The sequence below is a fragment of the Pseudomonas muyukensis genome (genome assembly GCF_019139535.1).
GTDB lineage: Bacteria > Pseudomonadota > Gammaproteobacteria > Pseudomonadales > Pseudomonadaceae > Aquipseudomonas > Aquipseudomonas muyukensis.
Map to the genome: position 1 here is coordinate 2239342 of NZ_CP077073.1, position 111234 is coordinate 2350575.

The following is a 111234-nucleotide window of genomic DNA, read 5'->3' on the forward strand; positions in this document are numbered from 1 at the left end:
ACGAACGACGCGAGCCGTGCTTCAGGCCGCGACAGGCCGTTGGTGGCGGCGCCAGCTGTCGTCGATCTTCGACCAGGTCTTGCCGTCGGTGATGGCCAGCAGCTTGCGGCCATCCTTGAAGGTGGCGAGGAAGGTCACCTCGTCCTCCTTGCCGCCGAGCAGCAGGCCGGCGAGCAGGCCGACCGGCCCGGCCACCAGCGCGCCGGCCACCCCCCAACCCAAGGCGCTGCCCAGGCTGCGGGTGGTTTCAAGGTTGGCCAGCTTCAGGTCCTGGATCCGCGTCAGCGAGATGCGCTCGCCAGGCGAGGGGCTGCGTGGGGTCTTGAGAGTGAGCGCTCCATTGCGATACTCGCCTTCACCTTGCAAGAAATCGCCGGATTGCACCGTGAGTCTTGTCATTGTGTCGTCCTGTCAGGAAGGGGCTTTTGACCAACGCCTACTGAGCGCCCGGCACGCCGGCAAGTCAACGGCCAGGCGACGGAGGGTCGTGTGACCCGTGGTCGCATGCGTTGGGCCAAGACGAAGGGGCGCGAATGAACACCAGGTGCAAGTCGCGTTTTCATAACTAAACTTCGATTGGTTATATAAATAAGTCACCGTCCATGACTGGAACTAATGCTTTCAGGTGTTGCGGCTGATCCATCGCAGTTTGTGCAAATTAGTGCGGCGCAGATTAATTTTCGAAAACGAAAAAATGACGTCAAAAAAGGCTGGACATCAAGTTTCATTTTGTGTCAGTTTTTTTGCGCCTCATAAGGGCGAGTGACAGGACGTTCTCGCCAGGTGCAAGAACGCCTGTCTGACATCAATGGCTTTTTTGTTAAACAAGGAAGTAACCTGCATGTCGAAAGTCAAAGAAAACGCTATTGCATCGGCCGTCTCCGCACTGCAGCCGAAAGGCCCGAGTGCGTCCTATGGCCTGATCGATAGTTTTGCCCACCAGTACGATCGTGGTGGCGCGAACATCAACGGCAAGAAGTCCTTCACGGCCGACCAGGCTGCCAATCACCTCCTGCGTGACGGCGCTGCCTGGAAAGACCTGAACAAGGACGGCACCATCAGCCTCAGCTACACCTTCCTGACCAAGGCGCCTGGCGATTTCACCGCGCGCAAGCTCGGTACTTTCAGCCAGTTCAGCGACCTGCAGAAAGAGCAGGCCAAGCTGTCCATGCAGTCCTGGGCGGACGTGGCCAAGGTCACCTTCACCGAGGCGGCCTCGGGTGGCGACGGTCACATGACCTTCGGCAACTTCAGCGCCAGTAACGGCGGCGCGGCGTTCGCCTACCTGCCGTTCGACATGCCCGGTTCGCACAAGGGTGAGTCCTGGTACCTGATCAACAGCGGCTACCAGGTCAACATCACCCCAGGCACCGGCAACTACGGCCGCCAGACCCTGACCCACGAAATCGGCCACGTGCTCGGCCTGTCCCACCCCGGCGACTACAACGCCGGCCAGGGCAACCCGACCTACCGTGACGCCGACTACGCCCAGGACACCCGCGGCTACAGCGTCATGAGCTACTGGAGCGAAAGCAACAACGGCCAGAACTTCGTCAAGGGCGGCGGGCAGTACTACGCCTCGGCCCCGCTGATGGATGACATCCTGGCGATCCAGAAGCTCTACGGCGCCAACTACGCCACCCGTGCCAGCGACACCACCTACGGCTTCAACTCCACCGCTGACCGCGACTTCTACTCGGCCACTTCGGCCTCGTCGAAGCTGGTGTTCTCGGTGTGGGACGGTGGCGGCAACGACACCTTCGACTTCTCCGGCTTCACCCAGAACCAGAAGATCAACCTCAACGAAGCGTCGTTCTCCGACGTGGGCGGCATGGTCGGCAACGTGTCCATCGCCAAGGGCGTGACCATCGAGAACGCCATCGGCGGCTCGGGCAACGACCTGCTGATCGGCAACGCGCTGGCCAACGTGCTCAAAGGTGGTGCCGGCAACGACATCATCTACGGCGGTGGCGGTGCCGACCAGCTGTGGGGCGGCACTGGCGCGGACACCTTCGTCTACGCGGCCATCAGCGACTCGAGCAAGGCGGCGCCGGACCGGATCATGGACTTCACCTCGGGTGTGGACAAGATCGACCTGTCGGCCATCTCGGCCTTTGCCGTGAACAAGCTGCCGCTGCAGTTCGTCAACGCCTTCACCGGCCATGCCGGCGAAGCGCTGCTGACCTACGACCAGGCCACCAACCTGGGCAGCCTGTCCATCGACTTCACCGGAAACAGCTCGGCTGACTTCCTGGTGACCACCGTTGGCCAGGCCGCTGTCACCGACATCGTGGTCTGATGCAACAGGGGGCGGCGCTTGCGCTGCCCCTTTTGCCGACGAGGCCGGTGAATGAACATGACTGTGCGAACGATCGCGCTGGGCGCGATGACCCTGATGGCAATGACCGAGGTAGCTATGGCGAGCAGCCTGTTACTCCCCAACCCCGCGCAACTGGCCGGTGATTGGACGCTTTATCCCGATGCGCAACAGGCGCAGGCGTGCAACCTGCACCTGGGCGCCAGCGAAGGCGAGATAGAAGGCGACCTGGATTGCGCCAGGGACTTGCTCGGCCTGCGCCCCGGCAGCTGGTTGGTAACGCCCGACACCCTGGCCCTGGTGGGCGGGGACGGCAGCAGCGTGGTGCACTTCAGCCGTGACGGCGGGCACTATGCCTGGACCCGTCCGGACGGTACCCAACTGGTGCTCCAGCGCCAGGCCAAATAACCCCGCCCTGAAACTTGAAAAGTTTCAGGTAAACAAGGGCGAAACATGAAACTACCGAGCAAAAAGCCCGGGGCGCCTTTGTGGGCGGCACTCGGCGAATATAAATCGACCTTGATCAGCGTGGGCTGTTTCACGGCCTTGATCAACTTGCTCATGCTGGTGCCGTCGATTTATATGCTTCAAGTGTACGACCGTGTACTGAGTTCGCAGAACACCACAACTTTGTGGATGCTGACCCTGATGGTGGTCGGCTTCTTCGTGTATATAGGCGCGCTGGAAGCGGTGCGCAGTTTCATTGTCATCCGGGTGGGCAACCAACTGGAAAAAAGTTTTAACCTCAAGGTCTATCGCGCGGCCTTCGAGCGCAACTTGCGCCAGCGTGATGGTGCCGCCGGACAGGCCCTGGGCGACCTGACCCAACTGCGCCAGTTCATCACCGGCCCGGCGTTGTTCGCCTTCTTCGACGCGCCCTGGTTTCCCCTGTACCTGGCGGTGATCTTCGTCTTCAACGTCTGGCTCGGGGTGATGGCCACGGTCGGCGCATTGCTGCTGATCGCCCTGGCCGTGCTCAACGAGCGCATGACCCACGCCACCCTGGCCGCGGCCAGTGGCTTCCAGCAGCAGTCGACGCAGCTTGCCGGCAGCCAGTTGCAGAGCGCCGAGAGCATCCAGGCCATGGGCATGCTCGGCGCGCTGCGCCAGCGCTGGTTCAGCCTGCACGGGCGATTCCTCGACCTGCAGAACCAGGCCAGTGACACCTCGGCGGTGATCACCGCCACCAGCAAGGGCCTGCGCCTGTGCCTGCAATCGCTGGTGCTGGGGCTGGGTGCGCTGCTGGTGATCGAGGGGCAGATGACCCCGGGCATGATGATCGCCGGGTCCATCCTCATGGGCCGGGTGCTGGCGCCGATCGACCAGCTGATCGCGGTGTGGAAGCAATGGAGCGGCGCCCAGCTGGCCTACCAGCGTCTGGACAGCCTGCTGCGCGAGCACCCGGAGCCACCGGCGCCGATGCCGTTGCCAGCGCCGACCGGGCAACTGAGCGTGGAGCAGATCAGCGCCGGCCCGCCCGGGCGTAACCAGGCCACCTTGCAGCAGGTGCACTTCGCCCTGGCGGCGGGGGAGTTGCTGGGGGTGCTGGGGGCCTCGGGTTCGGGCAAGTCGACCCTGGCCAAGGTCCTGGTTGGCGTGTGGCCGACCCTTGGCGGCCATGTCCGCCTGGATGGCGCCGAGCTCAGCCAGTGGGACCGCGAGGCCCTCGGCCCGCACATCGGCTACCTGCCACAGACTATCGAGCTGCTGCGCGGCAGCATCGCCGAGAACATCGCCCGCTTCGGCGAGCTGGACAGCCACAAGGTGGTCGAGGCCGCGCGCCTGGCCGGGGTCCACGAGCTGATCCTGCGCCTGCCCCAGGGCTACGACACGCGCCTGGGCGAGGAGGGCGTCGACCTGTCCGGTGGGCAGAAGCAGCGCATCGCCCTGGCCCGCGCCTTGTACGGCAACCCCAGCCTGGTGGTGCTCGACGAGCCCAACTCCAACCTCGACAGCCACGGCGAATCGGCCCTGGCCAGTGCGCTGGTGCAGCTCAAGGCGCAGGGCCGTACCGTGGTGCTGGTGACCCATCGCAGCGCGGCGCTGGCCCAGGCCGACAAGTTGCTGGTGATGAACGAAGGCCGCATGCAGGGCTTCGGGCCTGCCCGCGACATTCTCCACGCCATGGGCCAGGCCCAGGCGCAACGACCGCTGCAGGCCGGAGGTGGCGCATGAGCCGACACGAACGCGATGCCCGTTTCCATGTGCGCCTGGGCTGGGCGCTGACGCTGCTCGGCTTTGGCGGCTTCATGGCCTGGGCCAGCCTGGCGCCGCTCGACCAGGGGGTGCCGGTGCAAGGCACCGTAGTGGTTTCGGGCAAGCGCAAGGCGGTGCAGTCGATGGCGGCGGGCGTGGTCAGCCGGATCCTGGTCAGCGAGGGCCAGACGGTGCATCAGGGCGAGCCGCTGTTCCGCCTTGACGGCACCCAGGCGCAGGCCGATGTCGATGCCTTGCAGGCCCAGTACCGCATGACCCGCGCCAGCCTGGCACGCTGGCAGAGCGAGCGCGACAACCTGGCCCAGGTGCAGTTTCCCGCCGAACTGCTGGAAGATACCGACGCCCGCCTGGCGTTGATCCTCGAAGGCCAGCGGCAACTGTTCGACAGCCGTCGCCAGGCCCAGGCCCGCGAGCAGGGCGCGCTGGCGGCGAGCATCGATGGCTCCCAGGCCCAGTTGGGCGGCATGCGCCGTGCCCGTGGCGACCTGCAGGCCCAGGCCGACTCGCTGCGCGAGCAGCTCGACAGCCTGCGCCCGTTGGCCGGCGATGGCTACATCCCGCGTAACCGCGTGCTCGAGTACCAGCGCCAGTTGTCGCAGGTGCAGCGCGACCTGGCGCAGAACGCCGGCGAAAGCGCGCGCCTGGAGCAGGTGATCGTCGAGGCGCGGCTCAACCTGCAACAGCGCCGCGAGGAGTACCAGAAGGAGGTGCGCAGCCAACTGGCCGAGGCCCAGGTCAAGGCCGCGACCCTGGAGCAGCAGCTCAACTCCGCGCACTTCGAACTGCAGCACAGCGAGATCCTGGCGCCGGCCGATGGCATCGCGGTCAACCTTGGCGTGCACACCGAAGGTGCGGTGGTGCGCGCCGGCGATACCTTGCTGGAGATCGTGCCCCAGGGCACCGCGCTGGAAGTGGAAGGGCGCCTGCCGGTGAACCTGGTGGACAAGGTCGCCCTGCAGCTGCCGGTGGACATCCTGTTCACCGCCTTCAACCAGAACCGCACGCCGCGGGTCAGCGGGGAGGTGGCGCTGGTTTCCGCCGACCAGTTGATCGACGAACGCAGCGGCCAGCCGTACTACGTGCTGCGCAGCACCGTCAGCGAAGAGGCACTGGCGCGCCTGCAGGGCCTGGCGATCCGCCCGGGCATGCCGGCCGAGCTGTTCGTGCGTACCGGTGAGCGCTCGCTGCTCAACTACCTGTTCAAACCCCTGCTCGATCGCGCAGGTACCGCCTTGACCGAACAATAAGGACGCCCAGTGAAGAAGTACCCACTGATCGGGCTGCTGGTCGCCTGTGCCTGGCTGCCGGCAGCCACCCAGGCGGCCATGGGGCCGTTCCAGGTCTACGAGCAGGCCCTGCGCCGCGACCCGACCTACCTCGCCGCCTTCAAGGCCCGCGAGGCGGGCCAGGAATACCGCGCCATCGGCCGCGCCGGCCTGCTGCCGAACATCTCGTACAACTACAACAAGGGGCGCAACGACTCCGAGGTGCGCTACCTGGGGGATTCGCGGCGGCAAAAGGAAGACCGCAACTACAACAGCATGGGCTCGACCTTCATCCTCCAGCAGCCGCTGTTCGACTACGAGGCCTATTCCAGCTACCGCAAGGGCGTGGCCCAGGCGCTGTACGCCGACGAGAGTTTCCGCGACCAGAGCCAGCAACTGCTGGTGCGGGTGATGACCAGCTACACCCAGGCGCTGTTCGCCCAGGACCAGATCGCCATCAGTGTTGCCAGCAAGCAGGCCTACCGCCAGCAGTTCCAGCAGAACCAGCGGCTGTTCGACGCCGGCGAAGGCACGCGCACCGACATTCTCGAAGCCCAGGCCCGCTATGAACTGGCCGATGCCGAAGAGATCCAGGCGCGCAACGACCAGGACGCCGCCCTGCGCGAGCTGGGCGCGTTGATCGGCGAGCCGGCGGTGCGGGTCGAGGACCTGGCGCCGCTGCGCGTCGACTTCGCCTTGCCGGTGGTCGACCCGAGCGGCTACGAGGCCTGGCAGGAGCGCGCGCTGGCCAACAACCCGCAGCTGGCCTCATCGCGCCAGGCGCTGGATGTGGCGCGTTACGAAGTGGAGCGCAACCGCGCCGGGCACCTGCCCAAGGTCACCGCCTTCGCCACCTCGCGGCGCCAGGAGTCGGACAGCGGCAACACCTACAACCAGCGCTACGACACCAATACCGTGGGCATCGAGGTCAGCGTGCCGATCTTCGCCGGCGGCGGGGTGATGGCCTCGACCCGCCAGGCCAGCCGGCACCTGGAGCAGGCCGAGTACGAGCTGGACGGCAACACCCGCAGCGCGCTGATCGAACTGCGCAAGCAGTACAACGCCTGCCAGTCCGGCGCCAGCCGCCTGCGTGCCTATGAGCGGGCGCTGGTGGCGGCCGAGGCGCTGGTGGTGTCCACGCGCAAGAGCGTGCAAGGGGGCGAGCGGGTCAACCTCGACGTGCTCAACGCCGAGCAGCAGTTGGCCACCACTCGCCGCGACCTGGCCCAGGCGCGCTACGACTACCTGCTGGCGTGGATCAAGCTGCACTACCAGGCGGGGATGCTCAGCGAAACGCAACTGGCACGGGTGGATGAAGCGTTCATCGAGGGCAAGTCAGGCTGACCAGGCATGCACAAATCTCTGTAGGAGCGGCCTTGTGTCGCGAAAGGGCCGCGTAGCGGCCCCGGCGATATCAGCTTGATGCACGAATCCTGGGGCGCTACGCGGCCCTTTCGCGACACAAGGCCGCTCCTACAGGGGGGATATCCCGACGCTCAGGCGTTTCCCCCGCTTGCGCTCAGCCAGCCCCCACACCACCAGCGCCAGCGCACCGATCACCAGTCCGGCCACCACGATCCCATCCCAGCCATGCACCTCGAACAGCTGTGTCCCCAGCAACGACCCCAGCGCCCCGCCAATGAAGTAACAGGTGATATACCCGGCATTGAGCCGTGTGCGCGCCTCGGGGCGCAGCACGATCACCGCGTTCTGGTTGCTCACATGCACCAGCTGCACCGCCAGGTCGAGCAGCAGCACCCCCACCAGCAACGCCGCCAGCGAACTTTGCGCGAAGCCCAGCGGCAGCCACGCCAGCAACAACGCCACCAGGCCAACGGTGGTGCCCAGCGGGCCCTTGCCGCGGTCGGCCAGGCGCCCGGCCCAGTTGGCCGCCAGCGCGCCCACCGCCCCGGCCAGGCCGAACAGGCCGATCACCGCGTCCGAGTAGTGGTAGGGCGCATCGCTCAGCAGGAATGCCAGCGGCGTCCAGAACAAGGCGAACAGGCTGAACGCCAGCAGCCCGAGCAGCGAACGCAGGCGCAGCACCGGCTCCTCGAGGAACAGGCGAAACACCGAGCCGATCAGCGCCGGGTACTTCAACCCGGCGTGGCTGTGGTGCTGCGGCAGGCTGCGGTACAGGGCCAGGGCGCTGAGCGCCATCAGCAGCGCCGCCAGCACATAGATGCTGCGCCAGCCGCCCAGCTCGGCCATGAAGCCTGCGGCGGTGCGCGCCAGCAAGATGCCCAGCAGCAGGCCGCTCATCAGCGTGCCCACGGCGCGACCGCGTTGCTCCGGGGCACTGAGGGCGGCGGCCATGGGCACCAGCACTTGCGCCACCACCGAGAACAACCCGGTCAGCGCGGTGCCGAACAGCAGCCACGGCAGGTTCGGCGCGCAAGCGCTGATCACCAGGCCGGCGGTGGCGATCAGTACCATGGTCACGATCAGCCGGCGCTGTTCGAACAGGTCGCCCAGCGGCGCCAGCAGCAACAGCCCGGCGCCGTAGCTGAGCTGGGCGGCGATGACGATGGTGCCGGCGCTGGCGGTGCTCAGGCCGAACTGCTGGGCGATGCTGTGCAGCAGCGGCTGGGCGTAGTAGTTGCTGGCCACGGCCAGGCCGGTGGCGGTGGCCATCAGCAGGATCAGGGCGCGACCGAGAGTCGGGGAGTTCATGGGCAGTCTCGTTGCAGGCAAGGTTGTGTGGTGGCAAGTATCAGGAAGTGTCTTGCATGACACCAATGTATAGTTTTCAACTTATCCATCTTGAAAGCAGATAGATCGATGAACCTCAAGCAGCTCGAATATGCCCTGGCCGTGGCCGACAGTGGCAGCTTCACCCGCGCCGCCGAGCGTTGCCATGTGGTGCAGTCGGCCCTCAGCCACCAGGTGGCGCGCCTGGAGGCGCAGTTGGGGGTGAGCCTGTTCGAGCGCAGCTCGCGGCGCGTGCGCCTGACCCCGGCCGGCGAGGCCTTCGTGCTCAGCGCCCGGCCGGCGGTGGCGGCGGCCAGGCGGGTGGCCGAGGATGTCGCGGCCGCCTGCGGACAGGTGCGTGGGCGCCTGTCGATCGGCGAAATCAGCTCGCTCACGGCGCTGGATTTGGTCGATCTGCTGGCGGTGTTCCACCAGCGTTATCCGGATGTCGACGTGCGCTGGTTGAACGCCAAGAGCGAGCTGCTGTTGGCCGATGTGTGCGAGCGGCGCCTGGACGTCGGCTTCATCGGGTTGTGGCCGGGCGAAGTGCTGCACGGTGTGCAGCACCGGTTGTTGGCGCGGGAGGAACTGGTGGCGGTGTTGCCGCCTGCCCATGCGCTGGCGGGCAAGGCGCAGCTGGCCCTGGCCGAGCTGGCCGACGAGGTGCTGGTGGACTTTCCCGAGGGCACCGGGGCGCGTCGGCAGACCGACGAGGCGTTCCAGGCGGCAGGGTTGCGGCATCGGGTGCAATTCGAAATCGGCCATATTCGCCTGGTGGAAAAGTTCGTCCAGCGGAGCATGGCCGTTGGCCTGGTCCCCGAGCGTATCGCTCGGGGCTTCAAGGATGTTGTCATGGTGCCGCTGGTGGATGCGCCGGTGCGGCATCTGTATGCAGTCTGGTCGGCGAGCCCCACGCCGGCGGCGCGGGCGTTTCTCGACGTAATGGAACAGAGCCTCCCATCGACCTGATGTTCCCCTGTAGGAGCGGCCTTGTGTCGCGAAAGGGCTGCATAGCAGCCCCAGGATTTCAGCATTGGCGCTTGGATTGCCGAGGCCGCTGCGCAGCCCTTTCCGACCGGTCCGACGCCTCGGCGAGGCCGCTCCTACAAGGGATGTGGTGAGTCAGGCCGCGAACCCACCATCGGCCAGCAGGCTTGCCCCGGTGATGTAGCCGGCCTCAGGCCCAGCCAGGTAGGCGACGAAACTGGCGATCTCGTCCACCTGCCCATAGCGCCCGATCGCCATCAACGGGATCAGGCTGTCGGCGAACGCGCCGCTGGCCGGGTTCATGTCGGTGTCCACCGGCCCCGGTTGCACGTTGTTGACGGTGATCCCCTGCGGCCCCAGATCGCGCGCCAGGCCCTTGGTCAGGCCGACCAGCGCCGACTTGCTCATGGCGTAGGGGGCGCCGCCGGCGAAGGGCATGCGCTCGGCGTTGGTGCTGCCGATATTGATGATGCGCCCGCCCTGGCCCATGTGCTGCACCGCGGCCTGGGTGGCGACGAACACGCTGCGCACGTTGACCGCCAGCAGGCGATCGAACTCGCCAAGGTCGAACTCGGCCACCGGCGCCACCGCCAGCACACCGGCGTTGTTGACCAGGATATCCAGGCCACCGAAGGCCTGGGCGGTGTCGGCCACGGCTTGTTGCACGGCGCTGGCATCGGCGCTGTCGGCGCGCAGGGCCAAGGCCTGGCCGCCGTTGTCGTTGATCTGCGTGACCAGGGCCTGGGCCACCGTAGCGGAGCTGACATAGGTGAAGGCGACCTTGGCGCCGTCGCGGGCCAGACGGCGGACGATGGCCGCGCCGATACCACGGGAGCCGCCCTGGACCAGGGCCACCTTGCCGGTGAGGGGAAGTTGCTGGGACATGCTGATCTCCTGCGTTCAAGCCAGGCCGGATGCCTTGGATGGACGCAGTATCGACCTTGGATTACCTGCTGATAAGATGGCAATCACGATATGCAGAGTAAACCTTTGGTTGGTAATAGCCCTATGGAATCGTTCAGCAGCCTCGAGTGTTTCGTCCGTAGCGCCGAGGTCGGCAGCTTTGCCGAAGCGGCCCGGCGCCTGTCCCTGACCCCGGCGGCAGTGGGCAAGAACGTCGCTCAGTTGGAGGCCCGCCTGGGGGTACGGCTGTTCCAGCGCAGCACGCGCAAGCTGACCCTGACCGAGGCCGGGCAGCGATTTTTGGGTGAGGTCAGCGACAGCTTGCGCACCATCCAGTACGCCATGGCCAACCTGGCCAGTGCCGAAGGCCAGCCGGCCGGTTTGCTGCGGGTGAGCATGGGTACGGTGTTCGGGCGCCTCTACGTGCTGCCGCTGTTGGCCGAGTTCCTGCGCCGTTACCCGGCGATCACCCCCGACTGGCACTTCGACAATCGCCAGGTGGACCTGATCGGCCAGGGCTTCGATGCCGCCATCGGCGGCGGTTTCGAGCTGCCGCCGGGGGTGGTGGCGCGCAAGCTGACCCCGGCGCACCGGGTGCTGGTGGCCGCCCCAGCCTACCTGCAGCGCTGCCCGCCGATCGAACATCCGCAGGGGCTGCAGCGTCATGCCGGTATCCTGATCCGTTCGCCGCAGACCGGACGGGTACGGGCCTGGCCGTTGACCAGTCGCTGGCAGGAGCAGTGCCCGTTGCAACTGCCGCAGAGCATGACCATGAGCGATTCCGACGCCGCCTGCGCAGTGGCCGAGCAGGGGCTGGGCATCGCCCTGGTGAGCCTGCCGTTCGCGCTGGCGTATTTGAACACGGGGCGTTTGGTCCGGGTGTTGCCGGACTGGTATGTGGATGATGGGCACATCAGCCTGTACTACGCCGAGCACAAGTTGCTGCCGGGCAAGACTCGGGCGTTCATCGACTATGTCGTGGAGCGTTTCGCCGAGCAGGGGTTGGCCAGGCAGTTCAATGCCCTGTAGGGCCAGCCTTGCTGGCGCCTACAGGGTGCGGCGTCAGCTGACGTCGATGATGAATTGAACCTGCGCCAGCCCATTGACCACCAGGCTGATCTCGTCATCCACCCGCTTGCCGAGCAGTTGCTGGCCCAGCGGCGCACGCGGGGTGATCACCGTCACCTGCTCGGCGCCTTCGCCAATCTTCAACCCGGCGCCCTCGGGCCCGAGGAACAGCTGGCGTTGCTGGCCCGCCTCATCTTCGAGGGTCACCCGGCAACCGATCTGGATTCCCCGTGCCGGGTCGTAATCGCGCAGCAGCAATTGCTGATAGGTGACCAGCGCCTGGCGGATCTCGGCGGTGCGCCGCGCCTGCCCGGTGGCCAGGTACGACGCCTCCAGCCCCAGGGTGTCGTACTTGTTCTCGGCGATGTTTTCTTCGGCGGTGGCGGCCTCGTAGGCGGTCTGGGCGGCGCGGCGCAGCACCTGCATGTCCTGTTCGAGGGTGGCGACGATGCGTTGCAGCAGGGCGGGTTTGTCCATGGTCAGTAGCAGAACTCCAGGACGTTGGCCTGGCTCTTGTCGGTCGGCGCGGTACGGTTCTGTTGCAGCCAGAACTGGCACTTGGGGCTGTTCAGGTTGCGCGGGTTGCCCTGGGCGGCCTCGGCGGCCTGTTGCAGCTCTTGCTGGTGGAGGATCTGCTGGTAACGTTCGAACATCTGCGCCTGGGCGTCTTCGCTCGGTGCTGGCGCGTGGACCGGCGCAGGTTGCAGCAAGGCAGGGGCTGCGGCCTCGAGCAGCGGTTGTGCCTGTTCGGGCCACAGGCGCTGGGCCAGCCACAGGCTCAGGGCGATGGCCACGGCGCCGAGCCACAGGCCGAAGGCCACGCACAGGATCAACTGCACGGGCTTCAAGGTAATCCTAAGTTCGCGGGGGCGGGGCATGGCGGCCTCCTGGCAGGCGGGTCGAGGGTGCCATTGTCGCATGGCCCGGCAGTTATTTTCAGTGCCATGCTTTTGTCTGCGGGCATTTGCCCGCACAATCCGCGGTCTTTTTTTCGCAGGCATCGGAACCTGGCCATGAAACCCACCTGGGACATCTTCTGCACGGTCGTCGACAACTATGGCGATATCGGCGTGACCTGGCGCCTGGCCCGGCAGTTGGTGGCCGAGCACGGCATGGCCGTGCGCCTGTGGGTCGATGACCTGCAAGCTTTCCTGCGGCTGTGCCCGCAGCTTGACCCCGGCGCGGCGCAGCAATGGCAGCAAGGGGTGGAGATTCGCCACTGGCCTGCTACCTGGCCAGGCGCGGAGCCGGCCCAGGTGGTGATCGGCGCCTTCGCCTGCCAACTGCCGGACGGCTACGTCCAGGCCATGGCCCAGCAGCCCACGCCCCCCTTGTGGTTGAACCTGGACTACCTGAGCGCCGAAGACTGGGTGCAGGGCTGTCATGGTTTGCCATCGCCCCAGGCCAACGGGCTGCGCAAGTACTTCTTCTTCCCAGGCTTCACCGAGCAGACCGGCGGCCTGCTGCGTGAAGCCAGCCTGCTGCCGCGTTGCCAGGCCTTGCGCCAGACGCCCGGTGAGCGGGAGAGGTTCCTTGGCGGGCTGGGCGTGCAGCCTCAGCAGGGCGCGCGGCTGATCTCGCTGTTCGCCTATGAGAACCCGCAGTTGGGCAACTGGCTCGATGTGCTGGCCGCTGATGCCCAGCCCACCCACCTGCTGGTGCCGCAGGGGCGCATCCTTGGGGACCTGGGCGCATGGTTGGGCACGGCGCAGCTGCCCGTGGGCGCGCTGCATCGGCGTGGCGGGCTGACGGTGCAGGTGCTGCCTTTCGTCAGCCAGGACGACTACGACCGGCTGCTGTGGAGCTGCGACTTCAACGCCGTGCGCGGCGAGGATTCCTTCGTCCGCGCGCAATGGGCCGGCGTGCCGATGCTGTGGCACATCTACATCCAGCAAGAGAACGCCCACTGGGACAAGCTCGAGGCGTTCCTCGTCCTCTACCGTGAAGGGCTGTCGCCAGCTGCCGGGCAGGCGCTGGTCGAACTGTGGCGGGCCTGGAACATGGATCGGCCGATGGGGCAGGCCTGGGCGGCGCTGCAGCCGCACTGGGACGAAGTGCGCGAACATGCCCGGCAATGGCAGGCCGCGCAGGCCGCTCGGCCGGACCTTGCCACGAGGCTGGTACAGTTTTACCGAAATTCGCTATGATACGCGGCCTCGATTTTTATAAATCCATCCAGATTCGGATACTTCGTAATGAAAACTGGTAAAGAACTGAAACCCGGTACCGTACTGCGGATCGACAACGACCCGTGGCTGGTTCAGAAAGCTGAGTTCACCAAGTCGGGCCGTAACAGCGCGATCATGAAGACCAAGCTGAAGAACCTGCTGACCGGCTACAAGACCGAAACCGTATACGGTGCGGACGACAAGCTGGACGACGTGATCCTGGATCGCAAAGAAGCGACCCTGTCGTTCATCAGCGGTGACTCGTACACCTTCATGGACACCACCGACTACACCATGTACGAACTGAACGCCGAAGACATCGACGCCGTTCTGCCGTACATCGAAGAAGGCATGGAAGACATCTGCGAAGCGGTGTTCTTCGAAGGCCGCCTGGTATCGGTAGAACTGCCGACCACCATCAGCCGTCAGGTCGTCTACACCGAGAACGCTGCGCGTGGCGACACCTCGGGCAAGGTCATGAAGCCTGCCAAGCTGAAGAACGGTACCGAGATTTCGGTCGCCGACTTCATCCAGATCGACGAGTGGATCGACATCGACACCCGCGACAACAGCTTCAAGGGCCGTTCGAAGAAGTAATCTTCTTGCGACGAGCACAAGAAACCCGGCCTTGGCCGGGTTTTTTTGTGCCTGTCTCTGGCGGCTTGCCTCACCCCTGTAGGCGCGGCCTTGTGTCGCGAAAGGGGCGCAAAGCGCCCCCGACAGTGGAACAGGCGAACAGCAGATTCGGCCTTGCGAATTCTGGGGCCGCTATGCGGTCCTTTCGTGACACAAGGCCGCTCTGACAGGAATAGCCACCGCTGCGGTCAGACAGTTACATGCAAGCGCACATCCACATTGCCACGGGTCGCGTTGGAATAAGGGCAGACCTTATGCGCCTTCTCCACCAGCCCTTCGGCGTCGGCCTGGGCCAGGCCCGGCAGGTTGATGTGCAGGTCGATGTCCAGGCCGAAACCACCCGGGATCTGGCCAATACCGACCTTGGCGGTGATCGAGGCATCGGCCGGCAGGGCTTTTTTCTCCTGCCCGGCAACGAACTTCAGCGCGCCGATGAAGCAGGCCGAGTAACCGGCGGCGAACATCTGCTCGGGGTTGGTGCCTTCGCCACCGGCGCCACCCAGTTCCTTGGGGGTGCTCAGCTTGACGTCCAGCTTGCCGTCGCTGGAGCGGGATTTGCCGTCGCGACCGCCGGTGGAGGTGGCTTCTGCGATGTACAGTGGAGTGACCTTTTGCATCTTGATGCCTCGCTTGTGTGCTGCGCGCCGTCGGCGCTGAGTGGGTATGGATTTAAATTAGCGCGCAATTATTTAGTGCGCAAGTTAAATATTCGACCATTCATCGAACCGCTCGCCCACAGCATAGCCGTCAGAGGTGATCTTGCAGTTGCGCGCGCAGTGCCAGCAGGTCGGCTTGCAGTTTTTGCAGCTGTTCGGCGCTGTGGCCACTGGCCTGGAGGATGCATTGAGGCACGCGGCGGGCTTCGCCTTGCAAGGCGCGGCCCTTGTCGGTCAGTTGCACCAGTACCACGCGCTCGTCCTCGCGGCTGCGGCTGCGCTTGAGCAGGCCTTCGCTTTCCAGGCGCTTGAGCAAGGGGGTCAGGGAGCCGGGGTCGGTGAGCAGGCGCTGGCTGATTTCGCCCACGGTCATGCCGTCCCGTTCCCACAGCACGAGCATGGCCAGGTATTGCGGGTAGGTCAGGCCCAGGGCCTGCAGCAGCGGTTTGTAGACCTTGGTCATCAGCAACGAGGTGGAGTGCAGGGCGAAGCACACCTGGTTATCCAGCAATAGCTCGTTGCAGGGAGCTTGGGTGTCGGCGTTCATGCAGGTCCTTGGTATCGATGAGGATGGAAATCTAGCACGCCAAAGCTTGGTGCGCTTACTACCAGCGCAGCTCGCTTCTCAGGGCCAGGTCCCACGGTGGTAGCGGACTGAATCGGCTCTTGAGGAATTCGAGCAGCAAACGGCTGCGAGAGTTCGTTTCGTGTTCCAGGCGCAGGGCATAAATGCCGCTGGTTTCGGGTTCGGGCAGACCGTTTTGGCAAAACAGCGGGAGCAATTCGCCACGCAGCAGGTAGTCGCTGATCAACCAGGTGGGCAGGTGGGCCACGCCCAATCCTGCGAGGGCACCGAACAGCAGGGTCTCGGCGTTGTTGGCGGCCATGCGCATGCGGGCGGGGCGGTACAGCCGGGTCTGGCCGTCGACGTTGAAGCGCCAGGCGAACGGCGGTGCCAGGCCATCCCAGTCCAGGCCATCGTGGCCGGGCAGCTCGCTGGGGCAGGCCGGCACCCCGCGGCTGGCCAGGTAGGCAGGGCTGGCGCAGGCAATGCGCACCATGTAGGCCAGGGGCGTGGCCACCAGGCGGGTATCGGCCAGGGGGCCGGCGCGCAGCACCAGGTCGACTTCGCCCAGGTGGCTGCCGTGCAGGTCGACGAAGCTGTCGATCAGGCGCAGTTGCACGTCGAGCCCGGGGTAGGCCACCAGGAAGTCGGCAATGGCCGGGGCCAGGTGGCGTCGGCCAAAGGCGGCGGGGGCGTCGATGCGGATCAACCCTTCGGGGGCGTTGCTCAGCGACACCGCCTCGGCCCGCGCCAGGCGCAGTTCTTCGATGATACGCCGGGCCCGCTCGGCGAACGCGTTGCCCGCTGGAGTTGGCCGCACGGCATGGGTGCTGCGCGAGAACAGGCGGCTGCCCACGGCGCTTTCCAGGTTGTCGATGCGCCGGGCCACGGCAGACGGGGTCAGGGGGTGGCGACGGGCAGCGGCGGAGAAACTGCCGGTTTCCAACACGTCGAGAAACAGGCTCAGTTGTTCAGTGAGGATATCGGGGCTCATAGAGGTGTGCTTATGCAAGATACGCACAGCCATTGTGCGCTGCTGTGCGTTTCCCCGCTAGCCGCGACTGGGTAGCATGCTGCTCATTCTCTGAAAACAGGCGGATGAGGCCCGGATGATCGAGTGGTTGATGTATATCGTGTTGGGGGCGGCGCTGGGTACCTTGGGCGGCTTGTTTGGCATTGGTGGTGGGTTGATCGCGATTCCGGCGCTGGGGGTGTTGTTCGGCCTCGACCAGCAGCTGGCCCAGGGCACGGCACTGGTGATGGTGGTGCCCAACGTGCTGTTGGCGTTGTGGCGCTATCACCAGCGCAACCGCATCGAGCTGCGCCATGCCGTGCCGTTGTCGTTGTGCAGTTTCGTGTTTGCCTGGCTGGGGGCGATCTGGGCCGTCGGGATCGATGCCCAGTCAATGCGCCTGTACTTCGTCGGTTTTCTGGTGGTCCTGGCGGTGTGGAACGTGGCGCGGATGTTCCTGCCGGTGCGCCCGCCGAGCAACCAGCTGCGCTATCCATGGCCGTGGTTGGGCGTGTTGGGCAGCTTTGCCGGGACCATGGGCGGGCTGTTCGGCGTGGGTGGGGCGGTGGTGGCCACGCCGATATTGACCTCGGTGTTCGGCACGACCCAGGTCGTGGCCCAGGGCCTGTCGCTGGCGCTGGCGGCGCCGAGCACCCTGGTGACGCTGTTGACCTATGGGCTGCACCAGAGTGTCGTCTGGAGCGTCGGTATCCCCCTGGCGATCGGTGGTTTGCTCAGCATCAGCTGGGGCGTGAAGCTGGCCCATGCGTTGCCGGAGAAGGTGCTGCGGGCAATGTTCTGCGGGTTCCTGGTGGTGTGCGCGCTGATGCTCGGGTTCGAGCTGTAGTATGTGGGGCTGCTGCGCAGCCCTTTCGCGACACAAGGCCGCTCCCACAGAGGTCACGCGATCCCCTGTGGGAGCGGCCTTGTGTCGCGAAAGGGCCGCAAGGCGGCCCCTGGATCCCACCTGTCATTTGAAGCCTTCGACGATGTATTCGGCCATGCAGTCGGTGATGGGCGAATGCTGCTGGTCGTTGCGCAGCAGCATCACATTGGCCATGTGCAACTGCGGCAAGCCGTCTTCTTCGCCGAGGATGCGCAGTTGCCCGCCGACCAGGCTCTGCAATTGCGCGGTCACCGCCAGCCCCGCGGTGACGATGGCGAAGATCGCCGCCAGGCTGGGGCTGGTGTAGGCGATGCGGTACTCGATGCCCTGGCGCTCCAGGGCGTTGCAGGTCCAGGCCCGGCAGAAGCAGTCGGTGTTGAACAGCGCCAACGGCATCGGCCGCTGCTCCTGGGGGCAGAAACCCTCGGCGGCGGCCCATACCAGGCGCTCCTGGCGCAGCAGCTGGCCGACCTCGTTGCCCGGTTCGCGGGTGACGATGGTCAGGTCCAGGTCCTGGCGCAGCATCAATTGCTTGGACGAGTCGCAGTGCACCTCGACATGGATCAACGGGTAGGCCTGGGCGAAGCGGGTGAGGATGCTGGGCAGGTAGCGCATGGCATAGTCGTCCGGCGTGCCGATGCGTACCACCCCGACCATGTGCGGCATGCGCAGGGTGTTGAACACCTCGCCATGCAGCTTGAGGATGCGCCGGGCATAACCCAGCAGCACCTGGCCCTCGGCGGTCAGGCGTACCTGGCGGCCGTCGCGCTCGAACAGCTGGCGTTGGAGGATGTCTTCCTCCAGGCGTTTCATCTGCATGCTGACCGCCGACTGGGTACGGTTGACCACCTCGCCGGCGCGGGTGAAGCCGCCTTGCTCGGCGATGGCGACGAAGGTGCGCAGCACGTCGGCATCGAGACTCTGATACTGGGACATGGCATCAATCTCCTAGATGCACGGCATCAGAAACATTCGTTGGATTGATCTTAGGCCTGGGCAGAGACTGGAGCCATCCACAAGGAGGGCGTCATGATGAAAGGTCATTTCAACGTAGCTCACCACACGGCATCACCCCTGGGCCACCTGTTGCGCTGGTACGAGCTGCACCGCCAGCGCGAGGAGCTGGCGCGCCTGAGCGATGCCACGCTGCATGACCTGGGCTTGTCCCGGGCCGATATCCAGCAGGAGGCCGAGCGGCATTTCTGGGACGATCCGCTGCGCAAGTAGGCGCCTGGTTTACAGGCCAGGCCGATCGCAAACCCCGTAGAAGCCGGCTTGCCGGCGAACACCGGCGCAGCCGGTGCCAGGTAGCCCGGCGTCTGGTTCGCCGGCAAGCTGGCTCCTGCGCTCGCCAAGGCGCAGACTCTGCGGTATCCACAGGGAGGTCATGCAGTGTCTTCGAGCTTGTCCATCCACCAGGCCCGGCGCCTGGCCCTGAGCGCCCAGGGCTTCGCCAAGCCTGCCGCTGCCGAGCCCAGCCTTGCCAGCCTGCGCCGCACGCTCAACCAGTTGGGCGTGGTGCAGATCGATTCGGTCAACGCGCTGGTCCGCTCCCATTACCTGCCGCTGTTCTCGCGCCTGGGGGATTATCCACAGGCCCTGCTCGATCAGCTCGCCTGGGGCACGCGCCGCCAACGCCGGCTATTCGAGTATTGGGGCCATGAGGCCTCGCTACTGCCACTGGCGCTCTACCCATTGATGCGCTGGCGCATGGCCCAGGCGGCCGACGGCAAAGGCATCTACCGGCAGTTGGCAACCTTTGGTCGCGAGCGCCGCGCGGTCATCGAGCGGGTCCTGGCCGCCGTGCGCGAGCGTGGCGCGTTGGCTGCCGGCAGCCTGTCGACCCGCGCAGAGCGCGCCGGCCCCTGGTGGGACTGGAGCGAAGAAAAACACGCGCTGGAATGGTTGTTTGCCGCAGGCCAGGTCACGGTGGCCGGGCGTCGCGGCTTCGAACGCCTCTACGACCTGCCCGAGCGGGTGTTGCCCGCCGAACTGCTCGGGCAACCAGTGCCGGGCGCGGCCGAGGCGCAGCAGGGGCTGCTGTTGCATGCCGCCCAGGCGCTGGGGGTGGCTACCGAATCGGACCTGCGCGACTATTTCCGCCTGACGCCGCCACAGAGCAAGGCCGCCCTGGCCGCGCTGCTCGCCGATGGGCGCCTGCAGCCCTGCACGGTACAGGGCTGGAAACAGCCGGCGTACCTGCCAGGCACGCCGCGCATCCCCCGGCGCATCGAGGCCAGCGCCTTGCTTTCGCCGTTCGATTCGCTGGTCTGGGAGCGCAGCCGCACTGAGCGTTTGTTCGACTTTCGCTACCGCCTGGAGATCTATACCCCGGCCCACAAGCGGGTGTACGGCTACTACGTGCTGCCTTTCCTGTACCAGGAGCGCATTGCCGCGCGCCTGGACCTGCGCGCCGAACGCGCCCAGGGGCGGCTGGCGGTGCATGCGGTCCATGCTCAGCCCCCAGGATTGGACGAGGCCGGTTATCAGGCGCTGGCGCTGAACCTGTGGCGCCTGGCCGGCTGGTTGGGGCTGGCGCAGGTGCAGCTCAACTGCCCACGGGCCGAGGGCAGCCAGCTGCGCCAGGCCTTGCTCAGCGGCGCACCTGCTTGAGGGTTTCGGCGATCAGGAACGCCAGCTCCAGCGACTGGTCGGCATTCATGCGCGGGTCGCAATGGGTGTGGTAGCGGTCGGACAGGCCGTCCTCGGTGATCGGCCGCGCACCGCCGATGCATTCGGTGACGTTCTGCCCGGTCATCTCGATATGGATACCGCCGGCATGGCTGCCCTCGGCCTGGTGCACCTGGAAGAACTGCTTCACCTCGTCGAGGATCTGCGCGAAGTCGCGGGTCTTGTAGCCGCTGCTGGCCTTGATGGTGTTGCCGTGCATCGGGTCGGAGCTCCACAGCACCTGGCGGCCCTCGCGTTCGACGGTGCGGATCAGCCCCGGCAGGTGCTCGCCGACCTTGCTGGCGCCCATGCGCACGATCAGGTTGAGGCGGCCGGGGTCGTTGTCCGGATTGAGCACGTCAATCAGGCGGATCAGCGCCTCAGGGTCCATGCTCGGGCCAACCTTGACCCCGATCGGGTTGTGCACGCCGCGCAGGAACTCGACATGGGCCCCGTCCAGCTGGCGGGTGCGGTCGCCGATCCACAGCATGTGCGCCGAGCAGTCGTAGTAGTCGCCGGTGAGGCTGTCGCGGCGCACGAAGGCTTCTTCGTAGTTGAGCAGCAAGGCTTCGTGGGCGGTGAAGAAGCTGGTTTCGCGCAATTGCGGCGCGCTGTCCAGGCCGCAGGCGCGCATGAACGCCAGGGTTTCGTCGATGCGGTTGGCCAGTTGCTGGTACTTGTCGGCCAGGGCTGAGTTGGCGATGAAGTCCAGGTTCCACTTGTGCACCTGGTGCAGGTCGGCGAAGCCGCCCTGGGCGAAGGCGCGCAACAGGTTGAGGCTGGCGGTGGCCTGGTGGTAGGCCTGCAGCAGGCGCTCGGGGTCGGGCACGCGGCTGGCGGCGTCGAAGCCGATGCCGTTGACGATGTCACCACGGTAGGCGGGCAGGGTGATATCGCCGATGGTTTCGTCGTTGGCCGAGCGCGGCTTGGCGAACTGGCCGGCCATGCGCCCGACCTTGACCACCGGGCAGCCGGCGGCGAAGGTCATGACGATGGCCATCTGCAGCAGCACCTTGAAGGTGTCGCGGATCTTCGCCGCGGAAAACTCGGCGAAGCTCTCGGCGCAGTCGCCGCCTTGCAGCAGGAAGGCCCGGCCCTGGGTGACCTCGGCGAACTGCCGGCGCAGCTCGCGGGCTTCGCCGGCGAATACCAGCGGCGGATAGCCGGCCAGGGTCTGCTCGACCTTGAGCAGGTGCGCGGCGTCGGGGTAGGTCGGTTGCTGCTGGATCGGCAGGGCGCGCCAGCTGTCAGGGCTCCAGGGTCGGGTCATCACGGGCTCTATCTATAGTGTCGGTTCGGGCGTGCCTGCCATGGTAACGCTGGCGACGTGCTTGTTGCACCACCGGCATTGACGGACAATGCGCGTTTTGCGCGGGCAGGTGGCGGGATGGCGACGGAGCGGGAAGAGCGGCTGCTGGCACGGGTCGAGGATGCCTTTGGCGTCATCAGCGTGTACGAGGTGGAGGACTATCGCTTCCTCGAGTTCGGCGACGCCATCGAGCAGAGCTGCACCTTCACCGCCGACCCCAGCTGGCTGGAGTACGACTATACCCGCGCCATGCTGGTCGGCGCGCTGTGCCATGCGCAGCCGGAGAGCGCGTTGTTCCTGGGCCTTGGCGCCGGCACCCTGACCCAGGCGTGCCTGAAGTTCCTGGCGTTGGAGGACGTCGAGGCCATCGAGCTGCGCCCGGATGTGCCGCGCCTGGCCATGGAGTTCATGGGCCTGGACGACGACCCTCGGCTGTACGTGCGGGTGGGCGATGCCCTGGAACTGCTGCCCACGGCCGAGAAGGCCGATTTGCTGTTCGTCGACCTGTATACCGACCATGGCCCTGGGGTCGGGCACCTGGCCTGGGGGTTCCTGGAGCGCTGCCAGCAGCAGCTCAACCCCGGTGGCTGGCTGGTGATCAACCAGTGGGCCGGCGACGATGGCCGGCCGCTGGGGGCGGCGTTGCTGCGAGGCCTGTATCACCGGCATTACTGGGAGTTGCCGGTGAAGGAGGGCAATGTGATCCTGCTGGTGCCGGCGGACCTGGAGCAGACGCTGGATATCGATGCCGTGCGGGCGCGGGCCGCAGCGCTGGCGCCGCAGTTGGGGTATTCGCTGGAGTACCTGATCAAGGCCATCCGCCCGGCGACCTGATGAGCCGGCGGCTGACGCAGCCCTGTAGGCGCGGCCTTGTGTCGCGAAAGGGCCGCAAGGCGGCCCCGGCGATCTTGAGGTGGGCACGCATCCCGGGGCCGCCTTGCGGCCCTTTCGCGACACAAGGCCGCTCCTATAGGGAAACGATTCAGCCTGGATCCAATATGGGGCTGCATTCTATAAATATTTCTCACGGTTCATGGCGAATTCGGGTATAGTACGCGCCGGTCTTTTAGCGGACCTCAAAATCAGGTGGTGCAAATCCTCCGAATCCAGCTTCGGCTGCATGTCCGCTAGGCGGACCCTCTCACACGTTTCTTTTTCAATCGTTTTCGCAAATCCCCGCCGCCAAAGCTGCCTGGGTGACCTTCGGGTCTTTCAAGGCATGTGCAGCTTTGGAGCATGGGTCTTTGCGGATGCACCTAGAGGCAGACCCATGACCCAGGAAACCGGCGGATTCGCCGCTCTCGATCTCAACCCGAATATCGTTGCTGCCGTCCTGGCTACCGGCTATGAAGAGCCGTCGGCCATCCAGCAACAGTCGATCCCGATCATCCTCGCCGGTCACGACATGATCGGCCAGGCGCAGACTGGCACCGGCAAGACCGCTGCCTTCGCCCTGCCGATCCTCAACAAGATCGACGTGAGCAAGCGCGAACCGCAAGCCCTGATCCTGGCGCCAACCCGTGAGTTGGCGCTGCAAGTAGCCACCGCATTCGAAACCTACGCCAAGCAGATGCCCGGCGTGAACGTGGTGGCTGTGTACGGTGGTGCCCCGATGGGCCCACAGCTGCGTGCCATTCGCAATGGCGCACAGATCGTCGTCGCTACCCCGGGCCGCCTGTGCGACCACCTGCGCCGTGACGAAAAAGTCCTGTCCACCGTTCAGTACCTGGTACTCGACGAAGCGGACGAAATGCTCAAGCTCGGCTTCATGGACGACCTGGAAGTCATCTTCAAGGCCATCCCCGAGTCGCGCCAGACCGTGCTGTTCTCCGCCACCCTGCCGTCGTCGATCCGTTCGATCGCCGAGCGTCACCTGCGCGAGCCCAAGCACGTCAAGATCCAGAGCAAGACCCAGACCGTCACCGCGATCGACCAGGCTCACCTGATGGTCCACGCCGACCAGAAGATCCCGGCCGTGCTGCGCCTGCTGGAAGTCGAAGAGTTCGACGCGCTGATCGCCTTCGTGCGTACCAAGCAAGCCACCCTGGACCTGGCCGCTGCCCTGGAAGCCAAGGGCTACAAGGCTGCCGCGCTGAATGGCGACATCGCCCAGAACCAGCGTGAGCGGGTGATCGACTCGCTCAAGGATGGCCGCCTGGACATCGTCGTCGCCACCGACGTCGCTGCCCGTGGCCTGGACGTGCCGCGTATTACCCACGTGTTCAACGTCGACATGCCGTACGATCCAGAGTCCTACGTGCACCGTATCGGCCGTACTGGCCGTGCCGGTCGCGAAGGCCGTGCACTGCTGCTGGTCACCCCGCGTGAGCGCCGCATGCTGCAGGTCATCGAGCGTGTGACTGGGCAGAAGGTCGCCGAAGCCCGCCTGCCGAACGCCCAGGCCGTGCTGGACGCGCGCATCAAGAAGCTGACCAACAGCCTGGCGCCGCTGGTGGCCGACGCAGAGGCCAGCCATGGCGATCTGCTCGACCGTCTGACCGAAGCCCTGGGTTGCAGCCCGCGCGCCCTGGCCTCGGCCCTGCTGCGCAAGGCCACCAACGGCCAGGCGCTGGACTTGGCCTCGGTTGAGCGTGAGCAGCCGCTGGTGCCGACCTACACCCCGCGTGAGCGTGGCGAGCGTACCGAGCGCGCCGAGCGTCCAGACCGTGGTGATCGCGAGCGTCGTGCGCCGATGCCGCTGGCCGAAGGCCGCGTGCGTTGCCGTACCGCCCTGGGTGCCCGTGACGGCATCGCGGCCAAGAACCTGCTGGGGGCGATCCTCAACGAAGGTGGCCTGGCCCGTGACGCCATCGGTCGCATTCAGGTGCGCGACAGCTTCAGCCTGATCGAGCTGCCGGAAGAAGGCCTGGAGCGTCTGCTGTCCAAGCTCAAGGACACCCGCGTGGCCGGCAAGCAGCTCAAGCTGCGCCGCTACCGCGAGGACTGATCCTTACGCGGCAACGAAAAATCCCCGGCCTTGGTCGGGGATTTTTTTTGTCTGCCTATCTACCGGCCATGCTCCCCGCCTATAGGAGCGGCCTTGCCGAGGCGTCGGACCGGTCGGAAAGGGGTGCAACGCGCCCCCGGCAATCTTCAGTCGAACCGATAGATATCCATCCCCAGCGCCCCCAGGGTAAACCCCTGGTGCGCGATCCCAAACCGCTCACCCGCCCCCATGGCGAAGTACAGCGGCAACAGGTGCTCGTCACTGGGGTGGTTGCGCGCGGCGAACGGTGCCTGCCGGCGATAGTCCAGCAGCGCTTGCTCGTCCCCCGCCTTTAGCCGCTCCACCACCCAGTCGCGAAACGCCAGCGCCCAGGGTTCGGCCGCATCCGGCCCGGCATGCCAGTCCAGCTCGCCCAGGTTGTGGGTGATGCTGCCCGAGCCGACCAGCAGGATGCCGTCCTCGCGCAGCGCCGACAGCGCCTGGCCAACCTCCAATTGCAGGGCAGGGCCCGCCTGGCTGGGCAGCGACACCTGGACGACCGGGATATCGGCCGCTGGATACATCAGCGATAGCGGTACCCAGGCGCCGTGGTCGAATGGCCGCAGCGCATCCAGCCGCGCGCCCAGGCGTTCGGCGACCCGCCGGGCCAGTTCTGGCGCGCCGGGCGCCGGGTAGTGCACGGCGTACAGGGCCGGTGGAAAACCATGGAAGTCGTGCCAGGTCTGCGGCTGCGGATTGCTCATCACCAGTAGCTCGCGACTCTCCCAGTGCGCCGACACCACCACGATCGCTTTCGGGCGCGACAGGGCGCGGGCCAGCTCGGCCAGGGCCGGGCCACTGGCGCCAGGTTGCAGGGCGAGCATGGGGGAGCCGTGGGAAATGAACAGGCTGGGCAGCATGGTGGGATCCTGAGCGGTAAGATGCTTCATCTTCGGTCAGGCAACGATCGAGATCCAATATAAGTTTTCACAGGCTTTTATCGAAAAACCAGGAGGAAGCATGGAGCCAGCGTTCTGGCACAAACGGTGGGCGGACAACCAGATCGGCTTTCACCAACCTCAGGTGAACCCATATCTGCAGGCGCATTGGCCGGCATTGGGGCTCGCCCCCGGCGCGCGGGTACTGGTGCCTTTGTGCGGCAAGAGCCTGGACATGCTCTGGTTGGCCGCGCAGGGGTATCGGGTGTTGGGGGTGGAGCTGTCGCGGCGCGCGGTAGCGGATTTCTTCAACGAGCATGGCTTGCAGGTGCAACTGGCGCAGCACGGGGCGTTCGAGATCTGGCGCAGCGATGAGCTGGAGATCTGCTGCGGGGATGTATTCGCCTTGGGTGCCGAGGACCTTGCCGATTGCGCCGGGGTCTACGACCGCGCGGCCTTGATTGCGCTGCCGGCTGGGATGCGCGAGCGGTACATGACGTTGCTGGGCGAGAAATTGCCGATGGCCTGTCGCGGGCTGCTGGTGACTCTGGATTACGACCAGGCATTGATCGACGGGCCGCCGTTTTCGGTGGCGGATGCCGAAGTGCGAGCAGGCTTTGCCGGATGGCAGGTCGACGAGGTCGAAGGGCGGGAAATTCTCGATCAGAGCCCGAAGTTTCTGCAAGCAGGCGTTGAAAGCCTGGTTGAGCGCGTCTATCGGCTACGGCGCTGAGCTGGCTTCGACCCTGTAGGAGCCGGCTTGTCGGCGAACACCGGCATGGCCGGTGCCATCCTCCGCGGCGCCTGGTTCGCCAGCAAGCTGGCTCCTACAGGTATTGCAGGCCGGGCGAAAAAAAGGGCGACCGAAGTCGCCCTTTCCTGTTGCTGCCTGGATCAGCCGCGGCGACGCAGCGCGTCGATGCGGTCTTCCAGCGGCGGGTGGCTCATCAGCAGGCCGGCCAGGCCGTGCTTGAGGCCGCCATTGATACCGAAGGCCTTCATGGTGTCGGGCATGTGCACCGGCAGGCCTTGCTCCGAGCGCAGGCGCTGCAGGGCGCCGATCATCGCGTTGGTGCCGGCCAGGTGGGCGCCGGCTTCGTCGGCGCGGAACTCGCGGCGGCGCGAGTACCACATGACGATGATGCTGGCGAGGATGCCCAGGACCAGCTCGGCGACGATGGTCGCGACGAAATAGGCGATGCCGTGGCCTTCTTCGTTCTTGAAGATCACCCGGTCGACGAAGTTGCCGATGATGCGGGCGAAGAACATCACGAAGGTGTTCACCACGCCTTGCACCAGGGCCATGGTGACCATGTCGCCGTTGGCCACGTGGCCGATCTCGTGGGCCAGCACCGCGCGCACCTCGTCGGGCGAGAAGCGCTCGAGCAGGCCCTGGGACACGGCCACCAGGGCGTCGTTGCGGTTCCAGCCGGTGGCGAAGGCGTTGGCCTCGTAGGCCGGGAAGATACCCACCTCGGGCATCTTGATGCCGGCTTCGCGGGACAGCTCCTCGACGGTCTGCAGCAGCCACTGCTCGTGACGGGTGCGGGGCTGGCTGATGATCTGGGTGCCAGTGGTCATCTTCGCCATCCACTTGGAGATGAACAGCGAGACCAGCGAACCCGCAAAACCGAACACGGCGCAGAAGACCAGCAGCTGGCTGAGGTTGAGGTCAACCCCGTTGGCTGCCATGAACCCGTTGAAGCCGAACAGGCTCAGGGTAATGCTTGCAACCAGCACCACCGCGAGGTTGGTGGCTACAAACAACAGAATGCGCATCATGGTTGTTACGTTCTCCTGACGGATGAGTTCGTTGCGTACTGCGGGGTATATAAGGGGGAGACCACGCCGATTCAACCGGGCGACTATTTCAAACTGTGTACGCGGGGAAGTATGGCAGAGGATGGCGCAGGGGCTGTGGGGCAGAGCGTTGCAGGATGTAAAGGTGCCGTTGGGTGTTCGGCGTAGGAGCCTTGTCGGCGAACATCGGCGTCACCGGTAACCTGCACCGTGGCGCCTGGTTCGCCAGCAAGGCTGGCTCCTACGGGTTTGAGGCAGGTGACGAGCGTTGTAGGAGCCGGCCTTGCCGGCGAACACCGGCCCACCCACACCGTGTCGTCTGCTTCGCCAGCAAGGCTCCTACGGTTGGCCCTGGCGCTTACTGCGAATAGGTGCGCAGGAAGTTGCCGATCCGGCCAATGGCCTGTTCCAGGTCATCCACCCGCGGCAGGGTGACCACGCGGAAGTGGTCCGGCCATGGCCAGTTGAACGCCGTGCCCTGGACGATCAGCAGTTTCTCCGACAGCAGCAGGTCGAGGGCGAACTTCTCGTCGTTGAGGATCGGGCAGACCTTCGGGTCGATGCGCGGGAAGGCATACAGCGCGCCCATCGGCTTCACGCAGCTGACCCCGGGGATGTCGTTGAGCAGCTCGTAGGTGCGGTTGCGCTGCTCCAGCAGGCGGCCCGGCGGCAGCACCAGGTCGTTGATGCTCTGGTAGCCGCCCAGCGCGGTCTGGATCGCGTGCTGGGCCGGCACGTTGGCGCACAGGCGCATGTTGGCCAGCATGTCGATGCCTTCGATGTAGCTCTGGGCGTGGTGCTTGGGCCCGGAGATGATCAGCCAGCCGGAGCGGAAGCCGGCCACCCGGTACGACTTGGACAGGCCGTTGAAGGTCAGGCACAGCAGGTCCGGAGCCAGCGACGCGGTGCTGATGTGCACGGCCTCGTCGTAGAGGATCTTGTCGTAGATCTCGTCGGAGAACACCACCAGGTTGTGCTGGCGCGCCAGTTCCAGCATGCCTTGCAGCAGCTCGCGGGAGTACACCGCGCCGGTCGGGTTGTTCGGGTTGATGATCACCAGGGCCTTGGTGTTCGGGGTGATCTTGGCCTTGATGTCGTCAAGGTCGGGGAACCAGTCGGCCTGCTCGTCGCACAGATAGTGCACCGGCTTGCCGCCGGCCAGGCTCACCGCGGCCGTCCACAGCGGGTAGTCGGGCGCCGGGATCAGCACTTCGTCGCCGTTGTTTAGCAACGCCTGCATCGACATCACGATCAGCTCGGACACGCCGTTGCCCAGGTAGATGTCCTCGATGGTGACGCCTTCGATTTCCTTTTGCTGGCAGTACTGCATCACTGCCTTGCGCGCGCTGAACAGGCCCTTGGAGTCGCTGTAGCCCTGGGCGGTCGGCAGGTTGCGGATGACGTCCTGGAGGATCTCGTCCGGCGCCTCGAAACCAAACGGCGCCGGGTTGCCGATATTCAGCTTGAGGATGCGGTGGCCTTCCTCCTCCAGGCGTTTGGCGTGCTTGAGCACGGGGCCGCGAATGTCATAGCAGACATTGGCGAGCTTGTTCGATTTGCTGAACTGCATGATGAGATCCCGAGTGAGAATACGCGCCGCCCTCTATCGAAAGGTTTGAAAGGGCGGGAAGCGGGTGCCAGACTTGCTGCCTTGCACACGAAGCCAACTAATATACGTGCCACCCGCGCCAGGGAAAAGCCAGCGCGAGGTGAAATTCAGCCTGCCGAGGTCCCATCATGCAAAAGTTCGAGAAAACCCTGGACGAATGGCGCGCCATGCTCGACCCGGCCCAGTACCAGGTGTGCCGGCTCAAGGGCACCGAGCGGCCGTTCAGCGGCAAGTACAACAGCGAGCGCCGCGACGGCATCTACCATTGCATCTGCTGCAACCTGGCGCTGTTCGACGCCAAGGCCAAGTTCGATTCCGGCTGCGGCTGGCCGAGTTTCTACGAGCCCATCGAGGCCGCCGCGATGATCGAGATCCGCGACACCTCCCACGGCATGATCCGCACTGAAGTCACCTGCGCCCAGTGCGACGCCCACCTCGGCCATGTGTTCCCCGACGGCCCGCCGCCGACCGGGCTGCGCTACTGCATCAACTCGGTGTGCCTGGATCTCAAACCCCGCGACTGACGGAGCGCCAACCATGGCCGATGCACTGCTGGACATCCCCTGTGTCACCCTGGGCGGCGAGCACAAGAAGCTCGGCGATTTCCCCGGCAAGGCGCTGCTGGTGGTCAACACCGCCAGCCAGTGCGGCTTCACTCCCCAGTACAAGGGCCTGGAGCGCCTGTGGCAGGCCTACCGCGAGCAGGGCCTGGTGGTGCTGGGCTTCCCCTGCAACCAGTTCGGCAAGCAGGAGCCGGGCGATGCCCGCGAGATTGCGCAGTTCTGCGAGGCCAATTTCGGCGTGAGCTTCCCGCTGTTTCGCAAGGTCGAGGTCAATGGCCCCGGCGCTCATCCGCTGTTCGCCGAGCTCAAGCGTCGGGCCCCGGGGCTGCTGGGCACGCAGAAGATCAAGTGGAACTTCACCAAGTTCCTGGTCGACCCGGCCAGCGGCCAGGTCACTCGCTTCGCCCCGACCACCAAGCCAGAAGCGCTGAAGTCGGCGATCGAGCCTCTGCTCAGCCGCTGAGCGGCACCCAGTGGTCGATCAGCGCCAGTAGCTCCTCGCGGCGAAACGGCTTGGCCAGGTAGTCGTTCATGCCCGCGGCGCGGCAGCGTTCGCGCTCCTCGGGCATGGCATTGGCGGTCAACGCGACGATCGGCAGCTCTGGCCAGCGCCCGCCCTGGCGGATGCGCCGGCTGGCCTCGTAGCCGTCCATCACCGGCATGTTGCAGTCCATCAGCACCAGGTCGAAATCCTCCTCTTCCAGGCGCTCCAGGGCCTCGCCGCCATGGGCGGCGACCTGCACCTGGCAGCCGAGCTTGCCGAGCATGCCCTTGGCCACCAGCTGGTTCACCGGGTTGTCTTCCACCAGCAGCACCCGCGCGCGGCGCTCCAGGGTCGCCGGCACCTCGTGGGGCAGGGGCGCGCTGGGCTCGCCCAGCAGGGTGCGGCGCAGCGTCTGGTACAGGGCGTTGCGCGCCAGGGGCCGGGCCAGCTGGTGCAGCGGCGCCAGTTGCGTGGCCTGCTCGCTGGGCAGGAAGTTGCCGTAGGCGGTCACCAGCAGGATTGGCGCTTGGATGGTCGGACGCAGGTCGAGCACATGGTCGAGGTCGTCGGTGATCAGCAGGTCGACCGTGCTGCCGGCCAGTTCGGCGGCCTTGTCATGCCGGGCGTAGTCCAGTCCCCAGCGCGGCAGCAATTGCCCGAGCAGTTCGGCCAGGCCGCTGCCGGCGTTGCCCAGGGCCACCACGCGCCCGGTCAGCGGCGCTGGCGGGATGGCCTCGGTGTGGGCGGGCAGGGGCAGGTCGGCGCTGAAGCGGCTGCCAAAACCGGTTTCGGAATGGATGGTCAGGTGGCCCTGCATGGCCTTGCACAGGTTGCGCGTCAGGGCCAGGCCCAGGCCGGTGCCGCCGTATTGGCGGGTGATGCCGGCGCCGGCCTGGGTGAAGGGCTGGAAGATGCGCGCCTGGGCCTCTTCGGGGATGCCGATGCCCGTGTCGCAGACCTGCAGGCGCACGCCGCCGACAATGCACGACAGGCGCAGGTCGACGCGGCCGAAGCGGGTGAACTTGAGGGCGTTGGACAGCAGGTTGCTGACGATCTGGCGGACCCGCGTCGGGTCGCCGAGCACCGTGCTGGGGAAGTCCGGGGCGATCAGGCAGGTCAGCTCGACGCTGGGCGCGGCATTTTGCGACAGCAGGTTGGCGGTGTCCTCGACCATCGCCCCGAGGTCGAAGGCAATGCGCTCGAGCTCCAGTTGCCCGGCGTCGAACTTGGACAGGTCGAGGATATCGTTGAGCAACTCCACCAGCACCTTGCCCGAGTCGTGGGCGATCGACAGCTGCTGGCGCTGTTCGGCGGCCAGGCCGCTGTCCAGGGCCAGGGCGATCATGCCGAGCATGCCGTTGAGCGGGGTGCGGATCTCGTGGCTCATGTTGGCCAGGAATGCCGCGCGGGCCTGGGCCATGTCCAGGGCGCGCTGGCGGGCCTCGTCCAGTTCCTGGTTGGACAGGCTCAGGCGGCTGTTGCTGGCCTTGAGTTCGTCGGTGCGCGCCGAGACGATGTCTTCCAGCTCGTTGAGGTACTGGGTCAGGCGGTTCTCGGCGCTGCGCCGTTGCTGGATCTCGGTGGCCATGCTGACGAACTGTTGGTTGGCGACCCGCACCAGCACGCCGATCTCGTCGTTCTCGTGGCCCTTGGGGCAGTCGACGCGGGTGTGCCGCGGGGTGCGCGCGTCGTTGCCGCTGAGCGCGCCAATCACCGTGACCAGGGGTTTGGTCAGCATCAGGTAGAACAGCCCCAGGAGGATGCCGGTGAGCACCAGGCTGCGGGCAAAACCGTTGACCAGGGTGACCCCGGCGCGGTCGAGAAAGCGCCCGCCGAAGGCATAGGTGTCGACGTCCAGGTACAGGGTGCCGAGGTATTCCTTGGGCATGTGGGCGAGGAACAGGCGGTCGCGGAACTGGCGCTGCTCGCCGAACAGGAAGTCCGACAGCGGCCGGTAGCGGCTTTCCAGGCGTGGCCGCTGGACATCGGCCAGCACCGTGTCGTTGTTGTCGATCAGTTGCGCGCGGATCACCGCCGGCGATTGCAGCAGGCCGCCGGTGAGCTCCTGGGCGAGCTCGGTGTCGATGTTGTAGGCGATGCGCGAGGCCGTGTCGTGGCTGATCTTCATCAACGCCTGAATTTCACGGTTGATGGACGCGTCTTCGCTGGCATAATCGATGCCGATCTGGATGAGACTGAGCAATGTTCCCAGGATGAAGCCGACCAGGACTGTCAACCGGGCTTGCTTGTATGACAGGCGATTGGTGAACTTGATATCCATGGGTCCCAAGCCGGTTACTTGCTCCGTGCGCTGCGCAAGCATAGCCGATCAGCCCTGGCTGCTGGCGGGTCTGTCTGTTCATTTCAGTTGAGCATGAATCAAGGGGCGCTGCGCGCGCCCAGACAAACCACTAGGAGTCGTCATGGACGCCCGACTTATCGCTTTTCTCGACCGCGCCGAATCCGTGCTTGCGCGTCTCGAACCCCTGTTGCCCGCGCAACGCCCGAACATCGACTGGGGCCATACCCTGGCCGCCCGCTGGCAGCGCGATGGCCGCAGTGGCTACCTGATGCCGCTGGAGGTCAGCCTGGATATTCGCCTGTCCGACCTGATCGGCGTCGACCAGCAGCGCGACCAACTGGGCCGCAACACCCACCAGTTCATCAATGGCCTGCCGGCCAACCACGCCTTGCTGTGGGGCTCGCGTGGCACCGGCAAGTCGTCGCTGGTGCGCGCGCTGCTGGCCGAACACGCAGGCCAGGGCCTGCGCCTGATCGAGATCGAGCGCGACCACCTGGCCGACCTGCCGCGGGTGGTCGAGCAGCTGCAAAAGCTCGAGCAGCGTTTCATCCTGTTTTGCGACGACTTGTCGTTCGAGGCCGGGGAGGGCGACTACCGGGTGCTCAAGAGCGTGCTCGACGGCTCGCTGGAGCAGGCCCCGGACAACGTGCTGCTGTATGCCACCTCCAACCGTCGCCACCTGGTGCCGGAGAAACAGAGCGACAACGAAAACTGGAAGATGGTCGACGGCGAGCTGCACCCCAACGAGGCGGTGGAGGACAAGATCGCCCTGTCCGACCGCTTCGGCCTGTGGCTGTCGTTCTATCCGTTCTCCCAGGAGCACTTCCTCAACGTGGTCGAGCACTGGATCGGCCAACTGGCGCGCCCGGCCGGGCTGCGCTGGCAGCGTGACGAGGCGCTGGACATCCTCGCCGTGCGCTGGGCGACCGGCCGCGGTAACCGTAATGGCCGTTGTGCCTATCAGTTCGCCCGCTATTGGGTCGGGCTGCAATTGCTGGAGCAGAAATAAATGATCGACCTCAATGCCAGTGGCCAGGGCCTCGATGGCTACGACCTGCTGGCTGCGCAAGTGCGGGCGCTGTTTGCCGACGAGCGCGACTTCATCGCCAATGCCGCGCAGTTCTCGGCGTTGCTGTTCAGCCAGGTCGAGGACCTGAACTGGGCGGGGTTCTACCTCAATCGCAACGAGGAGCTGGTGCTCGGCCCGTTCCAGGGCCAGGTGGCATGTGTGCGCATTCCGTTCGGCCGGGGCGTGTGCGGTGCCGCGGCGGCCACCCGGCAAACCCAGCGGGTCGAGGATGTGCATGCCTTCCCCGGGCACATCGCTTGCGACAGCGCGTCCAACAGCGAACTGGTGATCCCGCTGGTGAAGGCCGGCAGGCTGATTGGCGTGCTTGATCTGGACAGCCCGAAACTGGCGCGTTTCAGCGAGGTCGACCAGGCCGGGCTGGAGCGGTTGGTCGAGGTGTTCCTCGCGTTGAGCGACTGCTGAAAATGAAGAAGGGGCCTGCAAAGGCCCCTTTCTTTTCGTTTGCTCCTGTTCGCCGGCTTGCCGGCGAACAGGCCTTGGCCTGGATCGATCAATCGTAGATGACCTTCTTCTTCCAGGTCTCGTCCTCGTCGGTCTTCAAACCCTGGGTCAGCGCGTTCTGGTCGTTCTCCGCCGGCTCCATCTGGTCCAGCACCTGGGCGTTGGCGCGATTCAGCAGTTTCTCCAGGTAAGTCAGCTGCTCTTCATACTGCTTGGGCTCGGGCTGCTTGCGCAGGTATTGCACGCCCCGCTCGAAGGCCAGGCGTGCCTGGCCCGGCTGGTTCTGCTGCAGGGCCTGCTGGCCCAGGTTGTTGAAGAACTCGATGTGCAGCAGCACCAGGATATGGCGGATCTCCTTGACCCAGTACTTGCCTTCGTTGGTGGCCAGGAAGCCTTCCTGGGTGGCGCGCACGATCTGGTTGTGCAGCAGCTCCAGCAGGAAGCGCACATCCTTGGCCTTGGCTTCGGTATGGATAGGCGAGGGCGGGTTGTTCACCGGGATGCGCTCGGCCTGGCCGATCAGCCCCTCGAGCTCGGCGATGCGCGCCTTGAGGTCGCCGCTGTGCTTGTCCAGTGCCAGCTGGCGCTGGTTGAGGTTCAGCTCCAGGCGGGTCAGCAGCAGCTTGAGGGCCGGGGTCATGAACTGGCCCGGGAAGGTTTCGGTGATCTCGCCACAGCGGCGCAGGCGATCGGCGAGTTCGACTTTCAAGCGTGCGCGCTCGAGCTTGCTGTTCTCGACCACGTTGTTGAGGTAGCCGATCACGATCAGTAGTGCGATGCCCGCCACGATAAGCAGGGTGATCAGAAGTGGTGTCACCGTTAACGCCTCATGAAGAAGTTTTGCATCTGGTAAAGAGTGTAGTGAGTTCACCCGGGGGCGAACAGTGCAGCCCGGCGGAACCCGCGCGCTCGCGCCTTGCTTCTATGTCGGCAGGGCTACGCGAATCTACAGTTGATGGCACATGGCTATGAGCTTGCCGAGGCCGTGTCAGAAAATCAACGCCAAACCCCGGACACATCCTGCACCACCCCCTGTGGCAACGGGAAGTCATTGATTTAAATAAATTTCTACAAAGGGGTTGACGACCCTGCAAGGCATCCATAGAATGCGCGCCACTTGCAGCGTAAAGCGCACAGCGAAACGCGGCAGGGAGTGAAAGCAAGCAGTACTTTAAACAGGTAATGCGAGCAGCGTGTCCCCTTCGTCTAGTGGCCTAGGACACCGCCCTTTCACGGCGGTAACAGGGGTTCGAGTCCCCTAGGGGACGCCATATTGCGGGAATAGCTCAGTTGGTAGAGCACGACCTTGCCAAGGTCGGGGTCGCGAGTTCGAGTCTCGTTTCCCGCTCCAGTTTCTCCGGCACTGCTTCGCGGCAGGGCAGGAAAAGAAAATCCAGTCTGAATCGTGAGGTTCATGTGCTGGTACGCTGCAAAGCGTCGGCTTAGTCCCCTTCGTCTAGTGGCCTAGGACACCGCCCTTTCACGGCGGTAACAGGGGTTCGAGTCCCCTAGGGGACGCCATATTGCGGGAATAGCTCAGTTGGTAGAGCACGACCTTGCCAAGGTCGGGGTCGCGAGTTCGAGTCTCGTTTCCCGCTCCAGTTTCAAGGCATCGTTTCAGGCGGTGCCGGTGGTGAAGGTCTTCAAGGCGCTTCACGCCACAGGTAGCAACGCTTCACCCTGCGGGAATAGCTCAGTTGGTAGAGCACGACCTTGCCAAGGTCGGGGTCGCGAGTTCGAGTCTCGTTTCCCGCTCCAAATCGAAAACGCCACTTCATTGAAGTGGCGTTTTTTTTTGCTTCGGTTTTGCCGGCGGCGGCGAGAGGGCGGGGCCAGGCCCGCCCGCCTGGCCTCAGTGCTGGGTACCGGCGCCCGGCTGGGTCAGCAGCTGCTTTTCCAGGTTCCAGTCGAACGGCTCGTCGTTTTGCTCTGCTTCGTAGCGCCGCTCTTCCAGGGTCTGGTACAGGTCCAGTTCCTCGTCCGGCATGAAGTGCAGGCAGTCGCCGCCGAAGAACCACAGCAGGTCACGCGGGACCAGGTGGGCGATCTGTGGGTAGCGCTGGATCACCTGGCAGATCAGGTCCTGACCCAGGTACTGGCTTTGCAGCGGGTCTTGCGGCAGCAGGGTCAGCAGCTCGTCGAAGCGCTCGAGGAACAGGGCGTGGCTTTCCTCCGGTACCTGTTCGGCTTCACCCAGCGCGGCCAGGATGGTGCGCAGGTGATGCAGCAGCTGCAGGTGGTAGTCCAGGTGGGGATTGGCCATGGGGCGCTCCTCGGGATGGTTGAAACGGGCGCGGAGTATACGCCGGTTTTACCTGGGCTGGCAGCGCCGCCGGCGATGCCGGCCCGCTGCCACCCCTCAGGACCTGCCCCGATCATCAGCGAATGATGCCTTGCGCGCCAGCCAGTTGCGCCTTGTCGAACGCGTCGACATCGATCACCACGCGGCGTGCCCGCTCGGCGGCGTGCAGGCGTTGGCCCTCATCGGCCTGCAACACGCCGGCGGCCACCGCCGCGTCGATCGGCGATTGTCCCGCTGCTACGCGCACCTTGCCTTCCTTGATCGCCTGATGCAGCACCTTGTGCAGCGATGCCGCGTCGTCCAGCAGATCGCTGGCCCGTTGCAGTGCCGCCACCGGGTCGCCGTCGGCCTGTGGGCGGAAGCAGCCGGTGAGCAGTTCTTCCAGCGCCGGGTCGCCCTGGCGTCGGCCGATCAGCTCGGCGACCTCGGCATCCAGGGCGTCGCTCGGGCCGGTGTGGCGGCGCCCGAACGGGAACACCAGCACACGCAGGGCGCAGCCGATGAAGCGGTTGGGGAAGTTGTCGAGCAGCGTGGCGAGGGCGTTCTCTGCCTGGCCCAGGCTTTCCTCCAGCGCCCAGCGCAGCAGCGGGCGCATGTGCTCCGGCGAGCCGAGGTCGTGGTAGCGCTTGAGCGCCGCGCTGGCCAGGTACAGGTAGCTGAGCACGTCGCCCAGGCGTGCGCTCAGGCGCTCGCGGCGCTTGAGCGCGCCGCCCAGCAGCATCATCGACAGGTCGGCCAGCAGGGCGAAGGCCGCCGCCTGGCGGTTAAGGGCGCGGAAATAGCCCTGGCTCAGGGCATCGCCGGGTACCTTCTCGAAATGCCCCAGGCCCAGGCCTAGCACCAAGGTGCTGGCGGCATTGCCGGCGGCGAACAGGATGTGCTGCAGCAACAGGTCGTCGAACTCCTTGAGCGCCTGGTCGCGGTCCTCGCGCCCAGCCAGGGCCATTTCCTTGAGCACGAACGGGTGGCAGCGGATCGCGCCCTGGCCGAAGATCATCAGGTTGCGCGAGAGGATGTTCGCGCCCTCGACGGTGATGAAGATCGGCGCCCCTTGCCAGTTGCGCCCCAGGTAGTTGTTCGGGCCCATGATGATGCCCTTGCCGCCGTGCACGTCCATGGCGTGCTGGATGCATTCGCGGCCACGCTCGGTGAGGTGGTACTTGAGGATCGCCGACAGCACCGAAGGCTTTTCGCCCAGGTCCACCGCGTTGGCGGTGAGCAGGCGCGCGCTGTCCATCAGCCAGGCGTTGCCGCCGATGCGCGCCAGGGATTCCTGGATGCCTTCGAAGGCCGCCAGCGGCACGTTGAATTGCTCGCGGATGCGCGCGTACTGGCCGGTGACCAGGCTGGTGTACTTGGCCGCGCCAGTGCCCACCGCTGGCAGCGAGATCGAGCGGCCCACCGACAGGCAGTTCATCAGCATCATCCAGCCCTTGCCGAGCATGGCCTGGCCGCCGATCAGCAGGTCCAGCGGCACGAACACGTCCTTGCCGCTGTTGGGGCCATTCATGAAGGCCGCGCCCAGCGGTAGGTGGCGCTTGCCGATCTCGACGCCGGGGGTGTCGGTGGGGATCAGCGCCAGGCTGATGCCCAGGTCTTGCTGGTCGCCCAGCAGGTGGTCCGGGTCGTAGGCCTTGAACGCCAGGCCGAGCAGGGTGGCGACCGGGCCGAGGGTGATGTAGCGCTTTTCCCAGTTCAGGCGCAGGCCGATGACTTCCTCGCCCTGCCACTGGCCCTTGCAGACGATGCCGGTGTCGGGCATGGCGCCTGCGTCGGAGCCGGCCAGCGGGCCGGTGAGGGCGAAGCAGGGGATCTCTTCGCCGCGGGCCAGGCGCGGCAGGTAGTGGTTGCGCTGTTCATCGGTGCCGTAATGCAGCAGCAGCTCGGCCGGGCCCAGGGAATTGGGCACCATCACCGTGGAGGCCAGGTCGCCGCTGCGGGTGGCCAGCTTCATCGCCACCTGGGAGTGGGCATAGGCCGAGAAGCCCTTGCCGCCGTATTGCTTGGGGATGATCAGGGCGAAAAAGCCGTGCTGCTTGATGAAGTCCCAGGCGGCGCCCGGCAGGTCGAGGTCCTGGCCGATCTGCCAGTCGCTGACCATGGCGCAGAGCTGCTCGGTGGGGCCGTCGATGAATGCCTGTTCTTCCTCGGTGAGCTTGGCGGCGGGGTAGTCGAGCAGGGTGTTCCAGGCCGGGCGGCCGCTGAACAGCTGGCCGTCCCACCAGACGGTGCCGGCGTCGATGGCTTCGCGTTCGGTCTGCGACATTGGCGGCAGGGTACGCTGGAACCAGCCGAACACCGGGGCGCTGAAAAGCTGGCGGCGCAGGTCGGGCAGGGCGAAGAAGGCCACCTTGACGGCGATCACCAGCCAGATCAGCGCCAGCAGCCAGCCGGGCGCGCTGCTGAAGATGCCCATGAGCAGGGTGTAGGCGGCCAGTGCCGCGAGGATCTGCAGCGGCGCCAGGCGCCGGTGCGTGAGATACGCGGCGCCGAGCACCAGCACCACCAACCACAACAGCAACATAATCCTTCCTCCTTGGAAGCGGGGCGTATGGCCAACCCACAGAGCTTAGACGCACCGGGGCCGATGGCCTGCCTAGGAAATGACAGGGCGCGGCGCTGGGAGTTCGTTCGGTGGCTGTCGATGGATCCGGGGGCCGCCTTGCGGCCCTTTCGCCAGGCAATGCCGCTGCTACAGGGCCACGCGCATTCCCACGGCGAACGGGCTGCGCCGCAGTTCCCGGTTTCACTGGCAGCCTTCACCGCGTGGAGTAGACTGTGCCACCTCCCGCTATCCATTAAGGACGTTGCCATGCTGAAGATCTGGGGCCGCAAGAACTCGAGCAATGTGCGCAAGGCGCTGTGGATCGCCCACGAACTGGGCCTGGACTTCGAAGCCATCGACGCCGGCGGCGCCTTTGGCGTGGTCAACGACCCCGACTACCGTGCCCGCAACCCCAACGGCCTGGTGCCCATGCTCGAAGACGGCGACCTGGTGCTGTGGGAGTCGAACGCCATCGTTCGCTACCTGTGCGCCGAATATGGCGCCGAGCAGGGCTGGTACCTCGACGATCCTCGCCAGCGCGCCCTGGCCGACAAATGGATGGACTGGACCACATCGTCCCTCGCCGGCCCTTTCCGTCCGCTGTTCTGGGGCCTGCTGCGCACCCCTGAAGAGCAGCGCGACTGGGTGGCGATCAACGCCGCGCACAAGCAGTGCGCCGAGCTGCTGAGCATCGCCGACGCCACCCTGGCCAAGCAGCCGTACCTGTCAGGCAAGCAGATCGGCATGGGCGACATCCCCCTGGGCAGCTTCATCTACGCCTGGTTCGAAATGCCCATCGAACGCCCAGCCATGTACCACCTCGAGGCCTGGTATGAGCGCCTGAAACAGCGCCCCGCCTACCAGGCGGCGGTGATGACCGCGCTGACCTGAGGGTGCTTCAATAGTCATTATCAATAGATGTGACTGTACTTGTGCGGCCAGCCCTTGCACCATGGCCGCACGCACTGCGCCAGTGACTTTGCCTGGCGTGTCCTGAACCTTTTTATCGGTACCTGACCCGCTATGAGTTCCGCCCTGTCCATCCGACAGCTGACCAAGACCTACGGCAACGGTTTCCAGGCCCTCAAGGGCATCGACCTGGACGTCTCCGAAGGCGACTTCTTCGCCTTGCTCGGCCCCAACGGCGCGGGCAAATCCACCACCATCGGCATTCTCTCGACCCTGGTGAACAAGACCAGCGGCACGGTCAACGTGTTCGGCAACGACCTGGACCGGTCGCCCGCGGCGCTCAAGCGCTGCCTGGGCGTGGTGCCCCAGGAGTTCAACTTCAACCAGTTCGAGAAGACCTTCGACATCGTCGTGACCCAGGCCGGCTACTACGGCATCCCGCCCAAGCTGGCCAAGGAGCGCGCCGAACAGTACCTGACCCAGCTCGGCCTGTGGGACAAGCGCGACGTGCAATCGCGGTCGTTGTCCGGCGGCATGAAGCGCCGGTTGATGATTGCCCGGGCGCTGATCCACGAGCCGCGCCTGTTGATTCTCGACGAGCCGACCGCCGGGGTGGACATCGAGCTGCGCCGCTCGATGTGGAGCTTCCTCACCGAGCTCAACCAGAAGGGCATCACCATCATCCTCACCACCCATTACCTCGAAGAGGCCGAGCAGCTGTGCCGCAACATCGGCATCATCGACCACGGCACCATCGTCGAGAACACCAGCATGCGCCAGCTGCTGGGCAAGCTGCACGTCGAGACCTTCGTGCTCGACCTCAAGCGCGACCTGCCCGCCGCCCCTGAGCTGCAAGGCTATCCGTGCCGGTTGATCACCCCGCACACCCTCGAGGTGCAGGTGGACAAGGACATCGGCATCACCGCGCTGTTCGGCCAGCTGGCACTGAAGAACATCGAGGTGCAGAGCCTGCGCAACAAGACCAATCGACTCGAGGAGCTGTTCGTGTCCCTGGTGGAAAAGAACCTGTCGAAGGTGGCCGTATGAGCGTGGAACTGCGCACCAACTGGGTCGCCCTGAATACCATCGTCTACCGCGAGGTGCGGCGTTTCCTGCGCATCTGGCCGCAGACCCTGCTGCCGCCAGCGATCACCATGGTCCTGTACTTCGTGATCTTCGGTAACCTGATCGGCCGGCAGATCGGCGCCATGGGCGGCTTTACCTACATGGAGTACATCGTGCCGGGGCTGATCATGATGTCGGTGATCACCAACTCCTACGGCAACGTGGTGTCGAGCTTCTTCGGCAGCAAGTTCCAGCGCTCCATCGAGGAGCTGATGGTCTCGCCGGTGTCACCGCACACCATCCTCGTCGGCTATGTGCTGGGCGGCGTGCTGCGCGGGTTGGCGGTGGGGGTGATCGTGACCATCCTGTCGATGTTCTTCACCCACCTGCAGGTGCACCACCTGGGGGTGACCGTCGTCGTGGTGTTGTTGACCGCGACCATCTTCTCGTTGCTGGGCTTCGTCAACGCCGTGTTCGCGCGTAACTTCGACGATATCTCGATCATCCCGACCTTCGTGCTGACGCCGCTGACCTACCTGGGTGGGGTGTTCTACTCGATCAACCTGCTGCCGCCGTTCTGGCAGACCGTGTCGCTGGCCAACCCGGTACTGCACATGGTCAACTCGTTCCGCTACGGCATCCTAGGGGTGTCGGATATCAGCATTGGCACCGCGATCAGCTTCATGCTGGTGGCTACCGCCGTGCTCTATGCGCTGTGCGTGCGCCTGCTGGTCAGCGGCCGCGGCATGCGCGCCTGAGCCCCGGGCGACCGAGCAGCGACACTGGCGCCGGCGCCATTGCCGGCCCACCCACCAGCGCCAGTACAGCATGGTGGTGAAGTAGGCCAGCACGCCGAGCACCACCCCGCACACCACCGAGCCCAGCAGGAACGGTTGCCAGATCGTCGCCAGCTGGTCGGTGACCCAGTCGACGGTGATCTCCTCCGGCAGGGTGCGCGGCGGCACCTGCATCAGCCAGGCGCCGGTCATGTAGGTCACGAAGAACACCGGTGGCATGGTCAGCGGGTTGGTCAGCCACACCAGGCTCACCGCGATGGGCAGGTTGCCCCGTACCGGGATGGCCAGCGCCGCGGCCAGCAGCATCTGCATGGGGATGGGGATGAGTGCGGCGAACAGGCCGACGCCCATGGCCCGCGCCACCGAATGTCGATTCAGGTGCCAGAGGTTGGGGTCGTGCAGCAGCGTGCCGAAAAAGCGTAAGGACTTGTGTTCCCGGATGCTGGTCGGGTCCGGCATGTAGCGTTTGAACAGACGGCGCGGCATGTGGGCTCCCGGCGGGTTGATGGGCGTCAGTATGCCTTGATTGAAGCGCAGCCTCGTTCAGAGTTTGTGACAATTGATTAGCAGGATTTCCCTGCCAATCGACTAAGCCTCAGGGGCCGTTTTCGCTTCTGGAGCTCTATCTCATGCGTACAGGGATGCTGGCGCTCGCGCTCGGGCTGTTGAGCCTGCGTTTTCTGCCTGCTTTGCCACCGGTCGGGTGGTTGCTTGCACTGTCATTGCTGGGGCTGGCCTGCCTGCGTACGCGAGGCTGGCCGCTTGGCTGCTACCTGTTGGGGCTGTGCTGGGCGTGCGGATCGGCACAGCAGGCACTGGATGATCGGCTGGCCATGGCACTGGACGGGCGCACCTTGTGGCTGGAGGGGCGGGTGGTCGGCCTGCCGGCGCGCAGCGAACGGGGTGTGCGTTTCGAGCTGGAGCAGCCCCGTTCGCGTCGGGCTGAACTGCCGCAACATCTACAACTGACCTGGTTCGATGGCCCCGCACTGCACGCCGGGGAGCGCTGGCGGCTGGCGGTCAACCTGCGCCGCCCGCATGGGTTGCTCAACCCCCATGGCCCGGACCGCGAGGCGACCCTGCTGGCGCGGCGCATCGGCGCCACCGGCACGGTCAAGGCGGGTGAGTGGCTCGGCGCTCCCGCCCTCGATTGGCGCGACGGCATCCGCCAACGCTTGCTGGCGGTCGATGCCCAGGGGCGTGAGGCGGCCCTGGCTGCGCTGGTGCTGGGCGATGGCGCGGGGTTGGCGCGCCAGGATTGGCAGGCCCTGCAAGCCACCGGCACGGTCCATTTGCTGGTGATCTCCGGGCAGCACATCGGGCTGCTGGCCGGGTTGGTGTATGGCGCGGTGGCCGGGCTGGCCCGCTTGGGCGGGTGGCCGCGGCGCCTGCCTTGGTTGCCCTGGGCCTGCGGCCTGGCCATGGGGGCTGCGCTGCTGTACGGCTGGCTGGCGGGGTATGGCGTGCCGGTGCAGCGTGCCTGCCTGATGCTGGCGGTGGTGCTGCTGTGGCGCCTGCGCTTTCGCCAGCTGGGCGTGGGGCTGCCCTTGTTGCTGGCGCTGCTGGGGGTGTTGCTGGTCGAGCCGCTGGCCAGCCTGTTGCCGGGCTTCTGGCTGTCGTTTGCCGCCGTGGCGGTGCTGGCGCTGTGTTTTTCTGCCCGGCTGGGCGCCTGGCGGCCCTGGCAGGCCTGGACGCGGGCGCAATGGGTGATCGCCGTGGGCCTGCTGCCGGTGTTGCTGGCGCTGGGCCTGCCGATCAGCCTTACGGCGCCGCTGGCCAACTTGCTGGCGGTGCCGTGGCTGAGCCTGGCGGTGCTGCCCTTGGCCTTGCTCGGTACCGCGCTGCTGCCGCTGCCTTGGCTGGGGGAGGGGCTGTTGTGGTTGGCGGGCGTTTCGCTGCACGGCCTGTTTGGCTGGCTTGCCTGGGCGGCAGGGCTTGTGCCGGCGTGGACAGGCGAGCCGCTGCCGCTGTGGGCTGGGCTGCTGGTGGGGCTTGGCGCGTTGCTGGCGCTGTTGCCTCGGGGTGTGCCCTTGCGTGTGCCGGGTGCGGTCCTGTTGCTGGCCTTGTGGGTGCCACGCGAGCAGGTGCCACATGGCCAGGTCGAAGTCTGGCAGTTGGACGTTGGTCAAGGGCTGGCGGTGTTGCTGCGCACGCGCCAGCACAGCCTGCTGTATGACGCAGGCCCTGCGATGGGGGAGAGCGACCTGGGCGAAAGCGTGGTGCTGCCGACCTTGCGCAAGCTTGGGGTACGGCAGCTGGACCTGATGCTGATCAGCCATGCCCATGCCGACCATGCCGGGGGCGCCGGGGCCATTCGCCGGGGCCTGCCGGTGTTGCGCGAGCTGGGCGGGGAGAACACTGGCGGGGCGATTTGCAGCAGCGGTGAGCGCTGGCAGTGGGATGGCGTCGAGTTCGAGCTTTGGCACTGGCCGCAGGGGCCGTCGAGTAACGAGCGTTCTTGCGTGCTGCGGGTCGAGGCCAATGGTGAGCGTTTGCTGCTGGCAGGCGACATGGAGGCCGGTGCCGAGCGGGCCTGGCTGGCGGGCAATGCCGATACCCGCATTGATTGGCTGCAGGCGCCGCACCATGGCAGCCGCACCTCGTCCAGCGAGGTGATGCTAAGGGCCATGGCCCCGCGCGGGGTGTTGATATCGCGCGGGCGGCACAATGGCTTCGGGCATCCGCATCCACAGGTTATCGAGCGTTATCGGCGGCACGGGGTGCGGGTGCATGACACCGCCCTGGAGGGGGCGCTGGGGTTGCGGTTGGGCAGTCAGGGTGGGGCGGTGGGGGAGCGCGCCGGGCGCAGGTTTTGGCGGGGTGGTGGAGGCAGTTGATGATCCGGCAGCGGGCGCGATTCCTGTAGGAGCGGCCTTGTGTCGCGATGGGCCGCAAAGCGGCCCCGGCATTCTTGGACAGGACAAAGATCCTCGGGCCGCTGCGCGCCCCTTCGCGACACAAGGCCGCTCCTGCAAAAGCCGTGATTGCATGTTCCCTGACCTCCGGCAGATGAGCCCCCTGCGCGCCTATGGTAGAGTGGCGGCCTTTTTCCGAGGGGATGCTTACTGTGTGGGAATTGGTCAAGTCTGGTGGCTGGATGATGCTGCCGATCATCCTGAGCTCCATCGCCGCCATGGCGATCGTCGTCGAGCGCCTGTGGACCCTGCGCGCCAGCCGTGTCACCCCGCCGCACCTGCTGGGCCAGGTGTGGATGTGGATCAAGGACAAGCAACTGACCAGTGACAAGCTCAAGGCCTTGCGCGCCGATTCGCCGCTGGGTGAGATCCTCGCCGCGGGCCTGGCCAACTCGCGCCATGGCCGCGAAATCATGAAAGAGTGCATCGAGGAAGCCGCTTCGCGGGTCATCCACGAGCTCGAGCGCTACATCAGCACCCTCGGCACCATCGCCGCCATGGCCCCGTTGCTGGGCTTGCTGGGCACCGTGCTGGGCATGATCGACATCTTCAGCGCCTTCATGGGCTCGCAGATGACCGCCAACGCCGCGGTACTGGCCGGCGGTATTTCCAAGGCCCTGGTTACCACCGCGGCTGGCCTGATGGTCGGTATCCCGGCGGTGTTCTTCCACCGTTTCCTGCTGCGCCGCATCGACGAGCTGGTGGTGGGCATGGAACAGGAAGCGATCAAGCTGGTGGAAGTGCTGCAGGGCGATCGTGAAGTGGAAGTGGCCGGAGGCAAGGCGTGAAGTTCCGGCGCAACCGTCAGCGCGAGAACGTCGATATCAACCTGGCGTCGCTGATCGACGTGGTGTTCGTGCTGCTGCTGTTCTTCGTGGTCACCACCACCTTCACCCGCGAGACCCAGTTGCGCGTCGAGCTGCCCGAGGCCAGCAGCGCCGCGCCCGCGCAGCCCGATGACGGCAAGCTGATCGAGGTCACCATCAGCGCCGATGGCGTGTACTCGGTGAACAACCACCTGCTGCCCAAGAGCGACCTGGATACCCTGACCGAGGCGATCGAGAAGGAGTCCGGCGGTGACATCACCCTGCCGCTGGCCATCAGCGCCGACGGCAAGACCCCGCACCAGGCCGTGGTCACCGCAATGGATGCGGCCGGCAAGCTCGGCTTCAGCAAGTTGCGCATGACCACCGTCGAGGCCGCGCAGGGCAACCCCTGATGGCCTTCGCCGACCGTCTGCTTGCCGCCTGGTACGCCGGGCACCCGGCACTGGCCTTGCTGCGCCCGCTGGAGGCCCTGTACCGGCGGGTGGTGACGCGCAAGCGCGCGCGCTTCCTCAGTGGCCAGAGCGCCAGCTATCGCGCCCCGGTGCCGGTGATCGTGGTGGGCAACATCACCGTGGGCGGCACCGGCAAGACGCCGATGATCCTCTGGCTGATCGAGCACTGCCGCCGGCAGGGGCTCAAGGTTGGCGTGGTCAGCCGTGGCTACGGGGCCAAGCCACCCCAGTACCCGTGGCGCGTCAGCGCCGATCAGCCGGCCGGGCAGGCCGGTGACGAGCCTTTGCTGATCGTCCAGCGCAGCGGTGTGCCGCTGATGATCGACCCTGACCGCTCGCGTGCGGTCCAGGCGTTGCTGGCCAGTGACGCGCCAGACCTGATTCTCTGCGACGACGGCATGCAGCACTACCGCCTGGCCCGCGACCTGGAACTGGTGCTGATCGATGCCGCCCGTGGCCTGGGCAACCGCCGCTGCCTGCCAGCCGGCCCGCTGCGCGAACCCGCCGAGCGCCTGGGCGAGGCGGACGCGGTGCTGTTCAATGGCGCCGAGGCCGACCGCGACGACGGCTTCGCCTTCGGCCTGCAGCCCTCGGCGCTGATCAACCTGCGCAGTGGCGAGCGCCGTGGCCTCGACCTGTTCCCTGCCGGCCAGGCGCTGCACGCCGTGGCCGGCATCGGCAACCCGCAACGTTTCTTCAACACCCTGCTGGGGCTAAACTGGCAGCCGGTGCCGCACCCCTTCGCCGACCATGCGCCGTACAGCCGCGAGGTGCTGTCGTTCAGCCCCTCGCTGCCGCTGGTGATGACCGAGAAGGATGCGGTGAAATGCCGGCCCTTCGCCGCCGAAGACTGGTGGTACCTGGCCGTCGATGCCGTGCCGTCACCGGCGTTTCGCGCCTGGTTCGACGCCCAGCTCGACCGCCTGTTGCCTGGCCGTCCCCGGCCCTGAGCCTTTTTCATTTTCCGGCCACTGGCCTCAAGGAAACCTCCATGGACACCAAACTGCTCGATATCCTGGCCTGCCCGATCACCAAGGGCCCGCTCAAGCTCAGCGCCGACAAGAGCGAGCTGATCAGCAAGGGCGCGGGCCTGGCCTACCCGATCCGCGACGGCATTCCGGTGATGCTGGAGAGCGAGGCGCGCACCCTGACCGACGACGAGCGCCTGGACAAATGAGCCTGGCCTTCACCGTGGTGATCCCTGCCCGGCTGCGTTCCACGCGCCTGCCGGGCAAGCCCTTGCTGCCGATCGCCGGCAAGCCGATGGTCCAGCATGTGTGGGAACAAGCGCGCAAGAGCGGCGCCGCGCGGGTGGTCATCGCCACCGACGACGCCGGCATTGTCGCGGCCTGCCAGGCGTTCGGCGCCGAAGTGCTGCTGACGCGCGCCGACCACGAGTCGGGCACCGACCGCCTGGCCGAAGTGGCCACCCAGCTGGGCTTGGCCGCCGATGCCATCATCGTCAATGTGCAGGGCGACGAGCCGCTGATTCCGCCGGTGATCATCGACCAGGTAGCAGCCAACCTCGCCGCGCACCCCGAGGCCGGCATCGCCACCCTGGCCGAGCCGATCCACGCCCCGGAAACCATCTTCAACCCCAATGCAGTAAAGGTGGTGAGCGATAAGCACGGCCTGGCCCTGACCTTCAGTCGTGCCCCGCTGCCCTGGGCCCGCGACGCCTTCGCCGCGGACCGCGAGCGCATGCCACAGGATGTGCCGTACCGTCGCCATATCGGCATGTACGCCTACCGCGTGGGCTTCCTGCAGGACTTCGTCGCCTGGGGCCCGTGCTGGCTGGAGCAGACCGAGTCGCTGGAGCAACTGCGCGCCCTGTGGCACGGCGTGCGCATCCATGTCGCCGACGCCATCGAGGCGCCGGCTGTGGGCGTGGATACCCCTGAAGACCTGGAGCGCGTCCGGCGCTTGCTGGAGGCCTGATGCGCGTCCTGTTCGTCTGCCTCGGCAACATCTGCCGTTCGCCAACTGCCGAAGGCGTGCTGCGCCACCAATTGCAGGCCGCAGGCCTCGGTGATGTGGTGCAGGTAGCCTCCGCCGGCACCGGCGACTGGCATGTGGGCAAGGCGCCCGACAACCGTACCTGCAAGGCCGCCCTGGCCCGTGGCTACGACCTGTCGCGCCAGCGTGCCCAGCAGGTCAAAACGGCGCACTTTGCCGAGTACGACCTGGTGCTGGCCATGGACAAGAGCAACCTGGGCAACCTGCAGGCGCTGCGCCCGCACAACGCCAAGGGCGAGCTCGACCTGTTCCTGCGCCGTTATGGCGCGGCCCTGGATGAAGTACCGGACCCTTACTACGGCGGCGCCGAGGGCTTCGAGCAGGTGCTTGACCTGATCGAGGCGGCCTGCCGCGAGCTGGTCGTGGAAATCAAGGGGCGGTTATGACGGCGCACTGGCAGGAGCGGGTGTCGCTCAAGCCCTACAACACCTTTGGCATTGATGTCAGTGCCCGCTATTTCACCCAGGCCCATGACGACGACGAGGTCCGCGATGCCTTGGCCCAGGCTGCCGAGCGGCAGGTGCCGGTGCTGGTGATCGGCGGCGGCAGCAACCTGTTGCTGTCCCGCGATGTCGAGGCCCTGGTGCTGCACATGGCCAGCCGTGGTCGACGCCTGCTCAGCGACGATGGACAGCGCGTGGTGGTGGAGGCCGAGGCCGGTGAGCCGTGGCATCCGTTCGTGCAGTGGAGCCTTGCGCAAGGCTTGTGCGGGCTGGAGAACCTCAGCTTGATCCCCGGCACCGTGGGCGCCGCGCCGATGCAGAACGTCGGTGCCTATGGCGTGGAGATCAAGGATGTGTTCGCCGGCTTGACCGCGCTGGATCGCGAGACCGGTGAATTGCGGGATTTCTCGCTGGAGGCGTGCGCCTTTGGCTACCGCGACAGCCTGTTCAAGCGCACTCCCGGGCGCTGGCTGATCCTGCGCGTGCGCTTTGCCTTGAGCCGCACCTTGCAGGCACACCTGGACTATGGCCCGGTGCGTCAACGCCTGGCGGAGCAGGGCGTCGATCAGCCGAGCGCGCAGGCGATCAGCGAGGCGATCTGCAGCATCCGCCGGGAGAAGCTGCCGGACCCGGCCGAGCTGGGCAATGCCGGAAGCTTCTTCAAGAATCCGGTGGTGCCGGCGGCGCTGGTTGAGCGGATTCGCGCACAGTACCCGGGCGTGGTGGCTTATCCACAGGCCGATGGCCAGGTGAAGCTGGCGGCCGGCTGGCTGATCGAGCAGGCGGGCTGGAAAGGCTATCGCGATGGCGATGCCGGGGTGCACCGTTTGCAGTCGCTGGTGCTGGTCAATTATGGCCAGGCGAGCGGGGCGCAGTTGCATGGGCTGGCGCAGCGGATCCAGGCGGATATCCTCGAACGCTTCGGGGTGGCGCTTGAGATGGAGCCGAACCTGTACTGATCAGTGCCAGCACCGCGTCGCCTGGTTCGCCGGCAAGGCCGGCTCCTACGGGGGGTGGTGGTTTGAGGTAGGAGCCAGCCTTGCTGGCGAACCAGGCCAAAGACGTACTTGATACGACAGCGGTAAAGAAAAAGCCCCGCCAGTTCGCACTGGCGGGGCTTTTTCATTCAGCCGTGGCTATCAACCGTGATGAGGCTTGTGCTCATCGGCGGTGTCCAGCGCCGGTGCCGGGGCTGCTTCGGCGGCGGCCTGGGCAGCAGCGGCGGCTGCGGCTTCGGCTTCACGCTTGCGACGACGCACTTCACGTGGGTCGTTCGGCGCGCGGCCGTTGGACAGCATGACGGTAGCGGGCTCGACCGGCGCTTCGACCGGGGTCTGCTCGGCAACCACTGGAGCAGGCTCGGCGACTGGCGCTTCGACCACTTCAGGCTGGGCTTCGGCTACCGGAGCAGGCTGCTCGGCAACGGGTGCCTCGACTTCGGCCGCTTCGACAACCTGGGCCTGCTCGATCTCACCGGCTTCAACCACAGGGGCTGGTTCGACCGCTGCAGGTTCTGCAGGGGCTGGGACGGCGGCGGCAGGCTGCTCGGCGACGGCTTCTTCGATCACTGGTTGTGGCGCGACTTCAACCACGGGCTCGATGCTCGGCTCGACGGCGACGACCGGCTCGCTGACAGGTTGCTCGACCGCTGGGGCGATCTCGACCTGCTCGACCTGCTCGGCTTGCTCGGCGACGACCTCGACGGCTTCGACCTGGGCCTGCTCGACCACCGCGGTGGCGCGCTCAGCCTGCTGGTTGGCTTCGGCGTCGGCTTCGGCGCTGATGTTGCTGGTGGCAACGGCGGCGGTGACGGCGATGCCGGCGGCCAATTCGGCACCCAGCTCGGTGGCCTGGTGCTGCTGTGGCTGCTGCTCTTCACCGGCGTCTTCGTCGCCGCCATCGATCAGCTCGCCATTGGCGTTGCGCTGGCGCTCGCGGCGGTTGCTGCGACGACGCTGGCCACGGGAACGGCGGCGTGGACGCTCGCCATCGGCGCCTTCCTGCTCGTCCTGCAGCAGCTCTTCGTTCGGCAACTGCTCTTCGACCAGCTCGGCGGCCTGTTCGGCAACCTGCTCGTCAGGGCGCGGCTGGCGCTCTTCGCGCGGCGGACGCGGCTGGCGTTCTTCACGCGGGGCACGCTCTTCGCGTGGCGCGCGCTCTTCACGCGGGGCACGTTCCTCGCGTGGCTGGCGCTCTTCGCGTGGGGCGCGCTCTTCGCGTGGTGCACGTTCTTCACGTGGGGCACGCTCTTCGCGGGCTACACGTTCTTCGCGCGGGGCACGTTCTTCACGGGGCTGGCGCTCTTCGCGGGCGACGGCTGGGGTGGCGTCCAGCGGCTCGCGCAGTTCACGCACGCGCTCTTCGCGGTTGCCACGGCGGTCTTCGCGCGGCTGACGTGGCTGACGCTCTTCGCGTGGGGCGCGTTCTTCACGTGGTGCACGTTCCTCGCGAGGGGCGCGTTCTTCACGGGGCTGGCGCTCTTCACGCGGAGCACGTTCGCTGCGCTCTTCGCGCGGCTTGCGGTCTTCGTCGCGGCGGCCATTGCGGTTGCGGCTCTGCTGGCGACCGTTGCGGCGCTCCTCGTTGCGCGCTGGGCGCTCGGTAGCCGGCTTCTCGGTGCTCACGGCCGGGGCGGCGGCAGGTTCGTCCTTGCCGGCGAACAGGCTGACCAGCGACTTGACCAGGCCCTTGAACAGGCTTGGCTCGGCAACGTGCTGGACCGGCGCGACCGGCGCGGCTGGCTGCTCTTCGACAGCGCTCGGCACCGGGGCGTTGGCGCGGGCCGGCGCGGTTTTCACCGCGGCTTCCTGGCGCACCAGGGTACGGGTGGCGGTCGGTTGCGGCGCTTCTTCGGTTTCGGCGGCGGCGATCTCGTAGCTGGACTGGTTGTTCAGCACTTCCGGGTTGTCGTCGCGCAGGCGCTGGACTTCGAAGTGCGGGGTTTCCAGGTGATCGTTCGGCAGGATGATGATGCGCGCGCGGGTGCGCAGTTCGATCTTGGTGATCGAGTTGCGCTTCTCGTTGAGCAGGAAGGCGGCCACCGGGATCGGCACCTGGGCGCGAACCTCGGCGGTGCGGTCCTTCAGGGCTTCTTCCTCGATCAGGCGCAGGATCGCCAGCGACAGCGACTCGACGTCACGGATGATGCCGGTGCCCGAGCAGCGTGGGCAGACGATGCCGCTGCTTTCACCCAGCGACGGGCGCAGGCGTTGGCGCGACATCTCCAGCAGGCCGAAGCGCGAGATACGGCCTACCTGTACGCGGGCGCGGTCGGCCTCCAGGCATTCACGCACGCGTTCTTCGACGGCGCGCTGGTTCTTCGCCGGGGTCATGTCGATGAAGTCGATGACGATCAGGCCGCCGATATCACGCAGGCGCAGCTGGCGGGCGATTTCCTCGGCCGCTTCCAGGTTGGTCTGCAGCGCGGTTTCCTCGATGTCGCTGCCCTTGGTGGCGCGCGCCGAGTTGATGTCGATGGAGACCAGGGCCTCGGTCGGGTCGATGACGATCGAGCCGCCGGACGGCAGGTCGACGACGCGCTGGAAGGCGGTCTCGATCTGGCTTTCGATCTGGAAGCGGTTGAACAGCGGCACGCTGTCTTCGTACAGCTTCACCTTGCTGGCGTACTGCGGCATCACCTGGCGGATGAAGGTCAGGGCTTCTTCCTGGGCGTCGATGCTGTCGATCAGCACTTCGCCGATGTCCTGGCGCAGGTAGTCGCGGATGGCGCGAATGATGACGTTGCTTTCCTGGTAGATCAGGAACGGCGCGACGCGGTCTTGCGAGGCTTCCTTGATGGCGGTCCACAGCTGCAGCAGGTAGTCGAGGTCCCACTGCATTTCTTCGCTGCTGCGGCCCAGGCCCGCGGTGCGCACGATCAGGCCCATGTCGCCCGGAACGGTGAGGCCGTTCAGCGCTTCGCGCAGTTCGTTGCGCTCTTCGCCTTCGATGCGGCGGGAGATGCCACCGGCGCGCGGGTTGTTGGGCATCAGCACCAGGTAGCGGCCGGCCAGGCTGATGAAGGTGGTCAGGGCGGCGCCTTTGTTGCCGCGCTCTTCCTTCTCGACCTGGACGATGACTTCCTGGCCTTCGCTCAGCACTTCCTTGATGTTGACCCGACCTTCAGGGGCTTTCTTGAAGTATTCGCGGGAGATTTCTTTCAGCGGCAGGAAGCCGTGACGTTCGGAGCCGAAGTCGACGAAGGCGGCTTCAAGGCTGGGCTCGATCCGGGTGATCTTGCCTTTGTAGATGTTGGCCTTTTTCTGCTCACGGGCACCGGACTCGATGTCCAGGTCGTAGAGGCGTTGGCCGTCCACCAGGGCTACACGCAACTCTTCGGGTTGAGTTGCGTTAATCAGCATTCTTTTCATGTTGTACCGTCGGTTTCCGGGCTGCCGGAAACGGCGTTCGGCACACACGACTTCTCATGGTCGGTGCCTAGGTGCGCAAAGGGTGGCGGGCCACCCCCGTGTCTGGCGACGTTCGGCACCAGCCGGTTGCCCAGCCTGCCGTTGTCGCGACGACGCGTCCTGTTTCATGGTGCCAAAAGGCCTGTCGAGCTCTTCGAACGTGATCCGAATCAACCGAGCGGGCCTGGTGCACTCAGTCAGGAGGAGGAATCAACCGGTCGTCCGTGGACGCCACGAGGGCGTCTGCTCAGGACCTTGTCCGCTCATTGCCCGTGCATCGGGGCGTTGGCTGGACGCGGTGCCACACGGTCCGAGGGCTGTGCATCTCCACCCTGCACGTATCCCTTGAAAATTCGGGTGCTGCCGCGCGCTGAATCCGCAACGGGTTGCATTTTTCGCCAGCCCATACCGGGCTGGCGCCATAACATGTCCAAGGCAGGTATTTCCGGAGCACTTCGCCCAAATGCGCGGAGACGACGGTGGCGGGCAGAGGTACGGCGAAAAGAAGCGGGTAAGCAGGTGAAACACCGCACTTGTCGTTTTTTTTCGGTCTTCTCTACACAGCGCTGGTGGCGATTCCAGGCATTCATTAAACTGGCGAACGCTCCGTAGGACGGCCTCGCGTCCTCGGAATTGCGATGGTCAGGGCCGGCGTAGAGCCTGTTGCCGCTGGCCTGCCGCTTTTGGCGGCGTTCGCGACTATAGCAGTAATGATTAAGTGCTTCAATTCCATAAAAAATTGTTATGATCCCGCCATGACGACCAATACCCCCCCGACTTCCGGCGTTCAGCTGATCGAAGTCCCGCCGGAGCTTGCCGGCCAACGCATCGACAATTTCCTCATCACGGCCCTCAAGGGCGTGCCCAAGACCCTGGTCTACCGCATCCTGCGCAAGGGCGAGGTACGGGTCAACAAGGGCCGGATCAAGCCTGAGTACAAGCTGCAGGCCGGCGATATCGTGCGGGTACCGCCCGTCCGGTTGCCGGAGCGCGACGAGCCGGCGCCGGTCGCCCAGGGGCTGTTGCAGCGCCTGGAAGCGGCCATCGTCTACGAAGACAAGGCGCTGATCGTGATGAACAAGCCGGCCGGCATCGCCGTGCATGGCGGCAGCGGCCTGAGCTTCGGGGTGATCGAGGCGCTGCGCCAGCTGCGCCCGGACGCCAAGGAGCTGGAGCTGGTGCACCGCCTGGACCGCGACACCTCCGGCCTGCTGATGATCGCCAAGAAGCGCAGCATGTTGCGCCACCTGCACGCCGCCCTGCGGGGCGATGGCGTGGACAAGCGCTACATGGCGCTGGTGCGCGGCCACTGGCCGACCTCGAAGAAGCAGGTCAACGCGCCTTTGCTCAAGAGCAACCTGCGCTCCGGCGAGCGCATGGTCGAGGTCAATGACGAGGGCAAGGAAGCGCTGACCCTGTTCCGCGTACTGCGCCGCTTCGGCGAATTCGCCACCATCGTCGAGGCGCGGCCGATCACCGGGCGCACCCACCAGATTCGGGTGCACACCCTGCATGCCGGGCACATGATCGCCGGCGACAGCAAGTACGGTGACGAGGATTTCAGCCGCGAAATCCGCGAGCTGGGTGGCAAGCGCCTGTTCCTGCATGCCTATCAGCTCACCGTGCCGCTGCCCGATGGCGGCGAGCTCAAGCTCGAGGCGCCGGTGGACGAGGTGTGGGCCAAGACCATCGAGCGGCTGGCGTCCTGAACCATGAGCAAACCTTATGACCTGCTGATCTTCGACTGGGACGGCACCCTGGCCGACTCCATCGGGCGCATTGTCGAGGCCATGCATGCCGCCGCCGAGCGCGCCGGCGAGGCGCCCAGCAGCGATGCGGCGGTCAAGGGCATCATCGGCCTGGCGCTGAGCGAGGCGATCGGGCTGTTGTATCCGCACCTGGACGAGGTGCAAGTGCAGCGGTTCCGTCAGCACTACGCCGACGTCTACATGGCCCTGGACCAGCAGCCCTCGCCGTTGTTCGACGGCGTGGTCGAGTCGCTGGAGGGCTTCCGTGCCGAGGGCTACCGCCTGGCGGTGGCCACCGGCAAGGCGCGGCGTGGCCTGGATCGGGTGCTCAAGGCCAATGGCTGGGAAGGCTACTTCGATATCACCCGCGCCGCCGACGAGACCCGCGGCAAGCCGCATCCGCTGATGCTCGAGGAAATCCTCGGCCATTGCCGGGTCGAACCCGGGCGGGCGCTGATGGTCGGAGATTCGGCCTTTGACCTGCAGATGGCCAGCAACGCTGGCATGCATTCGGTGGCGGTCGGCTACGGCGCGATGCCGTTGCAGGCGCTGGCCGAGTTTGGCCCGCAGCTGTGCATCGAGCATTTTTCCCAACTGCGCGAATGGCTCGCCAGCCCCGCGCATATCAATTTCCAAGGTAGGTGAACATGGCTGACGAATGGAAAGCACCCGAGTCCGAGGAGGGTGGCGAGGAGCGCAAGAGCTGGAAACTGCTCGAGAAAACCTTGCTGGCGGGCGTGCAGGAGCAGCGTCGGGCGCGGCGCTGGGGGATCTTCTTCAAGCTGCTGACCTTCGTCTACCTGTTCGGCCTGCTGGCGCTGTTCACGCCGCTGATGGACGTCGACAAGGCTGCCTCGCGCGGCGCCAGTCATACCGCGCTGGTGGAAGTGCGCGGGGTGATTGCCGACCAGGAACCGGCCAGTGCCGACAATATCGTCAAGAGCCTTCGCGAAGCGTTCAAGGATCCCAAGACCAAGGGCGTGGTGATGCGCATCAACAGTCCGGGCGGCAGCCCGGTGCAGGCGGGCTACATCTACGATGAGATCCGCCGCCTGCGCGCCGAGTACCCGGCCATCAAGCTGTATGCGGTGATCGCTGACCTGGGGGCTTCCGGGGCGTACTACATCGCCAGTGCCGCCGACGAAATCTATGCTGACAAGGCCAGCCTGGTCGGCTCCATCGGCGTCACGGCGGCGGGCTATGGCTTTGTCGGTACCATGGACAAGCTGGGCGTGGAGCGGCGCACCTACACGGCGGGCGAACACAAGGCCTTCCTTGATCCGTTCTCGCCACAGAAGTCGGAAGAAACCGCGTTCTGGCAGGGTGTGCTGGACACCACGCACCGCCAGTTCATCGCCATGGTCAAGCAGGGGCGTGGCGAGCGCCTGAAAGACAAGGATCACCCTGAGTTGTTCAGCGGGCTGATCTGGTCGGGCGAGCAGGCCAAGGCGCTGGGGCTGGTGGACGGGCTGGGCAGTGCCAGCTATGTCGCCCGCGACATCGTCGGTGAGAAGGAGCTGGTGGACTTCACCGTGCAGGAGTCGCCATTCGATCGGTTCTCCAAGCGCATCGGTGCCAGCGTGGCAGAGCGCCTGTCGCTGTATATGGGCTTGCAGGGGCCTTCGCTGCGTTGAGCTGAAATCGCTGCGGCATCATTGCGGGGCAGCTCTTGCGGGGTGTTCGGCGAAAATGTTGCGGCGCTTATCAGATCGAGCGCCGCCCGCGCGGCGCTCGATCTACGTGGCGCTACAAAGATTGCGGCGAACACTTAAAGGGCTGATGCTCAGGGCACCTGCACGCCTTCCTTGTGCAGCATGTCCACCAGTCGAATCAGCGGTAGTCCGATCAGGCTCGTGGCGTCGCAACCATGGGTGCTCTGGAACAGGCTCACCCCCAATCCCTCCGCCTTGAAGCTGCCGGCGCAGTCCAGTGGCTGCTCGGCCGTCACGTAGCGCTCCACGCGCGCTCGATCCAGCTCGCGCATCGTCACGGTAAACGGCACGCAATCGACCTGGCAGTGGCCGTTGGCGCTGTTGAGCAGCGCCAAGCCGGTGAGGAAGGTCACCTGCTGGCCGCTGCACTCCAGCAGTTGCTCGCAGGCGCGTTCGAAGGTGTGCGGCTTGCCGAGGATCTGCTCGCCCAGCACCGCCACCTGGTCGGAGCCGATGATCAGGTGGTCGGGGTGGCTGGCAGCCAGGGCCTCGGCCTTCTGCCGGGCCAGGCGCCGGACCAGCTCGACGGCGGGCTCGCCATCGAGGCGCCGTTCGTCTAGGTCGGGGCTTGCCCAGGTGAAGGGCAGGCGCAGGCGGGTGAGCAGTTCGCGGCGGTACGCAGAGCTGGAAGCCAGTAACAAGGGAAGCATGGTAGACTCCTGGGCAATTACCCCGAATTCTAACATGCGAGATGCCACCTAATTTCCTTTGACAGGGAGGGGGTGCATCCCTAGAATGCTGCGCCTATGTTGAATGACCCGATTCCACCTCACGTTGACCCGCGCAAATTGGCTGATCGTGGCGTAACCCTCGAAGGTTCGCTGCAACTCGCTGATTTGGAAAGACTCTGCGACCCGCTTTCCGACAATGTCGGTACGGTGCAGGCGAAGTTCGATTTTGAACGAGATGAACAGCACGTCGTGGTTATCCACAGTGAGCTGGATGTCGAGGTCAAGATGGTTTGCCAGCGTTGTCTTGAGCTGGTCACCCTGCCGATCCACAGCGAATGTACTTACGCCGTGGTGAAGGAGGGTGCGAACACCCAGTCGTTGCCGAAAGGCTATGACGTGCTGGAACTGGGCGAAGATCCTTTGGATCTGCAGGCGCTGGTCGAGGAAGAGCTGTTGCTCGCCCTGCCGATCGTGCCTGCTCATCATCCGGAAGAATGCCAGCAGCCGGCGGGACTCGATGAGCCCGAGCCGAGCAAGGACGAGGTATCGCGGTCCAACCCGTTCAGTGTATTGGCGCAGTTAAAGCGTGACCCAAACGTTTAGGAGTTAATCAATTATGGCTGTTCAGCAGAACAAAAAATCCCGCTCTGCCCGTGACATGCGCCGTTCGCACGACGCCCTGTCGGCTGAGGCCCTGTCGGTTGAGAAAACCACCGGTGAAGTACACCTGCGTCACCACGTATCGCCAGAAGGCGTATACCGTGGTCGCAAAGTGATCGACAAGGGCGCCGACGAGTAATCCTTGTCCGCTCAGATCATCGCGATCGACGCAATGGGCGGGGACTTCGGTCCCCGCAGCATTGTCCAGGCTAGCATTGCCTGCCTTTCGGCTACTCCCTCGCTGCACCTGACCCTCGTCGGTCAACCCTCCCTCCTTGAAGATCTTGTCAGCGGCCTTGCGGCTGCGGATCGCGCGCGCCTGCAGATTGTCGCCGCCAGCGAGGTGATCGGCATGGACGAGCGGCCATCGCAGGCGTTGCGTGGCAAGCCCGACTCGTCGATGCGCGTCGCCCTGGAACTGGTGCGTGATGGCAAGGCCCAGGCCTGCGTGAGCGCCGGCAATACCGGTGCGCTCATGGCGCTGTCGCGCTTCGTGCTCAAGACCCTGCCGGGCATCGATCGGCCAGCGATGGTCGCGGCGATCCCGACCCAGGCCGGTTACTGCCAGTTGCTCGACTTGGGCGCCAATGTCGATTGCAGCGCAGAGAATCTCTATCAGTTCGCCGTGATGGGGTCGGTGGCGGCCCAGGCCTTGGGGGTCCAGCGGCCAAGGGTGGGGCTGCTCAATATCGGCACCGAGGACATCAAGGGCAACCAGCAGGTCAAGCTGGCCGCCAGCCTGCTGCAGGGCGCGCGCGGGCTCAACTATATAGGCTTCGTCGAGGGTGACGGCCTGTACCGCGGCGAGGCAGATGTGGTGGTGTGCGACGGTTTTGTCGGCAATATCCTGCTCAAGTCCAGTGAAGGCCTGGCCACCATGATCGGTGCGCGCATCGAGGCGTTGTTCCGTGGCGGCCTGTTGGCCAGGGCGGCCGGAGCCATGGCCATGCCACTGCTCAAGCGTCTGCAGGCCGATCTGGCGCCGGCCCGGCATAACGGCGCGAGTTTCCTGGGCTTGCAGGGTATCGTCATCAAGAGCCACGGCTCGGCCGGCGTGCAGGGTTTGCAGAGCGCCATCCAGCGCGCGTTGATCGAGATCCAGGAAAACCTGCCGCAGCGCTTGCATGGGCGGCTCGAAGACCTGTTGCCGTAATGTTGGTGTGGGCTTCGTCGCGGATGAATCCGCGCCTACAGGGGCGAGGTGCGCTTGTAGGCGCGGATTCATCCGCGATGAGGCCAAAACAGGTCTTAGGCATATCCACGATGAAGTGCTTAAATGTGACCGCTTGGTCTGCCGTTCCATCCAAGCTTTCAGATTGCGCGCCCGGCCGACGGCCTGGCGCACCCTATCCGACGACAAGATCATAAGGGCTTGTTCAATGTCTGCATCCCTCGCATTCGTCTTTCCTGGTCAGGGCTCCCAGTCGCTGGGCATGCTCAAGGAGCTCGGCGCAGAAAAGCCGGTAATCGTCGAGACCTTCAAGGAAGCTTCCGAGGCCCTGGGCTACGACCTGTGGAAACTGGTCCAGGAAGGCCCGGAAGAGCAACTCAATCAAACCGACAAGACCCAGCCGGCCATCCTTGCCGCCTCGATCGCCCTGTGGCGCCTGTGGCTGGAAGAGGGCGGCGCGCAGCCGGCCTTCGTTTCCGGTCACAGCCTGGGTGAATATAGCGCCCTGGTCGCGGCCGGCAGCCTGTCGCTGAAGGACGCCGTGCGTCTGGTCGAGCGTCGTGGTCAGCTGATGCAGGAGGCCGTGCCGGCCGGTCATGGCGCCATGGCCGCCATCCTCGGCCTGGACGACGCGGTCGTGGTCGAGATCTGCGCCAAGGCCGCCGAGGATGAAGTGGTCAGCGCGGTGAATTTCAACTCGCCGGGCCAGGTAGTCATCGCCGGTAACAAGGCGGCGGTGGACCGTGCCATGGCGCTGTGCAAAGAGGCTGGTGCCAAGCGCGCCCTGCCGCTGGCGGTCAGCGTGCCATCGCACTGTGCCCTGATGAAGCCGGCCGCCGAGCGTTTCGCCGAGTTCGTCAACGCCATCGAGTGGCAGGCGCCGCAGATCCCGGTGGTGCAGAACGTCACCGCCGCCATCGCCGCCGATCTCGATGCCCTCAAGCAGGACCTGCTGGCCCAGCTGTACCAGCCGGTGCGCTGGGTTGAATGCGTACAGGCCCTGGCTGCGCGCGGCGCGGTCAACCTGGTCGAGTGCGGCCCGGGCAAGGTCCTGGCCGGCCTGAACAAGCGTTGCGCCGACGGCGTCACCACCTACAACCTCAACACCCCAGACGCCGTCGCCGCCACCCGCGCGGCGCTGGCCTGAATTCGGAGAAGCTTGCATGAGCCTGCAAGGTAAAGTTGCACTGGTCACCGGCGCCAGCCGTGGTATTGGCCAGGCCATCGCCCTCGAGCTGGGCCGCCAGGGCGCCATCGTCATCGGTACCGCCACCTCGGCCTCGGGTGCCGAGCGCATTGCCGCCACCCTGAAAGAGCACGGCATCCAGGGCGCCGGCATGGAACTGAACGTGACCAGCGCCGAGTCCGTCGACAAGGTGCTGGGCGCCATCGGCGAGCAGTTCGGCGCGCCAGCCATTCTGGTCAACAACGCCGGTATCACCCGCGACAACCTGATGCTGCGGATGAAAGACGACGAGTGGTTCGACGTGATCGATACCAACCTCAACAGCCTGTACCGTCTGTCCAAGGGCGTGCTGCGCGGCATGACCAAGGCCCGCTGGGGTCGTATCATCAGCATCGGTTCGGTGGTGGGTGCCATGGGCAACGCCGGCCAGGCCAACTATGCCGCCGCCAAGGCTGGCCTGGAGGGCTTCAGCCGTGCCCTGGCCCGTGAAGTGGGCTCGCGTGGCATCACCGTCAACTCGGTGACCCCAGGCTTCATCGACACCGACATGACCCGCGAGCTGCCAGAAGCGCAGCGCGAGGCCCTGCAGAAGGAAATTCCGCTGGGTCGCCTGGGCCAGGCCGAGGAGATCGCCAAGGTGGTTTCCTTCCTGGCTTCCGAGGGCGCAGCCTACGTCACCGGCGCTACCGTGCCGGTGAACGGCGGGATGTACATGTAAAATCCGCAACTCAATGTGACGGATCGGTTCAAAAAAGAGTCATACTCCGAGCCTAAAATCCGTTATAAAGCTGCAACCAGATTCCGGACAGCGGGCCGGGTGACCTGGTGGAAGGCGCGTTACGCTTGAAAAGCAGGCGTCTTCCTATAAACTTGGTCACCGGCCAGCTGCCTGACATATGTCCATTAGGAGTGAAAACTAGGTATGAGCACCATCGAAGAACGCGTCAAGAAAATCGTCGCCGAGCAACTGGGCGTCAAGGAAGAGGAAGTCAAGAACGAATCTTCCTTCGTTGAGGACCTGGGTGCCGACTCGCTTGACACCGTTGAGCTGGTGATGGCTCTGGAAGAGGAATTCGAGACCGAAATCCCTGACGAAGAAGCCGAGAAGATCACTACCGTTCAAGCCGCTATCGACTACGTCAACAGCCACCAGGCCTAAGACGTTCCAGTCGACGCTTCTTGTCGGGAAAAACCGCACTGCCGTCGCCGGCGTGCGGTTTTTTCTTTGCAAGCTATGCAATGAACACCGGAGTCTGTTGCCAGGCCATTGGCGCTGCCAGTGCACTGGCAAGAGACTCTGTTACTAGAAAATGAGGAGAGTACTGTGTCGCGTAGACGCGTCGTGGTCACTGGTATGGGTATGCTGTCGCCACTGGGTACCGATGTACCGAGCACCTGGCAGGGCATTCTGGCTGGCCGCAGTGGCATCGGTCCGATCGAGCATACGGATCTGTCTGCCTACTCCACCCGTTTTGGCGGCTCGGTGAAAGGCTTCGAAGTCGAGCAGTACCTGTCGGCCAAAGAGGCCCGCAAGCTCGACCTGTTCATCCAGTACGGCCTGGCGGCCGGTTTCCAGGCGGTGCGCAACGCCGGCCTTGAGGTTACCGACGCCAACCGCGAGCGTATCGGCGTGGCCATGGGCTCGGGCATCGGTGGCCTGACCAACATCGAAGAGACCAGCCGCACCCTGCACGAGCAAGGGCCGCGCCGGATCTCGCCGTTCTTCGTGCCGGGCTCGATCATCAACATGATCTCGGGCTTCCTGTCGATCCACCTTGGCCTGCAAGGCCCGAACTATGCGATCGCCACCGCCTGCACCACCGGCACTCACTGCATCGGCATGGCCGCGCGCAACATCGCCTACGGCGAAGCCGACGTGATGATTGCCGGCGGTGCCGAAATGGCCGCCTGTGGCCTGGGCATGGGCGGCTTCGGTGCCTCCCGCGCGCTGTCCACCCGCAACGACGAGCCGGCCCGTGCCAGCCGTCCGTGGGACAAGGGCCGCGACGGCTTTGTGTTGTCCGACGGTGCCGGCGCCCTGGTACTCGAGGAGCTGGAGCATGCCAAGGCCCGTGGCGCGACCATCTACGCCGAGCTGGTCGGTTTCGGCATGAGCGGTGACGCCTACCACATGACCTCGCCGCCCGATTCTGGCGAAGGCGCGGCCCGCTGCATGGCCAACGCCCTGCGCGATGCCGGCATCCAGCCCGAGGACGTCAGCTACATCAACGCCCACGGCACCTCGACGCCGGCCGGCGATGTCGCCGAGGTGGCTGCGATCAAGCGCGTGTTCGGCGAGCACGCCTACAAACTGGCGGTCAGCTCGACCAAATCGATGACCGGCCACCTGCTGGGTGCCGCCGGCGCGGTGGAAGCGATCTTCAGCGTCCTGGCGATCAACAGCCAGATGGCGCCGCCGACCATCAACCTGGACGAGCCCGACGAAGGCTGCGACCTGGACTTCGTGCCGCACCAGGCGCGCAGCATGCCGATCGACGTGGTGCTGTCCAACTCGTTCGGCTTCGGTGGCACCAACGGCTCGCTGGTATTCCGCCGGTTCGCCGACTGATGCTCAGCTGGGTCGATGGCCAGGACGCGACTGCGCTCAACCTGCAGAACCGCGGCCTGGCCTACGGCGATGGCCTGTTCGAGACCATCGCCGTGCGCGGCGGCAGGCCCAGCCTGCTGGCGCGCCACCTCGAGCGCCTGGCACTGGGCTGCCAGCGCCTGGCGATCGAGGTCGACCTGGCGCTGGTTCGCAACGAACTGTTGCAATTTGCCGGGCTGCTCGGTGACGGTGTCGCCAAGCTGATCCTCACCCGTGGCGACAGCCAGCGCGGCTACGCCCCGATGGCCGGAGCCCCTGCGCGACGTATCCTCCAGGGCAGCCCTTTGCCGGCTTATCCCGCCGCCAACGCCGAACAGGGCGTGCGCCTTTTCCCTTGCCAGACACGCCTTGCGGAACAACCGCTGCTGGCGGGTCTCAAACACCTCAACCGCCTCGAGCAGGTGCTGGCCCGCGCCGAATGGCAGGGCACCGCGTTTGCCGAGGGCCTGATGCGTGACGGCCAGGGGCGGGTGATCGAAGGGGTGTACAGCAACCTGTTCCTGGTGCGCGATGGCGCGTTGCTCACCGCCGACCTTGGCCGTTGCGGCGTGGCCGGGGTGATGCGCGCGGCGCTGCTGGAGCAGGGCGCGGCCCTTGGCCTGCCCATGCAGGTGCGGGACCTGACGCTGACGGACCTTGAGCAGGCCGACGAAGTGTTCGTCTGCAACAGCGTCTATGGCATTTGGCCCGTGCTTGAATTCGCCGCGCTGAACTGGCCGGCGGGGCCACTCACCCGTAAACTGCAGGCCGTTGCCCGTACGTTACTGGATACCTGATTCGTGAGACGCAAATTCCTGCTGCTGCTGGAAATGAGTTTGATCCTCGCCGGCCTGGCACTGGGCTGGGCCGCCTGGAAGGTCAACTCGGTCCTGGAGCAGCCGCTGCAAGTGACGCAAGAGCGCCTGCTCGACGTGCCCAATGGCACCACGCCCAACCGCATGTTCTACCGCATGCAGGGCGAAGGGCTGCTTGACGACCCGGTCTGGCTGCGCCTGTACTGGCGCTTCAACATGGCCGGTACCGCGCTGCACACGGGTGAATACCGCCTGACGCCAGGCATGACCGTGGGCCAGCTGTTCGACGCCTGGAAGCGTGGCGACGTGGTGCAGTACAACCTGACCCTGGTCGAGGGCTGGACCTTCCGCCAGGTGCGTGCCGCGGTGGCCAAGCATGAAAAGATCAAGCACACCCTCGAGGGCCTGTCCGATACCGAGGTGATGGACAAGCTGGGCCACACCGGGGTCTTCCCCGAGGGCCGTTTCTTCCCCGACACCTACCGCTTCGTGCGCGGCATGAGCGATGTCGAGCTGCTGCAGCAGGCCTACATGCGCCTGGATGAAGTGCTGGCCAAGGAATGGGCCGAGCGCAGCACCGAACTGCCGTATCGCGACCCTTACCAGGCGCTGATCATGGCCTCGCTGGTGGAGAAGGAAACCGGCATTCCCCAGGAGCGCGGGCAGATCGCCGGGGTGTTCGTGCGCCGCATGCGCCTGGGCATGATGCTGCAGACCGACCCGACCGTGATCTACGGCATGGGTGAGCGCTACAACGGCAAGATCACCCGCGCCGACCTGCGCGAACCGACCCCTTACAACACCTACACCATGACGGGCCTGCCGCCGACACCGATCGCCATGGTTGGCCGCGAGGCGATCCATGCCGCGCTCAACCCCAGCGACGGCTCGAGCCTGTACTTCGTCGCCCGTGGCGATGGCAGCCACGTGTTCTCCGACGACCTGGACGACCACAACAGCGCCGTGCGCGAGTTCCAGCTCAAGCGCCGCGCCGACTACCGCTCGAGCCCCGCGCCACAGGGCCAGCCCGCGGCGCCGCAGAACGGCACCGTGCCAGTGCCCGAGGGCGAGCCGGCAGCGCCCACCGATGAATCCGCGCCGGCCGATGAGCCTGCGCCAGACGACACTAAGGAACGCTCGTGAGCGGTTTGTTTATCACCTTGGAAGGCCCCGAAGGCGCGGGCAAGAGCACCAATCGCGAGTACCTGGCGGCGCGTCTGCGCGAGCAGGGCATCGATGTGCTCATGACCCGCGAGCCGGGTGGCACGCCGCTGGCCGAGCGCATTCGTGAGCTGCTGCTGGCGCCGAGCGAGGAGACCATGGCGGTCGATACCGAACTGCTGCTGATGTTCGCCGCCCGCGCCCAGCACCTGGCGCAGGTGATCCGTCCGGCGCTGGCCCGCGGCGCGGTGGTGCTGTGCGACCGCTTCACCGACGCCACCTACGCCTACCAGGGCGGTGGGCGCGGGCTGCCAGTCGAGCGTATCGCCATCCTTGAGTCTTTCGTCCAGGGCGAACTGCGTCCCGACCTGACCCTGGTGTTCGACCTGCCGGTGCAAGTCGGCCTGGCCCGTGCCGCGGCCCGTGGCCGGCTGGACCGTTTCGAGCAGGAAGGCCAGGCCTTCTTCGAAGCGGTGCGCCAGGCCTACCTGCAACGCGCCGGCCAGCAGCCGCAGCGCTACCGCCTGCTGGACGCAGCGCAGCCGCTGGCCGCAGTGCAGCGGGCGATCGATGCCCTGGTGCCCGGCATCCTGGAGCGTTGCCGTGGCTGAAGCCTACCCCTGGCAGCAGGCGCTCTGGCAGCAGTTGGCCGGCCGTGGCCAGCACGCCCATGCCTACCTGTTACACGGGCCGCAGGGCATTGGCAAGCGCGCCTTGGCCGAGCGCCTGATGGCCCGCCTGCTGTGCCAGCAGCCCCAAGGGCTGGAGGCTTGCGGGCAGTGCAAGGCGTGCCTGTTGCTCAAGGCCGGCAGCCACCCGGACAACTTCATCCTGGAACCCGAGGAAGCCGACAAGCCGATCAAGATCGACCAGGTCCGCGAGCTGGTGTCCTTCGTGGTGCAGACCGCCCAGCAGGGTGGCCGCAAGGTGGTGCTGATCGAGCCGGTGGAGGCGATGAACATCAATGCCGCCAACGCCCTGCTCAAGAGCCTGGAGGAGCCCTCGGGCGACACCGTGCTGCTGTTGGTCAGCCACCAGCCCAGCCGCCTGTTGCCGACCATCAAGAGCCGCTGCCAGCAAGTGGCCTGTCCACAGCCGAGCCTGGTCCAGAGCCGCGCCTGGCTGGCCGGCGCGCTGGCGGACAGTGACGAGCCGGCGCGCGAAGAGCTGCTGACCCTGGCCGCCGGCTCGCCGCTGATGGCGCTCAGCTTGCAGGCCCAGGGCGTGCGCGAGCAGCGGGCGCTGGTCACCGACGGGGTCAAGAAGCTGCTCAAGCAGCAGCAATCGCCCAGTCAACTGGCCGAAGCCTGGAACGGCGTGCCCTTGCTGCTGCTGTTCGACTGGTTCTGCGACTGGGCGCACCTGATCCTGCGCTATCAGTTGACCCAGGATGAGGACGGGCTAGGCTTGGCCGACATGCGCAAGGTCGTGCAGTACCTGGCGCAGAAGAGCCGCCAGGCCAAGGTGCTGGAGCTCCAGGCGTGGATCCTCGAGCAGCGCCAGAAGGTGCTGGGCAAGGCCAACCTCAACCGTGTACTGCTGCTCGAAGCCTTGCTCGCCCACTGGGTGCAGCTGCCCGGCCAGCGTTGATTCCTATCGTTCATTCAGGTGTGTCCTGTTGCCATGCTCGTAGATTCCCATTGCCACCTCGATCGTCTTGACCTGAGTGCCCACCAGGGCTCCCTCGATGCCGCCCTGCAGGCGGCGCGTGCGCGCGGGGTGGGGCACTTCCTGTGCATCGGCGTGAGCGCCGAAAACGCCGGGGCGGTCAAGGCGCTCAGCGAACAGTACACCGATGTCGACTGCTCGGTGGGGGTGCACCCGCTGGACCTGGCGCCTGGGGAAACGCCAGCCTTGGAATGGCTGCTGCGCGAACTGGCGCACCCGCACGTGGTAGCCATTGGCGAGACTGGCCTGGACTACCACTACGAGCCGGAAGCCGCCGAGTTGCAGCAGGCGTCGTTCCGCCTGCACCTGGAAGCCTCGCGGCAGACCGGCAAGCCGGTGGTGGTGCACACCCGTGCCGCCCGCGCCGATACCCTGGCGCTGCTGCGCGAGGCCAGCCTGCCACAGGCGGGGGTACTGCACTGTTTCACCGAGGACTGGGACATGGCCAAGGCCGCGCTGGACCTGGGCTACTACATTTCGTTGTCGGGCATCGTCACCTTCCGCAATGCCGACGCGCTGCGCGACGTGGCGCGCCAGGTGCCGGTCGATCGCCTGCTGGTGGAAACCGACTCGCCGTACCTGGCCCCCATTCCGCACCGCGGCAAGCCAAACCTGCCGCAATATGTGCGGGACGTGGCCGAGTATGTCGCGTCGTTGCGTGGGGTGAGCTACGCGCAGTTGGCCGAGCAGACCACGGCGAACTTCAAGCGCTTGTTCCCCTTGGCGCGGGTGGCCTGAGGGCCGCCCCCAGGTCAGTCATCGCAACCTGGTTCGCCAGCAAAGCTGGCGTCTGCCCTGCGCCCGGGCAAAAAAAACCCGGGTTCTGGGGGGGGGAATCCGGGTTAAGACCATTAGGAGTAAAACAAAGGTACACGGTCCCTGGGCACCTTTATCGGCGCGCCACTTTGGGGGGGATGCGCCGCGCCAACACTTGAAGTATTGGCCAGGATTGGCGCCCCGCCAGCGCGTGCTGATCGTTTTTTAAACAAATTTGGAATACGCCCGCCAGCCCTTGGGCCTTCAACGCATGGCAATCTGCCGGACCTGTCGCAGTGCGTCGTCGATCAGGCGCTGATCGGTATAGAAGTGTGGGGAAAAACGCACCCCGGGGCCGCGTTGTGCGCAGATCACGCCATTAGCGCTCAGGGTTCGATAAATGTCGGCGTTGGCATGGCCATCCAGGCTGAAACTGACGATCCCGGCCCGACGAGCGGGATCAACCGGGCTGTGCAGCTGGGCGCCGGGGATGGCCGCCAGGCCCTCGTGCAGTTGGCTTACCCGCAGCGCCAGCTGTTCGCCGACCACCGTCATGCCGACGTCCTCCAGCAGCGACAGGCTGGCTTCCAGGGCGCAGGCTCCCAGCATGTTCGGGCTGCCGCATTCAAAGCGGCGCGCGCTGTGGGCCGGCTGCCATTGGCGCCGCTCGAAATCGCCGAGGTGTTCGAGCATGTGCCAGCCGTAGGCGTGCAGTTTCAGTTGCTGGCGCAGTTCGCGGCGGCAGTAGAACAGCCCCAGGCCTTCGGGGCCGAGCATCCACTTGTGGCCGTCGGCCATGGCGAAGTCGCAATGACTGGCCTGCACGTCGAAGGGCAGGGCGCCGACCTGCTGGATGGCGTCGACGCAGAACAACACGCCCTGTCGGCGGCATGCCAGGCCGAGCTGGGCAAGGTCCAGGCGCAGGCCGCTGGCGTACTGCACGGCGCTCACCGCCAACAGTCGGGCGCGCGGGCCGCAGGCGGCCAGTAGCGCGGCTTCTGGGGCTGTCCCGGCGAGGCTGACTTCGATCACCTCCACGCCTTGCTCGGCCAGGGCCTGCCAGGCCACGCGGTTGGACACAAACTCCTCGGCGCTGATGATCACCTGGTCGCCAGGCTGCCACGCCAGGCCGAAGGCCACCAGCGACAGGGCCTGCGAGGTACTGCCCAGCAAGGCGATATCCGCGCGGCTTGGGGCGTTGACCAGCCGCGCCAGGCGCTCGCGCAGGCGCCGTTGGGTGGCCAGCCAGGCAGGGTATGCGCTGGCCCCCAGGCGTTGGTTGTCGCGGGCGAAGCGGGCCACGGCGTCGCAGGCCCGGCGTGGCCAGGGGGCAATGGCCGCGTGGTTCAGGTAGCACAGGCCCGGCGCCTGGTCGAACTCATCATGAAACACAGACATGGTTGGAAGATCCGTGCAATTTGCCGCAAGTTAGGCATAATAAACCGCTTCGATTGTCATCCCAGTCCTTCCTATGCAGAAAGAACCTCGTAAGGTCCGTGAGTTTCGTCGTCGCGAGCAAGAAATCCTCGACACGGCGCTCAAGCTGTTTCTCGAACAAGGTGAAGACAGTGTCACCGTCGAGATGATCGCCGACGCCGTAGGCATCGGCAAAGGCACGATCTACAAGCATTTCAAGTCCAAGGCGGAGATCTACCTGCGCCTGATGCTCGACTATGAGCGCGACCTGAACGAGCTGTTGCACTCGGCGGACGTCGACCGCGACAAGGAAGCCCTGTCGCGCGCCTACTTCGAGTTCCGCATGCGCGACCCGCAGCGCTATCGGCTGTTCGACCGCCTGGAAGAAAAGGTGGTCAAGGGCAACCAGGTGCCGGAAATGGTCGAGCAGTTGCACAAGATTCGTGCCTCCAACTTCGACCGTCTGACGCAATTGATCAAGGGCCGGATCAGCGAAGGCAAGCTCGAGGACGTGCCGCCGTACTTCCACTACTGCGCGGCCTGGGCCCTGGTCCACGGCGCGGTGGCGCTGTACCACTCGCCGTTCTGGAGCAATGTGCTGGAGGACCAGGAGGGTTTCTTCCAGTTCCTCATGGATATCGGCGTGCGCATGGGCAACAAGCGCAAGCGCGATCCGGAGCCTGCCAACTGACGCCGCGATGTAGCACCGGCAAACCGGCTCCTACCCTGTGTCCCGTCTTGCACCCTGTAGGAGCCAGCCTCGCTGGCGAACCAGGCGAGCGCGCTGTTGTTCACCGGCAGGGCTTGCAAAAACCTGATTTATAAGTCAGGTTTTGCCGGCCCGATCCATCCATGCCGGAGTCCCCCATGATCGTCGACCGTCAAGGCAGGCGCTTTCGCAACCTGCGCGTCAGCCTGACTGCTGCCTGCAACTACGCCTGCACCTATTGCGTGCCCGACGGCAAGCGCCTGGTGGCGGCGCACGACGAGCTGTCGGCGGATGCGTTGGCCCGTGGCGTGGCGTACCTGGTGGAGGCGGCCGGCATCGAACGGCTGCGTATCACCGGCGGCGAGCCGCTGGTCAGTCCGCGGTTGGGGGCGTTCCTCCTGGCGGTCGGCCAGCTCGGGCTCGAGGACATCAGCCTGACCACCAATGGCCAGCTGCTCTCGCGCAAGTTGCCGCTGCTGCGCGATGCCGGCATTCGCCGGCTCAATGTCTCCCTCGATACCCTTGACCCATTGGCATTCCGCCGCATCGCCCGCGGCGGCGACCTGGCCAGTGTGCTGGCGGGCATGGCGCAGGCCAGTGCCGCCGGCATGGCAATCAAGGTCAACATGGTGCCGATGCGTGGGCAGAACCTCGACCAGGTCATGCCGATGCTGGAGTATTGCCTGGCCCATGGCTACGAGTTGCGATTCATCGAGCTGATGCGCATGGGCCACCTGGCCCGTGAGCGCAACGCCTTCGTGCAACAGTTCGTTGGCCTCGAGCAGTTGCTGGCGTTGATCGGCCAGGCGCACCTCTACGAGCAGGCGCCTCGGCCCTTGGATGCCACGGCCTTGCGTTATCGCATTCCTGGCAAGGGGCACTTTGGCGTGATTGCCAACGAGAGTGTGCCGTTTTGTCGAACCTGCTCGCGCCTGCGCCTTTCCTCTACCGGTTGGCTGCATGGCTGCCTGTCGTCGAGCAACCGTCACTATGTCGGCGACCTGTTCGACAAGCCGCGCCACCAGGCGTTGCCGGCCCTGCAGCGGTTGCTGGTGAAAGCCTTGGCAGACAAGCAGGAGCAGGCGTTTTCCGGGGATGTGATGGTCATGAAGGTGATCGGCGGCTGACTCTGGCGCAAAAGCTGCATCCTGGCGGCTATTCGCCGGTTTTTCGTCACCGGCCTCTGGAGGAAAGATGCGTAGCCTGGTCTTGCTGCTGGCGCTGATGGCGTTGGGCGGCTGCATGAATGTCAGCGATATGGGCGAGGGCGTGCGTTACCACATGAGTGACGCGGGCCTGCTGGATCATAGCGACACCACCCGTACCCTGTCGGTCCGTTTGCAGCCGGACTCGTTCATTTTCATCGGCCAGGGCGCCTTCATGCCGCCGAGCAAGGGCCCGCAGCCGCGGCAGAACGCGGTGGCCGAGGAGGCGTTCAAGAGTTTCGTCGAGTACTTCCCGCTGGTGCGCCGTGCCCAGGGCCCGCTGGGCCTGGAAGACGCCATCGCCGAGGCGCGTTCGGTGGGGGCTGACTATGTGCTTTATACCCGCTTTGCCCGTACCGACGACCGTATTGGTAACGGTGACGAGTGGTATGACGAGCAGGCCATCGACCGTCTGGGCTGGGACAGCGGTGTAGTGCAGATGATGCTGATCGAGACCAGTACCCGTTACCTGATCGACACCGCGCGGATCAAGAGCCGCGGCGGTTTGTTGACGTTCCACGACAATACCCCGCAGGATTTGCTTGCCGCACCGATGCGCGAGTACGCTCGTAGCCTTCTGGGCATGAGTCACTGAGTGAGGGTGGGATGAGCGATTCGGGCAAGGCCAACGATCTTCTGGCGCAGATTCCCCAGCACAAGGGGCTGCCACCGGTGCATCTGTGGAACCCGGATTTCTGCGGCGACATCGACATGCGTATTGCCCGCGATGGTACCTGGTACTACCTGGGTACGCCGATCGGGCGCAAGCCGATGGTCCGGCTGTTCTCCAGCATCATTCGTCGTGATGGCGATGACTACTTCCTGGTGACGCCGGTGGAGAAGGTCGGTATTCGGGTCGATGATGCGCCGTTCGTGGCCGTGTTGCTGGACGTTGAAGGGCAGGGTGAGGGGCAGGTGTTGCGCTTCACCAGCAACGTCGAGGACCAGATCGAGGCTGGGCCGGGGAATCCACTGCGCGTGGAGCTTGACCCGGCTACCCAGGAGCCGTCGCCCTATGTGTTGATGCGTGGCAACCTCGAGGCGCTGGTCCACCGTAATGTGTTCTACCAACTGGTGGAGTTGGCGGTACCGCGGGTGATTGACGGGGACGTTTGGCTTGGGGTGTGGAGTCGGGGAGAGTTTTATCCTATCGGGCGTGCTGACTAAATATTCACCTTGGCAGCCAGCCTTTCCCCTTAGATACCCATCTATATCAACTTCTTGCTCTTGCTCTTGCTCTTGCTCTTGCTCTGTTTTTGATTTTGCTTCTAAGTGCGCGATAGTTCAGGCGCCGCCAATTGCGACTTCAGGAGGCCGAGTGGAGTTCTTGCGTAGTGGGGCGACGGCCATGGATGGCCGTCGAGCGCTGCGCCCCAGGATGGGGCGTACAGCGCGGTACCCACGGGAGCAAGAACGGAGCGAGGGGACCCCGGAGCGCAGCGTAGGGGCCGGATGAATGGAGCGAGGATTTTTTGGTTCCTTTTTGATCCTTCAAAAAGGGACCCGCCGTAAGGGCGGAAAGGTGACTATGCGTCGCCATCGCCAATGAATGCGCGTATAGCTTTCAAAACTCACGCTCTGAAAGTCAAAGTCAAAGTCAAAGTCAAAGTCGGTCGGTGTGTGTATTTACAGGTGTAAGCGCATTCATTGGCTATATCGACGCTTAGTCACCTTTTCGCCCTTACGGCGAGTCACTTTTTGTCAAACGCGACAAAAAGTAACCAAAAAACGCTGCGCTCCATTCATCCGGCCCTACGCTTCGCTCCGGGTTCCCTCACTCCGGCCTTGCTCCCGGGAGGACCGCGCTGTAGGGCCCATCCTGGGCCCCAGCGCTTGACGGGCATCCATGCCCGTCACCTCCCTACGCAAGGCCTGCGTTCGGCCTCCTGAAGTCGCGAAGTTACGGGCGGCGCCTGGGCTAGCGCAGCTGTCGCTCGCTGGGGTTGACGCTAGCCTTTTGATCGGTGACAGCAACAGCAACAGCAACAGCAACAGCAACAGCAACATCGGCCTCCCGGTTTTTTCGTGAATTGGCCATTTGTCCTCGTCAACTCCGGGCTTAACCTGAAAGTAGATGCCACTCAGGAGAAACCCGATGCGAACCCTCCGCCTGCCCATTGCCCTGCTGACCCTAGGCCTGCTTGCCCCGCTGTCGCCCGCCTGGGCCCATGGCGACAAGCCTGACCAAGTGACGATCCTGCAGGAACAAACCCCCAGCAATGCCCCCGGCAAGAAAGCCGTGATGCTCACCGTCAGCTATGGCCCCGGCCAGGCCTCCCCGGCGCATCAGCACCCAGGCGCGGTCATGGCCTACGTGCTGGAAGGGGCCGTCACCTCGAAGCTCAACGACGAAGCCGAGAAAACCTACAAGGCCGGCGAGTTCTGGTACGAGGCGCCAGGCACCGTGCACAGCGTCTCGCGCAACGCGAGCAAGACCCAGCCGGCAAAGCTGCTGGTATGGAGCCTGGTGGACCAGGGGCGGCCAGTGACCGAGCCCCTGTCCCATTGACCCAACCGGATGGTTACAGCGCGCTCTGCGCCGCCTGGATCAGCGCGTTGTCGAGCACCTGGCAGGGCGCCACCTGCACGCTCTGGGTGTAGAAAGGCGGCAGGTTCTGCGCCAGCTCTGCCACAGCCTGCACCGTCACACCCGGATGGCGCAGCACGTATTGCAGGTTGGATGGGAACGACTGCGGCACCGGCCCCTCCATGGTCGAGCCATACGCCCCGAAGGTCATCACCGCCTCGCTGGTGCGCGGGTCGGGGATGTACAGGAAGACGAACGTGCCGTACTTGGGATGAGTGAGGTACTGCTGCGCCTCGGCACGCACCTGCGGGTCGTTGCTGTTCATCAGCTGCCAGCGCATCAAGGCATAGCGGCGCGTGGTTTCCATGAACGCCGTGCGGATGGGCGACTGCTTTTCCTGGCCGCCCAGGCAGGTCAGCAGGTTGCCGAACGGATCCAGCAAGGCCACGGCGTTCATCGTGTCGGCATGATGAGCCGTTTGGGTCAGCGGCTTGGCCAGGGCCGCGCCCGGCATGCGCGGGTTGTCGAACTTGACCGTCAGCGCCCATGGGCTGAGTTCGGTCAGTGCCTTGCGCACCGCGCTGCCGGCCGGCAGCGAGGCTGGGTTCTTCAGTTGGTCAGGCGCCAGGCCGCTGTTGTTGCTCGCCTCGCGCACCGTATTGACGCTGGCATCGAAAATCGACCCGGTCAGGCTGAACGCCCGCGCGTCGACGCTTTGCTTCGCGAAGACGGGGCCCGTCGAGCCCTGATACTGCCGATCGACAGGCTCGCCTACCGCGTAGTAGCCCCAGGTCTGCTGGGCTTTCTGGCGTACCTGCGGCGGCAAGGTCGGGAAGTCGAACTGGCTGTTGTAGTTGACCCCGGCATAGGTGTCGATGGCGCTGACCGCCACGTTGAAACCGGCGGTGAGCAGGGAGCCTGCGCACATCGCGCAAGGGTCCAGGGTGGTAACCACGGTCAGCGCGCTGGGCTCTGGCAGGTTCAGGGCCTGACGGTTGTCGTAGTACCACTGCACCAGCTGGCGCTCGCCGTGGGCCGTCGGGTCATGGGGCAGGAATGGGGGTTGCGCGGTGCTGTTGGGGTAGGGCATCAGCACATTGTTGTGCATGGCCTTCAACACCTTGCCGGTGGCATTCTCGATGATGCAGCCGCCTACCGCGAAGGTCTTTTGCTGCGCGGCGAGAATGGCTTGGTCGGCGACGGTTTCCACGGCTTGCTGGGCGTTGCGAACGGTGTCCATGTTGACTCCCTGTCGATGCTGCGCGAGGTGCGCAGGCAGACGATAGTCCAGGGCAGTCGGAACACAAGTGCCAGGCCAGAAAAGAAAAAACCTCCAGTGCTTGCGCATCTGGAGGTTTTTTCAATGTTTGGCTCCGCGACCTGGACTCGAACCAGGGACCCAATGATTAACAGTCATTTGCTCTACCGACTGAGCTATCGCGGAATCTGCGCGTATCTTACCCATGGCCCGAGGGAAGTCAAGCTTCCCTCGGACAATCAAGCAGTTACAGCACCTCGACGATGGCCTTGGTGACCACGTGGATGTTGCTCTGGTTCAGCGCGGCGACCGCGATGCGACCGGTGTCCAGGGCGTAGATGCCAAACTCGTTCTTCAGGCGTGCGACCTGGTCGACGGTCAGGCCCGAGTAGGAGAACATGCCGACCTGGCGGCCGACGAAGCTGAAGTCGCGGTTGGCGCCGTACTCGGCCAGCAACTGGACCATCTGCTTGCGCATGCCGTGGATGCGGGTGCGCATCTCGGCCAGCTCGGTTTCCCACATCTGGCGCAGTTCGGCGCTGTTGAGCACGGCGGCGACGATGCTGGCGCCGTGGGTCGGCGGGTTGGAGTAGGTGGTGCGGATCACCCGCTTGACCTGCGACAGCACGCGGGTGCTCTCGTCCTTCGAGGCGGTGACGATCGACAGCGCGCCGACGCGCTCGCCATACAGCGAGAACGACTTGGAGAACGAGCTGGAAACGAAGAACTCCAGGCCCGACTCGGCGAACAGGCGCACGGCGAAGGCGTCTTCGTCGATGCCGTCGCCGAAACCCTGGTAGGCCATGTCGAGGAACGGCACGTGGCCCTTGGCCTTGACCACTTCCAGCACGTTCTTCCAGTCGTCCAGGGTCAGGTCGACGCCGGTCGGGTTATGGCAGCAGGCGTGCAGGACGATGATCGAGCCGGCGGGCAGCGTGTTCAGGTCCTCGAGCATGCCGGCGCGGTTGACGCCATTGCTGGCGGCATCGTAGTAGCGGTAGGTCTGCACCGGGAAGCCGGCGCTCTCGAACAGGGCGCGGTGGTTTTCCCAGCTCGGGTCGCTGATGGCGACCACGGCGCCCGGCTGCAGGCGCTTGAGGAAGTCGGCGCCGATCTTCAGCGCGCCGGTGCCGCCAACGGCCTGCACGGTGACCACGCGACCGGCGGCCAGCAGCGGCGACTCGGCACCGAAGATCAGCTTTTGCACGGCCTGGTCGTACTGGGCGATGCCGTCGATCGGCAGGTAGCCGCGGGAGGCGTGCTGGGCGGCACGCGCGGTCTCGGCTTCGATCACCGCGCGCAGCAGCGGGATGCGGCCTTCCTCATTGCAGTAAACGCCCACGCCCAGGTTCACCTTGTCGGTGCGGGTATCGGCGTTGAATGCTTCGTTGAGGCCCAGGATGGGATCGCGGGGTGCCAGCTCGACAGCGGAAAACAGGCTCATTGTTACCTTGGCTCTGATAGGAGAGTGATAGGGGGGCACGCTCCAGCCGAAGGCACTGAAGCGGTGCACAAACGGGGAGTCAGTATAGTGATACCGACCGGTCACCGCGACAGTCTGTCGCTGCTTTTCCAGCGGTTTGCGCAAAAATTTTTCGACCATTGGTCGAATTGCCGGTCCATTGCAATGCGCGTTGACAACTGGGCCGTGAAAGCCACGCCCGATGCGCGCATTTGGGTATAGACTACTGGCTAAATTTACAGTTGCCGCGACATCCACGAGGTCCGTCATGTCCGAGTTCCAGCTCGTCACCCGATTCCAGCCGGCCGGCGACCAGCCCGAGGCCATCCGCCTGATGGTCGAGGGCATCGACGCCGGCCTTTCGCACCAGACCCTGCTCGGGGTGACCGGCTCGGGCAAGACCTTTAGCATCGCCAACGTGATCCAGCAGGTGCAGCGCCCGACCATGGTGCTGGCGCCGAACAAGACCCTGGCGGCCCAGTTGTACGGCGAGTTCAAGGCATTCTTCCCGAACAACGCGGTGGAGTACTTCGTTTCGTACTACGACTACTACCAGCCCGAAGCCTATGTGCCGTCGTCGGACACCTTCATCGAGAAGGACGCCTCGATCAACGACCATATCGAGCAGATGCGCCTGTCGGCGACCAAGGCGCTGCTGGAGCGGCGCGACGCGATCATCGTCACCACCGTTTCGTGCATCTACGGCCTGGGCAGCCCCGAGACCTACCTGAAGATGGTCCTGCACGTCGACCGCGGCGACAAGCTCGACCAGCGCGCCCTGCTGCGCCGCCTGGCAGACCTGCAGTACACCCGCAACGAGATGGACTTCGCCCGCGCCACGTTCCGGGTGCGGGGCGACGTGATCGACATCTTCCCGGCCGAATCCGACCTCGAGGCCATTCGTATCGAGCTGTTCGACGACGAGGTGGAGAACATCGCCGCCTTCGATCCTTTGACTGGCGAGGTGATCCGCAAGTTGCCGCGTTTCACCTTCTACCCCAAGAGCCACTACGTAACCCCGCGCGAGACCCTGCTCGACGCGGTGGAGGGCATCAAGGACGAACTCAAGGACCGGCTCGAGTACCTGAACACGCACAACAAGCTGGTCGAGGCCCAGCGCCTGGAGCAACGCACCCGTTTCGACCTGGAGATGATCCTCGAGCTGGGCTACTGCAACGGCATCGAGAACTACTCGCGCTACCTCTCCGGGCGTCCGGCCGGGGCGCCGCCGCCCACCCTGTACGACTACCTGCCGGCCGACGCCCTGCTGGTGATCGACGAGTCCCACGTCAGCGTTCCGCAGGTCGGCGCCATGTACAAGGGCGACCGCTCGCGCAAGGAAACCCTGGTGGAATACGGCTTCCGCCTGCCGTCGGCGCTGGACAACCGGCCGATGCGTTTCGACGAGTGGGAAGCGGTGAGTCCGCAGACCATCTTCGTTTCCGCCACCCCGGGGCCCTACGAGGCCGAGCACGCCGGGCGCGTGGTCGAGCAGGTGGTGCGCCCGACCGGCCTGGTCGACCCGCAGGTCGAGGTGCGTCCGGCGCTGACCCAGGTCGACGACCTGCTGTCGGAGATCGGCAAGCGCGTCGCCCAGGGCGAGCGGGTGCTGGCCACCACCCTGACCAAGCGCATGGCCGAGGACCTTACCGACTACCTGGCCGATCACGATGTGCGGGTACGCTACCTGCACTCGGACATCGACACCGTCGAGCGGGTCGAGATCATTCGCGACCTGCGCCTGGGCACTTTCGACGTGCTGGTGGGCATCAACCTGCTGCGCGAGGGCCTGGACATGCCCGAGGTGTCGCTGGTGGCGATCCTCGATGCCGACAAGGAGGGCTTCCTGCGCTCCGAGCGTTCGCTGATCCAGACCATCGGCCGCGCCGCGCGCAACCTCAACGGCAAGGCGATCCTCTACGCCGACAACATGACCGGCTCGATGCAGCGCGCCATCGACGAGACCGAGCGTCGCCGCGAGAAGCAGTTGGCCTTCAACCAGGCCAACGGCATCGTGCCCAGGGGGGTGGTCAAGGACATCACCGACATCATGGAAGGCGCCACCGTGCCGGGGGCGCGCAGCAAGAAGCGCAAGGGCATGGCCAAGGCCGCGGAGGAGGCCGGGCGTTACGAGGCCGAGCTGCAGAGCCCGGCCGAGATCACCAAGCGTATCAAGCAGCTGGAAGAGAAAATGTTTCAGTTCGCCCGCGACCTGGAGTTCGAGGCCGCGGCGCAGCTGCGCGACGAGATCGGCAAGTTGCGTGAGCGCTTGCTGGCTAGCTAAAGCCCTATGCAATCCTTGTAGGAGCGGCCTTGTGTCGCGAAAGGGCTGCGCAGCAGCCCCAGGATCTCTGCGTCAAGGCAGAACTTGCCGGGGCCGCTTTGCGGCCCTTTCGCGACACAAGGCCGCTCCAACAGGTCAGGTGTAACTCGATCAGTGCGCTTCGCCCGTTTTCAACCCCTGCGGCAACTTGCGCGTCAGCAACACCGCCAACATGCTCACCGCCAATCCGATCCCGACAAAATGGAAGGCGTCGTTGTAGGCCATGATCAACGCCTGCTGGTGGGTGATTTCGCTCAGCTTGCCCAGCGCGGCGTTGTCGCTGCCCAGGCGCTCGGTCAGTTGCGCCAGGCGCTCGGCCACCTGCGGGTTGCTCGGTACCAACGCCTCGCGCAGGTAGTCGAAATACACCTTGGTGCGCGCATCCAGCAGCGTTGCCAGCAGGGCGATGCCGATGGCGCCGCCGAGGTTGCGCAAGATGTTGAACAGGCTCGATGCCGACCCTGCATCCTGTGGCTGGATATACGCCGTGGCGATCAGCGAAATGGTGACCATGATCATCGGCTGGCCAATGGCGCGGATCACCTGGATCTGGTTGAACTGCGGCCCGGCGAAGTCGGGGTTGAGCACCCCGGAGCTGAAACTGGCCACGCCGAACAGGCAAAAGCCCAGGGCGCAGAGCACCTTGGGCGAGATCACCTTCATCAATTGCGGCACCAGCGGAATCAGGAACAACTGCGGGATGCCCATCCACATGATCACCTCGCCGATCTGCAGGGCGTTGTAGCCCTGGATCTGCGCCAGGTACAGCGGCAGCAGGTAGATCGAGCCGTACAACCCCACGCCCATGCCCAGGCTGGCGATGCTCGACAGGCCGAAGTTGCGGTTGCCGAGGATGCGCAGGTTGATCAGCGGATGGGCACGGGAGAACTGCAGGATCACGAACAGGATCAGGCTGAGCAGGGCGACCGTGCCAAGGCCGACGATCAGGCTCGATTCCAGCCAGTCCTTGCGATGGCCTTCCTCGAGGAACACTTGCAGGCAACCCAGGCCCAGGCCGAGGCTGACGATGCCGGCGTAGTCGGTGCTTTTCAGCAGCTCCCAGTGCGCGGCCTTCTTTTCCAGGCCGTAGAGCAGGCCGGCGATCATCACCAGCCCCGGCGGGATGTTGATGTAGAAGATGTATTCCCAGCCCCAGTTCTCGGTCAGCCAGCCGCCCAGGGTCGGGCCGATCGAAGGGGCGAAGGTGGCGGTCATGGCGAACATGGCCATGCCCTTGGCGCGGTGGTGTTCGGGCAGCTTGATCAGGGTCAGGGTGAAGGCCAGCGGGATCAGCGCGCCGCCGGTGAAGCCCTGCATCGCGCGGAACAGGATCATGCTTTCCAGGTTCCAGGCCATCGAGCACAGCAGCGATGAGGCCAGGAAACCCAGCGATACCCACACCGCCAAACGCCGTGCCGAGAGCAGCTGCACCAGCCAGGCGGTGAGGGGGATCATGATGATCTCCGCCACCAGGTAGGACGTGGAGATCCATGAGCCTTCCTCCAGGGTCGCCGACAGCGCGCCCTGGATGTCCTTGAGCGACGAGTTGGTGATCTGGATGTCCAGTACCGCCATGAAGGCACCCAGCATCACGCTCATCACCGCGATCCAGTCGCGCCGGCTCGGCTCGGCCGTGGGGCGCAGCAGTGGGTCACCGGCCATCCGCGTTGCCGTCGCGCAGGTCGACCGTGGCCGTGACCGACATGCCCGGGCGGATGCGGCCATGCAGCGGGTTGTCGGCGGCGAAGGTCAGCTTGACCGGGATACGTTGCACCACCTTGGTGAAGTTGCCGGTGGCGTTGTCGGGCGGCAGCAGGCTGAACTGCGCGCCGGAGGCGGCGAACAGGCTGTCGACGCGGGCTTCGATGGGCGTGTCGGGGTAGCTGTCGAATAGCAGTTCGGCGCGTTGGCCGGGGTGCATTCTGCCGATCTGGGTCTCCTTGAAGTTGGCCTGCACCCAGATGTCCTCGTCCGGGACGATCGACAGCAGGTAGGCGCCGGCCTGCACCACCTGGCCATCGCGCGCGCTGCGCTGGCCGATGGTGCCGCTGATCGGCGCATGGATGGCGCAGCGGGTGAGGTTGAGCTCGGCCTGGGCCAGGTCGGCGCGGGCGTTGGCAATTTGCGCGTCGAGGCGCTTGAGCTCGGCGCTCAGCGCATCGACCTGCTGGCGCTGGCCCTTGAGGTCGGCCAGGGCCTTGTCCACCTGCGAACGGGCAACGTGGCTTTCGGCCGCCAGGGTAGTGACCCGCTCCTCGGAGACGAAGCCGGGCTTGCGTAGGGCCTGGGCGCGGTTGAGGTCGAGCTGCGAGCGGTCGAGGGTGGCCTGGTTGGCCGCCACCTGGGCCTGGCCGGCGGCGATCAGGCTGCCCTGTTGGGTCAGGCGGCTCTGCGCCTGTGCCAGCTCCGCTTCACGGGTGGCCAGGGCGGCGCGGGCGCGGGCCACGGCCAGCTCGAAGTCAGCCGTCTCCAGGCGCACCAGCAGATCGCCCTGGCGCACATGCTGGTTGTCCTCCACCGGCACCTGGTCGATGCGCGCGCCCAGTTGGCTGGAGATACGCGTGATCTCGCCCTGGACGTAGGCGTTGTCGGTGCTCTCGTAGAAGCGCCCCTTGAAGTACCAGTGGGCCAGGAAGGCGAGGGCGACCAGCAGCACCAGGGTGATGAAGATCAGCAGGCGGCGTTTGAGTTGGGCGGGCATGGGCAACCAGGATTGCAAAAGTGTAAGCAAATTTAACAGCGGTACCCGGCAGGCTCACAAGTGACGATAGCGCCATTGCTGGAGCCCGGTGCCCGCTCCCTGCTAACATTCGGCCTTTGTTTGAATCTTCGTTCGAGACTCACCATGACCACCGTTCGCACGCGTATCGCGCCATCGCCCACCGGCGACCCCCATGTCGGCACCGCCTACATCGCCCTGTTCAACTACTGCTTCGCCAAGCAGCACGGCGGTGAGTTCATCCTGCGGATCGAAGACACCGACCAGTTGCGCTCGACCCGCGAGTCGGAGCAGCAGATCTTCGACGCCCTGCGCTGGCTGGGCATCGAATGGAACGAAGGCCCGGATGTCGGCGGCCCGCACGGCCCCTACCGGCAGAGCGAGCGTGGCGAGATCTACGCCCAGTACGCCAAGCAACTGGTCGATGCCGGCCACGCCTTCTATTGCTTCTGCACCGCCGAAGAGCTGGAGCAGATGCGCGCCGAGCAGATGGCCCGCGGCGAGACCCCGCGCTACGACGGCCGCGCCCTGTTGCTGAGCGCCGACGAAGTGCAGCGCCGCCTGGCTGCCGGCGAGCCGCACGTGATCCGCATGAAGGTGCCGAGCGAAGGCATCTGCGTGGTGCCGGACATGCTCCGTGGCGACGTCGAGATCCCGTGGGACCGCATGGACATGCAGGTGCTGATGAAGAACGACGGCCTGCCGACGTACTTCCTGGCCAACGTGGTCGACGACCACCTGATGGGCATCACCCACGTCCTGCGCGGCGAGGAATGGCTGCCGTCGGCGCCGAAGCTGATCAAACTGTACGAGTACTTCGGTTGGGAGCAGCCCAAGCTGTGCTACATGCCGCTGCTGCGCAACCCGGACAAGTCCAAGCTGTCCAAGCGCAAGAACCCGACCTCGGTGACCTTCTACGAGCGCATGGGCTTCATGCCCGAGGCGATGCTCAACTACCTCGGGCGCATGGGCTGGTCGATGCCTGACGAGCGCGAGAAGTTCTCCCTGGCCGAAATGGTCGAGCACTTCGACCTGTCGCGCATCTCCCTGGGCGGCCCGATCTTCGACATCGAGAAGCTGTCGTGGCTCAACGGCCAGTGGCTGCGTGAGCTGCCGGTGCAGGAGTTCGCCGCGCGGGTGCAGAAGTGGGCGTTCAATAGCGACTACATGATGCAGATCGCCCCGCACGTGCAGGGCCGGGTCGAAACCTTCAGCCAGATCGCGCCGCTGGGCGGCTTCTTCTTCGAAGGCGCGCTCAAGCTCGACGCCAAGCTGTTCGAAAGCAAGAAGCTGTCCGCCGACCAGGTTCGCCAGGTGATGCAGTTGATCCTGTGGAAGCTGGAAAGCCTGCGCCAGTGGGAAAAGGAGCGCATCACCGGGTGCATCCAGGCCGTGGTCGAGGCGCTGGAGCTCAAGCTACGTGACGCCATGCCGCTGATGTTCGCCGCCATTACTGGTCAGGCCAGCTCGGTGTCGGTGCTCGACGCCATGGAAATCCTCGGCCCTGACCTGACTCGCTATCGCCTGCGCCAGGCCCTGGACTTGCTCGGCGGCGTGTCGAAGAAAGAAAACAAGGAGTGGGAAAAGCTGCTGGCCAACATCGCCTGATAGCCTTGCGCTGTACTGTGGGAGCGGCCTTGTGTCGCGAAAGGGCCGCATAGCGGCCCCGGCGATCGATGCACTGATGCTGAAAACGAGGGACCGCTTTGCGGTCCTTTCGCGACACAAGGCCGCTCCTACAGGGGGCGAGGTTGCGAAGTACATCGGGGCAGGGCGGTAAGTGATTGTTATCTGTGAAAAAAATTTTGAATAATTTCAAAAATTCGTTTGACAGCCCCGCAATCCGATCTTAATATGCGCCCCGTCCACAGCGATGAACGCAAACGAAACGCCAGGCACCCAGCCAGCGCTTCGGTTCAAAGCGACATTGTGGGGCTATAGCTCAGCTGGGAGAGCGCCTGCATGGCATGCAGGAGGTCAGCGGTTCGATCCCGCTTAGCTCCACCAAATTCCGCTTGATGGCCAAGGCCGTCAGGCAAGACCGGTTCCAGCAAACGGGTCTTGAAGGTAAGAAGGTTCGTCCCCTTCGTCTAGTGGCCTAGGACACCGCCCTTTCACGGCGGTAACAGGGGTTCGAGTCCCCTAGGGGACGCCAGTTTTGCACAAGCGATGTTGCACTGTCGCTGGGCCGAGAGGCTAGAAATCCGGGGCTATAGCTCAGCTGGGAGAGCGCCTGCATGGCATGCAGGAGGTCAGCGGTTCGATCCCGCTTAGCTCCACCAATTTTGCCGCGATTCGCGAAAGCGGGTCGGCACGAAGGTTACGTCCCCTTCGTCTAGTGGCCTAGGACACCGCCCTTTCACGGCGGTAACAGGGGTTCGAGTCCCCTAGGGGACGCCACTTTTACCCGCGTTTTGCGGGAGTTGAAAGGCTCATCATCAGATGGATGAGCCTTTTGTTTTACTCGGGGCTATAGCTCAGCTGGGAGAGCGCCTGCATGGCATGCAGGAGGTCAGCGGTTCGATCCCGCTTAGCTCCACCAATTCGCCACGTTGCGTGAAAACGTAACGGCACGAAGGTTAAGTCCCCTTCGTCTAGTGGCCTAGGACACCGCCCTTTCACGGCGGTAACAGGGGTTCGAGTCCCCTAGGGGACGCCATTTTTTTACCCGCGTTTTGCGGGACTTATAAGGCTCATTCGATTATTGAATGGGCCTTTTGTTTTTCCGCCTTCCCGAAAAACTGCCGCGGCGAACCCTGGGCGAAAATTCTGCTTGCCAATAAATATGATGAGCATAATATGTCGATCATAATATTTGAGGTGAGCCATGAGCGACAAGAAGAGCCAAACCCGCGAACGCATCCTCGAGGCTGCCCGCGGAGCGCTGATCCAGCAGGGGCCCGCCGAGCCCAGCGTCAGCCAGGTGATGGGCGCTGCCGGGTTGACCGTGGGGGGCTTCTACGCTCACTTCCAGAGCAAGGACGAGCTGATGCTCGAGGCGTTTCGCCAATTGCTCGATGAGCGCCGGGCCTTGCTGGACCAGCTCGACCCGAAGCTGCTGGGTACCGAGCGACGGGCATTGGCTGCGGCGTTCTACCTGTCGCGCAAGCACCGTGACGCTGAAGTGCAGGCCTGCCCCATCCCCAGCGCCCTGGGCGAGATGCAGCGCCTGCCGGACGCATTTCGTGAGGTGCTGGGCGAGCATATCGAGCTGATGACCGCGCAAATGGTCGACCGCCCGGAGGACATCGACAAGGCGCTCGCCGACCTGGCCCTGATGATCGGTGGCCTGTCTTTGGCCCGTGCCCTGGGGCCTGGCGAGCTGTCCGACCGGATCCTGCGTGCTGCCAAATCGGCAGTGATCTGACCCCCCGACCCCCTGGAGCAAGGCGATGACGACCCTCAGCTGGATTCGCGGTGTCAACGGCACCCTCGGCCACCTGGCCCCCGAACATGTTGCCGGCAGGATGCGCCGTGCCTTCATGAGCCCACGCAGCCTGCCGCCCAAGCCGTGGGAGCTGCCGCTGCTGGCCAAGGCCGAGCGCATCACCCTGCGCTTCGGTCTGTCGGCATTGCGCTGGGGCCAGGGCCCGACCGTGCTGTTGCTGCATGGTTGGGAAGGGCGGCCGACCCAGTTTGCCGCGTTGATCGATACCCTGGTCGACAGCGGTCACACCGTGGTTTCGCTGGAAGGGCCGGGGCACGGCCGTTCGCCGGGTGAGAAGGCCAATGTGGTGCTGTTCGCCCGCGCCCTGCTGGAAGCGGCGGCCGAACTGCCGCCGCTGCGCGCGGTGATCGGCCACTCCATGGGCGGCGCCAGCCTGTTGCTGGCCCTGCAATGGGGGCTGCGCACCGATGCCGCGGTCAGTATCGCCGCGCCGGCGCAACTGCTTGGGGTGTTGCGTGGTTTCGCCCGGCGTCTTGGCCTGCCGGCGCGCGCGCGGGCGGCGTTCATCCGCCAGGTGGAGCGCGATGTCGGGGTGCAGATCAGCCGCCTCGATGTCAGTGGCTACCAGTTGGACATACCCGGGCTGGTGGTACACGCCGAGGACGACAAGCTGGTTCTGGCCAGCGAAGCCCCGCTGATCCACAAGGCCTGGTTCGACAGCCGCCTGCTGCTGCTCGAGGCGGGCGGCCACCTGCGGCTGCTGGCCGACCCGCGCCTGGGCCAGGCCGTGCTGGAGCTGCTGGCGCGCAGCACCCAGCGCGCGCGGCAAAGCGCCTGAGCATCCGTTACACTCTGCCCGGTCACTGAAATCGCGGGAGCGGGCATGAGCTGGGATCTGGCAGCACCATTCATCATCGACCTTCGCGTCGGCAGCGAGGATATCGACGGCCTCGGCCACGCCAACAATGCCGTCTACGTCACCTGGCTGGAGCGCTGCGCCTGGCGCCATTCCCAGCGCCTGGGCCTGGACCTGGCCGAATACCGGCGCCTGGACCGGGCCATGGCGGTGGTCCGCCATGAAATCGACTACCTCGCCGCCGCCTACGAGGACGACGAGTTGCAACTGGCCACCTGGATCATCGACTGGGACCAGCGCCTGCGCATGACCCGGCGTTTCCAGCTCAAGCGCCCGGGCGACGGCGTCACTTTGCTGCGTGCGCAGACCACCTTTGCCTGCATCGAGCTGTCCAGCGGCAAGCCGCGGCGCATGCCGGCGGAGTTCCTTGACGGTTATGGCCCGGCGCTGATCGGCAGCTGAACGGCGGCGGATTTTTGCTAGACTGCCGCCTTTTTCGCGGCGAGACCCTGACATGCAAATTGCCCTGGCCCCCATGGAGGGGCTGGTCGACAACATCCTGCGCGACGTCCTGACCCGGGTGGGCGGTATCGATTGGTGCGTCACCGAGTTCATTCGCGTCTGCGACCGCCTGCTGCCGGCGTCGTCGTTCGACAAGCTGGCCCCGGAGCTGCGCCAGGGCGCGCGCACGGCGGCAGGCGTGCCGATGCGTGTGCAGCTGCTGGGTTCCGACCCGGTGTGCCTGGCCGAGAATGCGGCCCTGGCCTGCGAGCTGGGCGCGCCGGTGATCGACCTGAACTTCGGCTGCCCGGCCAAGACCGTCAACAAGTCGCGGGGCGGGGCGGTGCTGCTCAAGGAGCCCGAGTTGCTGCATGCGATCGTGGCTGAGGTGCGCCGGACGGTGCCGGCGCATATCCCGGTCACGGCCAAGATGCGCCTGGGCTACGACAGCCCCGATGGCGCGCTCGATTGTGCCCGGGCCTTGGCCGAGGGCGGCTCGGCGCATCTGGTGGTGCATGCGCGCACCAAGGTCGAGGGTTACAAGCCGCCGGCCCATTGGGAGTGGGTGGCGCGGGTGCAGGATGTGGTCAAGGTGCCGGTGTTCGCCAATGGCGAGATCTGGACCGTCGACGACTGGCGGCGCTGCCGTGAGGTCAGCGGGGCGCAGGACATCATGCTGGGGCGCGGGCTGGTGTCGCGCCCGGACCTGGCCCTGCAGATCGCCGCGGCCCGCGATGGCGTCGAGTACCAGCCGATGAGCTGGGAAGAGCTGCTGCCGCTGCTGCGCGAGTTCTGGCGCCAGGCCCAGGACAAGCTGTCGCCGCGCTACGCGCCGGGGCGGATGAAGCAGTGGCTGGCGATGTTGACCCGGGGTTACCCGGAGGCGGTGGCGTTGTTTGCCGAGCTGCGTAGGGAGGATGATTGCCAGCGGATCAGTGGGTTGCTGGGGGTTCAGAAGCAGGCCGTCGAGGCTTGTGTCGCCTGAGCCGACGTTATCGCGGGGCAAGCCCGCTCCCACGATGCCATGCCCAGTCGAAAAATTTTTCAGGCCAGCCCTTGAAAGCTTTTTGCCCGGACATATCTCTTGAGTACGCGATGCCGAAGTCGGGTCGCGTAATGACTTTACTTGCTGAATCTCAGGAGTTCATGACCATGACCACCGCTTTCTCTCTCGCACCTCTTTTCCGCAACTCTGTGGGTTTCGACCGTTTCAACGACCTGTTCGAAGCCGCCGCACGTAACGAGGCCGGTAGCAGCTACCCGCCCTACAACGTGGAAAAGCATGGCGATGATCAATACCGCATCGTGGTTGCCGCCGCCGGCTTCCAGGAACAGGACCTCGACCTGCAGGTTGAAAAAGGCGTCCTCACCGTGATCGGTGGCAAGCGCGACAACAGCAGCGAAGGCGTCACCTTCCTGCACCAGGGCATTGCCCAGCGCGCCTTCAAGCTGTCGTTCCGCCTGGCTGACCACATCGAGGTCAAGGGCGCGGGCCTGGCCAACGGCCTGCTCAGCATCGAACTGCTGCGCGTGGTACCGGAAGAAGCCAAGGCCAAGCGTATCCCGATCAATGGCGAAAAACCTGCGCTGAATTGAGTTCGGCGCGATGAACGAAAGGGCACCTGCGGGTGCCCTTTCTGCTTTGCAGGCCCCTGTAGGAGCGGCCTTGTGTCGCGAAAGGGCCGCAGGGCGGCCCCGGCGATATCAGCTTGATGCACGAATCCGGGGGGGCGCTTCGCACCCCTTTCGCGACACAAGGCCGCTCCTACAGGGATCGCGTGTTTTCAGTAATCCGCCGGTGTTTCCATCAGCATCTGGCGGAACTCCGGCAGCGGCAATGGCCGGCTATGCAGATAGCCCTGGTACAGGTGGCAGCGCAGGCCCCTGTAGGAGCGGCCTTGTGTCGCGAAAGGGCCGCAGGGCGGCCCCGGCGATATCAGCTTGATGCACGAATCCGGGGGCGCTTCGCACCCCTTTCGCGACACAAGGCCGCTTCTACAGGGATCGCGTGTGTTCAGTAATCCGCCGGTGTTTCCATCAGCATCTGGCGGAACTCCGGCAGCGGCAATGGCCGGCTATGCAGGTAGCCCCGGTACAGGTGGCAGCGCCGGCCCCTGTAGGAGCGGCCTTGTGTCGCGAAAGGGCCGCAGGGCGGCCCCGGCGACATCAGCTTGATGCACGAATCCGGGGGCGCTTCGCACCCCTTTCGCGACACAAGGCCGCTCCTACAGGGATCGCGTGTGTTCAGTAATCCGCCGGTGTTTCCATCAGCATCTGGCGGAACTCCGGCAGCGGCAATGGCCGGCTATGCAGGTAGCCCTGGTACAGGTGGCAGCCCAGCCGCTCGAGGAACTCCAGTTGCTCGCTCAGCTCGACGCCCTCGGCGATCACCGTCAGTTCCAGGCTGCGGGCCATGGCGACGATGGCGCGGACGATCTCGGCGTCGTTGGGGTCCACCGGGGCGTCGCGCACGAAGGTCTGGTCGATCTTCAGCGTGTCTACCGGGAGGCGCTTGAGGTAGGTCAGCGACGAATAACCGGTGCCGAAATCGTCCATGGCGAAGCTCACGCCGTAGCGCTTGAGCTCGCGCATCTTGCTGATGGTGTCTTCGAGGTTCTGGATGACGATGCCCTCGGTGATCTCCAGCTTGAGGATGTGCCGGGGCAGGCGGTAGTCGTCCAGGCTGCGCAGCACCCGCTCGACGAAGTCGTTCTGGCGAAATTGCCGTGGGCTGATGTTGACGCACAGGCTGAAGTCGTCGGCGTCGATCAAGCCGTCGGCCAGCATGCGCGCGCAGGCGTCGCAAGCTTCGTCGAGGATCCAGCTGCCAACTTCGAGGATCAGGCCGCTTTCCTCGAGCACCTGGATAAACTGCGCCGGCGGTTGCTGGCCCAGTTGCGGATGGTGCCAGCGCAGCAGCACCTCGGCGCCGACGATGCGGTTGTCGCGGGCGTCGACCTGGGGTTGGAAGTGCAGCGCCAGTTCGCCCCGGGCCAGGGCCAGGCGCAGGTCGCTCTCCATGCGCAGGCGCTCGCTGGCGGCCTTTTGCATGGTGGTGTGGAACAGCTGGGTAGTGTTGCGCCCGGAGTCCTTGGCCCGGTACAAGGCGATGTCGGCGCGCTTGAGCAGGTCGGCCGGGGTGGCGCCGTGGTCGGGGATCAGCGCCACGCCGATGCTCGGCGTCACCTGCAGGCGCTGGCCGTCCAGTGACATGGGCTCGGCCAGCAGCTCGCGCAGGGTGTCGGCCAGTTCGCGGACCTTGCCCTCCACCAGCTCGCGGCTGCCTTCCAGGCCGCTGAGCAGCACCACGAACTCGTCGCCGCCCAGGCGCGCCACGGTGTCCTCCAGGCGTACGCTGGCCTCCAGGCGCGCGGTGATGATCTTCAGCACGGTGTCGCCCACCGGGTGGCCCAGCGAGTCGTTGATGTGCTTGAAGTGGTCGAGGTCGAGGAACAACAGCGCGCCGCGCAGGTTGTGGCGCTTGAGCAGGGCGATCTGCTGGCTCAGGCGGTCCATCAGCAGGGCGCGATTGGGCAGGTTGGTCAGCGGGTCATGGTAGGCCAGGTGGCGGATCTGCGCCTGGGCGTTCTTCAGCAGGCTGACATCGCGGGCGGTGAGCAGCAGGCAGTCGGTTTCGTTGAGGCTGATTGGCTCCACCGAGACTTCCACGGTGAGAATGTCGCCGCGCTTGTTGCGCCCGAGCATTTCCCGGTGGTGCACGCGGCCACGTTCGCGCAGCTCGTTGAGCAGGGCGCCACGTTGCTTCTCGTCGGCCCAGATGCCGATCTCGTACACCGTGCGCCCGACCACCTCGGCGGCGCTGTAGCCGGTCAGGCGGCTGAACCCGTCGTTGACCTCCAGGTAGCGCCCGCTCTGGCGCTCGGTGATGATGATGGCGTCGGGGCTGGAGTGGAAGGCCTTGGCGAATTTTTCCTCGCTGGCCTTCAACGCGGCCTCGGCGCGCTGTTGCTGGGTGATGTCGCGCAGGGTGGTGACGCTGCAGGCCTGGCCATCGACGCTGATCAGGCGGCTGGAGATCACGCAGGTCAGGGGCGTGCCGTTGCGATGGTTGACCCCCACCGCCACGTTGCTCAGGGCCTGGTCGCGGATCACCCGTTCGATGCGCTGCGCGCGTTCGGCCGACTCGGCCCACAGGCCTAGCTCCTCGGCGGTGTGGCCGAGCACTTGGGCGGCGCTCCAGCCGAAGGTCTGGCTGAAGGCCGGATTGATCTCGATGAACTGGCCGGTGTCCTGGCGGGTCACGCAGATCGGGTCGGGGCTGACCTGGAACAGGCTGGCGAACTTCTCTTCCGAGGCGCTCAGGCGCTGCTCGCGCTCGACCTGCTCGGTGATGTCGAGCAAGGTGCCGGCCATGCGCAGCGGGTTGCCCTGGTCATCGCGGTACAGCCGCGCGCGGCTTTCGATATAGCGTGAGGCGCCGTTGTCCAGTTGCACCTGGTAGGTGATCTGGTAGTTGCCGGCGGGCCCTTCGCGCAGGCTGCGGTAAGCCTGGCGCATGGCGTTGCGTTCCTGTTCGGGCACGCCTTCGAAGAATGCCTCGAACGACTCGTGGAACGGCACCGGGTCCAGGCCGTGCAACTGGGCGGCGCGGGCCGAGCCGTAGAGCATGCCGCTGGGGATGTGCCAGTCCCAGGTGCCCAGCTGGGCCGAATCCAGGGCCAGGTCGAGGCGCTCCTGGCTGTCCTTGAGCGCCTGTTCGGCGCGCTTGCGCTCGCTGGTGTCGACGAAGGTGCTGATCAGGTAGGTGATCCCCTCCATCTCGATGCCCTGGGTGCAGAGGATGCCGTCGTGGACCTTGCCGCTGGTGGCGCGGAACTGCACCTCCAGGGTCAGCGGGCCGCTGCCGGCGCGGGTGGCGTCCAGCACCTGGTGGCGTTGCTCGGGGTTGACCCACAGGCCCAGCTCCAGGCTGGTCTTGCCGACCACCTGGGCCCCCGGCCAGCCGAACATGTGCTCGAAGTGCTGGTTGACCTCGATGATCAGGCCGTCGTGGCGGCGGGTCAGGAGGATGGCGTTGGGGCTCAGGTGAAACAGCGTGGCGAAGCGCTTCTCCGAGTTGATCAGCGCGGTTTCCCGCTCGCGCTGGCGGGTGATCTCGCGGATCACCCCGATCATCTGCGGCCGGCCGTTGGCGTCGTGGGTCAGGCTGCCGTTGATCTCCAGCCAGTGCATGCTGCCGTCGGGCCACTGGATGCGATGGCGCATGGCCTGCTCGATCGGTTCGCCGTTGACCACCGCCTGGAACGCCTGGCGGGTCCGGGCGCGGTCTTCCTCGGGCAGCAGGTCGAGGTAGTCGATGTCGTTGGGCAGCGGGCGTTGCGGGTCGAAACCGAACAGCGCCTGGGTGCCGCGCGACCAGCTGACCCGACCGCTGTCGATGTCCCACAGCCAGGCGCCCAGCCGCGCGCCGTTGAGCGCGGCGAGCAATTGTGGCGCGTTCTGCCAGGCCTGCTCCGATTCCTGGGGGTCGGCCGCCGGAATGCGGGGCAGGCGCGCAAAGCGGTTTGCTGATTTGGGCATCGATACCAGACCTTTGGCAAATGAAGCTTCCCTGTAGCGCTGACGACCGGTCAGGCGGACCCTGCGTGGCTGTCGAGCAGCGCCATGAAGGCCCTGGCCGCGTTCGACAGCGTACGCTCCGTGTGCAGAATGTAGCCTAGCTGGCGCGACAGCTGTATGCCCGGCAGGGCGATGGGCGCCACCTGCTCGTCGAGCATGGTGCGCGGCAGCACGCTCCAGGCCAGGCCGATGGACACCATCATCTTGATGGTTTCCAGGTAGTTGGTGCTCATGGCGATGTTCGGCGCCAGGCCCTGGCTTTCGAACAAGCGCTGGACGATATGGTGGGTGAAGGTGTTGCCGCCGGGGAACACCGCCGGATGGCGGGCCACATCGGCCAGGCTCACGGTGCCGTCGCGGGCCAGCGGGTGTTCCGGCGAGGCGACGAAGTCCAGGGCGTCGGCCCACACCGGTACGGCGCGCACCAGGTGGTGTGGCTCGGGCGCCAGGGTGATCACGGCAATCTCGGCGCGGCCGTGCAGCACTTCGTCGTAGGCCGCCTCGGAATCGAGGAACTCGATGTCCAGCGCCACCGCCGGGTACTGGCGGGTAAAGGCGCGCAGCAGCGGCGGCAGGCGATGCAGGCCGATATGGTGGCTGGTGGCCAGGGTCAGGCGACCGCTCACCGCCCCGCTGAGGTTGGTCAGCGCGCGGCGCGTATCATCGAGCACATTGAGGATCTGGTAGGCGCGGGGCAGCAGGGCACGGCCGGCCTCGGTCAGGGTCACCTCGCGGCCGAGGCGGTCGAACAGACGCACGTCCAGCTGCTGTTCGAGGCCGGCGATGCGCTTGCTGATGGCCGGCTGGGTCAGGTGCAGGCGTTCGCCGGCGCCAGAGAAACTGCCGGTTTCGGCGATGGCGATGAAGGCGCTGAGGTTGGCCAGGTCCATCTATTTGAATTCCTGATGGTTATGCAAAGCATGAAAATTATGAATTTGAGTTATTCAATCTATCGCCATAGCATCGTCCGTACAAGCCAAGGGGTCTTTGGCATAGAAAGACGCTGATGAGGAACAGTCTGATGGCTGGCAAAACGCTCTACGACAAACTCTGGGAAGCTCATGAGGTCAAGCGCCGCGATGACGGCTCTTCCTTGATCTACATCGATCGCCACATCATCCACGAAGTGACCTCGCCCCAGGCGTTCGAAGGCCTGCGTCTGGCCGGGCGCAAGCCTTGGCGCATCGATGCCAACATCGCCACCCCCGACCACAACGTGCCGACCACGCCAGAGCGCAAGGGCGGCATCGAGGCCATCGCCGACCAGGTGTCGCGCCTCCAGGTGCAGACCCTCGACGAGAACTGTGACGAATATGGCATCGTCGAATTCAAGATGAATGACGAGCGCCAGGGCATCGTCCATGTCATCAGCCCGGAGCAGGGTGCCACCTTGCCGGGCATGACCGTGGTCTGCGGCGACTCGCACACCTCCACCCACGGCGCGTTCGGCGCCCTGGCCCATGGCATCGGCACCTCCGAGGTCGAGCACGTGCTCGCCACCCAGTGCCTGGTGGCCAAGAAGATGAAGAACATGCTGGTGCGCGTCGAAGGCCAGTTGCCCGAGGGCGTCACCGCCAAGGACATCGTCCTCGCCGTGATCGGCAAGATCGGCACCGCCGGTGGCAACGGCCATGCCATGGAGTTTGCCGGCAGTGCCATTCGCGAGCTGTCGATGGAAGGCCGCATGACCATCTGCAACATGTCCATCGAAGCCGGTGCCCGCGTCGGCCTGGTGGCTACCGATGCGACCACCGTTGCCTATGTCGAGGGGCGTCCCTATGCGCCCAAGGGCGAGCAGTGGACGCGTGCGGTAGAGGCCTGGAAGGACCTGGTGTCCGACGCCGATGCGGTGTTCGACACCGTGGTCGAGCTGGATGCCGCGCAGATCAAGCCGCAAGTCAGCTGGGGCACCTCGCCCGAGATGGTGCTGGCGGTGGACCAGCGTGTGCCGGACCCGGCTGCCGAGGCCGACCTGATCAAGCGTGGCTCGATCGAGCGGGCGTTGAAGTACATGGGCCTGAGCGCCAACCAGGCGATCACCGACATCAAGCTCGACCGCGTGTTCATCGGTTCGTGCACCAACTCGCGTATCGAAGACCTGCGCGCCGCCGCCGAGATCGCCAAGGGGCGCAAGGTTGCCGCCAGTGTCAAGCAAGCCATCGTGGTGCCGGGCTCGGGCCTGGTCAAGGCCCAGGCCGAGCGCGAGGGGTTGGACAAGATCTTCCTTGCGGCGGGCTTCGAATGGCGTGAACCAGGCTGCTCGATGTGCCTGGCGATGAACCCGGACCGCCTGGAGAGCGGCGAGCACTGCGCGTCTACCTCCAACCGCAACTTCGAGGGCCGCCAGGGCGCTGGCGGGCGTACCCACCTGGTCAGCCCGGCCATGGCTGCCGCCGCCGCGGTGACCGGCCACTTCATCGACGTCCGCGAGTTGATCCAAGGGAGCGCAGCATGAAAGCCTTTACCCAGCACACCGGCTTGGTCGCGCCGTTGGATCGCGCCAACGTCGACACCGACCAGATCATCCCCAAGCAGTTCCTCAAGTCGATCAAGCGCACCGGCTTCGGCCCCAACCTGTTCGACGAATGGCGCTACCTGGACGTGGGCCAGCCCTACCAGGACAACAGCAAGCGCCCGCTGAACCAGGAATTCGTGCTCAACCATGCGCGTTACCAGGGCGCCAGCGTGTTGCTGGCGCGGGAGAACTTCGGTTGCGGCTCGAGCCGCGAGCATGCCCCGTGGGCGCTGGACGAGTACGGTTTTCGCAGCGTGATTGCGCCAAGCTTCGCCGACATCTTCTTCAACAACAGCTTCAAGAACGGCCTGTTGCCGATCATCCTCGACGCCGCTGAAGTCGACGAGCTGTTCAAGCAGGTCGAGGCCAACCCGGGTTACCAGCTGACCATCGACCTCGAGGCCCAGGCGGTGACCCGCCCGGACGGCAAGGTACTGAAGTTCGAGATCGACGCCTTCCGCAAGCATTGCCTGCTCAATGGCCTGGACGATATCGGCCTGACCTTGCAGGACAGCGAGGCGATCAAGGCGTTCGAGGGCAAGCACCGCGCCAGCCAGCCCTGGTTGTTCCGCGATTGATCGACGGCCTCGGCACGACGCGTGGGAGCGGGCTTGCCCTGCGATGAGGCCCATTGGACACTGAGTTTTTCCGGCGCGCCCGCGAGGCGCGCCGCTTGATTGGATAGAGGAACGCATGAGCAAGCAGATTCTGATTCTCCCAGGTGATGGCATCGGCCCGGAAATCATGGCCGAGGCGGTCAAGGTGCTGGAGCTGGCCAACGACAAGTTCCAGCTCGGCTTCACCCTGGCCCATGACGTGATCGGTGGCGCGGCCATCGACAAGCACGGCGTGCCGCTGGCCGACGAGACCCTGGAACGCGCGCGCCAGGCCGACGCGGTGCTGCTCGGTGCGGTGGGCGGGCCGAAGTGGGACAAGATCGAGCGTGACATCCGCCCTGAGCGCGGCTTGCTGAAGATCCGCTCGCAACTGGGCCTGTTCGCCAACCTGCGCCCGGCCATCCTCTATCCGCAGCTGGCCGACGCCTCGTCGCTCAAGCCCGAGATCGTCTCCGGCCTGGACATCCTCATCGTCCGCGAGCTGACCGGCGGCATCTACTTCGGCGCGCCACGCGGCCAGCGCGAGTTGCAAGGCGGCGAGCGCCAGGCCTATGACACCCTGCCGTACAGCGAGAGCGAAGTGCGCCGCATCGCCCGTGTCGGTTTCGACATGGCCCGCGTGCGCGGCAAGAAGCTGTGCTCGGTGGACAAGGCCAACGTGCTGGCTTCCAGCCAGTTGTGGCGCGAAGTGGTCGAGGACGTGGCCAAGGACTACCCGGACGTCGAGCTGAGCCACATGTACGTGGACAACGCCGCCATGCAGCTGGTGCGCGCGCCCAAGCAGTTCGACGTGATGGTCACCGACAACATGTTCGGCGACATCCTGTCGGATGAGGCTTCCATGCTCACCGGTTCCATCGGCATGCTGCCGTCGGCGTCGCTGGATGCCGACAACAAGGGCATGTACGAGCCGTGCCACGGTTCGGCGCCGGACATCGCCGGGCAAGGTATCGCCAACCCGCTGGCGACCATCCTCTCGGTGTCGATGATGCTGCGCTACAGCTTCAGCCAGACGGCCGCCGCCGAGGCGATCGAGCAGGCCGTGAGCCGCGTGCTGGACCAGGGCCTGCGCACCGGCGACATCTTCTCCGAGGGTTGCCGCAAGGTGGGTACGCAGGAAATGGGCGACGCAGTAGTCGCAGCGCTGCGGAATCTGTAATCTCTCTGGCCCGCTACCAAAAACTCCCGGTGGCGGCCCACTTTTAGCAAAGGTGTAGTTGCGATGAAACGTGTAGGTCTGATCGGTTGGCGTGGAATGGTCGGTTCCGTGCTCATGCAGCGGATGCTCGAAGAGCAGGACTTCGACCTGATCGAGCCGGTGTTCTTCACCACCTCCAACGTCGGTGGCCAAGGCCCGAACGTGGGCAAGGATACTGGCCCGCTCAAGGACGCCTACAGCATCGACGAGCTCAAGACCCTCGACGTGATCCTGACCTGCCAGGGCGGCGACTACACCAACGAAGTGTTCCCCAAGCTGCGCGAGGCCGGCTGGCAGGGCTACTGGATCGACGCCGCTTCGTCCCTGCGCATGCAGGATGACGCGGTGATCATCCTCGACCCGGTCAACCGCAAGGTCATCGACCAGCAGCTGGATGCGGGCACCAAGAACTACATTGGCGGCAACTGCACGGTCAGCCTGATGCTGATGGGCCTGGGCGGCCTGTTCGAAGCCGGCCTGGTCGAGTGGATGAGCGCCATGACCTACCAGGCGGCCTCCGGTGCCGGGGCGCAGAACATGCGTGAGCTTATCCGCCAGATGGGCGGTATCAATGCCGCTGTCGCCGATGACCTGGCCAATCCGGCCAGCGCCATCCTCGATATCGACCGCAAGGTTGCCGAGGCCATGCGTGGCGAAGGGTTCCCGACCGAAAACTTCGGCGTGCCGCTGGCCGGCAGCCTGATTCCGTGGATCGACAAGGAGCTGCCGAACGGGCAGAGCCGCGAAGAGTGGAAGGCCCAGGCCGAGACCAACAAGATCCTCGGTCGCTTCAAGAACCCAGTGCCGGTGGATGGCATCTGCGTGCGTATCGGCGCCATGCGTTGCCACAGCCAGGCGCTGACCATCAAGCTGAACAAGGATGTGCCGCTGGCGGATATCGAGGGCATGATCAGCCAGCACAACCCTTGGGTGAAGTTGGTGCCGAACCAGCGTGAGATCAGCATGCAGGAGCTGAGCCCGACCAAGGTGACCGGTACCCTGAACGTGCCGGTCGGGCGGTTGCGCAAGCTGAACATGGGGTCGCAGTATCTCGGAGCCTTCACCGTTGGCGACCAGCTGCTGTGGGGCGCTGCCGAGCCGCTGCGGCGCATGCTGCGGATTTTGCTGGAGCGGTGATCTGGGCTGGTTTGAGTTGGGATTTTGAATAACCCGTATTGCGAGAGTGATGCGGGTTTTTTTATGGGTGTCAGATTCGTTGTTCGTTGTTCGTTGTTCGTTGTTCGTTTTGATGTTTTTATTCGCATTCATTGGCGATGTCGACGCATAGTCACCTTTCCGCCCTTACGGCGGGTTACTTTGGTCTTGGCCAAAGTAACCAAAGCCGCTGCGCTCCATTCATCCGGCCCTACGCTTCGCTTCGGGTTCCCTCACTCCGGCCTTGCTCCCGGGAGGACCGCGCTGTACGCCCCATCCTGGGGCGCAGCGCTTGACGGGCATCCATGCCCGTCACCTCCCTTCGCAAGGCCTGCGTTCGGCCTCCTGAAGTCGCGAAGTTAGGGGCGGCGCCTGGGCTGGCGCAGCTGTCGCTAGTCGCATGTCTGTGATCTCCAGGGCCTCTTCGCGGGCACGTGGTGGAAGTTGAATATATGCATAACCCTGTGGGAGCGGGCTTGCCCGCGAAAGGGCCAGAGCAGCCAATATGTAAATAACTGTCAGAAATCAATTTACAAATTCTGCTCTTGCTCTTGCTCTTGCTCTTGCTCTTGCTCTTGCTTCTAAGCGCGCGATAGTCCAGGCGCCGCCAATTGCGACTTCAGGAGGCCGAGTGGAGTTCTTGCGTAGTGGGGCGACGGCCATGGATGGCCGTCGAGCGCTGCGCCCCAGGATGGGGCGTACAGCGCGGTACCCACGGGAGCAAGAACGGAGCGAGGGAACCCCGGAGCGCAGCGTAGGGGCCGGATGAACGGAGCCGAACGGTTTTGCCCACTTTTGCCAAGACAAAAGTGGGCCGCCGTAAAGGCGGAAGGGTGACTGTAAGTCGACATCGCAAATGAATGCGCATACAAATGCCAAAACAATCGCCTTGAACCTGAACCTGAACCTGAACCTGAACCTGAACCCAAACCTATCTCCCACCCCACAATCCAAGTAAAGTGCCGCTCCCCGCCGTACCCCCGCAGAAGGAACCGATCCCATGACCCGCACCGCCCTAGACATCGCCGTAGTCGGCGCCACCGGCACTGTCGGTGAGTCCCTCGTGCAGATCCTCGAGGAACTGGCCTTCCCGGTAGCCACCCTGCACCTGCTGGCCAGCATGGAGTCGGCAGGCAGCAGCGTGATGTTCGCCGGCAAGAAGCTGAAGGTCCGCGAAGTGGACAGCTTCGACTTCGCCCAGGTGCAATTGGTGTTCTTCGCCGCCGGCCCCGCCGTCACCCGCAGCTTCGCGCCCAAGGCCAGCGCTGCCGGCTGTTCGATCATCGACCTGTCCGGCGCACTGGACGGTGCTACCGCGCTGGTCCCGGAAGCCAATGGCAAGCGCATCAGCGAACTGCCACGGCCCGCGCTGATCACCAGCCCAAGCGCCGGCGCGGTGGCCCTGGCGGTGGCGTTGGCACCGCTCAAGGGCCTGCTCGACATCGAGCGCGTGCAGGTCAATGCCTGCCTGGCTGTTTCAGAGCAGGGCAGGGAAGCCGTCAGCGAACTCGCCCGCCAGACCGCCGAACTGCTCAACGCCCGTCCCCTGGAGCCGCGCTTCTTCGATCGCCAGGTCGCCTTCAACCTGTTGCCCCAGGTCGGTACGCCCGACGAGCAGGGCCACACGGCGGTGGAGCGCCGGCTGGTCGGCGAGTTGCGCCAGTTGCTCGACCTGCCGCAACTGAAGATTTCCGTGACCTGCATTCAAGTCCCGGTGTTTTTCGGCGATAGCTTCAGTGTGGCGGTGCAGAGCCGTCGTCCGGTCGAGCTGGCAGCCGTCAACGCCGCGTTGGAGGCCGCCGACAGCATCGAACTGGTCGAGCCCGGCGATTATCCGACGCCTGTGGGTGACGCGGTGGGCCAGGACGTGGTCTATGTTGGACGTGTACGCCATGGTGTCGATGAAGACCAGCAGCTCAATCTCTGGCTGACCACCGACAATGTGCGCAAGGGCGCGGCGCTCAACGCCGTGCAGACCGCGCAATTGTTGATAAAACACATGGCGTAAAAGATACTGCGAGCTATTTTGTCCTGCACCGCAACAGGGTTTTTGGGACGGTTCTTACAAGGGAAGAGTTCATGCTTCGAATTCGCAAACTGGTTCTGGCCATCGCGGCAGCCTCGGCGCTGTCGTCCGGCGTGGCGAACGCTCTGGGGTTGGGGGAGCTGACCCTGAAGTCGGCGCAGAACCAGCCGCTGGATGCCGAGATCGAACTGCTCGACGTGCGCGACCTCACCGCGGCGCAGATGGCCCCCAGCCTGGCGCCGCCCGAAGAGTTCGCCAAGGCCGGGGTGGCCTTCCCGCCTTACCTCGAAGACCTCACCTTCACCCCGGTGATCAACCCCAACGGGCGCAGCGTGCTGCGGGTCACCTCCAGCAAGGCGTTGCCGGAGCCGGTGGTCAAGTTCCTGGTCCAGGTCATGTGGCCCCAGGGCCGCCTGCTGCGCGACTACAGCGTGCTGCTCGACCAGGCCAAGGCCCAGGGCAGCGAGGCCGCCCAGGCCAATGTCAATCCGCCAGTGAGCACCGGCAGCTACACCACCAAGCGCCGTGACACCCTCTGGCAGATCGCCGCGCGCAACAGCAACGGCGGCTCGATCCAACAGACCATGCTGGCGATCCAGGCGCTGAATCCGGATGCCTTCATCGGCAACAACATCAACCAGCTCAAGACCGGGCAGGTATTGCGCCTGCCTGATCAACAGCAGGTGCAGAGCATTCCCCAGGCCGAAGCCAACCGTGAGGTGGCCGAGCAATACGCCGCCTGGCGCGAGGGTCGTCGCCTCGGCCCGCGTGCCCGGCAGCTGGACGCCACCCGCCGTGGCGAGGCCGGCGCCGCGCCGGCGCGCATCGCCCAGGGTGACAACCTGCGCCTGGTGGCGCCCGGCGGCAAGGCGGCAGCGGGGGAGGCCAAGGCGCTCAGCGACAAGCTCGCCGTGGCCCAGGAAAGCCTCGACACCAGCCGTCGCGACAACGACGAACTGAAGAGCCGCATGTCCGACCTGCAGAGCCAGCTGGACAAGCTGCAGCGTCTGATCGAACTGAAGAATGACCAACTGGCGCGCCTCGAAGCCCAGGGCGCGGCGCCTGCGCCAACGGCGCCCGCGGCCCTGCCGGGCGAACCTGCTCCGGCGCAGCCGGCGGTCAATGCCCAGCTGACGCCGGCAGAGCCGGTGGTCAGCCCGGCACCGGCCGCCGCCGACACCGCGCCACAGGATGTCGCGGCCCAGGTGCCGGCCGCTGACGCGCCGAGCGTGCTCGACGAACTGCTGGGCAACCCGCTGCTGCTGGGGTTGATCGCCGGTTCCGCGTTCCTGGTCCTGTTGCTGTTGCTGTTGCTCCTGGCGCGCAAGCGCAAGGCCCAGCAGGAGGCCGAGAAGCACCTGCGCATGGCGCGGGCGCTGGCCGAGGAGGGTGAGCGTAGCCCCGACCTGGACCTGCCACCGAGCAGCTTCGAAGGCCTGGACGTGTCGGCGCCGAGCGTGACCTTGGCGCCGGCCGTGGTCGCCGCGTCGGCAGCCGCCGCCGCCGCCGCCGAGAAGCCTGCGGCGCCAGCACCTGCCGAAGCGCCGGCGCCAGCGGTCGACCCGCGCGCGGCGCTGCTTGCCGAGGTGGACGAAAGCCTGGCCCGCGGCCGCCTCAACCACGCCGCCGATCTGCTGGAGGCCGCCGTGGCCTCCGACCCGCAGCGCAGTGACCTGCGCCTGAAGCTGATGGAAGTCTACGCCCGCCAAGGCGACCAGGACGCCTTCGCCGGCCAGGAGCGCAAGCTGCAGGACAACGAGCAGAATCAGGCCGAGGTCGCCGCGCTCAAGGAACGCTTCCCGGCCATGCTCGGTGTCGCCGCCGTTGCCGCTGGCGCCGCGGCCTTGGCGGCGGAGATGGACGAGCAATACGTCCAGGAACTGCTGCAGGAGCAGGAGCCGGCCGTCGTTGCGGCCGAGCCCGAGCCCGCAGCGCCGGTCGAGCCTGAGCCGGTGGTCGCGCCCGAGCCTGAAGTTGCCCTGGCGCCAGCCATCGAAGAGGCCGACCTGGACAGCGCCTTCGACCTGAGCCTGGATGACGACCTGCCGGTGGATGACCTGTCGGTGGCGGATGCGCTCGATCTGTCGGGCCTGGAAGACATCGCCCCGACCACGGCGCCTGTGGTGGAAGAGGCAGCGCCGGCTCCGGTCGCCGCGGCCACCGACGCCGACGACGATTTCGAGGCGCTGCTTGCCCAGGCCCAGGCCACGCCGCAGAACGTCGACGACCTGGCCGATTTCGACCTGGATGTCGGCGAGCCGCAGGCACCGGCCAGTGCCGAGGAAGCCCCGGTTGACGTGGCCGCGGAACTGGCGGCGTTCGAGTCGATGCCCGAGTTCGACCCGATTTCCGAGTTGGAGCTGCCCGACGACTTCGACTTGTCGCTGTCGCTGGAGGACGATTCGCCAGCGGCGAAGAACTTCGCCTCCGAACTGGACGACGTCAACGCCGAGCTGGACAAGCTGTCGCAGAACCTCGAGGCGCCTGCGCCGGCAGCGCCGACCTTCACCGCCGAAGACGCCGCGCTGGAGCCCGAGCCGCTGGACGACCTGGACTTCGACTTCTTCTCCGGCAGCGATGAAGTGGCCACCAAGCTCGACCTGGCTCGCGCCTATATCGACATGGGCGACCACCAGGGCGCCCGCGACATTCTCGACGAGGTGGTCAAGGACGGTGACGACAGCCAACGCCAGGAGGCCAACGAGATGCTCTCCCGACTGGTCTGAAGGCCAACGTTCAAACGCGCGGGGCAAGCCCGCCGCCACAGGTCATCGAAGCGCTTGTGGGGGCGGGCTTGCCCCGCGATCGTTTCGGCCCCGGCACGGTTTGCCGTTATACTGCGCGCCTTTGGTTTCATCATCAGGTTGCCCGCGCTTGGACATCATCGACACCGCCGCCGCCGAATCGGCGGCCGAAGGCTACACCCGCATCGCCCTGGGCGTGGAATACAAAGGCTCGCGCTACCGCGGCTGGCAGCGCCAGGCCAGCGGCGTGCCGAGCGTCCAGCAGGCCCTGGAGCAGGCCCTGTCGAAGGTCGCCGACGAGCCGATCAGCGTGATCTGCGCCGGGCGCACCGATGCCGGGGTGCATGGCTGCGGGCAGATCGTGCATTTCGACACCCGCGCGGTGCGCGACGAGCGCGCCTGGACCCTGGGCACCAACTTCAACCTGCCCCACGACATCAGCGTGGTCTGGGCCACGCCCATGCCGGCGCATTTCCATGCCCGCTTCAAGGCCTGCGCGCGGCGCTACCGCTACGTGATCTACAACGATCCGATCCGCCCGGCGCACCTGGCCGAGGAGGTGACCTGGAACCACCGGCCACTGGACGTCGAGCGCATGGCCCTGGCGGCGCAGTACCTGCTGGGCACTCACGATTTCAGCGCGTTCCGCGCCAGCCAGTGCCAGGCCAAGTCGCCGATCAAGCATATCCACCACCTGCGCGTCTCCCGCCATGGTCAGATGATCGTGCTCGACGTGCGAGCCACGGCCTTCCTGCACCACATGGTGCGCAACATCGCCGGCGTGCTGATGACCATCGGTGCCGGCGAGCGACCGGTGCAGTGGGCCCGCGAAGTGCTCGAGGGGCGCAACCGCCGCGCGGGCGGGGTCACCGCGCACCCCTACGGCCTGTACCTGGTACAGGTGGAGTACCCCGAGGAGTACGCCTTGCCGCAGCGTTACATCGGCCCACACTTTCTTACCGGCTACGAGGCGCTGGCGCACTGACGGGGCAAGGCGCATTTGCTACCATCGACGCTTTCACCGATCACCCAAGGTTCGCCGCCCATGAGCAACGTTCGCAGCAAGATCTGCGGGATTACCCGCATCGAGGATGCCCTGGCCGCGGTCGAGGCCGGCGCCGACGCCCTCGGTTTCGTCTTCTATGCGCAAAGCCCGCGGGCGGTGGACGTGCGCCAGGCGCGGGCGATCATCGCAGCGCTGCCGCCGTTCGTGACCACCGTGGGCTTGTTCGTCAACGCCTCGCGTTGCGAGCTCAGCGAGATCCTCGAAGTGGTTCCGTTGGACCTGCTACAGTTCCACGGCGATGAAAGCCCGGCCGACTGCGAGGGTTATCACCGGCCCTGGATCAAGGCCCTGCGCGTGCGCCCCGGCGATGACCTGGAGGCGGCCTGCCAGCACTACGCAGGCGCCTGCGGCATGCTGCTGGACGCCTATGTGCCAGGGGTGCCGGGTGGAACCGGCGAGGCCTTCGACTGGTCATTGATCCCTGCGACGCTGAGCAAGCCGATCATCCTGGCGGGCGGCCTGTCGCCCAGCAATGTCGCCCAGGCCATTCGCCAGGTGCGCCCCTACGCGGTGGATGTCAGTGGCGGCGTGGAGCAGGCCAAGGGCATCAAGGACGCGGCGAAGATCGAGGCCTTCATGCAGGCGGTGAAGCAGGCGTGAACGCGGATGTGACGGCTGGCCGCGCGCCATCGTCCATAGCTTTCGCAGCCCGGTGCTGCCAGGCCGCGCCAGTGCGCGGGGCAGGCCGGGAGAAAAATTGAAGATGGGGCGGTGCATGGCCAGGCCATGGCCGGCCCATCGTCGCTTTACACAAGAATTTGAGCTCAAGGGCAGGGCAGGGCCGTCAGGGTCCCCCGGCCAATACTGGAGAAAGCAAGCATGAGCAACTGGTTGGTAGACAAACTGATCCCTTCGATCATGCGTTCCGAGGTGAAGAAGAGCTCGGTGCCGGAAGGGCTGTGGCACAAGTGCCCGTCCTGCGAGGCCGTGCTGTATCGTCCGGAGCTGGAAAAGACCCTCGACGTCTGCCCCAAGTGCAACCACCACATGCGCATCGGCGCACGTGCGCGTATCGACATCTTCCTCGATGCCGAAGGCCGCGCCGAACTGGGTGCCGACCTGGAACCGGTCGATCGCCTGAAGTTCCGTGACGGCAAGAAGTACAAGGACCGCCTGACCGCCGCGCAGAAGCAGACCGGCGAGAAAGACGCGCTGATCTCCATGAGCGGTACCCTGATGGGCATGCCGATCGTGGTCAGTGCCTTCGAGTTCTCCTTCATGGGCGGCTCCATGGGCGCCATCGTCGGTGAGCGCTTCGTGCGTGCGGCCAACTATGCGCTGGAACACCGTTGCCCGATGGTCTGCTTCTCCGCCTCCGGTGGCGCGCGCATGCAGGAAGCGCTGATCTCGCTGATGCAGATGGCCAAGACCTCCGCGGTGCTGGCGCGCCTGCGCGAAGAAGGCATTCCGTTCATCTCGGTGCTGACCGACCCGGTCTACGGCGGTGTGTCCGCCAGCCTGGCGATGCTCGGCGACGTGATCGTCGGCGAACCCAAGGCGCTGATCGGCTTCGCCGGCCCGCGGGTGATCGAGCAGACCGTGCGCGAAAAACTGCCGGAAGGCTTCCAGCGCAGCGAGTTCCTGCTGGAACACGGCGCCATCGACCTGATCATCTCCCGTGAAGAGCTGCGTCCGCGCCTGGCTCGCCTGCTGGCGCAAATGACCGGCCAGGCCACCCCGGAAGCGGCCAAAGAGGTCGCCGCGGTCGCGTGATGAACCAGCGCACCTTGGGCGACTGGCTCGCCTACCTCGAGCAGCTGCACCCCTCGGCCATCGACATGGGCCTGGAGCGTTCGCAACAGGTGCTGGCGCGCCTGGGCCTGGGCAAGCTGGCGCCGCGCGTGGTGACGGTGACCGGCACCAACGGCAAGGGCTCGACCTGTGCCTTCGTCGCCGCGTTGTTGCGTGCCCAGGGGCTCAAGGTCGGGGTCTACAGCTCGCCGCACCTGCTGCGCTACAACGAGCGGGTACTGCTCGATGGCGCCGAGGCCAGCGATGAGCAACTGTGCCAGGCCTTCGCCGCCGTCGAGGCGGCGCGGGGCGAGATTTCGCTGACTTATTTTGAAATGGGCACCCTGGCGGCGTTCTGGCTGTTCAGGCAGGCGGCGCTGGATGCCGTGGTGCTCGAGGTCGGCCTGGGTGGCCGGCTGGATGCGGTCAACCTGGTGGATGCCGATATTTCGCTGGTCACCAGCATCGGCGTCGATCACACCGATTACCTGGGCGACACCCGTGAATCGGTGGCGTTCGAGAAGGCCGGGATCTTCCGTGCCGGCAAGCCGGCCCTGTGTGGCGACCTGGATCCGCCGCAACCCTTGCTGGACAAGGTGCGCGAGCTCGGTTGCCGGTTCTTCCTGCGTGGCCGCGATTTCGATCTGGCCGTGAATGGCGAGCACTGGCAATGGCATGGTAGCCAGCTCGACGGCGCGACGGTTCAGTTGCGCGACCTGCCGTTGCTCGACCTGCCGATGGAGAACGCCAGTCTGGCGCTGCAAGCCTTCCTGCTCATGGGCCTGCCTTGGGACGAGGCGCAGGTGCGCCAGGCGTTGCAGGCGGCGCGGATCACCGGGCGTCTCGACCGGCGTACGCTGAGCTTCAAGGGCAGGCGTATCGAGCTGATGCTGGATGTCGGTCACAACCCCCACGCAGCCGAGTACCTGGCGCGCCGCCTGGCGGCACGGCCGGCACAAGGGCGGCGGCTGGCGGTGTTCGGCCTGCTCGCCGACAAGGACCTGCCAGGCGTGCTCGCACCATTGCATGCCCTGGTCGATGAGTGGGCGGTGACGCCCCTCGCCACGCCGCGTACCCGCCCGGCCGCCGAGCTGGCCCAGGCCTTGACGAACCTCGGGGCGCCGGTGAAGTCTTACGCCAGTGTCGCTGCCGCCCTCGAGGGGCAGTGCGCGCGGGCGACGGCGGATGACCAGATCCTGCTGTTCGGTTCGTTTTTCTGCGTCGGCGAGGCCTTGGCCTGGCTCGAGCGGCAGGTCCCAGAGGATGGAGTAGATGGCAGTGCTGGATAAAGGGATGAAACAGCGCATGGTCGGTGCGCTGGTGCTGGTGGCGCTGGCGGTGATCTTCCTGCCGATGCTGTTCACCCGCGAGGACGAGATGCGCCAGGTGCGTGTCGAGGCGCCGCAAGCGCCGGCCATGCCGAGCCTGCCGCAGGTGCAGGTGGACCCGGTGGCGGTGCCCGAGCCACAGCCGTTGCCTGAACCGGTGGTGGTCGAGGAGTCCAGCGCGCCAGTGGCCACGCCCAGCCAGCCGATTGCCCCGGCACCTTCGGCGCTGCCGCCAGCGGCCAAGCCCCAGGTCCAGGCGCCTGCGCCCAAGGCTGCGCCGGCTCCGGCAGCCAGCGCGCCGGTGGCCAAGCCGACGGTGCCGGCGAAGATCGACGTCAACGGTCTGCCGGTGAGCTGGTCGATCCAGCTGGCCAGCCTGTCCAACCGCGGCGGTGCCGACACCTTGCAGAAAACCCTGCGCAGCCAGGGCTACAACGCCTACATCCGCTCGGCCGATGGCATGAACCGGGTGTTCGTCGGGCCGCTGATCGAGCGCGCCGAGGCCGAGCGCCTGCGTGACGTGATCAACCGCCAGCACAACCTCAAAGGCTTCGTGGTGCGCTTCCAGCCCGAGCGCGGCTGATGCCCATCTCTGGGCATGCACGTCCCCCTGTAGGAGCGACCTTGTGTCGCGAAGGGGCTGCGCAGCAGCCCCAGGATCTCAGCGTCGAAGTAGAAATCGCTGGGGCTGCTTTGCAGCCCTTTCGCGACGCAAGGCCGCTCCTACACAAACCAATAAAGCTGTCCCTGAAGTCAGCCTGCAGCCCTTCAAACTCCTGACATTCCGCTTACCCCAAGCCCGTTGCTCTGGTAAAATGCGCCGCCTCAAACGTCGGCAGGCAGCACCGTGGCATTTACCTGGGTTGATTGGGCGATCATTGCGATCATCGCCGTTTCCTCACTGATCAGTCTCAAGCGCGGCTTCGTCAAGGAAGCCTTGTCCCTGCTCATCTGGATAGTCGCCGGCGCGGTGGCCTGGATGTTCGGCGGGTCGCTGTCACAGTACCTGGAAAGCTATATCCAGACCCCTTCCGCGCGGGTCATCGCCGGCTGCGCCATACTGTTCGTCGCCACCTTGCTGGTGGGGGCGATGCTCAACTTCCTTATCGGCGAGCTGATTCGCGTGACCGGGCTGTCCGGCACCGACCGCTTTCTCGGCATGGCCTTCGGCGCCGCGCGCGGGGCCCTGCTGGTGGTGGTGGCCGTCGGGCTGCTGAGCCTGGGGCCGGTACAGCAGGATCCGTGGTGGCAGGAATCACGCCTGATACCACAATTTCTATTGGTAGCCGACTGGTCGAAAAACCTCATACTGGGGTTCACCGGCCAGTGGATGTCCAGTGGGGTCAGCGCACCCGTTGACCTTCCGTTCAAGGAACAGCTGCTCGGACCTACCCGGCCCTGAGCGCTTTTCACTCAAGTTTCATCAAAGTAGGGGTTGCGTCGCATGTGTGGCATCGTCGGTATCGTCGGTAAGTCGAACGTCAATCAGGCGCTGTATGACGCGCTAACCGTGCTCCAGCACCGCGGCCAGGACGCTGCCGGTATCGTGACCAGCCACGACGGCCGGTTGTTCCTGCGCAAGGATAACGGCCTGGTGCGCGACGTCTTCCAGCAGCGCCACATGCAGCGCCTGGTGGGTAGCATCGGCATCGGTCACGTGCGTTACCCGACCGCCGGCAGCTCGACCTCGGCCGAGGCCCAGCCGTTCTATGTCAACTCGCCATACGGCATCACCCTGGCGCACAACGGCAACCTGACCAACGTCGAGCAGTTGGCCAAGGAGATCTACGAGTCCGACCTGCGCCACGTCAACACCAACTCCGACTCCGAAGTGCTGCTGAACGTGTTCGCCCATGAGCTGGCGGTACGTGGCAAGCTGCAGCCGACCGAGGAAGACGTGTTCGCGGCGGTGTCCCACGTGCACAGCCGCTGCGTCGGCGGCTACGCGGTGGTGGCGATGATCACCGGCTACGGCATCGTCGGCTTCCGCGACCCCAACGGTATCCGCCCGGTGGTGTTCGGCCAGCGTCACACCGACGAAGGCGTCGAGTACATGATCGCCTCGGAAAGCGTGGCCCTGGACGTGCTCGGCTTCACCCTGATCCGCGACCTGGCGCCGGGCGAGGCGGTCTACATCACCGAGGAAGGCCAGCTGTTCACCAAGCAGTGCGCGCAACAGCCGAAACTGCAGCCGTGCATCTTCGAGCACGTCTACCTGGCCCGCCCGGACTCGATCATCGACGGCATCTCGGTATACAAGGCGCGCCTGCGCATGGGCGAGAAGCTGGCCGAGAAGATCCAGCGCGAGCGCCCCGACCACGACATCGACGTGGTCATCCCGATCCCCGACACCAGTCGCACCGCCGCCCTTGAGCTGGCCAACCACCTGGGCGTGAAGTTCCGCGAAGGTTTCGTCAAGAACCGCTATATCGGCCGTACCTTCATCATGCCCGGCCAGGCCGCGCGCAAGAAATCGGTACGCCAGAAGCTCAACGCCATCGAGCTGGAGTTCCGCGGCAAGAACGTGATGCTGGTGGACGACTCCATCGTGCGCGGCACCACCTGCAAGCAGATCATCCAGATGGCCCGCGAAGCCGGCGCCAAGAACGTCTACTTCTGCTCCGCGGCCCCTGCGGTACGCTACCCCAACGTCTACGGCATCGACATGCCGAGTGCACACGAACTGATCGCCCACAACCGTACCACCGAACAGGTGGCCGAGTTGATCGGCGCCGACTGGCTGGTCTACCAGGACCTGCCGGACCTCATCGACTCGGTCGGTGGCGGCAAGATCAAGATCGAAAACTTCGATTGCGCGGTGTTCAACGGTGAGTACGTCACCGGCGATATCGACGAAGCCTACCTCGAGCGTATCGAGCAGGCTCGCAACGACCTGGCCAAGGTGAAGAACCAGGCCGTGAGCGCGATCATCGACCTGTACAACAACTGATTTGGGAGCGACGGCATGACCGATCAATGGGATGCCGGTCGACTGGACAGTGACCTCGAGGGTGTCGGCTTCGACACCCTGGCGGTGCGCGCCGGTCAGAACCGCACACCGGAGGCCGAGCACAGCGAAGCGCTGTTCCTGACCTCCAGCTATGTCTTCCGCACGGCCGCCGACGCCGCCGCGCGCTTTGCCGGCGAAACGCCGGGCAACGTCTACTCGCGCTACACCAACCCCACCGTGCGCGCCTTCGAAGAGCGCCTGGCGGCCATGGAAGGCGCCGAACAGGCCGTGGCGACCTCCACCGGCATGGCGGCGATCCTCGCCGTGGTCATGTCGCTGTGCAGTGCTGGTGACCATGTGCTGGTGTCGCAGAGCGTATTCGGCTCGACCATCAGCCTGTTCGAAAAGTATTTCAAGCGCTTCGGCGTGCAGGTGGACTACGTGCCGCTGGTCGACCTGAGCGGCTGGGAAAAGGCCATCAAAGCCAATACCAAGCTGCTGATCGTCGAGTCGCCGTCCAACCCGCTGGCCGAGCTGGTGGATATCAGCGCCCTGGCCGAGATCGCCCACGCCCGTGGCGCGATGCTGGTCGTGGACAACTGCTTCAGTACCCCGGCCTTGCAGCAGCCGCTCAAGCTCGGCGCCGACATCGTGTTCCATTCGGCCACCAAGTTCATCGACGGCCAGGGCCGCTGCATGGGTGGTGTGGTCGCTGGCCGTGCCGAGCAGATGAAAGAAGTGGTGGGCTTCCTGCGCACCGCCGGGCCGACCCTCAGCCCGTTCAATGCCTGGATCTTCACCAAGGGCCTGGAGACGCTCAAGCTGCGCATGCGGGCCCACTGCGAGAGCGCCCAGCAGCTGGCGCAATGGCTGGAGCAGCAGGACGGCGTGGAAAAAGTGCATTACGCCGGCCTGCCGAGCCACCCGCAGCACGAACTGGCCAAGCGCCAGATGAGCAGCTTCGGCGCGGTGCTCAGCTTCGAGGTCAAGGGCGGCAAGGAAGGCGCCTGGCGCTTCATCGACGCCACCCGGGTGATTTCGATCACCACCAACCTGGGCGACAGCAAGACCACCATCGCCCACCCGGCGACCACCTCCCACGGCCGCCTGACGCCGCAGGAGCGTGAAGCGGCGGGTATCCGCGACAGCCTGGTCCGCGTGGCGGTCGGCCTCGAAGACGTGGCCGACCTGCAGGCGGACCTGGCGCGCGGCCTGGCGGCGCTGTGATCGACTGGAAGGGTGGCGAGCCGGACCATAACGGTCGGGTAGCCCTGGTGACCGGGGCCGCGCGCGGCATCGGCCTGGGCATCGCCGCCTGGCTGGTCTGCGAAGGCTGGCAGGTGGTCCTCAGCGATCTCGACCGTCAGCGTGGGCCCAAGGTGGCCAAGGCGCTGGGTGACAATGCCTCGTTCATCAGCATGGACGTGGCCGACGAAGCCCAGGTCAGTGCCGGGGTGTCCGAAGTGCTGGGCCGGTTTGGCCGGCTGGATGCCCTGGTGTGCAACGCGGCGATCGCCAACCCGCACAACCAGACCCTCGAGAGCCTGTCGCTGGCGCAGTGGAACCGTGTGCTGGCGGTCAACCTCAATGGCCCGATGCTGCTGGCCAAGCATTGTGCGCCCTACCTGCGTGCCCATGGCGGGGCAATCGTCAACCTGACGTCCACCCGCGCCCGGCAGTCGGAACCGGACACCGAGGCCTATGCGGCAAGCAAGGGTGGCCTGGTGGCCCTGACCCACGCCCTGGCCATGAGCCTGGGGCCGGAGATTCGCGTCAACGCCGTCAGCCCCGGCTGGATCGATGCCCGTGATCCGTCGCAGCGCCGTGCCGAACCGCTGACCGAAGCCGATCATGCCCAGCATCCGGCGGGCAGGGTAGGGACGGTGGAGGATGTCGCGGCGCTGGTGGCGTGGCTGCTGTCGCGCCAGGCGGGGTTCGTCACTGGCCAGGAGTTCGTGGTCGATGGCGGCATGACCCGCAAGATGATCTACACCTGAGCTGTAACCTATTGAGATGCAAGAGAAATGGGCCGAGGGCCCATTTTTTTTGTCGGTTGTGCCGGCCCTGTCGCGGGGCAAGCCCGCTCCCACGCTGCGAGCGTTTGCTTCTGAGGCCGGGCTTGCCCCACGATCAGGCTGCTTTTTTGCCTTTTTTTAAAAAAACTTCAATGGGGGTATTGACTTAGCATCGGTACCTGCGTAAATTTCGCGGCCTCAGCGAAGCAAACGCAACAAGCAACATCGCGGGGGTGATTAGCTCAGCCGGGAGAGCATCTGCCTTACAAGCAGAGGGTCGGCGGTTCGATCCCGTCATCACCCACCACTTCCTGAGGCGTTCCTGGTTCAACGGTTTCGAAAGAAGCACGTTGGCAGAGAGGAGCAGGACGCAAGTCCAACACTGCGCGGCGGTAGTTCAGTCGGTTAGAATACCGGCCTGTCACGCCGGGGGTCGCGGGTTCGAGTCCCGTCCGCCGCGCCATTTTTCTCCAGATGGGTGCTTGCACCGGTCTGAGGCCGCAAGGCCAGATCCCAGTTTCAATCAGGCGCAAGCCTGAACGATACGCAGCGGTAGTTCAGTCGGTTAGAATACCGGCCTGTCACGCCGGGGGTCGCGGGTTCGAGTCCCGTCCGCTGCGCCATCTTCTGCCACGAGCCCCTTGAACAGCTCGTAGCAAACCAGAAAAGGCGATGACAAGTCGCCTTTTTTGTTGCCTGGCTTTCGCGCTCCCGCGCTCCCGCGCTTGAAAGCTCAGATCCCAGTTTCAATCGGGTGCAAGCCCGAACGATACGCAGCGGTAGTTCAGTCGGTTAGAATACCGGCCTGTCACGCCGGGGGTCGCGGGTTCGAGTCCCGTCCGCTGCGCCATCTTCGCCTCGAGGCCCTTGAACACCTCGAAGCTGCAAAAAAAGCGACCTGCGGGTCGCTTTTTTTGTGCCTGGCATTTGCCGCGCCGCCTGTTCACAGGCGGAAGTTACCGACCAGGCCTTGCAGTTCATCGCCCAGACGCTTGAGCCCGGTCGAAGCCGTTTCGATTTCCCGGGTGGCATCGAGCGAGTGTTCGGCCACATCCCGCACATTGTCGACATTGCCGCGAATGGTCTCGACCACGGCGTTCTGCTGCTCGGTGCTGGCGGCAATCTGCTGGTTCATGCCCTGGATGTCATCGACGCTGCGGGTGATGACCTGCAGCGCCGCGCCGGCCTGGTTGGCCAACTGCACGGTGTCGCCGGCCACATCGCGGCTGCCATGCATGCGTTCGACGGCGCGACGGGCACCGGTCTGCAAGGTGGCGACCAGGGTCTCGATCTCGGCGGTGGAGCGCTGGGTGCGCTGGGCCAGGCCGCGCACCTCGTCGGCGACCACCGCGAAGCCGCGCCCGGCCTCACCGGCGCGCGCGGCTTCGATGGCGGCATTGAGCGCCAGCAGGTTGGTCTGCTCGGCCACCGAATGGATCACGCTCATGATGCTGCCGATCTGTTCGGTGGCGGCCGACAGTTGCTGCACGGCCTCGGTGCTGTCGTCGATGTCCTCGGCCAATTGGATGACCTGGCGTTGGGTATCGATCACTACCTGCTGGCTCAGCGCGGCCTGGTCGCTGGCCTCGCGAGTGGCTGCACTGGCCAGTGAGCTGTTCTGGGCGAC

The 111234-nt window shown here is 65.5% G+C and carries 100 protein-coding genes and 16 tRNA genes (1 of these 116 only partly in view); 87 read left to right on the forward strand and 29 right to left on the reverse strand.

Annotation, left to right across the window (positions count from 1 at the left end):
- Positions 1 to 21: 21 nt before the first annotated feature.
- A complete protein-coding gene (locus tag KSS95_RS10080; protein WP_134693745.1) occupies positions 22 to 399 on the reverse strand; it encodes a hypothetical protein in 378 nt (125 codons plus the stop codon).
- Between the two features lie 442 nt (positions 400 to 841).
- On the opposite strand from KSS95_RS10080, the gene KSS95_RS10085 reads away from it, so the two are divergent.
- The 5 genes from KSS95_RS10085 to KSS95_RS10105 all read left to right on the forward strand — a co-directional run bounded on the left by KSS95_RS10085 (position 842) and on the right by KSS95_RS10105 (position 7143).
- Positions 842 to 2299, forward strand: a complete 1458-nt coding sequence (locus tag KSS95_RS10085) for a serralysin family metalloprotease (RefSeq protein ID WP_217853533.1) — start codon at positions 842 to 844, stop codon at positions 2297 to 2299.
- A gap of 57 nt (positions 2300 to 2356) precedes the next feature.
- A complete protein-coding gene (locus KSS95_RS10090; protein WP_225935572.1) occupies positions 2357 to 2725 on the forward strand; it encodes an AprI/Inh family metalloprotease inhibitor in 369 nt (122 codons plus the stop codon).
- Positions 2726 to 2770: 45 nt separating this feature from the next.
- A complete protein-coding gene (locus KSS95_RS10095; protein ID WP_217853535.1) occupies positions 2771 to 4492 on the forward strand; it encodes a type I secretion system permease/ATPase in 1722 nt (573 codons plus the stop codon).
- Complete coding sequence (locus tag KSS95_RS10100; protein ID WP_217853536.1) at positions 4489 to 5781, forward strand: HlyD family type I secretion periplasmic adaptor subunit; 1293 nt, start codon at positions 4489 to 4491, stop codon at positions 5779 to 5781. The genes KSS95_RS10095 and KSS95_RS10100 overlap by 4 nt, the downstream gene beginning before the upstream one ends.
- A gap of 78 nt (positions 5782 to 5859) precedes the next feature.
- Positions 5860 to 7143, forward strand: coding sequence for a TolC family outer membrane protein (locus tag KSS95_RS10105; RefSeq protein ID WP_217853956.1), 1284 nt, complete (start codon positions 5860 to 5862; stop codon positions 7141 to 7143).
- 129 nt (positions 7144 to 7272) lie between these two features.
- On the opposite strand, the gene KSS95_RS10110 is transcribed toward KSS95_RS10105, so the two are convergent.
- Positions 7273 to 8472, reverse strand: a complete 1200-nt coding sequence (locus tag KSS95_RS10110; protein ID WP_217853537.1) for an MFS transporter — start codon at positions 8470 to 8472, stop codon at positions 7273 to 7275.
- 108 nt (positions 8473 to 8580) lie between these two features.
- Here KSS95_RS10110 and KSS95_RS10115 point away from each other — a divergent pair, with 108 nt between their 5' ends.
- The gene (locus KSS95_RS10115; RefSeq protein ID WP_217853538.1) at positions 8581 to 9459 is read left to right on the forward strand and encodes a LysR family transcriptional regulator; all 879 of its coding nucleotides are present in this window, start codon (positions 8581 to 8583) and stop codon (positions 9457 to 9459) included.
- Positions 9460 to 9612: 153 nt separating this feature from the next.
- Here KSS95_RS10115 and KSS95_RS10120 read toward each other — a convergent pair whose 3' ends face one another.
- Positions 9613 to 10362 carry a 3-oxoacyl-ACP reductase family protein gene (locus tag KSS95_RS10120; protein ID WP_217853539.1) on the reverse strand — a complete coding sequence of 250 codons (750 nt, stop codon included), beginning with the start codon at positions 10360 to 10362 and terminating at the stop codon, positions 9613 to 9615.
- Between the two features lie 123 nt (positions 10363 to 10485).
- Between KSS95_RS10120 and KSS95_RS10125 the strand changes: the two genes are divergently transcribed.
- A complete protein-coding gene (locus KSS95_RS10125; protein ID WP_217853540.1) occupies positions 10486 to 11409 on the forward strand; it encodes a LysR family transcriptional regulator in 924 nt (307 codons plus the stop codon).
- Positions 11410 to 11442: 33 nt separating this feature from the next.
- On the opposite strand, the gene KSS95_RS10130 is transcribed toward KSS95_RS10125, so the two are convergent.
- On the reverse strand, positions 11443 to 11925 hold the full coding sequence (locus tag KSS95_RS10130; protein WP_217853541.1) for a GreA/GreB family elongation factor: 483 nt from the start codon (positions 11923 to 11925) through the stop codon (positions 11443 to 11445).
- A gap of 2 nt (positions 11926 to 11927) precedes the next feature.
- Complete coding sequence (locus KSS95_RS10135; protein WP_217853542.1) at positions 11928 to 12326, reverse strand: hypothetical protein; 399 nt, start codon at positions 12324 to 12326, stop codon at positions 11928 to 11930.
- 135 nt (positions 12327 to 12461) lie between these two features.
- Here KSS95_RS10135 and earP point away from each other — a divergent pair, with 135 nt between their 5' ends.
- Complete coding sequence (earP, locus tag KSS95_RS10140; protein WP_217853543.1) at positions 12462 to 13595, forward strand: elongation factor P maturation arginine rhamnosyltransferase EarP; 1134 nt, start codon at positions 12462 to 12464, stop codon at positions 13593 to 13595.
- A gap of 48 nt (positions 13596 to 13643) precedes the next feature.
- Positions 13644 to 14213, forward strand: coding sequence for an elongation factor P (efp, locus tag KSS95_RS10145; protein WP_060483780.1), 570 nt, complete (start codon positions 13644 to 13646; stop codon positions 14211 to 14213).
- A gap of 227 nt (positions 14214 to 14440) precedes the next feature.
- On the opposite strand, the gene KSS95_RS10150 is transcribed toward efp, so the two are convergent.
- From KSS95_RS10150 to KSS95_RS10160, 3 genes are all read right to left on the reverse strand, one after another.
- The gene (locus KSS95_RS10150; RefSeq protein ID WP_134693075.1) at positions 14441 to 14869 is read right to left on the reverse strand and encodes an organic hydroperoxide resistance protein; all 429 of its coding nucleotides are present in this window, start codon (positions 14867 to 14869) and stop codon (positions 14441 to 14443) included.
- Between the two features lie 130 nt (positions 14870 to 14999).
- Complete coding sequence (locus KSS95_RS10155; RefSeq protein ID WP_217853544.1) at positions 15000 to 15455, reverse strand: MarR family winged helix-turn-helix transcriptional regulator; 456 nt, start codon at positions 15453 to 15455, stop codon at positions 15000 to 15002.
- Between the two features lie 58 nt (positions 15456 to 15513).
- A complete protein-coding gene (locus KSS95_RS10160) occupies positions 15514 to 16467 on the reverse strand; it encodes a LysR family transcriptional regulator (RefSeq protein ID WP_217853545.1) in 954 nt (317 codons plus the stop codon).
- Positions 16468 to 16582: 115 nt separating this feature from the next.
- Between KSS95_RS10160 and KSS95_RS10165 the strand changes: the two genes are divergently transcribed.
- Positions 16583 to 17332: a sulfite exporter TauE/SafE family protein gene (locus KSS95_RS10165; protein ID WP_186662514.1), complete on the forward strand. Its 750-nt coding sequence runs from the start codon at positions 16583 to 16585 to the stop codon at positions 17330 to 17332.
- A 123-nt stretch (positions 17333 to 17455) separates the two neighbouring features.
- Here the strand turns inward: KSS95_RS10165 and KSS95_RS10170 are convergent, their stop codons facing one another.
- A complete protein-coding gene (locus tag KSS95_RS10170; RefSeq protein WP_217853546.1) occupies positions 17456 to 18307 on the reverse strand; it encodes a LysR substrate-binding domain-containing protein in 852 nt (283 codons plus the stop codon).
- Positions 18308 to 18403: 96 nt separating this feature from the next.
- Between KSS95_RS10170 and KSS95_RS10175 the strand changes: the two genes are divergently transcribed.
- Both KSS95_RS10175 and KSS95_RS10180 read left to right on the forward strand, forming a co-directional pair.
- Positions 18404 to 18598, forward strand: coding sequence for a DUF1127 domain-containing protein (locus KSS95_RS10175; protein ID WP_366518812.1), 195 nt, complete (start codon positions 18404 to 18406; stop codon positions 18596 to 18598).
- 165 nt (positions 18599 to 18763) lie between these two features.
- The gene (locus tag KSS95_RS10180; RefSeq protein ID WP_217853548.1) at positions 18764 to 19984 is read left to right on the forward strand and encodes a winged helix-turn-helix domain-containing protein; all 1221 of its coding nucleotides are present in this window, start codon (positions 18764 to 18766) and stop codon (positions 19982 to 19984) included.
- Here the strand turns inward: KSS95_RS10180 and KSS95_RS10185 are convergent.
- On the reverse strand, positions 19965 to 21311 hold the full coding sequence (locus KSS95_RS10185; RefSeq protein ID WP_217853549.1) for a class II 3-deoxy-7-phosphoheptulonate synthase: 1347 nt from the start codon (positions 21309 to 21311) through the stop codon (positions 19965 to 19967). The two genes, KSS95_RS10180 and KSS95_RS10185, sit on opposite strands and share 20 nt — an antisense overlap.
- Before the next feature lie 117 nt (positions 21312 to 21428).
- Between KSS95_RS10185 and KSS95_RS10190 the strand changes: the two genes are divergently transcribed.
- Together KSS95_RS10190 and KSS95_RS10195 are read left to right on the forward strand one after the other, a co-directional pair.
- The gene (locus KSS95_RS10190; RefSeq protein WP_217853550.1) at positions 21429 to 22184 is read left to right on the forward strand and encodes a spermidine synthase; all 756 of its coding nucleotides are present in this window, start codon (positions 21429 to 21431) and stop codon (positions 22182 to 22184) included.
- Between the two features lie 436 nt (positions 22185 to 22620).
- The gene (locus KSS95_RS10195; protein ID WP_217853551.1) at positions 22621 to 24297 is read left to right on the forward strand and encodes a DEAD/DEAH box helicase; all 1677 of its coding nucleotides are present in this window, start codon (positions 22621 to 22623) and stop codon (positions 24295 to 24297) included.
- Between the two features lie 146 nt (positions 24298 to 24443).
- Here KSS95_RS10195 and KSS95_RS10200 read toward each other — a convergent pair whose 3' ends face one another.
- On the reverse strand, positions 24444 to 25196 hold the full coding sequence (locus tag KSS95_RS10200) for a DODA-type extradiol aromatic ring-opening family dioxygenase (RefSeq protein WP_217853552.1): 753 nt from the start codon (positions 25194 to 25196) through the stop codon (positions 24444 to 24446).
- A gap of 100 nt (positions 25197 to 25296) precedes the next feature.
- Between KSS95_RS10200 and KSS95_RS10205 the strand changes: the two genes are divergently transcribed.
- Positions 25297 to 25947, forward strand: coding sequence for a thiopurine S-methyltransferase (locus KSS95_RS10205; RefSeq protein ID WP_217853553.1), 651 nt, complete (start codon positions 25297 to 25299; stop codon positions 25945 to 25947).
- A 161-nt stretch (positions 25948 to 26108) separates the two neighbouring features.
- On the opposite strand, the gene htpX is transcribed toward KSS95_RS10205, so the two are convergent.
- Together htpX and KSS95_RS10215 are read right to left on the reverse strand one after the other, a co-directional pair.
- Entirely contained in the window at positions 26109 to 26996 is an 888-nt protein-coding gene (gene htpX / locus KSS95_RS10210; protein WP_134693086.1) for a protease HtpX, read from the reverse strand.
- 376 nt (positions 26997 to 27372) lie between these two features.
- On the reverse strand, positions 27373 to 28584 hold the full coding sequence (locus KSS95_RS10215) for a pyridoxal phosphate-dependent aminotransferase (RefSeq protein WP_134693087.1): 1212 nt from the start codon (positions 28582 to 28584) through the stop codon (positions 27373 to 27375).
- 167 nt (positions 28585 to 28751) lie between these two features.
- Between KSS95_RS10215 and msrB the strand changes: the two genes are divergently transcribed.
- Complete coding sequence (gene msrB, locus KSS95_RS10220) at positions 28752 to 29147, forward strand: peptide-methionine (R)-S-oxide reductase MsrB (RefSeq protein WP_217853554.1); 396 nt, start codon at positions 28752 to 28754, stop codon at positions 29145 to 29147.
- 13 nt (positions 29148 to 29160) lie between these two features.
- Positions 29161 to 29649 carry a glutathione peroxidase gene (locus KSS95_RS10225; RefSeq protein WP_217853555.1) on the forward strand — a complete coding sequence of 163 codons (489 nt, stop codon included), beginning with the start codon at positions 29161 to 29163 and terminating at the stop codon, positions 29647 to 29649.
- Here the strand turns inward: KSS95_RS10225 and KSS95_RS10230 are convergent.
- Positions 29639 to 31993 carry a response regulator gene (locus KSS95_RS10230; protein ID WP_217853556.1) on the reverse strand — a complete coding sequence of 785 codons (2355 nt, stop codon included), beginning with the start codon at positions 31991 to 31993 and terminating at the stop codon, positions 29639 to 29641. The genes KSS95_RS10225 and KSS95_RS10230 overlap by 11 nt on opposite strands.
- Positions 31994 to 32093: 100 nt before the next feature.
- On the opposite strand from KSS95_RS10230, the gene KSS95_RS10235 reads away from it, so the two are divergent.
- Complete coding sequence (locus KSS95_RS10235) at positions 32094 to 32981, forward strand: ATP-binding protein (protein ID WP_217853557.1); 888 nt, start codon at positions 32094 to 32096, stop codon at positions 32979 to 32981.
- Positions 32982 to 33464: a GAF domain-containing protein gene (locus tag KSS95_RS10240; RefSeq protein WP_217853558.1), complete on the forward strand. Its 483-nt coding sequence runs from the start codon at positions 32982 to 32984 to the stop codon at positions 33462 to 33464.
- Positions 33465 to 33552: 88 nt separating this feature from the next.
- On the opposite strand, the gene KSS95_RS10245 is transcribed toward KSS95_RS10240, so the two are convergent.
- The gene (locus tag KSS95_RS10245; RefSeq protein WP_217853559.1) at positions 33553 to 34320 is read right to left on the reverse strand and encodes a hypothetical protein; all 768 of its coding nucleotides are present in this window, start codon (positions 34318 to 34320) and stop codon (positions 33553 to 33555) included.
- A gap of 378 nt (positions 34321 to 34698) precedes the next feature.
- Here KSS95_RS10245 and KSS95_RS10250 point away from each other — a divergent pair.
- The 5 genes from KSS95_RS10250 (at position 34699) to KSS95_RS10270 (ending at position 35261) form a co-directional block, all read left to right on the forward strand.
- A tRNA-Glu gene (locus KSS95_RS10250) sits at positions 34699 to 34774 on the forward strand.
- Positions 34775 to 34778: 4 nt separating this feature from the next.
- Positions 34779 to 34854 (forward strand) — tRNA-Gly (locus KSS95_RS10255).
- A 94-nt stretch (positions 34855 to 34948) separates the two neighbouring features.
- Positions 34949 to 35024: transfer RNA gene (locus KSS95_RS10260), tRNA-Glu, on the forward strand.
- A 4-nt stretch (positions 35025 to 35028) separates the two neighbouring features.
- A tRNA-Gly gene (locus KSS95_RS10265) sits at positions 35029 to 35104 on the forward strand.
- Between the two features lie 81 nt (positions 35105 to 35185).
- A tRNA-Gly gene (locus tag KSS95_RS10270) sits at positions 35186 to 35261 on the forward strand.
- 94 nt (positions 35262 to 35355) lie between these two features.
- Here the strand turns inward: KSS95_RS10270 and KSS95_RS10275 are convergent.
- Positions 35356 to 35766, reverse strand: coding sequence for a PA2817 family protein (locus KSS95_RS10275; RefSeq protein WP_217853560.1), 411 nt, complete (start codon positions 35764 to 35766; stop codon positions 35356 to 35358).
- A 115-nt stretch (positions 35767 to 35881) separates the two neighbouring features.
- Positions 35882 to 38329, reverse strand: a complete 2448-nt coding sequence (locus KSS95_RS10280) for an acyl-CoA dehydrogenase (RefSeq protein ID WP_217853561.1) — start codon at positions 38327 to 38329, stop codon at positions 35882 to 35884.
- 288 nt (positions 38330 to 38617) lie between these two features.
- Between KSS95_RS10280 and KSS95_RS10285 the strand changes: the two genes are divergently transcribed.
- The 3 genes from KSS95_RS10285 (at position 38618) to KSS95_RS10295 (ending at position 41082) form a co-directional block, all read left to right on the forward strand.
- Positions 38618 to 39241 (forward strand): glutathione S-transferase, encoded by a 624-nt coding sequence (locus KSS95_RS10285; RefSeq protein WP_217853562.1) that lies wholly within the window; start codon positions 38618 to 38620, stop codon positions 39239 to 39241.
- Positions 39242 to 39373: 132 nt separating this feature from the next.
- The gene (locus KSS95_RS10290) at positions 39374 to 40306 is read left to right on the forward strand and encodes an ABC transporter ATP-binding protein (protein ID WP_217853563.1); all 933 of its coding nucleotides are present in this window, start codon (positions 39374 to 39376) and stop codon (positions 40304 to 40306) included.
- Positions 40303 to 41082 carry an ABC transporter permease gene (locus KSS95_RS10295; protein ID WP_217853564.1) on the forward strand — a complete coding sequence of 260 codons (780 nt, stop codon included), beginning with the start codon at positions 40303 to 40305 and terminating at the stop codon, positions 41080 to 41082. The genes KSS95_RS10290 and KSS95_RS10295 overlap by 4 nt, the downstream gene beginning before the upstream one ends.
- On the opposite strand, the gene KSS95_RS10300 is transcribed toward KSS95_RS10295, so the two are convergent.
- Entirely contained in the window at positions 40966 to 41607 is a 642-nt protein-coding gene (locus tag KSS95_RS10300) for a DUF2062 domain-containing protein (protein ID WP_217853565.1), read from the reverse strand. The genes KSS95_RS10295 and KSS95_RS10300 overlap by 117 nt on opposite strands.
- A 143-nt stretch (positions 41608 to 41750) precedes the next feature.
- Here KSS95_RS10300 and KSS95_RS10305 point away from each other — a divergent pair, with 143 nt between their 5' ends.
- The 8 genes from KSS95_RS10305 (at position 41751) to murB (ending at position 48733) form a co-directional block, all read left to right on the forward strand.
- The gene (locus KSS95_RS10305; protein ID WP_217853566.1) at positions 41751 to 43958 is read left to right on the forward strand and encodes a DNA internalization-related competence protein ComEC/Rec2; all 2208 of its coding nucleotides are present in this window, start codon (positions 41751 to 41753) and stop codon (positions 43956 to 43958) included.
- Positions 43959 to 44188: 230 nt separating this feature from the next.
- On the forward strand, positions 44189 to 44824 hold the full coding sequence (locus tag KSS95_RS10310; RefSeq protein WP_028690976.1) for a MotA/TolQ/ExbB proton channel family protein: 636 nt from the start codon (positions 44189 to 44191) through the stop codon (positions 44822 to 44824).
- Positions 44821 to 45255 carry an ExbD/TolR family protein gene (locus KSS95_RS10315; protein ID WP_217853567.1) on the forward strand — a complete coding sequence of 145 codons (435 nt, stop codon included), beginning with the start codon at positions 44821 to 44823 and terminating at the stop codon, positions 45253 to 45255. The genes KSS95_RS10310 and KSS95_RS10315 overlap by 4 nt, the downstream gene beginning before the upstream one ends.
- The gene (lpxK, locus tag KSS95_RS10320; RefSeq protein WP_217853568.1) at positions 45255 to 46265 is read left to right on the forward strand and encodes a tetraacyldisaccharide 4'-kinase; all 1011 of its coding nucleotides are present in this window, start codon (positions 45255 to 45257) and stop codon (positions 46263 to 46265) included. Before KSS95_RS10315 ends, lpxK begins: the two co-directional genes overlap by 1 nt.
- 41 nt (positions 46266 to 46306) lie before the next feature.
- Positions 46307 to 46492, forward strand: coding sequence for a Trm112 family protein (locus tag KSS95_RS10325; protein ID WP_217853569.1), 186 nt, complete (start codon positions 46307 to 46309; stop codon positions 46490 to 46492).
- Positions 46489 to 47253 carry a 3-deoxy-manno-octulosonate cytidylyltransferase gene (gene kdsB / locus KSS95_RS10330; RefSeq protein WP_217853570.1) on the forward strand — a complete coding sequence of 255 codons (765 nt, stop codon included), beginning with the start codon at positions 46489 to 46491 and terminating at the stop codon, positions 47251 to 47253. The genes KSS95_RS10325 and kdsB overlap by 4 nt, the downstream gene beginning before the upstream one ends.
- Positions 47253 to 47717 carry a low molecular weight protein-tyrosine-phosphatase gene (locus KSS95_RS10335; RefSeq protein WP_217853571.1) on the forward strand — a complete coding sequence of 155 codons (465 nt, stop codon included), beginning with the start codon at positions 47253 to 47255 and terminating at the stop codon, positions 47715 to 47717. Before kdsB ends, KSS95_RS10335 begins: the two co-directional genes overlap by 1 nt.
- Positions 47714 to 48733, forward strand: a complete 1020-nt coding sequence (murB, locus tag KSS95_RS10340) for a UDP-N-acetylmuramate dehydrogenase (RefSeq protein WP_217853572.1) — start codon at positions 47714 to 47716, stop codon at positions 48731 to 48733. The genes KSS95_RS10335 and murB overlap by 4 nt, the downstream gene beginning before the upstream one ends.
- Positions 48734 to 48913: 180 nt before the next feature.
- Here the strand turns inward: murB and rne are convergent, their stop codons facing one another.
- Positions 48914 to 52144 (reverse strand): ribonuclease E, encoded by a 3231-nt coding sequence (rne, locus tag KSS95_RS10345; RefSeq protein ID WP_217853573.1) that lies wholly within the window; start codon positions 52142 to 52144, stop codon positions 48914 to 48916.
- A 794-nt stretch (positions 52145 to 52938) separates the two neighbouring features.
- Between rne and rluC the strand changes: the two genes are divergently transcribed.
- The 3 genes from rluC to KSS95_RS10360 are packed head-to-tail and all read left to right on the forward strand — an operon-like array spanning position 52939 to position 55565.
- Positions 52939 to 53892 carry a 23S rRNA pseudouridine(955/2504/2580) synthase RluC gene (gene rluC, locus KSS95_RS10350; RefSeq protein WP_217853574.1) on the forward strand — a complete coding sequence of 318 codons (954 nt, stop codon included), beginning with the start codon at positions 52939 to 52941 and terminating at the stop codon, positions 53890 to 53892.
- A gap of 3 nt (positions 53893 to 53895) precedes the next feature.
- Positions 53896 to 54576 (forward strand): HAD family hydrolase, encoded by a 681-nt coding sequence (locus KSS95_RS10355; protein ID WP_217853575.1) that lies wholly within the window; start codon positions 53896 to 53898, stop codon positions 54574 to 54576.
- Between the two features lie 2 nt (positions 54577 to 54578).
- Positions 54579 to 55565, forward strand: a complete 987-nt coding sequence (locus KSS95_RS10360; protein WP_217853576.1) for a S49 family peptidase — start codon at positions 54579 to 54581, stop codon at positions 55563 to 55565.
- A gap of 149 nt (positions 55566 to 55714) precedes the next feature.
- Here KSS95_RS10360 and KSS95_RS10365 read toward each other — a convergent pair whose 3' ends face one another.
- A complete protein-coding gene (locus tag KSS95_RS10365) occupies positions 55715 to 56293 on the reverse strand; it encodes a Maf family protein (RefSeq protein ID WP_217853577.1) in 579 nt (192 codons plus the stop codon).
- Between the two features lie 96 nt (positions 56294 to 56389).
- On the opposite strand from KSS95_RS10365, the gene KSS95_RS10370 reads away from it, so the two are divergent.
- The 12 genes from KSS95_RS10370 (at position 56390) to KSS95_RS10425 (ending at position 66300) form a co-directional block, all read left to right on the forward strand.
- The gene (locus tag KSS95_RS10370) at positions 56390 to 56917 is read left to right on the forward strand and encodes a YceD family protein (protein ID WP_194787757.1); all 528 of its coding nucleotides are present in this window, start codon (positions 56390 to 56392) and stop codon (positions 56915 to 56917) included.
- Between the two features lie 13 nt (positions 56918 to 56930).
- On the forward strand, positions 56931 to 57113 hold the full coding sequence (rpmF, locus tag KSS95_RS10375) for a 50S ribosomal protein L32 (RefSeq protein ID WP_134693112.1): 183 nt from the start codon (positions 56931 to 56933) through the stop codon (positions 57111 to 57113).
- 3 nt (positions 57114 to 57116) lie between these two features.
- Positions 57117 to 58127 (forward strand): phosphate acyltransferase PlsX, encoded by a 1011-nt coding sequence (plsX, locus tag KSS95_RS10380; protein WP_367616939.1) that lies wholly within the window; start codon positions 57117 to 57119, stop codon positions 58125 to 58127.
- 226 nt (positions 58128 to 58353) lie between these two features.
- On the forward strand, positions 58354 to 59292 hold the full coding sequence (gene fabD / locus KSS95_RS10385; RefSeq protein WP_217853578.1) for an ACP S-malonyltransferase: 939 nt from the start codon (positions 58354 to 58356) through the stop codon (positions 59290 to 59292).
- Between the two features lie 16 nt (positions 59293 to 59308).
- Complete coding sequence (fabG, locus tag KSS95_RS10390) at positions 59309 to 60049, forward strand: 3-oxoacyl-ACP reductase FabG (protein ID WP_217853579.1); 741 nt, start codon at positions 59309 to 59311, stop codon at positions 60047 to 60049.
- 204 nt (positions 60050 to 60253) lie between these two features.
- The gene (gene acpP, locus KSS95_RS10395) at positions 60254 to 60490 is read left to right on the forward strand and encodes an acyl carrier protein (RefSeq protein ID WP_010223225.1); all 237 of its coding nucleotides are present in this window, start codon (positions 60254 to 60256) and stop codon (positions 60488 to 60490) included.
- 165 nt (positions 60491 to 60655) lie between these two features.
- Positions 60656 to 61900, forward strand: a complete 1245-nt coding sequence (gene fabF / locus KSS95_RS10400) for a beta-ketoacyl-ACP synthase II (RefSeq protein WP_217853580.1) — start codon at positions 60656 to 60658, stop codon at positions 61898 to 61900.
- Positions 61900 to 62715: an aminodeoxychorismate lyase gene (pabC, locus tag KSS95_RS10405; RefSeq protein WP_217853581.1), complete on the forward strand. Its 816-nt coding sequence runs from the start codon at positions 61900 to 61902 to the stop codon at positions 62713 to 62715. Before fabF ends, pabC begins: the two co-directional genes overlap by 1 nt.
- A gap of 3 nt (positions 62716 to 62718) precedes the next feature.
- Positions 62719 to 63876, forward strand: a complete 1158-nt coding sequence (mltG, locus tag KSS95_RS10410; protein ID WP_217853582.1) for an endolytic transglycosylase MltG — start codon at positions 62719 to 62721, stop codon at positions 63874 to 63876.
- On the forward strand, positions 63873 to 64505 hold the full coding sequence (tmk, locus tag KSS95_RS10415; RefSeq protein WP_217853583.1) for a dTMP kinase: 633 nt from the start codon (positions 63873 to 63875) through the stop codon (positions 64503 to 64505). The genes mltG and tmk overlap by 4 nt, the downstream gene beginning before the upstream one ends.
- On the forward strand, positions 64498 to 65484 hold the full coding sequence (locus KSS95_RS10420; protein ID WP_217853584.1) for a DNA polymerase III subunit delta': 987 nt from the start codon (positions 64498 to 64500) through the stop codon (positions 65482 to 65484). Before tmk ends, KSS95_RS10420 begins: the two co-directional genes overlap by 8 nt.
- A gap of 33 nt (positions 65485 to 65517) precedes the next feature.
- On the forward strand, positions 65518 to 66300 hold the full coding sequence (locus KSS95_RS10425) for a TatD family hydrolase (RefSeq protein ID WP_217853585.1): 783 nt from the start codon (positions 65518 to 65520) through the stop codon (positions 66298 to 66300).
- A 282-nt stretch (positions 66301 to 66582) separates the two neighbouring features.
- Here KSS95_RS10425 and KSS95_RS10430 read toward each other — a convergent pair whose 3' ends face one another.
- Entirely contained in the window at positions 66583 to 67716 is a 1134-nt protein-coding gene (locus KSS95_RS10430) for an aminotransferase class V-fold PLP-dependent enzyme (RefSeq protein WP_217853586.1), read from the reverse strand.
- 73 nt (positions 67717 to 67789) lie between these two features.
- On the opposite strand from KSS95_RS10430, the gene KSS95_RS10435 reads away from it, so the two are divergent.
- The 5 genes from KSS95_RS10435 (at position 67790) to KSS95_RS10455 (ending at position 72157) form a co-directional block, all read left to right on the forward strand.
- Positions 67790 to 68425: a TetR/AcrR family transcriptional regulator gene (locus KSS95_RS10435; RefSeq protein WP_134693123.1), complete on the forward strand. Its 636-nt coding sequence runs from the start codon at positions 67790 to 67792 to the stop codon at positions 68423 to 68425.
- 176 nt (positions 68426 to 68601) lie between these two features.
- Positions 68602 to 69570: a GTP 3',8-cyclase MoaA gene (locus KSS95_RS10440; RefSeq protein WP_217853587.1), complete on the forward strand. Its 969-nt coding sequence runs from the start codon at positions 68602 to 68604 to the stop codon at positions 69568 to 69570.
- Between the two features lie 67 nt (positions 69571 to 69637).
- Positions 69638 to 70243: a DUF4823 domain-containing protein gene (locus KSS95_RS10445; RefSeq protein WP_217853588.1), complete on the forward strand. Its 606-nt coding sequence runs from the start codon at positions 69638 to 69640 to the stop codon at positions 70241 to 70243.
- 11 nt (positions 70244 to 70254) lie between these two features.
- Positions 70255 to 70815: a DUF1285 domain-containing protein gene (locus KSS95_RS10450; protein ID WP_217853589.1), complete on the forward strand. Its 561-nt coding sequence runs from the start codon at positions 70255 to 70257 to the stop codon at positions 70813 to 70815.
- A 928-nt stretch (positions 70816 to 71743) separates the two neighbouring features.
- Entirely contained in the window at positions 71744 to 72157 is a 414-nt protein-coding gene (locus KSS95_RS10455) for a cupin domain-containing protein (protein WP_217853590.1), read from the forward strand.
- A 13-nt stretch (positions 72158 to 72170) separates the two neighbouring features.
- Here KSS95_RS10455 and KSS95_RS10460 read toward each other — a convergent pair whose 3' ends face one another.
- The 3 genes from KSS95_RS10460 to KSS95_RS10470 all read right to left on the reverse strand — a co-directional run bounded on the left by KSS95_RS10460 (position 72171) and on the right by KSS95_RS10470 (position 74877).
- Positions 72171 to 73415, reverse strand: a complete 1245-nt coding sequence (locus KSS95_RS10460; protein ID WP_217853591.1) for a cytidine/deoxycytidylate deaminase family protein — start codon at positions 73413 to 73415, stop codon at positions 72171 to 72173.
- A 128-nt stretch (positions 73416 to 73543) separates the two neighbouring features.
- A tRNA-Asn gene (locus tag KSS95_RS10465) sits at positions 73544 to 73619 on the reverse strand.
- Between the two features lie 61 nt (positions 73620 to 73680).
- Entirely contained in the window at positions 73681 to 74877 is a 1197-nt protein-coding gene (locus KSS95_RS10470) for an amino acid aminotransferase (RefSeq protein ID WP_217853592.1), read from the reverse strand.
- A 286-nt stretch (positions 74878 to 75163) separates the two neighbouring features.
- Between KSS95_RS10470 and uvrB the strand changes: the two genes are divergently transcribed.
- Positions 75164 to 77179: an excinuclease ABC subunit UvrB gene (gene uvrB, locus KSS95_RS10475; protein WP_217853593.1), complete on the forward strand. Its 2016-nt coding sequence runs from the start codon at positions 75164 to 75166 to the stop codon at positions 77177 to 77179.
- A 150-nt stretch (positions 77180 to 77329) separates the two neighbouring features.
- On the opposite strand, the gene KSS95_RS10480 is transcribed toward uvrB, so the two are convergent.
- Together KSS95_RS10480 and KSS95_RS10485 are read right to left on the reverse strand one after the other, a co-directional pair.
- On the reverse strand, positions 77330 to 78880 hold the full coding sequence (locus KSS95_RS10480) for an MDR family MFS transporter (protein WP_496198558.1): 1551 nt from the start codon (positions 78878 to 78880) through the stop codon (positions 77330 to 77332).
- Positions 78870 to 79919 carry an HlyD family secretion protein gene (locus KSS95_RS10485; RefSeq protein ID WP_217853594.1) on the reverse strand — a complete coding sequence of 350 codons (1050 nt, stop codon included), beginning with the start codon at positions 79917 to 79919 and terminating at the stop codon, positions 78870 to 78872. The genes KSS95_RS10480 and KSS95_RS10485 overlap by 11 nt, the downstream gene beginning before the upstream one ends.
- A 144-nt stretch (positions 79920 to 80063) precedes the next feature.
- Between KSS95_RS10485 and gltX the strand changes: the two genes are divergently transcribed.
- The 12 genes from gltX (at position 80064) to KSS95_RS10545 (ending at position 86278) form a co-directional block, all read left to right on the forward strand.
- Entirely contained in the window at positions 80064 to 81545 is a 1482-nt protein-coding gene (gene gltX, locus KSS95_RS10490) for a glutamate--tRNA ligase (protein WP_217853595.1), read from the forward strand.
- Positions 81546 to 81868: 323 nt separating this feature from the next.
- Positions 81869 to 81944: transfer RNA gene (locus tag KSS95_RS10495), tRNA-Ala, on the forward strand.
- A 72-nt stretch (positions 81945 to 82016) separates the two neighbouring features.
- A tRNA-Glu gene (locus KSS95_RS10500) sits at positions 82017 to 82092 on the forward strand.
- A gap of 51 nt (positions 82093 to 82143) precedes the next feature.
- Positions 82144 to 82219, forward strand: a tRNA-Ala gene (locus tag KSS95_RS10505).
- A gap of 42 nt (positions 82220 to 82261) precedes the next feature.
- Positions 82262 to 82337: transfer RNA gene (locus KSS95_RS10510), tRNA-Glu, on the forward strand.
- A gap of 66 nt (positions 82338 to 82403) precedes the next feature.
- Positions 82404 to 82479: transfer RNA gene (locus KSS95_RS10515), tRNA-Ala, on the forward strand.
- Between the two features lie 41 nt (positions 82480 to 82520).
- A tRNA-Glu gene (locus tag KSS95_RS10520) sits at positions 82521 to 82596 on the forward strand.
- 168 nt (positions 82597 to 82764) lie between these two features.
- Positions 82765 to 83304, forward strand: coding sequence for a TetR/AcrR family transcriptional regulator (locus KSS95_RS10525; RefSeq protein ID WP_217853596.1), 540 nt, complete (start codon positions 82765 to 82767; stop codon positions 83302 to 83304).
- Between the two features lie 25 nt (positions 83305 to 83329).
- Complete coding sequence (locus KSS95_RS10530) at positions 83330 to 84163, forward strand: alpha/beta fold hydrolase (RefSeq protein WP_217853597.1); 834 nt, start codon at positions 83330 to 83332, stop codon at positions 84161 to 84163.
- 45 nt (positions 84164 to 84208) lie between these two features.
- A complete protein-coding gene (locus tag KSS95_RS10535) occupies positions 84209 to 84643 on the forward strand; it encodes an acyl-CoA thioesterase (RefSeq protein WP_134693300.1) in 435 nt (144 codons plus the stop codon).
- A 52-nt stretch (positions 84644 to 84695) separates the two neighbouring features.
- Positions 84696 to 85667 (forward strand): tRNA dihydrouridine synthase, encoded by a 972-nt coding sequence (locus KSS95_RS10540; protein ID WP_217853598.1) that lies wholly within the window; start codon positions 84696 to 84698, stop codon positions 85665 to 85667.
- A gap of 167 nt (positions 85668 to 85834) precedes the next feature.
- Positions 85835 to 86278: an Hsp20 family protein gene (locus KSS95_RS10545; RefSeq protein WP_134693298.1), complete on the forward strand. Its 444-nt coding sequence runs from the start codon at positions 85835 to 85837 to the stop codon at positions 86276 to 86278.
- Positions 86279 to 86926: 648 nt separating this feature from the next.
- On the opposite strand, the gene KSS95_RS10550 is transcribed toward KSS95_RS10545, so the two are convergent.
- Positions 86927 to 90223: a PAS domain S-box protein gene (locus tag KSS95_RS10550; protein ID WP_217853599.1), complete on the reverse strand. Its 3297-nt coding sequence runs from the start codon at positions 90221 to 90223 to the stop codon at positions 86927 to 86929.
- Positions 90224 to 90273: 50 nt separating this feature from the next.
- A complete protein-coding gene (locus KSS95_RS10555; RefSeq protein ID WP_217853600.1) occupies positions 90274 to 91152 on the reverse strand; it encodes a LysR family transcriptional regulator in 879 nt (292 codons plus the stop codon).
- A 131-nt stretch (positions 91153 to 91283) separates the two neighbouring features.
- On the opposite strand from KSS95_RS10555, the gene leuC reads away from it, so the two are divergent.
- The 19 genes from leuC to KSS95_RS10650 all read left to right on the forward strand — a co-directional run bounded on the left by leuC (position 91284) and on the right by KSS95_RS10650 (position 110457).
- The gene (gene leuC / locus KSS95_RS10560; protein WP_217853601.1) at positions 91284 to 92717 is read left to right on the forward strand and encodes a 3-isopropylmalate dehydratase large subunit; all 1434 of its coding nucleotides are present in this window, start codon (positions 91284 to 91286) and stop codon (positions 92715 to 92717) included.
- Positions 92714 to 93355: a 3-isopropylmalate dehydratase small subunit gene (leuD, locus tag KSS95_RS10565; protein WP_217853602.1), complete on the forward strand. Its 642-nt coding sequence runs from the start codon at positions 92714 to 92716 to the stop codon at positions 93353 to 93355. Before leuC ends, leuD begins: the two co-directional genes overlap by 4 nt.
- A gap of 115 nt (positions 93356 to 93470) precedes the next feature.
- Positions 93471 to 94553: a 3-isopropylmalate dehydrogenase gene (gene leuB, locus KSS95_RS10570; RefSeq protein WP_217853603.1), complete on the forward strand. Its 1083-nt coding sequence runs from the start codon at positions 93471 to 93473 to the stop codon at positions 94551 to 94553.
- 63 nt (positions 94554 to 94616) lie between these two features.
- Positions 94617 to 95729, forward strand: a complete 1113-nt coding sequence (gene asd / locus KSS95_RS10575) for an aspartate-semialdehyde dehydrogenase (protein WP_217853604.1) — start codon at positions 94617 to 94619, stop codon at positions 95727 to 95729.
- Between the two features lie 1018 nt (positions 95730 to 96747).
- Entirely contained in the window at positions 96748 to 97755 is a 1008-nt protein-coding gene (locus tag KSS95_RS10580; RefSeq protein WP_217853605.1) for an aspartate-semialdehyde dehydrogenase, read from the forward strand.
- Positions 97756 to 97826: 71 nt separating this feature from the next.
- Positions 97827 to 100499 carry a FimV/HubP family polar landmark protein gene (locus KSS95_RS10585; RefSeq protein WP_217853606.1) on the forward strand — a complete coding sequence of 891 codons (2673 nt, stop codon included), beginning with the start codon at positions 97827 to 97829 and terminating at the stop codon, positions 100497 to 100499.
- Positions 100500 to 100647: 148 nt separating this feature from the next.
- Positions 100648 to 101502, forward strand: coding sequence for a tRNA pseudouridine(38-40) synthase TruA (truA, locus tag KSS95_RS10590; RefSeq protein WP_217853607.1), 855 nt, complete (start codon positions 100648 to 100650; stop codon positions 101500 to 101502).
- Between the two features lie 60 nt (positions 101503 to 101562).
- On the forward strand, positions 101563 to 102183 hold the full coding sequence (locus tag KSS95_RS10595) for a phosphoribosylanthranilate isomerase (RefSeq protein WP_217853608.1): 621 nt from the start codon (positions 101563 to 101565) through the stop codon (positions 102181 to 102183).
- A gap of 219 nt (positions 102184 to 102402) precedes the next feature.
- Positions 102403 to 103296 (forward strand): acetyl-CoA carboxylase, carboxyltransferase subunit beta, encoded by an 894-nt coding sequence (gene accD / locus KSS95_RS10600; protein WP_134693287.1) that lies wholly within the window; start codon positions 102403 to 102405, stop codon positions 103294 to 103296.
- Entirely contained in the window at positions 103296 to 104603 is a 1308-nt protein-coding gene (gene folC, locus KSS95_RS10605; RefSeq protein ID WP_217853609.1) for a bifunctional tetrahydrofolate synthase/dihydrofolate synthase, read from the forward strand. Before accD ends, folC begins: the two co-directional genes overlap by 1 nt.
- Complete coding sequence (locus KSS95_RS10610; protein WP_217853610.1) at positions 104587 to 105225, forward strand: SPOR domain-containing protein; 639 nt, start codon at positions 104587 to 104589, stop codon at positions 105223 to 105225. The genes folC and KSS95_RS10610 overlap by 17 nt, the downstream gene beginning before the upstream one ends.
- Before the next feature lie 264 nt (positions 105226 to 105489).
- Positions 105490 to 106044: a CvpA family protein gene (locus tag KSS95_RS10615; RefSeq protein WP_217853611.1), complete on the forward strand. Its 555-nt coding sequence runs from the start codon at positions 105490 to 105492 to the stop codon at positions 106042 to 106044.
- 42 nt (positions 106045 to 106086) lie between these two features.
- On the forward strand, positions 106087 to 107592 hold the full coding sequence (gene purF / locus KSS95_RS10620; RefSeq protein WP_217853612.1) for an amidophosphoribosyltransferase: 1506 nt from the start codon (positions 106087 to 106089) through the stop codon (positions 107590 to 107592).
- A gap of 15 nt (positions 107593 to 107607) precedes the next feature.
- Positions 107608 to 108819, forward strand: coding sequence for an O-succinylhomoserine sulfhydrylase (locus KSS95_RS10625; protein ID WP_217853613.1), 1212 nt, complete (start codon positions 107608 to 107610; stop codon positions 108817 to 108819).
- The gene (locus KSS95_RS10630) at positions 108816 to 109589 is read left to right on the forward strand and encodes an SDR family oxidoreductase (RefSeq protein ID WP_217853614.1); all 774 of its coding nucleotides are present in this window, start codon (positions 108816 to 108818) and stop codon (positions 109587 to 109589) included. The genes KSS95_RS10625 and KSS95_RS10630 overlap by 4 nt, the downstream gene beginning before the upstream one ends.
- Positions 109590 to 109838: 249 nt before the next feature.
- Positions 109839 to 109914, forward strand: a tRNA-Val gene (locus KSS95_RS10635).
- A gap of 79 nt (positions 109915 to 109993) precedes the next feature.
- Positions 109994 to 110070, forward strand: a tRNA-Asp gene (locus KSS95_RS10640).
- Positions 110071 to 110153: 83 nt separating this feature from the next.
- Positions 110154 to 110230: transfer RNA gene (locus KSS95_RS10645), tRNA-Asp, on the forward strand.
- A gap of 150 nt (positions 110231 to 110380) precedes the next feature.
- Positions 110381 to 110457: transfer RNA gene (locus KSS95_RS10650), tRNA-Asp, on the forward strand.
- A gap of 93 nt (positions 110458 to 110550) precedes the next feature.
- Here the strand turns inward: KSS95_RS10650 and KSS95_RS24805 are convergent.
- A protein-coding gene (locus tag KSS95_RS24805; RefSeq protein WP_437179607.1) for a methyl-accepting chemotaxis protein crosses the window boundary here: on the reverse strand, positions 110551 to 111234 show its 3' portion. 30 nt of this gene lie beyond the right edge of the window; only the last 684 of its 714 coding nucleotides appear in the window; its start codon lies beyond the right edge, outside the window; it ends in the stop codon at positions 110551 to 110553.

What these genes read in the sequence shown, in the direction of transcription:
- KSS95_RS10165 (WP_186662514.1), top strand. Translation starts at nt 16,583, where the DNA reads ATGATCGAGTGGTTGATGTATATCGTGTTGGGGGCGGCGCTGGGTACC.
- KSS95_RS10360 (WP_217853576.1), top strand. Translation starts at nt 54,579, where the DNA reads ATGGCTGACGAATGGAAAGCACCCGAGTCCGAGGAGGGTGGCGAGGAG.
- KSS95_RS10295 (WP_217853564.1), top strand. Translation starts at nt 40,303, where the DNA reads ATGAGCGTGGAACTGCGCACCAACTGGGTCGCCCTGAATACCATCGTC.
- accD (WP_134693287.1), top strand. Translation starts at nt 102,403, where the DNA reads ATGAGCAACTGGTTGGTAGACAAACTGATCCCTTCGATCATGCGTTCC.
- KSS95_RS10230 (WP_217853556.1), bottom strand. Translation starts at nt 31,993, where the DNA reads ATGCTTGCGCAGCGCACGGAGCAAGTAACCGGCTTGGGACCCATGGAT.
- KSS95_RS10195 (WP_217853551.1), top strand. Translation starts at nt 22,621, where the DNA reads ATGACCCAGGAAACCGGCGGATTCGCCGCTCTCGATCTCAACCCGAAT.
- KSS95_RS10445 (WP_217853588.1), top strand. Translation starts at nt 69,638, where the DNA reads ATGCGTAGCCTGGTCTTGCTGCTGGCGCTGATGGCGTTGGGCGGCTGC.
- KSS95_RS10085 (WP_217853533.1), top strand. Translation starts at nt 842, where the DNA reads ATGTCGAAAGTCAAAGAAAACGCTATTGCATCGGCCGTCTCCGCACTG.
- KSS95_RS10555 (WP_217853600.1), bottom strand. Translation starts at nt 91,152, where the DNA reads ATGGACCTGGCCAACCTCAGCGCCTTCATCGCCATCGCCGAAACCGGC.
- KSS95_RS10580 (WP_217853605.1), top strand. Translation starts at nt 96,748, where the DNA reads ATGACCCGCACCGCCCTAGACATCGCCGTAGTCGGCGCCACCGGCACT.
- leuC (WP_217853601.1), top strand. Translation starts at nt 91,284, where the DNA reads ATGGCTGGCAAAACGCTCTACGACAAACTCTGGGAAGCTCATGAGGTC.
- KSS95_RS10240 (WP_217853558.1), top strand. Translation starts at nt 32,982, where the DNA reads ATGATCGACCTCAATGCCAGTGGCCAGGGCCTCGATGGCTACGACCTG.
- KSS95_RS10080 (WP_134693745.1), bottom strand. Translation starts at nt 399, where the DNA reads ATGACAAGACTCACGGTGCAATCCGGCGATTTCTTGCAAGGTGAAGGC.
- KSS95_RS10435 (WP_134693123.1), top strand. Translation starts at nt 67,790, where the DNA reads ATGCAGAAAGAACCTCGTAAGGTCCGTGAGTTTCGTCGTCGCGAGCAA.
- acpP (WP_010223225.1), top strand. Translation starts at nt 60,254, where the DNA reads ATGAGCACCATCGAAGAACGCGTCAAGAAAATCGTCGCCGAGCAACTG.
- msrB (WP_217853554.1), top strand. Translation starts at nt 28,752, where the DNA reads ATGCAAAAGTTCGAGAAAACCCTGGACGAATGGCGCGCCATGCTCGAC.
- KSS95_RS10290 (WP_217853563.1), top strand. Translation starts at nt 39,374, where the DNA reads ATGAGTTCCGCCCTGTCCATCCGACAGCTGACCAAGACCTACGGCAAC.
- KSS95_RS10135 (WP_217853542.1), bottom strand. Translation starts at nt 12,326, where the DNA reads ATGCCCCGCCCCCGCGAACTTAGGATTACCTTGAAGCCCGTGCAGTTG.
- KSS95_RS10170 (WP_217853546.1), bottom strand. Translation starts at nt 18,307, where the DNA reads ATGTCCCAGTATCAGAGTCTCGATGCCGACGTGCTGCGCACCTTCGTC.
- KSS95_RS10535 (WP_134693300.1), top strand. Translation starts at nt 84,209, where the DNA reads ATGAGCTGGGATCTGGCAGCACCATTCATCATCGACCTTCGCGTCGGC.
- KSS95_RS10095 (WP_217853535.1), top strand. Translation starts at nt 2,771, where the DNA reads ATGAAACTACCGAGCAAAAAGCCCGGGGCGCCTTTGTGGGCGGCACTC.
- KSS95_RS10610 (WP_217853610.1), top strand. Translation starts at nt 104,587, where the DNA reads ATGGCAGTGCTGGATAAAGGGATGAAACAGCGCATGGTCGGTGCGCTG.
- KSS95_RS10190 (WP_217853550.1), top strand. Translation starts at nt 21,429, where the DNA reads ATGGCGACGGAGCGGGAAGAGCGGCTGCTGGCACGGGTCGAGGATGCC.
- KSS95_RS10215 (WP_134693087.1), bottom strand. Translation starts at nt 28,584, where the DNA reads ATGCAGTTCAGCAAATCGAACAAGCTCGCCAATGTCTGCTATGACATT.
- KSS95_RS10090 (WP_225935572.1), top strand. Translation starts at nt 2,357, where the DNA reads ATGACTGTGCGAACGATCGCGCTGGGCGCGATGACCCTGATGGCAATG.
- KSS95_RS10550 (WP_217853599.1), bottom strand. Translation starts at nt 90,223, where the DNA reads ATGCCCAAATCAGCAAACCGCTTTGCGCGCCTGCCCCGCATTCCGGCG.
- KSS95_RS10540 (WP_217853598.1), top strand. Translation starts at nt 84,696, where the DNA reads ATGCAAATTGCCCTGGCCCCCATGGAGGGGCTGGTCGACAACATCCTG.
- KSS95_RS10525 (WP_217853596.1), top strand. Translation starts at nt 82,765, where the DNA reads ATGAGCGACAAGAAGAGCCAAACCCGCGAACGCATCCTCGAGGCTGCC.
- KSS95_RS10335 (WP_217853571.1), top strand. Translation starts at nt 47,253, where the DNA reads ATGCGCGTCCTGTTCGTCTGCCTCGGCAACATCTGCCGTTCGCCAACT.
- leuD (WP_217853602.1), top strand. Translation starts at nt 92,714, where the DNA reads ATGAAAGCCTTTACCCAGCACACCGGCTTGGTCGCGCCGTTGGATCGC.
- gltX (WP_217853595.1), top strand. Translation starts at nt 80,064, where the DNA reads ATGACCACCGTTCGCACGCGTATCGCGCCATCGCCCACCGGCGACCCC.
- earP (WP_217853543.1), top strand. Translation starts at nt 12,462, where the DNA reads ATGAAACCCACCTGGGACATCTTCTGCACGGTCGTCGACAACTATGGC.
- KSS95_RS10530 (WP_217853597.1), top strand. Translation starts at nt 83,330, where the DNA reads ATGACGACCCTCAGCTGGATTCGCGGTGTCAACGGCACCCTCGGCCAC.
- KSS95_RS10470 (WP_217853592.1), bottom strand. Translation starts at nt 74,877, where the DNA reads ATGAGCCTGTTTTCCGCTGTCGAGCTGGCACCCCGCGATCCCATCCTG.
- KSS95_RS10175 (WP_366518812.1), top strand. Translation starts at nt 18,404, where the DNA reads ATGAAAGGTCATTTCAACGTAGCTCACCACACGGCATCACCCCTGGGC.
- kdsB (WP_217853570.1), top strand. Translation starts at nt 46,489, where the DNA reads ATGAGCCTGGCCTTCACCGTGGTGATCCCTGCCCGGCTGCGTTCCACG.
- KSS95_RS10225 (WP_217853555.1), top strand. Translation starts at nt 29,161, where the DNA reads ATGGCCGATGCACTGCTGGACATCCCCTGTGTCACCCTGGGCGGCGAG.
- KSS95_RS10155 (WP_217853544.1), bottom strand. Translation starts at nt 15,455, where the DNA reads ATGAACGCCGACACCCAAGCTCCCTGCAACGAGCTATTGCTGGATAAC.
- efp (WP_060483780.1), top strand. Translation starts at nt 13,644, where the DNA reads ATGAAAACTGGTAAAGAACTGAAACCCGGTACCGTACTGCGGATCGAC.
- KSS95_RS10485 (WP_217853594.1), bottom strand. Translation starts at nt 79,919, where the DNA reads ATGCCCGCCCAACTCAAACGCCGCCTGCTGATCTTCATCACCCTGGTG.
- KSS95_RS10185 (WP_217853549.1), bottom strand. Translation starts at nt 21,311, where the DNA reads ATGACCCGACCCTGGAGCCCTGACAGCTGGCGCGCCCTGCCGATCCAG.
- KSS95_RS10100 (WP_217853536.1), top strand. Translation starts at nt 4,489, where the DNA reads ATGAGCCGACACGAACGCGATGCCCGTTTCCATGTGCGCCTGGGCTGG.
- KSS95_RS10545 (WP_134693298.1), top strand. Translation starts at nt 85,835, where the DNA reads ATGACCACCGCTTTCTCTCTCGCACCTCTTTTCCGCAACTCTGTGGGT.
- KSS95_RS10130 (WP_217853541.1), bottom strand. Translation starts at nt 11,925, where the DNA reads ATGGACAAACCCGCCCTGCTGCAACGCATCGTCGCCACCCTCGAACAG.
- asd (WP_217853604.1), top strand. Translation starts at nt 94,617, where the DNA reads ATGAAACGTGTAGGTCTGATCGGTTGGCGTGGAATGGTCGGTTCCGTG.
- KSS95_RS10115 (WP_217853538.1), top strand. Translation starts at nt 8,581, where the DNA reads ATGAACCTCAAGCAGCTCGAATATGCCCTGGCCGTGGCCGACAGTGGC.
- KSS95_RS10365 (WP_217853577.1), bottom strand. Translation starts at nt 56,293, where the DNA reads ATGCTTCCCTTGTTACTGGCTTCCAGCTCTGCGTACCGCCGCGAACTG.
- KSS95_RS10160 (WP_217853545.1), bottom strand. Translation starts at nt 16,467, where the DNA reads ATGAGCCCCGATATCCTCACTGAACAACTGAGCCTGTTTCTCGACGTG.
- KSS95_RS10325 (WP_217853569.1), top strand. Translation starts at nt 46,307, where the DNA reads ATGGACACCAAACTGCTCGATATCCTGGCCTGCCCGATCACCAAGGGC.
- rne (WP_217853573.1), bottom strand. Translation starts at nt 52,144, where the DNA reads ATGAAAAGAATGCTGATTAACGCAACTCAACCCGAAGAGTTGCGTGTA.
- rluC (WP_217853574.1), top strand. Translation starts at nt 52,939, where the DNA reads ATGACGACCAATACCCCCCCGACTTCCGGCGTTCAGCTGATCGAAGTC.
- KSS95_RS10355 (WP_217853575.1), top strand. Translation starts at nt 53,896, where the DNA reads ATGAGCAAACCTTATGACCTGCTGATCTTCGACTGGGACGGCACCCTG.
- KSS95_RS10125 (WP_217853540.1), top strand. Translation starts at nt 10,486, where the DNA reads ATGGAATCGTTCAGCAGCCTCGAGTGTTTCGTCCGTAGCGCCGAGGTC.
- KSS95_RS10205 (WP_217853553.1), top strand. Translation starts at nt 25,297, where the DNA reads ATGGAGCCAGCGTTCTGGCACAAACGGTGGGCGGACAACCAGATCGGC.
- KSS95_RS10480 (WP_496198558.1), bottom strand. Translation starts at nt 78,880, where the DNA reads ATGGCCGGTGACCCACTGCTGCGCCCCACGGCCGAGCCGAGCCGGCGC.
- KSS95_RS10425 (WP_217853585.1), top strand. Translation starts at nt 65,518, where the DNA reads ATGCTCGTAGATTCCCATTGCCACCTCGATCGTCTTGACCTGAGTGCC.
- KSS95_RS10440 (WP_217853587.1), top strand. Translation starts at nt 68,602, where the DNA reads ATGATCGTCGACCGTCAAGGCAGGCGCTTTCGCAACCTGCGCGTCAGC.
- folC (WP_217853609.1), top strand. Translation starts at nt 103,296, where the DNA reads ATGAACCAGCGCACCTTGGGCGACTGGCTCGCCTACCTCGAGCAGCTG.
- leuB (WP_217853603.1), top strand. Translation starts at nt 93,471, where the DNA reads ATGAGCAAGCAGATTCTGATTCTCCCAGGTGATGGCATCGGCCCGGAA.
- purF (WP_217853612.1), top strand. Translation starts at nt 106,087, where the DNA reads ATGTGTGGCATCGTCGGTATCGTCGGTAAGTCGAACGTCAATCAGGCG.
- KSS95_RS10430 (WP_217853586.1), bottom strand. Translation starts at nt 67,716, where the DNA reads ATGTCTGTGTTTCATGATGAGTTCGACCAGGCGCCGGGCCTGTGCTAC.
- KSS95_RS10585 (WP_217853606.1), top strand. Translation starts at nt 97,827, where the DNA reads ATGCTTCGAATTCGCAAACTGGTTCTGGCCATCGCGGCAGCCTCGGCG.
- lpxK (WP_217853568.1), top strand. Translation starts at nt 45,255, where the DNA reads ATGGCCTTCGCCGACCGTCTGCTTGCCGCCTGGTACGCCGGGCACCCG.
- KSS95_RS10625 (WP_217853613.1), top strand. Translation starts at nt 107,608, where the DNA reads ATGACCGATCAATGGGATGCCGGTCGACTGGACAGTGACCTCGAGGGT.
- KSS95_RS10305 (WP_217853566.1), top strand. Translation starts at nt 41,751, where the DNA reads ATGCGTACAGGGATGCTGGCGCTCGCGCTCGGGCTGTTGAGCCTGCGT.
- KSS95_RS10285 (WP_217853562.1), top strand. Translation starts at nt 38,618, where the DNA reads ATGCTGAAGATCTGGGGCCGCAAGAACTCGAGCAATGTGCGCAAGGCG.
- KSS95_RS10450 (WP_217853589.1), top strand. Translation starts at nt 70,255, where the DNA reads ATGAGCGATTCGGGCAAGGCCAACGATCTTCTGGCGCAGATTCCCCAG.
- htpX (WP_134693086.1), bottom strand. Translation starts at nt 26,996, where the DNA reads ATGATGCGCATTCTGTTGTTTGTAGCCACCAACCTCGCGGTGGTGCTG.
- KSS95_RS10300 (WP_217853565.1), bottom strand. Translation starts at nt 41,607, where the DNA reads ATGCCGCGCCGTCTGTTCAAACGCTACATGCCGGACCCGACCAGCATC.
- KSS95_RS10120 (WP_217853539.1), bottom strand. Translation starts at nt 10,362, where the DNA reads ATGTCCCAGCAACTTCCCCTCACCGGCAAGGTGGCCCTGGTCCAGGGC.
- pabC (WP_217853581.1), top strand. Translation starts at nt 61,900, where the DNA reads ATGCTCAGCTGGGTCGATGGCCAGGACGCGACTGCGCTCAACCTGCAG.
- KSS95_RS10110 (WP_217853537.1), bottom strand. Translation starts at nt 8,472, where the DNA reads ATGAACTCCCCGACTCTCGGTCGCGCCCTGATCCTGCTGATGGCCACC.
- KSS95_RS10455 (WP_217853590.1), top strand. Translation starts at nt 71,744, where the DNA reads ATGCGAACCCTCCGCCTGCCCATTGCCCTGCTGACCCTAGGCCTGCTT.
- KSS95_RS10275 (WP_217853560.1), bottom strand. Translation starts at nt 35,766, where the DNA reads ATGGCCAATCCCCACCTGGACTACCACCTGCAGCTGCTGCATCACCTG.
- KSS95_RS10235 (WP_217853557.1), top strand. Translation starts at nt 32,094, where the DNA reads ATGGACGCCCGACTTATCGCTTTTCTCGACCGCGCCGAATCCGTGCTT.
- KSS95_RS10370 (WP_194787757.1), top strand. Translation starts at nt 56,390, where the DNA reads ATGTTGAATGACCCGATTCCACCTCACGTTGACCCGCGCAAATTGGCT.
- KSS95_RS10595 (WP_217853608.1), top strand. Translation starts at nt 101,563, where the DNA reads ATGAGCAACGTTCGCAGCAAGATCTGCGGGATTACCCGCATCGAGGAT.
- fabG (WP_217853579.1), top strand. Translation starts at nt 59,309, where the DNA reads ATGAGCCTGCAAGGTAAAGTTGCACTGGTCACCGGCGCCAGCCGTGGT.
- KSS95_RS10105 (WP_217853956.1), top strand. Translation starts at nt 5,860, where the DNA reads ATGGGGCCGTTCCAGGTCTACGAGCAGGCCCTGCGCCGCGACCCGACC.
- KSS95_RS10280 (WP_217853561.1), bottom strand. Translation starts at nt 38,329, where the DNA reads ATGTTGCTGTTGTGGTTGGTGGTGCTGGTGCTCGGCGCCGCGTATCTC.
- KSS95_RS10150 (WP_134693075.1), bottom strand. Translation starts at nt 14,869, where the DNA reads ATGCAAAAGGTCACTCCACTGTACATCGCAGAAGCCACCTCCACCGGC.
- uvrB (WP_217853593.1), top strand. Translation starts at nt 75,164, where the DNA reads ATGTCCGAGTTCCAGCTCGTCACCCGATTCCAGCCGGCCGGCGACCAG.
- murB (WP_217853572.1), top strand. Translation starts at nt 47,714, where the DNA reads ATGACGGCGCACTGGCAGGAGCGGGTGTCGCTCAAGCCCTACAACACC.
- KSS95_RS10200 (WP_217853552.1), bottom strand. Translation starts at nt 25,196, where the DNA reads ATGCTGCCCAGCCTGTTCATTTCCCACGGCTCCCCCATGCTCGCCCTG.
- fabD (WP_217853578.1), top strand. Translation starts at nt 58,354, where the DNA reads ATGTCTGCATCCCTCGCATTCGTCTTTCCTGGTCAGGGCTCCCAGTCG.
- KSS95_RS10460 (WP_217853591.1), bottom strand. Translation starts at nt 73,415, where the DNA reads ATGGACACCGTTCGCAACGCCCAGCAAGCCGTGGAAACCGTCGCCGAC.
- rpmF (WP_134693112.1), top strand. Translation starts at nt 56,931, where the DNA reads ATGGCTGTTCAGCAGAACAAAAAATCCCGCTCTGCCCGTGACATGCGC.